Source organism: Niallia sp. M35, assembly GCF_050971705.1.
GTDB lineage: Bacteria > Bacillota > Bacilli > Bacillales > Cytobacillaceae > Niallia > Niallia circulans_A.
Genome location: NZ_JBPCEP010000004.1, coordinates 57,672 through 173,014 on the forward strand (window position 1 = coordinate 57,672; position 115,343 = coordinate 173,014).

Annotated in this window: 103 protein-coding genes, 1 tRNA gene, 1 other RNA gene and 1 other annotated feature (2 of these 106 cut by a window edge); of the genes, 88 read left to right on the plus strand and 17 right to left on the minus strand. The window is 36.0% G+C overall.

From position 1 onward, the window contains the following. The 7 genes from bacA to NiCM35_RS06035 all read left to right on the plus strand — a co-directional run. On the plus strand, window positions 1–223 hold the 3' portion of the coding sequence (bacA, locus tag NiCM35_RS06005) for an undecaprenyl-diphosphate phosphatase (protein ID WP_433778933.1). It extends 578 nt beyond the left edge of the window; only the last 223 of its 801 coding nucleotides appear in the window; its start codon lies beyond the left edge, outside the window; the stop codon is at window positions 221–223. A gap of 380 nt (window positions 224–603) precedes the next feature. After that, the gene (locus NiCM35_RS06010; RefSeq protein ID WP_095330306.1) at window positions 604–1,422 is read left to right on the plus strand and encodes a YitT family protein; all 819 of its coding nucleotides are present in this window, start codon (window positions 604–606) and stop codon (window positions 1,420–1,422) included. 672 nt (window positions 1,423–2,094) lie between these two features. Beyond that, window positions 2,095–2,781, plus strand: a complete 687-nt coding sequence (ftsE, locus tag NiCM35_RS06015; protein ID WP_047943910.1) for a cell division ATP-binding protein FtsE — start codon at window positions 2,095–2,097, stop codon at window positions 2,779–2,781. After that, window positions 2,771–3,664, plus strand: a complete 894-nt coding sequence (gene ftsX, locus NiCM35_RS06020) for a permease-like cell division protein FtsX (protein WP_095330307.1) — start codon at window positions 2,771–2,773, stop codon at window positions 3,662–3,664. The genes ftsE and ftsX overlap by 11 nt, the downstream gene beginning before the upstream one ends. A gap of 216 nt (window positions 3,665–3,880) precedes the next feature. Then, on the plus strand, window positions 3,881–5,281 hold the full coding sequence (locus NiCM35_RS06025) for a murein hydrolase activator EnvC family protein (RefSeq protein WP_371470705.1): 1,401 nt from the start codon (window positions 3,881–3,883) through the stop codon (window positions 5,279–5,281). A 217-nt stretch (window positions 5,282–5,498) separates the two neighbouring features. Further along, window positions 5,499–5,837 (plus strand): ArsR/SmtB family transcription factor, encoded by a 339-nt coding sequence (locus NiCM35_RS06030; RefSeq protein WP_095330309.1) that lies wholly within the window; start codon window positions 5,499–5,501, stop codon window positions 5,835–5,837. Window positions 5,838–6,132: 295 nt separating this feature from the next. Next, window positions 6,133–8,310, plus strand: coding sequence for a heavy metal translocating P-type ATPase (locus NiCM35_RS06035; protein ID WP_433779063.1), 2,178 nt, complete (start codon window positions 6,133–6,135; stop codon window positions 8,308–8,310). Between the two features lie 102 nt (window positions 8,311–8,412). Here NiCM35_RS06035 and NiCM35_RS06040 read toward each other — a convergent pair whose 3' ends face one another. Continuing rightward, complete coding sequence (locus NiCM35_RS06040; protein WP_095330310.1) at window positions 8,413–9,240, minus strand: manganese catalase; 828 nt, start codon at window positions 9,238–9,240, stop codon at window positions 8,413–8,415. 155 nt (window positions 9,241–9,395) lie between these two features. Between NiCM35_RS06040 and NiCM35_RS06045 the strand changes: the two genes are divergently transcribed. Next, on the plus strand, window positions 9,396–10,817 hold the full coding sequence (locus tag NiCM35_RS06045; protein WP_095330380.1) for a S41 family peptidase: 1,422 nt from the start codon (window positions 9,396–9,398) through the stop codon (window positions 10,815–10,817). A gap of 342 nt (window positions 10,818–11,159) precedes the next feature. On the opposite strand, the gene NiCM35_RS06050 is transcribed toward NiCM35_RS06045, so the two are convergent. Continuing rightward, a complete protein-coding gene (locus tag NiCM35_RS06050; RefSeq protein WP_047943915.1) occupies window positions 11,160–11,522 on the minus strand; it encodes a winged helix-turn-helix transcriptional regulator in 363 nt (120 codons plus the stop codon). A 196-nt stretch (window positions 11,523–11,718) separates the two neighbouring features. Here NiCM35_RS06050 and NiCM35_RS06055 point away from each other — a divergent pair, with 196 nt between their 5' ends. The 25 genes from NiCM35_RS06055 (at window position 11,719) to zupT (ending at window position 41,006) form a co-directional block, all read left to right on the plus strand. Next, window positions 11,719–12,903, plus strand: a complete 1,185-nt coding sequence (locus NiCM35_RS06055) for an MFS transporter (protein ID WP_095330381.1) — start codon at window positions 11,719–11,721, stop codon at window positions 12,901–12,903. After that, window positions 12,900–13,739, plus strand: a complete 840-nt coding sequence (locus NiCM35_RS06060; protein WP_123258223.1) for an aldo/keto reductase — start codon at window positions 12,900–12,902, stop codon at window positions 13,737–13,739. The genes NiCM35_RS06055 and NiCM35_RS06060 overlap by 4 nt, the downstream gene beginning before the upstream one ends. 620 nt (window positions 13,740–14,359) lie before the next feature. Beyond that, complete coding sequence (locus tag NiCM35_RS06065) at window positions 14,360–14,575, plus strand: DUF3923 family protein (protein ID WP_095330312.1); 216 nt, start codon at window positions 14,360–14,362, stop codon at window positions 14,573–14,575. Between the two features lie 330 nt (window positions 14,576–14,905). Beyond that, entirely contained in the window at window positions 14,906–15,352 is a 447-nt protein-coding gene (gene rpiB / locus NiCM35_RS06070) for a ribose 5-phosphate isomerase B (protein ID WP_433778937.1), read from the plus strand. A 236-nt stretch (window positions 15,353–15,588) separates the two neighbouring features. Then, the gene (locus NiCM35_RS06075; protein ID WP_235850276.1) at window positions 15,589–16,452 is read left to right on the plus strand and encodes a 6-phosphofructokinase; all 864 of its coding nucleotides are present in this window, start codon (window positions 15,589–15,591) and stop codon (window positions 16,450–16,452) included. 72 nt (window positions 16,453–16,524) lie between these two features. Beyond that, a complete protein-coding gene (gene tkt, locus NiCM35_RS06080) occupies window positions 16,525–18,540 on the plus strand; it encodes a transketolase (protein WP_433778939.1) in 2,016 nt (671 codons plus the stop codon). A gap of 393 nt (window positions 18,541–18,933) precedes the next feature. Continuing rightward, a complete protein-coding gene (locus tag NiCM35_RS06085) occupies window positions 18,934–20,988 on the plus strand; it encodes a BglG family transcription antiterminator (RefSeq protein WP_433778941.1) in 2,055 nt (684 codons plus the stop codon). Window positions 20,989–21,015: 27 nt separating this feature from the next. After that, the gene (locus tag NiCM35_RS06090; protein ID WP_095330317.1) at window positions 21,016–21,483 is read left to right on the plus strand and encodes a PTS sugar transporter subunit IIA; all 468 of its coding nucleotides are present in this window, start codon (window positions 21,016–21,018) and stop codon (window positions 21,481–21,483) included. 15 nt (window positions 21,484–21,498) lie between these two features. Continuing rightward, window positions 21,499–21,798, plus strand: a complete 300-nt coding sequence (locus NiCM35_RS06095; protein ID WP_123258222.1) for a PTS sugar transporter subunit IIB — start codon at window positions 21,499–21,501, stop codon at window positions 21,796–21,798. A gap of 32 nt (window positions 21,799–21,830) precedes the next feature. Next, window positions 21,831–22,112, plus strand: coding sequence for a PTS sugar transporter subunit IIB (locus tag NiCM35_RS06100; RefSeq protein WP_123260593.1), 282 nt, complete (start codon window positions 21,831–21,833; stop codon window positions 22,110–22,112). A 96-nt stretch (window positions 22,113–22,208) separates the two neighbouring features. Beyond that, window positions 22,209–23,486: a PTS galactitol transporter subunit IIC gene (locus NiCM35_RS06105; RefSeq protein ID WP_047943924.1), complete on the plus strand. Its 1,278-nt coding sequence runs from the start codon at window positions 22,209–22,211 to the stop codon at window positions 23,484–23,486. 95 nt (window positions 23,487–23,581) lie between these two features. Then, on the plus strand, window positions 23,582–24,634 hold the full coding sequence (locus NiCM35_RS06110) for a galactitol-1-phosphate 5-dehydrogenase (protein ID WP_123258221.1): 1,053 nt from the start codon (window positions 23,582–23,584) through the stop codon (window positions 24,632–24,634). Then, window positions 24,635–25,666 (plus strand): zinc-binding dehydrogenase, encoded by a 1,032-nt coding sequence (locus NiCM35_RS06115; RefSeq protein WP_095330322.1) that lies wholly within the window; start codon window positions 24,635–24,637, stop codon window positions 25,664–25,666. 312 nt (window positions 25,667–25,978) lie between these two features. After that, the gene (rpiB, locus tag NiCM35_RS06120; protein WP_095330323.1) at window positions 25,979–26,425 is read left to right on the plus strand and encodes a ribose 5-phosphate isomerase B; all 447 of its coding nucleotides are present in this window, start codon (window positions 25,979–25,981) and stop codon (window positions 26,423–26,425) included. A 99-nt stretch (window positions 26,426–26,524) separates the two neighbouring features. After that, entirely contained in the window at window positions 26,525–27,412 is an 888-nt protein-coding gene (locus NiCM35_RS06125) for a 6-phosphofructokinase (protein ID WP_433778945.1), read from the plus strand. Continuing rightward, on the plus strand, window positions 27,409–29,421 hold the full coding sequence (gene tkt / locus NiCM35_RS06130; RefSeq protein ID WP_163187415.1) for a transketolase: 2,013 nt from the start codon (window positions 27,409–27,411) through the stop codon (window positions 29,419–29,421). Before NiCM35_RS06125 ends, tkt (NiCM35_RS06130) begins: the two co-directional genes overlap by 4 nt. Window positions 29,422–29,649: 228 nt before the next feature. Continuing rightward, complete coding sequence (locus NiCM35_RS06135; RefSeq protein ID WP_095330326.1) at window positions 29,650–30,843, plus strand: PDZ domain-containing protein; 1,194 nt, start codon at window positions 29,650–29,652, stop codon at window positions 30,841–30,843. Between the two features lie 367 nt (window positions 30,844–31,210). Beyond that, window positions 31,211–32,563 (plus strand): cytochrome ubiquinol oxidase subunit I, encoded by a 1,353-nt coding sequence (locus NiCM35_RS06140; protein WP_095330327.1) that lies wholly within the window; start codon window positions 31,211–31,213, stop codon window positions 32,561–32,563. Continuing rightward, the gene (locus tag NiCM35_RS06145) at window positions 32,560–33,573 is read left to right on the plus strand and encodes a cytochrome d ubiquinol oxidase subunit II (RefSeq protein ID WP_433778949.1); all 1,014 of its coding nucleotides are present in this window, start codon (window positions 32,560–32,562) and stop codon (window positions 33,571–33,573) included. Before NiCM35_RS06140 ends, NiCM35_RS06145 begins: the two co-directional genes overlap by 4 nt. A gap of 15 nt (window positions 33,574–33,588) precedes the next feature. Then, window positions 33,589–35,319: a thiol reductant ABC exporter subunit CydD gene (gene cydD, locus NiCM35_RS06150; protein ID WP_433778951.1), complete on the plus strand. Its 1,731-nt coding sequence runs from the start codon at window positions 33,589–33,591 to the stop codon at window positions 35,317–35,319. Then, complete coding sequence (cydC, locus tag NiCM35_RS06155; RefSeq protein WP_095330330.1) at window positions 35,319–37,037, plus strand: thiol reductant ABC exporter subunit CydC; 1,719 nt, start codon at window positions 35,319–35,321, stop codon at window positions 37,035–37,037. Before cydD ends, cydC begins: the two co-directional genes overlap by 1 nt. A 331-nt stretch (window positions 37,038–37,368) precedes the next feature. Further along, window positions 37,369–37,794, plus strand: a complete 426-nt coding sequence (locus NiCM35_RS06160) for a MaoC family dehydratase (protein WP_095330331.1) — start codon at window positions 37,369–37,371, stop codon at window positions 37,792–37,794. A 194-nt stretch (window positions 37,795–37,988) separates the two neighbouring features. Continuing rightward, the gene (locus NiCM35_RS06165; RefSeq protein WP_095330332.1) at window positions 37,989–39,506 is read left to right on the plus strand and encodes a flavocytochrome c; all 1,518 of its coding nucleotides are present in this window, start codon (window positions 37,989–37,991) and stop codon (window positions 39,504–39,506) included. 187 nt (window positions 39,507–39,693) lie between these two features. Then, complete coding sequence (locus NiCM35_RS06170) at window positions 39,694–39,903, plus strand: hypothetical protein (RefSeq protein ID WP_123258214.1); 210 nt, start codon at window positions 39,694–39,696, stop codon at window positions 39,901–39,903. Between the two features lie 293 nt (window positions 39,904–40,196). After that, window positions 40,197–41,006, plus strand: coding sequence for a zinc transporter ZupT (zupT, locus tag NiCM35_RS06175; RefSeq protein WP_095330334.1), 810 nt, complete (start codon window positions 40,197–40,199; stop codon window positions 41,004–41,006). A 106-nt stretch (window positions 41,007–41,112) separates the two neighbouring features. On the opposite strand, the gene NiCM35_RS06180 is transcribed toward zupT, so the two are convergent. Beyond that, window positions 41,113–41,334 carry a hypothetical protein gene (locus NiCM35_RS06180; RefSeq protein WP_338068364.1) on the minus strand — a complete coding sequence of 74 codons (222 nt, stop codon included), beginning with the start codon at window positions 41,332–41,334 and terminating at the stop codon, window positions 41,113–41,115. Window positions 41,335–41,719: 385 nt separating this feature from the next. On the opposite strand from NiCM35_RS06180, the gene rpiA reads away from it, so the two are divergent. Beyond that, the gene (rpiA, locus tag NiCM35_RS06185) at window positions 41,720–42,406 is read left to right on the plus strand and encodes a ribose-5-phosphate isomerase RpiA (RefSeq protein WP_123258213.1); all 687 of its coding nucleotides are present in this window, start codon (window positions 41,720–41,722) and stop codon (window positions 42,404–42,406) included. A gap of 238 nt (window positions 42,407–42,644) precedes the next feature. Then, window positions 42,645–43,880: an NADP-dependent malic enzyme gene (gene ystJ / locus NiCM35_RS06190; RefSeq protein ID WP_095330337.1), complete on the plus strand. Its 1,236-nt coding sequence runs from the start codon at window positions 42,645–42,647 to the stop codon at window positions 43,878–43,880. A gap of 46 nt (window positions 43,881–43,926) precedes the next feature. Here the strand turns inward: ystJ and NiCM35_RS06195 are convergent, their stop codons facing one another. Further along, window positions 43,927–45,258 carry a nucleobase:cation symporter-2 family protein gene (locus tag NiCM35_RS06195; protein ID WP_433778956.1) on the minus strand — a complete coding sequence of 444 codons (1,332 nt, stop codon included), beginning with the start codon at window positions 45,256–45,258 and terminating at the stop codon, window positions 43,927–43,929. 152 nt (window positions 45,259–45,410) lie between these two features. Next, the gene (locus NiCM35_RS06200; protein WP_123260599.1) at window positions 45,411–47,057 is read right to left on the minus strand and encodes a PucR family transcriptional regulator; all 1,647 of its coding nucleotides are present in this window, start codon (window positions 47,055–47,057) and stop codon (window positions 45,411–45,413) included. 243 nt (window positions 47,058–47,300) lie between these two features. Between NiCM35_RS06200 and allC the strand changes: the two genes are divergently transcribed. The 4 genes from allC (at window position 47,301) to NiCM35_RS06220 (ending at window position 53,031) form a co-directional block, all read left to right on the plus strand. Next, entirely contained in the window at window positions 47,301–48,536 is a 1,236-nt protein-coding gene (gene allC / locus NiCM35_RS06205; RefSeq protein WP_095330340.1) for an allantoate deiminase, read from the plus strand. A 342-nt stretch (window positions 48,537–48,878) separates the two neighbouring features. Then, window positions 48,879–50,108: a pyridoxal-phosphate-dependent aminotransferase family protein gene (locus tag NiCM35_RS06210; protein WP_275068545.1), complete on the plus strand. Its 1,230-nt coding sequence runs from the start codon at window positions 48,879–48,881 to the stop codon at window positions 50,106–50,108. Between the two features lie 192 nt (window positions 50,109–50,300). Continuing rightward, window positions 50,301–50,518, plus strand: a binding site (T-box leader). Between the two features lie 91 nt (window positions 50,519–50,609). Next, complete coding sequence (gene proS, locus NiCM35_RS06215) at window positions 50,610–52,043, plus strand: proline--tRNA ligase (protein WP_123260601.1); 1,434 nt, start codon at window positions 50,610–50,612, stop codon at window positions 52,041–52,043. A gap of 220 nt (window positions 52,044–52,263) precedes the next feature. Further along, a complete protein-coding gene (locus NiCM35_RS06220) occupies window positions 52,264–53,031 on the plus strand; it encodes a TraX family protein (RefSeq protein WP_433778959.1) in 768 nt (255 codons plus the stop codon). A 183-nt stretch (window positions 53,032–53,214) separates the two neighbouring features. On the opposite strand, the gene NiCM35_RS06225 is transcribed toward NiCM35_RS06220, so the two are convergent. From NiCM35_RS06225 to NiCM35_RS06245, 5 genes are all read right to left on the minus strand, one after another. Next, window positions 53,215–54,093: a cation diffusion facilitator family transporter gene (locus NiCM35_RS06225; protein WP_095330343.1), complete on the minus strand. Its 879-nt coding sequence runs from the start codon at window positions 54,091–54,093 to the stop codon at window positions 53,215–53,217. A gap of 196 nt (window positions 54,094–54,289) precedes the next feature. After that, window positions 54,290–55,141, minus strand: coding sequence for an anti-sigma-V factor RsiV (gene rsiV, locus NiCM35_RS06230; protein WP_095330344.1), 852 nt, complete (start codon window positions 55,139–55,141; stop codon window positions 54,290–54,292). A 12-nt stretch (window positions 55,142–55,153) separates the two neighbouring features. Further along, window positions 55,154–55,639, minus strand: coding sequence for an RNA polymerase sigma factor SigV (sigV, locus tag NiCM35_RS06235; RefSeq protein ID WP_047943753.1), 486 nt, complete (start codon window positions 55,637–55,639; stop codon window positions 55,154–55,156). A 181-nt stretch (window positions 55,640–55,820) separates the two neighbouring features. After that, a complete protein-coding gene (locus tag NiCM35_RS06240; protein WP_123260603.1) occupies window positions 55,821–58,022 on the minus strand; it encodes an MMPL family transporter in 2,202 nt (733 codons plus the stop codon). A 121-nt stretch (window positions 58,023–58,143) separates the two neighbouring features. Next, window positions 58,144–58,773 (minus strand): TetR/AcrR family transcriptional regulator, encoded by a 630-nt coding sequence (locus NiCM35_RS06245; protein ID WP_095330346.1) that lies wholly within the window; start codon window positions 58,771–58,773, stop codon window positions 58,144–58,146. Window positions 58,774–59,142: 369 nt separating this feature from the next. On the opposite strand from NiCM35_RS06245, the gene adhE reads away from it, so the two are divergent. Further along, complete coding sequence (gene adhE / locus NiCM35_RS06250; RefSeq protein WP_123258205.1) at window positions 59,143–61,755, plus strand: bifunctional acetaldehyde-CoA/alcohol dehydrogenase; 2,613 nt, start codon at window positions 59,143–59,145, stop codon at window positions 61,753–61,755. Window positions 61,756–61,812: 57 nt separating this feature from the next. On the opposite strand, the gene NiCM35_RS06255 is transcribed toward adhE, so the two are convergent. Beyond that, window positions 61,813–62,838, minus strand: a complete 1,026-nt coding sequence (locus NiCM35_RS06255; protein ID WP_095330348.1) for an HD-GYP domain-containing protein — start codon at window positions 62,836–62,838, stop codon at window positions 61,813–61,815. A gap of 246 nt (window positions 62,839–63,084) precedes the next feature. Between NiCM35_RS06255 and NiCM35_RS06260 the strand changes: the two genes are divergently transcribed. From NiCM35_RS06260 to trxB, 22 genes are all read left to right on the plus strand, one after another. Continuing rightward, on the plus strand, window positions 63,085–63,372 hold the full coding sequence (locus NiCM35_RS06260) for a hypothetical protein (protein ID WP_217279708.1): 288 nt from the start codon (window positions 63,085–63,087) through the stop codon (window positions 63,370–63,372). 213 nt (window positions 63,373–63,585) lie between these two features. Next, a complete protein-coding gene (locus tag NiCM35_RS06265) occupies window positions 63,586–64,452 on the plus strand; it encodes an STAS domain-containing protein (protein WP_095330349.1) in 867 nt (288 codons plus the stop codon). A 12-nt stretch (window positions 64,453–64,464) separates the two neighbouring features. Continuing rightward, the gene (locus tag NiCM35_RS06270; RefSeq protein WP_095330350.1) at window positions 64,465–64,698 is read left to right on the plus strand and encodes a CsbA family protein; all 234 of its coding nucleotides are present in this window, start codon (window positions 64,465–64,467) and stop codon (window positions 64,696–64,698) included. A 414-nt stretch (window positions 64,699–65,112) separates the two neighbouring features. Continuing rightward, window positions 65,113–67,092, plus strand: coding sequence for an excinuclease ABC subunit UvrB (uvrB, locus tag NiCM35_RS06275; RefSeq protein ID WP_095330351.1), 1,980 nt, complete (start codon window positions 65,113–65,115; stop codon window positions 67,090–67,092). Window positions 67,093–67,099: 7 nt separating this feature from the next. After that, window positions 67,100–69,976, plus strand: a complete 2,877-nt coding sequence (gene uvrA / locus NiCM35_RS06280; RefSeq protein WP_095330352.1) for an excinuclease ABC subunit UvrA — start codon at window positions 67,100–67,102, stop codon at window positions 69,974–69,976. Window positions 69,977–70,329: 353 nt separating this feature from the next. Then, entirely contained in the window at window positions 70,330–71,454 is a 1,125-nt protein-coding gene (locus tag NiCM35_RS06285) for a DUF4097 family beta strand repeat-containing protein (RefSeq protein ID WP_095330353.1), read from the plus strand. Window positions 71,455–71,563: 109 nt separating this feature from the next. Beyond that, on the plus strand, window positions 71,564–71,917 hold the full coding sequence (locus NiCM35_RS06290) for a phage holin family protein (protein WP_095330354.1): 354 nt from the start codon (window positions 71,564–71,566) through the stop codon (window positions 71,915–71,917). A 199-nt stretch (window positions 71,918–72,116) separates the two neighbouring features. Beyond that, window positions 72,117–73,046, plus strand: a complete 930-nt coding sequence (gene hprK / locus NiCM35_RS06295) for an HPr(Ser) kinase/phosphatase (RefSeq protein WP_095330355.1) — start codon at window positions 72,117–72,119, stop codon at window positions 73,044–73,046. A gap of 46 nt (window positions 73,047–73,092) precedes the next feature. Further along, on the plus strand, window positions 73,093–73,905 hold the full coding sequence (gene lgt, locus NiCM35_RS06300; RefSeq protein WP_095330356.1) for a prolipoprotein diacylglyceryl transferase: 813 nt from the start codon (window positions 73,093–73,095) through the stop codon (window positions 73,903–73,905). Between the two features lie 21 nt (window positions 73,906–73,926). Further along, window positions 73,927–74,580 (plus strand): pyrophosphatase PpaX, encoded by a 654-nt coding sequence (ppaX, locus tag NiCM35_RS06305; RefSeq protein WP_123260606.1) that lies wholly within the window; start codon window positions 73,927–73,929, stop codon window positions 74,578–74,580. After that, the gene (locus NiCM35_RS06310; protein ID WP_433778966.1) at window positions 74,577–75,110 is read left to right on the plus strand and encodes an acyltransferase; all 534 of its coding nucleotides are present in this window, start codon (window positions 74,577–74,579) and stop codon (window positions 75,108–75,110) included. Before ppaX ends, NiCM35_RS06310 begins: the two co-directional genes overlap by 4 nt. A 290-nt stretch (window positions 75,111–75,400) precedes the next feature. Further along, window positions 75,401–76,585, plus strand: a complete 1,185-nt coding sequence (locus NiCM35_RS06315; protein WP_163187456.1) for an ATP phosphoribosyltransferase regulatory subunit — start codon at window positions 75,401–75,403, stop codon at window positions 76,583–76,585. Further along, the gene (gene hisG, locus NiCM35_RS06320; RefSeq protein WP_123258201.1) at window positions 76,582–77,226 is read left to right on the plus strand and encodes an ATP phosphoribosyltransferase; all 645 of its coding nucleotides are present in this window, start codon (window positions 76,582–76,584) and stop codon (window positions 77,224–77,226) included. The genes NiCM35_RS06315 and hisG overlap by 4 nt, the downstream gene beginning before the upstream one ends. A 19-nt stretch (window positions 77,227–77,245) precedes the next feature. Then, the gene (hisD, locus tag NiCM35_RS06325; protein ID WP_095330361.1) at window positions 77,246–78,520 is read left to right on the plus strand and encodes a histidinol dehydrogenase; all 1,275 of its coding nucleotides are present in this window, start codon (window positions 77,246–77,248) and stop codon (window positions 78,518–78,520) included. 17 nt (window positions 78,521–78,537) lie between these two features. Further along, entirely contained in the window at window positions 78,538–79,125 is a 588-nt protein-coding gene (hisB, locus tag NiCM35_RS06330) for an imidazoleglycerol-phosphate dehydratase HisB (protein ID WP_095330362.1), read from the plus strand. Further along, complete coding sequence (hisH, locus tag NiCM35_RS06335) at window positions 79,126–79,749, plus strand: imidazole glycerol phosphate synthase subunit HisH (protein ID WP_095330363.1); 624 nt, start codon at window positions 79,126–79,128, stop codon at window positions 79,747–79,749. Between the two features lie 5 nt (window positions 79,750–79,754). Beyond that, window positions 79,755–80,480: a 1-(5-phosphoribosyl)-5-[(5-phosphoribosylamino)methylideneamino]imidazole-4-carboxamide isomerase gene (gene hisA / locus NiCM35_RS06340; RefSeq protein ID WP_095330364.1), complete on the plus strand. Its 726-nt coding sequence runs from the start codon at window positions 79,755–79,757 to the stop codon at window positions 80,478–80,480. Between the two features lie 26 nt (window positions 80,481–80,506). Beyond that, a complete protein-coding gene (gene hisF, locus NiCM35_RS06345) occupies window positions 80,507–81,265 on the plus strand; it encodes an imidazole glycerol phosphate synthase subunit HisF (protein ID WP_095330365.1) in 759 nt (252 codons plus the stop codon). After that, a complete protein-coding gene (gene hisIE, locus NiCM35_RS06350) occupies window positions 81,262–81,903 on the plus strand; it encodes a bifunctional phosphoribosyl-AMP cyclohydrolase/phosphoribosyl-ATP diphosphatase HisIE (RefSeq protein WP_095330366.1) in 642 nt (213 codons plus the stop codon). Before hisF ends, hisIE begins: the two co-directional genes overlap by 4 nt. 206 nt (window positions 81,904–82,109) lie before the next feature. Next, window positions 82,110–83,627, plus strand: coding sequence for a tetratricopeptide repeat protein (locus NiCM35_RS06355; protein ID WP_095330367.1), 1,518 nt, complete (start codon window positions 82,110–82,112; stop codon window positions 83,625–83,627). Window positions 83,628–84,021: 394 nt separating this feature from the next. Continuing rightward, window positions 84,022–84,378, plus strand: coding sequence for a MerR family transcriptional regulator (locus NiCM35_RS06360; RefSeq protein ID WP_433778970.1), 357 nt, complete (start codon window positions 84,022–84,024; stop codon window positions 84,376–84,378). 135 nt (window positions 84,379–84,513) lie between these two features. Further along, a complete protein-coding gene (gene trxB / locus NiCM35_RS06365; RefSeq protein ID WP_163187462.1) occupies window positions 84,514–85,464 on the plus strand; it encodes a thioredoxin-disulfide reductase in 951 nt (316 codons plus the stop codon). 225 nt (window positions 85,465–85,689) lie between these two features. Here the strand turns inward: trxB and NiCM35_RS06370 are convergent, their stop codons facing one another. Together NiCM35_RS06370 and NiCM35_RS06375 are read right to left on the minus strand one after the other, a co-directional pair. Next, window positions 85,690–86,019: a hypothetical protein gene (locus NiCM35_RS06370; protein ID WP_095330370.1), complete on the minus strand. Its 330-nt coding sequence runs from the start codon at window positions 86,017–86,019 to the stop codon at window positions 85,690–85,692. 67 nt (window positions 86,020–86,086) lie between these two features. After that, on the minus strand, window positions 86,087–86,575 hold the full coding sequence (locus tag NiCM35_RS06375) for a nuclease-related domain-containing protein (protein ID WP_433778972.1): 489 nt from the start codon (window positions 86,573–86,575) through the stop codon (window positions 86,087–86,089). A 169-nt stretch (window positions 86,576–86,744) separates the two neighbouring features. On the opposite strand from NiCM35_RS06375, the gene NiCM35_RS06380 reads away from it, so the two are divergent. The 5 genes from NiCM35_RS06380 (at window position 86,745) to NiCM35_RS06400 (ending at window position 90,481) form a co-directional block, all read left to right on the plus strand. Beyond that, window positions 86,745–87,203 carry an NUDIX hydrolase gene (locus NiCM35_RS06380; RefSeq protein WP_047943777.1) on the plus strand — a complete coding sequence of 153 codons (459 nt, stop codon included), beginning with the start codon at window positions 86,745–86,747 and terminating at the stop codon, window positions 87,201–87,203. Between the two features lie 21 nt (window positions 87,204–87,224). Then, the gene (gene rapZ / locus NiCM35_RS06385) at window positions 87,225–88,097 is read left to right on the plus strand and encodes an RNase adapter RapZ (RefSeq protein ID WP_047943778.1); all 873 of its coding nucleotides are present in this window, start codon (window positions 87,225–87,227) and stop codon (window positions 88,095–88,097) included. Next, entirely contained in the window at window positions 88,094–89,050 is a 957-nt protein-coding gene (locus NiCM35_RS06390; RefSeq protein ID WP_095330372.1) for a gluconeogenesis factor YvcK family protein, read from the plus strand. The genes rapZ and NiCM35_RS06390 overlap by 4 nt, the downstream gene beginning before the upstream one ends. Before the next feature lie 66 nt (window positions 89,051–89,116). Then, on the plus strand, window positions 89,117–90,061 hold the full coding sequence (gene whiA, locus NiCM35_RS06395) for a DNA-binding protein WhiA (protein ID WP_047943780.1): 945 nt from the start codon (window positions 89,117–89,119) through the stop codon (window positions 90,059–90,061). A 171-nt stretch (window positions 90,062–90,232) separates the two neighbouring features. Next, complete coding sequence (locus NiCM35_RS06400; protein WP_095330373.1) at window positions 90,233–90,481, plus strand: HPr family phosphocarrier protein; 249 nt, start codon at window positions 90,233–90,235, stop codon at window positions 90,479–90,481. Between the two features lie 122 nt (window positions 90,482–90,603). Here NiCM35_RS06400 and clpP read toward each other — a convergent pair whose 3' ends face one another. Continuing rightward, window positions 90,604–91,206: an ATP-dependent Clp endopeptidase proteolytic subunit ClpP gene (gene clpP / locus NiCM35_RS06405; RefSeq protein ID WP_047943782.1), complete on the minus strand. Its 603-nt coding sequence runs from the start codon at window positions 91,204–91,206 to the stop codon at window positions 90,604–90,606. A gap of 319 nt (window positions 91,207–91,525) precedes the next feature. Between clpP and NiCM35_RS06410 the strand changes: the two genes are divergently transcribed. Next, window positions 91,526–91,597 (plus strand) — tRNA-Arg (locus NiCM35_RS06410). Window positions 91,598–91,726: 129 nt separating this feature from the next. On the opposite strand, the gene NiCM35_RS06415 is transcribed toward NiCM35_RS06410, so the two are convergent. Beyond that, on the minus strand, window positions 91,727–91,849 hold the full coding sequence (locus NiCM35_RS06415) for a hypothetical protein (protein WP_433778975.1): 123 nt from the start codon (window positions 91,847–91,849) through the stop codon (window positions 91,727–91,729). A 116-nt stretch (window positions 91,850–91,965) separates the two neighbouring features. Between NiCM35_RS06415 and NiCM35_RS06420 the strand changes: the two genes are divergently transcribed. Continuing rightward, on the plus strand, window positions 91,966–92,208 hold the full coding sequence (locus tag NiCM35_RS06420; protein WP_433778977.1) for a LysM peptidoglycan-binding domain-containing protein: 243 nt from the start codon (window positions 91,966–91,968) through the stop codon (window positions 92,206–92,208). Between the two features lie 81 nt (window positions 92,209–92,289). On the opposite strand, the gene NiCM35_RS06425 is transcribed toward NiCM35_RS06420, so the two are convergent. Continuing rightward, complete coding sequence (locus NiCM35_RS06425; RefSeq protein WP_433778979.1) at window positions 92,290–92,808, minus strand: acyltransferase; 519 nt, start codon at window positions 92,806–92,808, stop codon at window positions 92,290–92,292. A 772-nt stretch (window positions 92,809–93,580) separates the two neighbouring features. Between NiCM35_RS06425 and NiCM35_RS06430 the strand changes: the two genes are divergently transcribed. The 18 genes from NiCM35_RS06430 (at window position 93,581) to NiCM35_RS06515 (ending at window position 114,416) form a co-directional block, all read left to right on the plus strand. After that, window positions 93,581–94,597: a sugar-binding transcriptional regulator gene (locus NiCM35_RS06430; RefSeq protein ID WP_095330374.1), complete on the plus strand. Its 1,017-nt coding sequence runs from the start codon at window positions 93,581–93,583 to the stop codon at window positions 94,595–94,597. Window positions 94,598–94,651: 54 nt separating this feature from the next. Beyond that, entirely contained in the window at window positions 94,652–95,662 is a 1,011-nt protein-coding gene (gene gap, locus NiCM35_RS06435) for a type I glyceraldehyde-3-phosphate dehydrogenase (protein WP_047943784.1), read from the plus strand. 112 nt (window positions 95,663–95,774) lie between these two features. Then, complete coding sequence (locus NiCM35_RS06440) at window positions 95,775–96,959, plus strand: phosphoglycerate kinase (RefSeq protein WP_123258197.1); 1,185 nt, start codon at window positions 95,775–95,777, stop codon at window positions 96,957–96,959. A 34-nt stretch (window positions 96,960–96,993) separates the two neighbouring features. Continuing rightward, window positions 96,994–97,755 (plus strand): triose-phosphate isomerase, encoded by a 762-nt coding sequence (gene tpiA, locus NiCM35_RS06445; protein WP_047943786.1) that lies wholly within the window; start codon window positions 96,994–96,996, stop codon window positions 97,753–97,755. Further along, complete coding sequence (gene gpmI / locus NiCM35_RS06450; RefSeq protein WP_047943787.1) at window positions 97,748–99,283, plus strand: 2,3-bisphosphoglycerate-independent phosphoglycerate mutase; 1,536 nt, start codon at window positions 97,748–97,750, stop codon at window positions 99,281–99,283. The genes tpiA and gpmI overlap by 8 nt, the downstream gene beginning before the upstream one ends. Window positions 99,284–99,308: 25 nt before the next feature. After that, window positions 99,309–100,604 carry a phosphopyruvate hydratase gene (eno, locus tag NiCM35_RS06455; RefSeq protein WP_095330376.1) on the plus strand — a complete coding sequence of 432 codons (1,296 nt, stop codon included), beginning with the start codon at window positions 99,309–99,311 and terminating at the stop codon, window positions 100,602–100,604. Between the two features lie 612 nt (window positions 100,605–101,216). Then, the gene (gene secG / locus NiCM35_RS06460) at window positions 101,217–101,450 is read left to right on the plus strand and encodes a preprotein translocase subunit SecG (RefSeq protein WP_031540682.1); all 234 of its coding nucleotides are present in this window, start codon (window positions 101,217–101,219) and stop codon (window positions 101,448–101,450) included. Between the two features lie 241 nt (window positions 101,451–101,691). After that, window positions 101,692–102,435, plus strand: a complete 744-nt coding sequence (locus NiCM35_RS06465; RefSeq protein ID WP_095330384.1) for an alpha/beta hydrolase — start codon at window positions 101,692–101,694, stop codon at window positions 102,433–102,435. A gap of 66 nt (window positions 102,436–102,501) precedes the next feature. Next, the gene (gene rnr, locus NiCM35_RS06470) at window positions 102,502–104,793 is read left to right on the plus strand and encodes a ribonuclease R (RefSeq protein WP_412973422.1); all 2,292 of its coding nucleotides are present in this window, start codon (window positions 102,502–102,504) and stop codon (window positions 104,791–104,793) included. 119 nt (window positions 104,794–104,912) lie between these two features. Then, complete coding sequence (gene smpB, locus NiCM35_RS06475; protein WP_016203855.1) at window positions 104,913–105,380, plus strand: SsrA-binding protein SmpB; 468 nt, start codon at window positions 104,913–104,915, stop codon at window positions 105,378–105,380. 159 nt (window positions 105,381–105,539) lie between these two features. Further along, window positions 105,540–105,898, plus strand: a transfer-messenger RNA (tmRNA) gene (gene ssrA / locus NiCM35_RS06480). A gap of 470 nt (window positions 105,899–106,368) precedes the next feature. Beyond that, the gene (locus NiCM35_RS06485) at window positions 106,369–108,219 is read left to right on the plus strand and encodes a BglG family transcription antiterminator (RefSeq protein WP_433778982.1); all 1,851 of its coding nucleotides are present in this window, start codon (window positions 106,369–106,371) and stop codon (window positions 108,217–108,219) included. A 60-nt stretch (window positions 108,220–108,279) separates the two neighbouring features. Continuing rightward, on the plus strand, window positions 108,280–108,726 hold the full coding sequence (locus tag NiCM35_RS06490) for a PTS sugar transporter subunit IIA (protein ID WP_123258194.1): 447 nt from the start codon (window positions 108,280–108,282) through the stop codon (window positions 108,724–108,726). Between the two features lie 25 nt (window positions 108,727–108,751). Continuing rightward, complete coding sequence (locus NiCM35_RS06495) at window positions 108,752–109,054, plus strand: PTS sugar transporter subunit IIB (protein WP_095330388.1); 303 nt, start codon at window positions 108,752–108,754, stop codon at window positions 109,052–109,054. 18 nt (window positions 109,055–109,072) lie between these two features. Continuing rightward, complete coding sequence (locus NiCM35_RS06500; protein WP_123260613.1) at window positions 109,073–110,497, plus strand: PTS galactitol transporter subunit IIC; 1,425 nt, start codon at window positions 109,073–109,075, stop codon at window positions 110,495–110,497. 167 nt (window positions 110,498–110,664) lie between these two features. Beyond that, on the plus strand, window positions 110,665–111,723 hold the full coding sequence (locus tag NiCM35_RS06505) for a galactitol-1-phosphate 5-dehydrogenase (RefSeq protein ID WP_171509913.1): 1,059 nt from the start codon (window positions 110,665–110,667) through the stop codon (window positions 111,721–111,723). 67 nt (window positions 111,724–111,790) lie between these two features. Beyond that, window positions 111,791–112,486 carry an L-ribulose-5-phosphate 4-epimerase gene (araD, locus tag NiCM35_RS06510; protein WP_095330391.1) on the plus strand — a complete coding sequence of 232 codons (696 nt, stop codon included), beginning with the start codon at window positions 111,791–111,793 and terminating at the stop codon, window positions 112,484–112,486. A 451-nt stretch (window positions 112,487–112,937) separates the two neighbouring features. Beyond that, the gene (locus NiCM35_RS06515) at window positions 112,938–114,416 is read left to right on the plus strand and encodes an aldehyde dehydrogenase family protein (RefSeq protein ID WP_123260614.1); all 1,479 of its coding nucleotides are present in this window, start codon (window positions 112,938–112,940) and stop codon (window positions 114,414–114,416) included. Between the two features lie 83 nt (window positions 114,417–114,499). Here the strand turns inward: NiCM35_RS06515 and NiCM35_RS06520 are convergent, their stop codons facing one another. Next, the gene (locus NiCM35_RS06520; protein ID WP_095330393.1) at window positions 114,500–114,706 is read right to left on the minus strand and encodes a YozQ family protein; all 207 of its coding nucleotides are present in this window, start codon (window positions 114,704–114,706) and stop codon (window positions 114,500–114,502) included. 413 nt (window positions 114,707–115,119) lie between these two features. Between NiCM35_RS06520 and NiCM35_RS06525 the strand changes: the two genes are divergently transcribed. Beyond that, window positions 115,120–115,343, plus strand: partial view of an ABC transporter substrate-binding protein gene (locus NiCM35_RS06525; RefSeq protein WP_164463697.1) — the 5' portion only. Its footprint extends 1,132 nt past the window's final position; the window shows 224 of its 1,356 coding nt (coding positions 1–224); its start codon is at window positions 115,120–115,122; its stop codon lies beyond the right edge, outside the window.

The window sequence follows — 115,343 nt, forward strand, 5'->3', positions numbered from 1 at the left end:
CATTCCTATTATGGCAGCAGCGACAGGAAAAGACTTATTCGAAAGCTGGAATTATTTATCCCCACAGGATCTTCCTCTTTTCTTGACTGGATTTATCACCGCCTTTGTTGTTGCATTATTAGCGATCAAATTCTTCTTAAAACTAATCAATAAAATTAAACTTGCTCCTTTTGCCTATTATCGTTTTGTACTTGCCTTCCTCTTTTGGATTTTTATTTTATAAGCTTGAAAGAAAGACCTCGCATACATTTGATGTGAGGTCCTATATTCTATCCCAACTTTCCATAAATACGGAAAATAACGAACCCGTCTGAAGATGATTCCCGTTATTTCACTGCTTTACCACGCTAATTTGCCACCATTTACACTTCAAATAATAGATGATATACTCTCTGCTTGGAAGAATCATTTTGTTTTTTAGAAGCATAAAACTGGGGAAAGGTACATCGCTTCCTCTTTTTCATGTGGATTTTTTCTATAGAATAAGCTGATATTAAAACCATGTCATATTCTGGATTATACTCTTTATCATTAATAAAGATGTCGAATAAGAACACCGTGAAAATATGACATAAACTGACAAAAAAATAGAGGTGTAAAAAAATGAAATGGCGCGAATATATTTATGTGCTAATAGGGTCGGCTTTTGTCGCTTTATCCTTTAATTTATTTTTATTACCTAATAATATTGCATCTGGCGGAGTAAGTGGAATAAGTACTATTACGAAGGCGGTATTTCATTGGGAGCCAGCCTATGTTCAGTGGGCCCTTAATATTCCTTTATTTGTTTTAGGGGTTGTATTATTAGGAAGAAACTTTGGAGTGAAAACATTAATAGGTACCGTATTCTTGCCATTTGTTGTGTATCTCTCTAGAGGATTGGAGCCATGGACCAATGAACCATTATTAGCTGCGATATATGGGGGCATTGGTATTGGCCTAGGAATTGGCATTGTTTTTCGAGGCAAGGCATCTACTGGCGGCACAGATTTAGCCGCACAAATTATCAACAAATATACAGGCATTTCGTTAGGGAAATGTGTAGCTATGATCGATGGCGTAATCGTCATCACCGCTTCTATCGTCTTCAGTATTGAACAAGGTTTATATGCTTTAATTGCCCTATTTGTAACGAGCAAAACCATCGATTTTGTTCAAGTGGGCTTTGGCAGTTCCAAAATGACTTTAATCATTACAGATAAGCAAGAGGAAGTAAGAGAAGGGATTTTAAATAAGATTGACCGTGGTGTAACAAGATTAACAGCGCATGGTGGTTATACAGATTCAGAAAGACCTGTTTTAATGTGTGTCGTAGACCAATCCCAATTTATCAAGCTTAAGCAATTAGTGCAATCAATCGATGAAACAGCTTTTGTTGTTGTAACAGATGCTTCAGAGGTTCTTGGTAGAGGATTTAAATAAATTAATGAGAGTATCTTTTTTAGAGTTGATTCGTGAAATGGGAATTGGACTAAAAAAGATATTTTTTTGTGGGTTTTAACAGAAATAGGAAAAAAAGCTAGCCTGTTTTTGTCGAATTTTCTTTTTAACTCCTATAATGCAGATGAAATTAATTCTATGAACTTTTTTGGACACCTAAAACGCCCCCTTTCATTATGTAAATACTGGATATACCCAGTATATTTTTTAGGTATATATTACTATTTATCAAGAAAAATTACAGAAATAAAGGGGAAATAGGTCGATTTGTAGTACTATAATAATAGGAATTGTTGGCATATGATGAAATTGATAGTACTTTATGTTATGTTTGAAAAGAAAATGTAATAATTTTTTACATTAATTTGTCGTATTATGATGCTATAATAATTTAAGTAAGAAAAGTAACAACCTGCAACTATTTGCAGATTGTCATTTTTAGTCGGTTGAAACTTGTCGAATTTTGGTTTTTGAATCATATGGAAGAGTGGAAGGAATAAGTGAAAGAAATAAAGCTTATTGCTAGAGGATAAATTCATAAACCAAATCACTTCTACCATAACTCTTCAGTGATTCGTTTATGTTTTCAAACTCATATGTACCTTCTTCGCTTTTCAATAATCCATACAAAAAATAATTCAGGTGTGATAATAGATGATAGAAATGAAAAATGTAATGAAGAAGTATGCGAACGGTGTAATAGCCGCTAATGGAATAAATGTTAGGATTAATCAAGGTGAATTTGTTTATGTAGTAGGACCAAGTGGTGCGGGGAAGTCTACATTCATAAAAATGATGTATCGTGAGGAAAAGCCCACTCAAGGAAGTATCCGAATAAATGGTATTAATTTAGAAAAATTAAAAGATAAGAAAGTTCCGTTATTAAGAAGAAACATGGGAGTTGTCTTTCAGGATTTCAAACTCCTTCCTACGTTAACTGTATTTGAAAATGTGGCTTTTGCATTAGAAGTTATTGAAGAAAACCCAAAAAATATAAAGAAAAAAGTCATGGATACTTTAGAGCTAGTTGGATTAAAGCATAAGGCAAGAATGCTGCCAACAGAATTATCTGGAGGAGAGCAGCAGCGTGTTTCGCTTGCGCGCTCGATCGTTAATTCTCCGAAACTAGTAATTGCAGATGAGCCTACAGGTAATCTGGATCCCGAGACATCATGGGATATTATGAATATTTTTGAAACGATAAATAATAGAGGAACAACCATTGTAATGGCAACACATAATCGTGAAATTGTTAATACGATTAAGCATCGTGTTATTGCTATTGAGGGCGGCAGAATTGTAAGGGACGAAACGAGAGGTGAATACGGCTATGAAGGCTAGAACAGTAGCGAGACATACAAGAGAAAGTTTTAAAAGCCTTCTTCGTAATGGTTGGATGACATTTGCCTCTGTCAGCGCAGTAACGATCACATTAATCCTTGTTGGTGTATTTTTCGTTATTATGATGAATTTAAATCATGTAGCGACTTCCCTTGAAGAAAATGTAGAGATCAGAGTGCATATTGATGTGGCAGCAACGAAAGAAGAAAAAAACGCTCTAGAAGAAGAAATTAAGGCGATTCCTGAAGTTGGTAGTGTTATTTTCTCGCCTAAAGGAGAAGAATTGAACAACTTAATCACCAGTCTTGGAGAAGATGGGGATGCCTTTAAACTCTTTGAACAGGATAATCCGTTGAACGACGTATTTGTGGTGAAAACGAAAGATCCAGAGGATACATTAGCTGTAGTAAAGAAGATTGAGAAATTTGAACATGTTGCAAAAGTAAGGTATGGACAAGGAACGGTTGAAAAGCTGTTTAGCGCAATCAATATGAGTAGAAACGTAGGAATTGTCCTGATTATTGGTTTGCTATTTACAGCGATGTTCCTAATCTCTAATACAATTAAGATTACGATTGTAGCAAGAAGAAAAGAAATTGAAATTATGCGTTTAGTCGGAGCGACTAACTGGTTTATTCGCTGGCCATTTTTCTTAGAAGGTATGTGGCTGGGCCTCTTAGGGTCGATTATTCCGATAGCTGCGGTTAGCGCAATATATTACTATGCATATCAGTTCTTAAAAGCAAAATTAGCAGGAAGCTATATTAAAATTTTGGATTATACTCCATTTGTATTCCAAGTATCTACGTTACTCCTAGTAATGGGAGCGGTGATTGGAATATGGGGTTCCGTAATGAGTATCCGCAAGTTTTTAAGAGTGTAAAGTAGTCGTCGATAAATAAATTAGTCTTATGGTCAATAGCTTGAAGAGCGAGAACTACAGTGCTTCAAGCTATTATATTGGAAAAAATGCTACTTTAAAGAGATGTATTGGCAATTGTTTAGACGTGGGATTAAAGAAATAAAACTTATAAAAAGAGAGAAAACATCAGGTTTACCAATTTTAACGATTGGTATACGGGGGAGGAGCTTGTACTAAATGAAAAAGAAACTAGCAAAATTAACACTTGTATCTACACTAAGTGTAAGTAGTATGATCGCATATACATCTATTACGGCATCACCAGTATCTGCCCAAGGTTCACTCAGTGAATTGAATAAGGAAAAAAGTAATCTTGAGAATAAGCATAGCAACGTAAAGAAAAAACTAGATGATTCATCCAATAAATTAGGTGATATCCATTCCCAACAAGATTCAGTAGAAACAGAGATTAAAAGAATAAATACTTCTATCTCTAGTACACAAGTGAAAATCACAGAGAAAAAAGAACAAATTTCCACTACGAAAGAAGAAGTAAAAAAATTAGAGAAGCAAATTGAAGAAGTAAAAGCAAGAATTGAAAAAAGAAATGAATTATTGAAGGAACGTGCAAGATCTTATCAACAAACGGGTGGTATGGTTAATTACCTAGATGTGTTAATGGGTTCGCAAAGCATCAGTGATTTCATTGATAGAGTTGGTGCAGTAGCAACAATCGTAGAAGCGGATCAAACAATCATTAAAGAACAAGAAGCAGATAAAAAGTTATTGGAACAATCAAAAGCTGAGCTGAAGTCAAAATTAAGCTCTCTTGAAACAATGCTTGCTGATCTTGAATCACTAAGTTCTCAATTGAACGCAGAGAAAAAAGAAAAAGATAAATTAATGGCTCAATTGGAAAAAGAAGAAAATCACGTTCATGCAGAAATGCTCTCTTTAGAAGAGGAAGAACAGTTATTGAAGGATCAACAAGTGGCGATGGAAAAAGCAATCAAGTTAGAAAAGGAAAGACAAGCTGAATTAGCAAGACAAGCAGCAGAAGCAGAAAAACAACGAAAAGCAGAGGAAGCTAAGGCTGCGGCTGAAAGAGCGGCTGCACAAAAACAAGCGGCTAATAATACAAAGGCTACTTCCAAAGCAGTTTCAAAGACAACTGCTTCATCTAATGGCGGAAGCAATTCTCCTGCATCCAAGCCAAAAACTTCTGTATCATCTAGCAGCTTTACCCGACCAGCAGGCGCAGGATATTTATCTTCAGGGCTAGGGCATCGTTGGGGTACTTTCCATGCAGGTGTTGATATTGCAGCGACTGGAACAGTTCCAATATACGCAGCTGCTGATGGCGTAGTTATTAGATCATATCCTTCAACCAGTTATGGACAAGTTATTTTTATTAGTCATTATATTAATGGTCAACAATACACAACCGTGTATGCACATATGAGAGAAGGCAGTCGTTTAGTAAATGCTGGCGATGTCGTTTCCAAAGGACAACAAATCGGTACAATGGGTAATACAGGTGATTCTACTGGTCAGCATTTACATTTCGAATTGCATAAAGGACCATGGAATCAAGCGAAATCAAATGCTATTAACCCAGTTGGAATTGTTCCTTTGTAATAGATTAGTATAGTATTAGTTTATCCGAAATAAGGAGAGTTAAACATAATCTCTTTATTCTCCTATAACCTGACTTTATGGCGTTCATATTAAATGAACGCCATTGTTTTTTGTAGTAAGAACCGAGCTGAACAAGAATCATGTTACTACAGAAAGCAATCATTTCTATGCTATAATAGATGGAAAGGTTTGTAATAATGAAGGGGTAAGAATAGAGATGAGCGAATTTAATGAGAAAAAGGAATCAATGAATCCCATAAATAAGTCTGAATTGGATGAAGAAACATTATTTATTGTTTCTCAAACGTTTAAAGCATTATCAGATCCTACCAGAATAAAAATTCTCCATCTATTATCAAAAAAACAACATTCTGTTAATGAAATAGCGGAAAGCCTAAGTATGCTCCAATCCACGGTTTCTCATCAGCTTCGCTTCCTTAAGAATTTGCGCTTAGTTAAATATAAGCGCGAAGGAACTACGATGATTTATTCTTGTGATGATGAGCATGTAATGGGCGTGTTAAAACAAATGATTGATCACGCAAGACATCATTAAAAAAATACCAATTATCTAGACTGTAGATGCTTCTATATAATAGATAGATGCTGTACTGCCCCTAAATTGTTAGACATCAAATCTAACGATTTAGGGGTGTTTTTATAGCCGTTGCAGATTAGAGGTTTTTTGCTCTAGATTTGAATGGTTTTTTTATAAAAAATCAGAAAATAGATTGACACTTTTATTAGACTATTCATATAATATAAATATGAGTATATGAATAATTGTTCATATATTAAGAGTGGAAGCAATTGTGTATAATAAATTAAATTTAAAGAAAGTAGGGAAAGGAATGGAGGAAGAGAAGCAGCTACGGAAAAAAGAATTTATATTAGAAGGCTTAGATTGTGCAAATTGTGCAATGAAAATAGAAAATGGAATAGCATCCATTAATGGAGTTAGAGAATGCACGGTTAACTTTGCTACACAAACATTACAATTACAGGTGGATGAAATAGAAGAAAAGAGTATTTTAGCAAAAGCGGAAAAAACAATTTCAAGACTAGAACCACATGTGAAGATGGTAGAAAAGAGGAAAAAGGCTACTTCTCCATCTCCTGATCATTCGCATCATCACGAACATGGTCATGGTCATGAGCATTCCCATGACCATGGTACAGAGAATATAAAGAGATTAGTTGGAAGATTAGTAGCGGGAACATTTGTTGCAGCAATTGGATTTTTTGCTCCTTTAACCGGAATAATGGAATTCGCTCTTTTCTTTTTGGCCTATTTAATTGTTGGAGGAGACATTTTATTTAGAGCGATAAAAAATATTTTACGTGGGCAAATATTTGATGAGCATTTTCTGATGTCTATCGCTACATTAGGAGCCTTTGCCATTCAGGAATATCCTGAAGGAGTAGCTGTTATGCTTTTTTATCAAATAGGCGAGTTATTTCAAGGGATAGCTGTCAATCGTTCTAGAAAATCGATTACTAGCTTAATGGATATACGACCAGACTATGCCAATGTAAAAGATGGATCTGAACTGAAGAAGCTATCTCCAGAGCAAGTGAACATTGGCGATATTATTATTGTGAAGCCTGGAGAGAAAATCCCGCTTGATGGGCGAGTGATAGAAGGAAGCTCTTCTGTTGATACATCCGCTTTAACAGGAGAGTCCATTCCGCGAGATATAGAAATTGGCAATGAGGTACTTAGTGGTTATATTAATAATCATGGTTTATTAACAATCGAAGTGACAAAGGACTTTGGAGAATCAACTGTTACGAAAATACTGGAGCTTGTTCAAAATGCTAGTAACCGCAAAGCGCCTACCGAAAACTTTATTACTAAATTTGCAAGATATTATACGCCGGTAGTTGTAATAACAGCTGCATTATTAGCTATCGTACCACCTCTCTTAATAAGTGGTGCTACTTTCTCAGACTGGCTGTATCGAGCCCTTGTTTTTCTTGTTATCTCTTGTCCTTGTGCGCTTGTTGTTTCGATTCCATTAGGATTCTTTGGCGGAATTGGCGCAGCTTCTAAAAAAGGAATTTTAGTAAAAGGAAGCAATTATTTAGAAGCTTTAAATGATGTGAAGTATGTGGTTTTTGATAAAACTGGTACTTTAACAAAAGGAGTATTTGAAGTAGACTCCATTCACCCAGCACCTAGAATTACAGAAGAGGAAGTGCTGGAATATGCAGCATATGCAGAAGTGCATTCCAATCATCCAATTGCTGAATCCATTCGCAAAGCATATCAAGGACAGATCATAGAGGAACGCATAGGAGAATATCAAGAATTATCGGGTCATGGAATTTTGGTTGAGCTAGATGGAAAAAAAGTGTTAGCTGGTAATCAAAAATTAATGATCAAAGAAAATATCAATTATTTACCAAACGAAGAAGTCGGAACAGTTATTTATGTGGCAGCAGATCAAGAGTTCATCGGTTCTATTGTTATTTCTGATCAGATAAAAGAAGATGCAGAGAAAGCTATTCAACTACTAAAAGAGCAAGGAATTAAGAAAACAGTGATGTTAACTGGTGATGCTCAAAAGGTTGGCGCGAAGATTGGGTCTCTTTTAAAAATAGATGAAGTTCATGCAGAATTATTGCCACAGCATAAAGTAGAAGAAATCGAAAAGCTTGATCAGCATAAGCAAGCAAAGGAAAAAATTCTCTTTATTGGAGACGGTATTAATGATACCCCTGTTTTAGCAAGAGCAGATGTGGGAATGGCAATGGGAGGTTTAGGTGCTGATGCAGCAATAGAGGCAGCAGATATCGTCCTTATGACAGATGAGCCTTCTAAGATAGCCACTGCACTCTCTGTTGCAAAACGTACACGTCGAATCGTCTGGCAGAACATAATATTTGCACTAGGAGTTAAAGCAATCTTTCTCCTTCTAGGTGCATTTGGGATTGCAACGATGTGGGAAGCAGTTTTCTCAGATGTAGGTGTTACTGTACTTGCCGTTCTTAATGCAATGAGAGTATTGCAAGTGAAAGGGATATAAAGAGAGGATTTCGGAGAGAAGAATTGCATTTATTCTACTTCAAGGAAAAACGGAGCTAGTGTTTACGACTGGCTCCGTTTTTTTTATGAATGAAATTGTCTCCTATTTAAGATTAGGAGGAGTATTATGTTCAGCTGGAGGAGCAGGCTTTAATTTAGGTGCAGAACCAAATGGTGGTACATCTCGGACATATTGGAATGTCCCCATGCCATCCATGCTTGGTCCAGATGCCCATCTCCCCTTACTGCTTTCGTCTCCCATCGAATGATTAAGAAAGAGATAAGATACTTCTGTCTTTTCTAAATGTCTAGGGAAAGTGCTTGGTACAACTACGCCTTCTTTTTGCTCTAATTCGTAAATTGCGGCAAGCCATTGGTTTTGATGCATCGTGTCACGGGCGATTAGAAATGATAACATATCTTTTATGCCTCGATCATCGGTTTGCTCAAACAACCGGACTGCTTGAAGTCTACCTTGCGATTCTGCATTTAAATTTGCGCGCATATCTGCTAGTAGATTTCCACTTGCAGCTACATAACCTCCATTCCAAGGTACCCCTACGCTATCTTTGGGCATTGCGGCAAGTCCTGAAACAATCGCATGCTGCGGGTTCATTCCCCCAATAATAGCAGCCATTGCTGGATTTGTTGCAGCTGCTGTTTCAAGCTCGGTAACGGGCGCATCATCTAATAATCTTGCCACCATGGTTGATAATAATTCAATATGACCAATTTCTTCTGTTCCCGTATCTAATAATAAATCACGATATTTATCATTTTTTCTTGTTCCCCAAGCTTGAAATAAATATTGATTCATAACGGACATTTCTCCAAATTGTCCACCAATTAGTTCTTGTATTTTTTTCGCGAAAACTGGATCGGGTCTCTCCGGTTTTGCTTCATAGGCTAGCTCTTTAATGTGAAAAAACATTGGTTCCCCTCCTCATAAAATACTCTATATACTATGCAAGCTTTCTTTATAGGTACGTGTCCTGTTTAAAAAATAGTTTCAATCATAAGTTGTCCGAGCCCTTCATATACATAAAAAAGGATAAATATATCGTGGTAGAAGAAGGGACGATTGCAATGAATCGGAAGTGGTTGGCTATTTATATGGCAGGCTCCTTATTAGCAGGATCAGGAATGACTTATATAGGAATAAATATGTTAGAAAAAAGACAGGAGGAACAATTAAATAATCAAACAATGGAGGCTGGTTCGCTTGATAAATTGGATAAAGCCTATCAAATAATCTTGCAAAACTATGTGGAAAATGTAGACAAGCAAAAGTTAGAAGATGGTGCAATAAGAGGGATGCTGGCTACATTGGAGGATCCATACTCTGTTTACATGGATCAAGAAGCTGCCAAGCAATTTGAACAAGCTCTTGATTCTTCTTTTGAAGGAATTGGTGCAGAAATTAGTATAGAGGAGGATAAAATGATCATAGTATCACCAATAAAAGGATCTCCAGCAGAAAAAGCAGGTATTAAAGCTCAAGATCAAATCATTTCGGTAAATGGAGAAAATGTAGAAGGAAAAGATCTTAATGATGTTATCGGCCAAATCAGAGGGGAAAAAGGATCAAAGGTAGAATTAGAAATAAAGCGAGCAACAGTCGATAAACCATTAAAAATGGAAATTGTCCGCGATGAAGTACCCCAAATAACAGTTTATTCTGATATCAAAAAAGATGGCGGAGAAAAGATTGGTTATATAGAAATTACATCATTTTCTAAAGATACTGCAAGTGAGTTTGAAAAGGAATTAAACAAATTAGAGAAGAATGGCATTTCAAGTCTAATTTTAGACGTACGTGGTAATCCTGGTGGCTTGCTAACAAGTGTAAATGCGATCGTAGAACAATTTTTAACAAATAAAAAACCTTATGTGCAAGTAGAGAATCGAAATGGAGATCGTGAACAGTTTTATTCTGATTTGAAGAAACAAAAGGAATATCCAGTTGTAGTATTGATTGATAATGGAAGTGCATCGGCGTCCGAAATTTTAGCTGCTGCCTTAAAAGAGGGAGCTGGTTATCCGCTAATTGGCGAAAATTCATTTGGAAAGGGAACCGTCCAACAGCCTATATTAATGGATGATGGCAGTGAAATCAAATTAACAGTTTCTAAATGGCTTACTCCTGATGGAAATTGGATTCATAAACAAGGAATAAAACCCACTATCGATGTCGAGCAAACGGACTTATATCATACCCATCCTTTGCAGATTGTAGATTCACTTAAGCTGGAGGATAATGATGAGCAGGTTCAATACGCACAAGAAATTTTAACAAGCTTAGGATTTACAACAGATAGGCAAGATGGCTATTATAGTCCGCAAACAGAAGTAGCTGTAAGAGCATTCCAAAGCAAAAATGCACTGGAGGTTACTGGTGTAATAGATGGAAAAACAGCTGCAAAGCTGGAGGAAGCTGTTAGAACAGAAAAACAAAAAGACGAAAACGATATTCAATTACAAACAGCTATCCGCTATTTAGTTCATTAATAAAACGTGGTACACAAGGATTTCAGCCAAATATAAAGCCGAACAATTATACGAAGATACTATTAGGTATATCGGATAATTGTTCGGCTTATTTTATTTAAAGAAAGAAGGTTTGTGGACATCACCCGCAGACTGAATACGCTTCGCCTTCCAGGGGCTGCACCTAAGCTTCATTATCACTGCATTGTCCATGATGATAATGTAGGTTCATAATATAGCCTGTCTTCTACACCTAAAGATACTGTGTTCTAAAACTTGCTCTCCGGTGCTGCAGCGCAATGGAAAAAAGGGGTTTCTAGCTAAATTAGAAGATGTTCATCTTTGTCCACTCTCTATAATGTTTTATTTATTTAACACACTATCTTCCAGCATTAAGTTCTTATCTCCGTATATTTTTGTGATATGAGTATCTCCCCATTCACAAAGTGCATTTAAAATAGGCTCTAAACTTTTTCCATAGTCACTTAATTCATATTCTACTTTCGGTGGTATTTGTTGATAGATTATGCGATTAATAACACCATCTTCTTCTAATTCTCTTAATTGTTGTGTAAGCATTTTTTGCGTAATATTTGGCATTAATCGTTTTAATTCACTTGTTCTTTTTTTGCCATGTGTTAAGTGGCACAAAATCACACACTTCCATTTACCGCCGATTACTTCTAAAGTGGCTTCAACTGATATATTATATTTTTTATTTTCCATAATACCCTCCATTTTTATAGGAACTTTTTTGTACCTATATTACCTTTAAGTTCCTACATTACAAAAAAGTACGTACTTTTCTATTTGTCTTATATGATTCATAATAACACTTGCCGGTTAAAATGCAAAACTACAAAAAATACCACTAGTGGTTAGCGATATATGTAAGAGGAGGAAAAGGAAGTTGAAGCAAAATATGAATACTTTTGCGTTAATAGCCTTGGCTGTTAGTGCTTTTGCTATTGGTACTACTGAATTCATAAGCGTTGGATTATTACCTTTGATTGCCGATGACTTTCGGGTAGGGATTACAACAGCAGGATTAACTGTTTCTATTTATGCACTGGGCGTCACATTCGGAGCTCCGGTTTTGACAGCCATTACCTCTAATATTTCACGAAAATCTTTATTATTGTGGATCATGATTGTTTTTATTATTGGTAATAGTATGGCTGCAATTGCTCCAAATATCACTATTTTACTGATTGCACGTATTGTATCAGCTTTTGCTCACGGTATATTTATGTCGATTGGTTCCACGATAGCAGCAGATTTAGTAGCGAAAGAAAAAAGAGCAAGTGCTATCTCTATCATGTTCTCCGGATTAACGGTTGCCACTGTAACAGGAGTTCCCTTTGGGACATTTATCGGTCAGCACTTTGGCTGGAGATTAGCATTTATCACCATTGTTATTATTGGAATCATAGCGTTTATCGCCAATAGTTTGCTTGTGCCAAGTAACTTATCTAAAGGAGGCCGAGCAACCTTTAAAGATCAGTTGCAGTTAGTTACAAATCCACGACTATTAATGCTTTTTTTAATTACAGCATTAGGCTATGGAGGAACATTTGTGGTTTTCACGTATCTTTCTCCATTACTGCATGAAGTAACTGGCTTTCAGCAAAATACAGTTGCTGGGATTTTACTATTGTATGGTGTAGCAATTGCCATAGGTAATATGATTGGCGGCAAGCTATCCAACAAAAACCCGCTTCGGGCATTATTTTTTATGTTTATTATCCAAGCTATTATCCTATTTGTTTTGTCCTTTACCCTTCCATTTAAGGTAATTGGCTTAATAAGTATTCTTTTCATGGGCTTATTAGCATTCATGAATGTTCCAGGGCTGCAGGTTTATGTAGTAATGCTAGCAGAACGCTATGTACCAAGTGCAGTAGATGTAGCCTCTGCTGTTAATATTGCAGCTTTTAACGCAGGAATAGCAATCGGTTCTTACTTGGGAGGAATAGTGACCAATTCATTGGGGCTTATCCATACTTCATGGGTAGGCGGAATTATGGTTATTGCCGCTATTATCCTGACTGGTTTCAGTTTAATTTTAGAAAAAAATTCATTGCAAAAAGGAGTAATAACACGATGAAAAACTTACAAGATACAATTCAACTAACAAACGGAATCAAAATGCCTTGGCTAGGATTAGGAGTATTTAAAGTGGAGGAAGGGCAAGTGCTTGTGGATGCTGTAAGCTCTGCAATTAAGAATGGCTACCGTAGTATTGATACAGCGGCTATTTATGCTAATGAAGCAGGGGTTGGCGAAGGCATAAAGAGGGGTATGAAAGAAGCAGGCATTACAAGAGATGATTTGTTTATTACCTCAAAAGTATGGACAGATGATTTAGGATATGAAGAAACAATAAAGGCATATGAAGTAAGCTTAGAAAAGCTCGGACTCGATTATTTAGATTTATATCTTATTCACTGGCCAAAAGAAGGAAAATATAAAGACGCATGGAAAGCGTTAGAAACACTATATAAACAAGGCAGGGTAAAAGCAATTGGAGTAAGTAATTTTCAAATCCATCATTTAGAAGACCTGATGAAAGATGCGGAAATGAAACCAATGATTAATCAAATTGAATTGCATCCAAGACTTACACAAAAAGAATTAATAGCGTATTGCCAAGAGCAAGGCATACAGGTGGAAGCATGGTCTCCATTAATGCAAGGACAATTATTCGATCAGCCGGAATTAGTGGAAATAGCTGCAAAACATCAGAAATCTGTTGCACAAGTAATTATTCGTTGGGACTTGCAAAATGGAATTATTACGATTCCTAAATCCGTTAAAGAGCACCGTATCATCGAAAATGGAAATGTTTTTGATTTCACGTTATCAAAAGAAGAAATGGCACAAATTGATGCCTTAAATTTGGATCAACGAGTTGGTCCTGATCCAGATAATTTCGATTTTTAATGGAGCATTAATCCCGTTTCGGAAAAGAAACAAATAAAAGTAGTACGAAAGGGTGGGACATAAGTATTTCAATCAAATATAGCCCCGAACAATTATACGTACACACTAAAAAAATTCGTATAATTGTTCGGGGTTAATTAAATTTAAGAAAGAAGGTTTGTGGTAATCACCCGCAGCCTGAATACACTTCGCTTTCCTTGAGGCGAGCGCCAAGCCTCCTCGTCACTACGTTCCTGCGGGTCTTTGGACTTTCTCGCAGCTCCCGTAGGAGTCTATGTGTATTCAGGCTGCTCTGTTTTTTTCTAGTAATTTTAGTTTGCTGAAAAACTAAATAATCTTTAAAAACGGAGTGAAATGGAACGAATTGGTTTCACCATTAAATTAGAGATTGTTCGTCTTATTCATTATATATTTTGTTTTGTCCAGCCACTTTTGAAAACATCTGAATAAGCATACAAATAAGTTCGCAGCCAAATTAGTAATAATAACAGTTAATAAGTCATTATATCAATTACTTATATTCTAAAATTAGGGTGGAAATCAAAAAAATGTAACCTTTTCTCTTGAATTACCGTAATACAAGTTGTGCAGAAATTAGTAATGAAGGAAGGAGAAAAAAGGTGAAACTCTGGTGGATTGCAAATGTTTTTTGGGTAGTCGTTTTTTCAATACTATCGATTATCATCGCAACAAGGCAAATAGATGGATCAGGGGCTGTGCAAACTCCTGAAATCAGAATTATTACATTTATAATTTTGGCCGTTCCATTTGTATTTATCCTTATAGTCCAATTAATTTGGTTTTATTTTATTCACAAAAGAACAAGACATTCTTAGTTCAGCTATCCTATGAATAAATAATTGTAATGCTTTCTTGTAAACTAATATATTTAGTTCACAAGAAAACATCCAAACAAAGAACGAGAGAATTTTAAAATTCATCGTTCTTTGTTTGTTTTTAAATATTACTAAATACATTGGGTTGGACTAAAGTATGTTATCACACAAATTTCTATATGGTCTGGGAATTGTTTAGGTATAGATCTTATTCCCATTTGTTTGTGGTTGAAAATTAATAAAGTTTTCACATGCAACCGAATACAAATAATAGTTTTTATGTTAGAATACATCTGAAATAGAACCATCTTATCTAGAAAGGATGAGTTTATGAAAATTGCAATAGCCAGTGATCATGGTGGATATCAGTTAAAGGAAGCAGTAAAAGCCCATCTTCATAATGCGGGGATGGAAGTAGAAGATTTTGGCTGTCATAGTAGAGAAAGTGTGGATTTTCCAGGTTATGCAAAAAGTGTTGGTGCATCGATTGTGAATGGTGAAAACCAACTAGGTATTTTATGCTGTGGAACAGGAATAGGCATGAGTATTGCTGCCAATAAAATCACTGGAATTCGTGCAGCGGTTGTTGGTGATGTCTTCTCAGCAAAGGCAACAAGAGAGCATAATGATAGCAATATTCTTTGTTTAGGAGAAAGAGTGACTGGGGAAGGATTAGCGTGTTTAATAGTAGATACTTGGTTAAATGCAGAATTTTTAGGCGGCAGACATGAAAAGCGTATCAGTGGAATTAAAGAATTAGAATCATATTATTGTTAATAGTAGGACAAATTAACCTCGGATTTGTTAAATGAAACATATTATAACTTGTACGTACTATTAATAGGTTATACTAAATATGTATGGTTTATTCTTGGTAAGTTGTATGCTATAATGAGTTTGGAAAAATATATCACGGAGAAGAAAAGGGAAATTGGTCCTTTTTCTTCAATAAGTATGTACATTTTTCTGTATATTATTAGTTACTTAATAGCTTGTAAAGGTTAGGGGGTAAGGTGTTGAAGGTTGGTGTAATTGTCTTAGGTTGTTTGCCTTCGGGAGTAAAGCAAATTCTTCATCGCTTATATGAAGAGTTATCTTCTAAGCATCAACTATTTGGAATGGAAATAGATAGAAAGTCCGGTGAAGTCAATTATACAGAGATAAAAGAAGTGAGTGATTCACCATACTTAAGCCATACTATCTTAAAGGTAAGCGCTGCACCAGTAAATAATCTATGGGAACAAACATTTGCTCCAATGGATATGACTGTTGTATTGGGGGATGCGCAGGCAAAAGAAATATGGCAAACTTCTATAGCTGATAAAGAAGCGCTACGTACATTATTTGTCCCAGTTTCCGTCTACAATAATATTAAAGGAAATGATTGGACTCTAGGATATGATACCGCACTGAACAGTATTACTCAGAATGTGTTAAAGGTTCAAGATACCATTCATTCTCTTAAATATGATAAGCCAAGATTATTTGGTTTTTCGATAGAGGGTAACCCATCGACTAATATGCTGCAGGATATCTCTCTTGCGGTGGATGGTAACTATTTAGCAGTAGATTACGAGGAAGAGGAAATTACCACTTTATGTGATGCGATAAAGAAAAGCTATACATATACAAAAACATCTAATGTTCTAATATATAGCCAAGCTTTACAAGAGGTAATCGAAAATTCAGTTATTAGTAAGCTAGAGGTAGATTGGAAATATACAGAAATTGACGAAGCATTATGTATGGGAGTAAACCCAACAGCCATCGATCGAATCCTAGCAAATGAACTTGCGGATGAAGTCTTGCGATGGATAAAGAATAATTGCTTAACAGGTGAACTCACTGTTCAAAAGGATGGAATTCAATTTAAATAAACGCTAAGCCAAAAGAAATAAACTCTTTTTAATTTTGGCTAGCATTAAATAAATCAAAAAAGGATGAGGAAAATGAGTAATCAAGTAAAAACAGATATCGAACAATTAGCTATTAACACAATCCGTACTTTATCCATTGATGCAATTGAAAAATCTAATTCTGGTCACCCAGGAATGCCAATGGGGGCAGCGCCAATGGCTTATACATTATGGGCTAAGGAAATGAATCATAATCCGGCTAATCCTAACTGGTTCAACCGTGACCGTTTCGTTTTATCAGCTGGACATGGTTCTATGCTTCTATATAGCTTGCTGCACCTTTTCAATTACGGTGTTACTGTAGATGACTTAAAGAACTTCCGTCAATGGGGAAGCAAAACTCCAGGACATCCAGAATTTGGACACACACCAGGTGTGGAAGCTACTACTGGTCCATTAGGACAAGGTATTGCGATGGCTGTTGGGATGGCAATGGCAGAAAGACATCTTGCAGAAACCTATAATAAAGAAAATTATCCAGTTGTTGACCATTATACGTACAGCATCTGCGGTGATGGTGATTTAATGGAAGGCGTATCTGCAGAAGCAGCGTCTCTTGCAGGTCATTTAAAATTAGGAAGACTAGTAGTATTATATGATTCCAATGATATTTCTTTAGATGGTGATTTAAATCTCTCTTTCTCTGAAAGTGTTCAAAAGCGCTTTGAAGCATATGGATGGGAAGTTATTCGTGTAGAAGATGGCAATGACTTAGCTGAAATTCAAGCGGCAATTGCTCAAGCGAAAAAATCAGATGTACCGACATTAATTGAAGTGAAAACAGTTATTGGCTATGGTTCTCCGAATAAAGGCGGAAAATCTGCATCACATGGTGCACCACTTGGAGCTTCTGAAACACAATTAGCAAAACAAACATATGGTTGGGCATATGAAGAAGCATTCCACGTTCCAGCAGAAGTATCGGAGCATTATGCGGCACTAGCACAAGAAGGTGCAGAAAAAGAGAAAGCTTGGAATGAGCTTTATGAAAATTATAAAGCAGCATATCCAGAATTAGCTACTCAATTAGAAACAGCTATTAAAGGAGAACTACCTGCTGATTTACAAGAAAAATTACCAGAATTTAATGCTGGAGATTCTATGGCGACAAGAGATTCTTCTGGGAAAACAATTCAAGCAATTGCTAGTGCGGTTCCTGCTTTCTTCGGTGGTTCTGCAGACCTTGCTGGTTCGAACAAAACATTAATGACTAGTGAGAAAAACTTTGCCATTGATGGATATGCCGGCAGAAATATCTGGTTTGGTGTACGTGAATTTGCAATGGGTGCGGCATTAAACGGATTAGCACTGCATGGTGGAGTAAAAGTATTTGGCGCAACATTCTTCGTGTTCTCTGATTATTTACGCCCAGCAATCCGCTTAGCAGCATTAATGAAATTACCAGTAACATATGTATTTACACATGATAGTATTGCTGTCGGAGAAGATGGTCCAACACATGAGCCTGTTGAACAACTTGCTTCCTTACGTGCAATGCCAGGGCTTTCTATCATTCGTCCAGCAGATGCAAAAGAAACAGCAGCTGCATGGCAACTGGCAATTGAAAGCACAGATACTCCAACAGCACTAGTGTTGACTCGTCAAAACTTACCAACATTAGATTTAACAAAAGCAGAAGCATACGAAGGCGTGAAAAAAGGTGCTTATACAGTTGTAGCTGGTAAAGAAGCTGCTCAGGCATTAATCTTAGCATCTGGTTCAGAAGTATCTCTTGCAATCAAGGCACAAGCGGCTTTAGCAGAAGAAGGAATTTCTGTAAATGTAGTAAGTATGCCAAGCTGGGATCGTTTTGAAAAACAATCTCTTGAATATAAAGAAAGTGTTTTGCCAGAAAGTGTTCAAGCACGTGTTGCAATCGAGGCTGGTGCATCTCTAGGCTGGAGAGAATACATCGGTTCTAAAGGGGAGCACATTACAATTGATCATTTCGGTGCATCTGCTCCAGCAGATAAATTATTCCAAGAGTATGGATTTACTGTTGAGAATGTTGTGGCAAAAGTAAAATCATCTATTGCAAAAGCAAAATAATATCCGCAAGTTTCTAGGTGAAAAGGACAGAAGCTAATAACCATGTGAGATGGTTATTAGCTTCTTTTTTGTACAAAGAAAAAGAAGTAGGCGCCAATGAAAAAATAAAATTGTTAAATCTTGTCTTAGGAATCGATGTCAACTTTATCATTAGTTTAAGTAGCAAAAGTAGTTAAGTACAGTCACAATAGAGAAATATGCTTCATGCTGTATATACATAATCAGATTAATCTTGGCAACAAGTTTGTATTTATGATAGAAGGAGAAAAGAAGGGGATTTGTGCAAGTTAATCACTTAGTGACACAATTCACAAACTAGTAATGGAAATGAAAACGGATACAATATCTTGTTTTTACATGCTACAATGAAATCAAGTTAAGAGGTGATAGATAATGTATCTTGACGAAAGAAGTAATATCTTATTAAAGGAAGTATTGAGTAATCCCGATACTTCTAACATAAAGCTAGAGAAAAAATTTCAGTTATCTAGAAGGCAAGTTAGTTACAGTTTTCAGAAGATTAATGATTGGCTTGAATCGAATAATTATCCAGCTATCAAAAGAACAAATGGCGGAAAATTCATTATTAGCCCAGTCATTATGGAATTATTCGCTGAAAAGACAGACGAACAAGTGGATAAACATTATATTCCATCTGAAACGGAAAGAGCTCAATTTATTCTATTGTATATTATCAGTAGCAATGAAGAGCTTTCCTTACTGCATTTTACTACCGCCTTAGGTGTAAGTAAAAACACGGTCCTTCGTGATATGAAAAATGTTCAGCAAATGATTGAACCATACGAGCTTGAAGTTAGTTATTCAAGAATGAAAGGATATGAATTAAAAGGAAAGGAATGGGATGTCCGAAAATTATTAGTGGAAGTATTGGAAAATATCTTATCGATTTATAATGGAGAAGTTTATATTCAAAAGTTTATTGATATATCAAAAGACAATCTGACAACGATTAAAGAAAGGCTTGCAGAAGTCGAAAGCAGTTTACACCTTCAGTTTATTGATGAACGAATTAATCTTTTGCCATATATTTTAGCAGTCATACTAAAGCGTATTCAACAAGGGAAAGTAATTCAAGATTTTTACCATATTGATTATCGCTCCTTGTCCGATACGAAAGAATTTATTGCTGCAGAAATCTTGATTAAAGATATGAAAGCTATTCCGAAAGAAGAGCATCTGTTTTTGACCTTGCAGCTGCTTACATCCAAAATATTATCTGCACAGTTTTTAGCTGATCACCAAATCCCAGAGCTGACGAGGACCTTGGAACAATTTCTTCATACTTTTGAATATAAAGCGTGTATAGCCTTCAAGGATAAAGCGGCATTACTTGAAAGATTAGTTCTTCATATGAAGCCTGCTTATTATCGAATGAAATATAATCTAACGACGAATTACACGATGATGGAAAAAGTAAGCGAAGAATTTGAAACAATTCATTTTATTGTAAAGGATTCGATTTCTCCAGTAGAAGAATATATCGGCTGTCCCATACCAGAAAGTGAACTAATGTTCATCACCATCTTCATTGGCGGACATTTAATCAGCTCAGGAGAAACAATTCAGAAGAAGAAGAAAGCGGTCGTTGTTTGTCCAAATGGTGTATCGATATCACGCCTAATGGAAAGCACATTACGTGAGTTATTCCCTGAATTTTACTTTTATCATGCTTTATCTATTCGGGAATTTCAACAACTTAATTACCAAGTGGATATTATTTTTTCACCAGTGCCTTTGCAAACGGATACAAAGCAATTTGTCATTAATCGCATATTAACAGATTTTGAAAAAGTTCAGCTTAGACAAAGAGTATTAAGAGAAATATTTGACTTAAATACTAGTGTGATCAACATTGAACAATTAATGGGGAAAATTGAGAAATATGCTTCTATAAAAGATAAAGAGTCTTTGCGCAGTACGTTACAAGAACATTTCTCCATTACACCAGCTAATGATTCACAAGAACCAATGGCGAAGACAGATTTATCCCTTTCCTCTCTCTTAGCACCAAAAATGATTACCGTGGTGAAAAGAATAGAAGGTTGGCAGCAAGGAATCCAACTTGCAGCAGAAAAGCTGCTGAAAAATGGCAGCATCACAGAAAATTATATTGCAGAAATGGTGAAACAGTATCCTACAATGGTACAGCATATCTTACTAAGAAACGTAATAGCCATACCTCATGCAGGACCAGAAGATGGTGTAAATAATGTCGGCATGAGCTTATTAAAAATAGAAGAAGGTATTCCATTTAATGATAACGTTTGCGTCCATTTTATTGTGGTATTGGCATCTACAGATAAGCATAAACATCTTTATGCATTAAGACAGCTGATGAAGTTATCAAAAAATGAAGAAGATATCAGCAATTTAAAAAACAGTAATGATTCCAATCAACTATATGAAATCATTAAAAAATATTCTTAAAGTTAAGTGAAAGTGGAGGAGTTTAAAATGGCAGTTGCTTCATTTATTAAAGAAAGTTTAATAAACATCGGATTAAAGGTAGAAAATCAAGATGAGCTTTTCCATGCAATGTTCGAAAAGGCATATGAGCAAGGCTTTGTAAAAGAAACCTTTCTACCGAAAATTAAAGAGAGAGAATCGATCTTCCCAACAGGGCTCAGTGTCAATAATTATAGTATCGCTATCCCTCATACAGATCCGGAACATGTAGTGGAGCAATTTATCGCCGTTTCTGTTTTAGAAAAACCAGTATCCTTTCATTTAATGGAAGATAATACAAAAACAACGGAGGTGCAAGCTGTATTAATGCTTGGCTTAAATCAACCACATAGCCAAATTGAGGTTCTACAGGAGTTAATGCAGGTTATCCAAGTAGAAGAGCATCTTGAAAAGCTTATTCATGCAAAGGATAAATCAGATATAACATTATTATTTGAAAGCATTAAAATTTCATGAAAGGTGGTGATTAGATTGAACAAGCCAATAGTACTTGTGGCATGTGGTGCAGGGATTGCTACATCAACAGTTGTTTTAGATCATTTAGAAGAATTATTTAGACGAGAAAATCTAAAGGTAGAGCTTGTTCAATGTAAAATAGCAGAAGTGGCAAGTTTACAAGATGATGCATTTTTAATCATATCAACTACTATATTGCCTACAAAATATAAAGTCCCAGCAATCAGTGCTACTGCTTATATTAGTGGGTTAGGTATAGAAAAACTAGATAAAGAGATTCTAAGTTATTTTGAAAGAACAAGCAAAACAATCTAAATACGTTAAAAGAATGGAAGGGGATTTTAAAAATGAAAAAATATAAAATTTTAGTAGCATGTGGAGCAGGTATCGCAACTTCAACTGTAGTTTGTAATCGAGTGGAGAATTTGGTGAAGGATAACAATATTAATGCGGAAGTTATTCAATGTAAAATAGCAGAAGTAGCTTCAAAACAAAGTGAGGCAGATGTTATCGTTTCAACTACTATTCTTCCTACAACTTATCAGATACCAGCAATTATAGCTACGGCTTATATCACTGGAATTGGAATGGAAAGTTTAGATAAAAAAATTCTCGATCATTTGAAATAAGAAGTTAAGTGAATTTGGGTGAAATTTCTGTTAATTGTTATATAACAATTAACAGAAATTAAATCTAATATATAACAAAAGAGAAGAGGGAAAAATATGCAAAAGCTATTAGATGGCGTTCAGTATGTATTAAATCTTGGACCAACTGTAATTTTACCTATTGCTATTATTCTATTGGGTCTTGCATTTAAGACAGGCTTTAAAAAGGCATTAAAAGCGGGAATAACTATTGGGATTGGATTTGTTGGGATTAACTTAGTTATTGATTTGCTTGTTAGTACTCTAGGCCCAGCTGCACAGCAGATGGTTGAGCGTTTTGGATTGAATCTAACAGTAATTGATACAGGATGGCCCTCAGCAGCAGCTCTATCTTGGGCATCACCTGTTGCAGCAATTTTAATTCCGATTTGTTTATTTGCAAATATCTTTTTCTTATTAACAAAGATGACAAAAACTTTGGATATTGATATTTGGAATTACTGGCACTTTATTGCAGCTGGTGCAACTGGCTATATTGTAACAGATAGTTGGTGGTTTGCAATTTTATGTGCAATTATTTATCAATATGCTGTTCTGTTTGTTGCTGATAAAACGGCTCCTATGGTTCAAAAATTTTATGGGCTTGATGGAATTTCATTACCAACTGGTTCTACAGCGGCATTCGGACCAATTGGTATATTAGTAGGCTGGGCTATCGCAAAAATTCCAGGAATAAATAAATTAAATGCAGACCCTGAAACTATTCAAAAGCGTTTTGGAATTTTTGGTGAACCAATGATGATGGGCATAATCCTCGGTGCACTTATTGGATTACTTGCTGGTTATGATATCGGAAAAATATTACAAACAGGTATTTCAATGGGAGCAGTAATGTTATTAATGCCGCGTATGGTTAAGATCTTAATGGAAGGCTTAATCCCTATTTCAGAGTCAGCACGGTCATTTTTACAAAAGAGATATGGCGATAGAGAGATTTATATAGGATTGGATGCAGCAGTATCTGTAGGACATCCATCAGTTATGGCAACTGCACTTATTTTAGTTCCAATTACATTATTTTTAGCTGTAATCTTACCAGGTAATAAAGTGTTGCCATTTGGTGATTTAGCGACAATTCCATTTTATATTGCGTTTGTTGTAGGATCTCGTAAAGGAAATATCATTCACTCTGTTTTAGCTGGAATCGTAATGGTAGCGTTATCACTATATATGGCTACTAATTTTGCGGAGGTTCATACTCAGATGATTTCTGGTGCGCAATTTACTTTACCTGAGGGTGCTACCCAAATTTCTAGCTTAGATCTAGGAGGTAACTTATTTAACTGGTTAATCTTAAAATTCTCTGAAGCGGTTGCCTTTTTATTTGGAAAATAACTAGAACTTAATGAATAAAAGCAGATGATTTAAGCAATTATGCTGGTGCGTCTGCTTTTATTATGAAATGAAAATAAGGAATGGAGGTTTAAACGATGAAAGCAGCAGTTCTCCACGCTGAAAACAAAATTATTTATGAAGATATAGAGCTAGAATCATGTAAAGCCACAGAAGTTAAGGTCAAAGTAATGGCGGCTGGTATCTGCGGATCTGATACACATAAAATGACAAGTGTTTGGAAATATCCATTACCAGCAATAATGGGGCATGAATTTTCCGGAATTGTTACTGAAATTGGATCTAAGGTTACAAATGTAAAAGTTGGTGAAAGAGTTGTTGTCATTCCTTTTATACCTTGTAACGAATGTGAATATTGTCTAAAGGGACAATTTTCATTGTGTGAAAATCATGGAATGATAGGATCCCAATCTTATGGAGGATTTGCAGAGTATTGTAATGTTCCTGCTACGAATATTTTATCAATTGGCGAAATGGATTTTGAAGAGGCAGCAATGATTGAACCACTGGCAGTTGCTTTACATGGAGTATTAAATATTAAGCCGCATTTAGGTGATGTAGTCGCAGTCTTTGGTGCAGGAACAATTGGTATGCTCGTTATTCAGTGGTTAAAAATAGCCGGGGTTAAAGAAATAATAGCTATTGATATTTCCGATGAAAAGTTAGCAGAAGCAAGAGCATTTGGCTGTGAAAAAACTATTAATGCAAAAAAAGAAGACTTATATCAAAAAATAGATGAATATACCAATGGCCTGGGTGTAGATATAGCTTTAGAATGTGCAGGTTCAAAAATTACACAAGAACAATGTTTATTGATTACACGTAAGAAGGGAAAGATCGGATATTTAGGCATTGCATATTCTGATGTAACTTTATCACAAAAAGCATTTGAAAATATTTTTAGAAGAGAGTTAACCTTAAAGGGATTTTGGAATTCCTATTCAGCTCCTTTCCCTGGTGAAGAATGGACAAAAAGCATTACCTTTTTACAAAAGGGACAAATTAAGTTGAAAGATTTAATTTCTCATCGATTTCCTTTAGAAGATACTCAAGCGGCTTTTAATCTAATTATTAATCGTGAAGAGAACTATGGAAAAGTGTTAATTTTACCAAATGGGAGTGAGAATTAAATGAAAGCTGTAACAAAATTAAAATCCGGCTATGATGAAATGGAGCTAATCGAAATCGATGAGCCTTCTGCATATGACGATAAAGTAAAAATAAAAGTTGCATACACAGGGATTTGTGGATCTGATATTCACACCTTTAAAGGGGAATACAATAGCAAAAATACTCCTGTTGTCTTAGGACATGAGTTTTCTGGTGTAGTAGTGGAGGTTGGCAAAGATGTTACAAGAGTAAAAGTCGGAGATCGAGTAACAAGTGAAACGACCTTTACAACGTGCGGAGAATGTATCTATTGTCAAGAAAAGGACTATAATCTTTGTCCAAATCGAACAGGTCTTGGTACACAAGTAAATGGTAGTATGGCAGAATATGTGATTGCTAGGGAAGAGAGCGTTCATGTTTTAAACGAAAAGGTTAGTTTAGAAGCAGCTGCTTTAACAGAACCATTAGCTTGTTGTGTTCATGCCGCGTTAGAAAAAACAACGATTGCAGAAACCGATACTGTTTTAGTATTTGGTCCTGGTCCCATTGGATTGTTATTAAGTCAAGTAGTAAAAGCACAAGGCGCCTTCGTTATATTGGCTGGCATTACAAAAGATAGAAAGCGATTAGATCTTGCAAAGGAATTAGGAATAGATGTTGTCGTTGATCTTTTACAAGAAGATTTGAGCAAAATGGTTTACCAATATACGGATGGCTATGGTGCAGATAAAGTATTTGATTGTTCGGGAGCAGTTCCAGCTGTAAACCAAGGTCTTGCACTAACAAAGAAAAAAGGAACATTTGTTCAAGTAGGATTATTTGCAAAGAAAGCAAATGAAATCGATCAAGAGTCCATTATTCAACGCGAAATTAACTATATCGGCTGTCGTTCTCAAAAACCTAGTTCTTGGGATATTGCCCTGAAATTACTTGAAGATGGAAAAATCGATACAGATAAAATGATTACAAAGATCGTATCACTTGCTGAATGGCGCAATGGTTTTGAAAAAGTAATGGCTGGTGATGAGATAAAAGTTTTAATTGAATCTTAAGCAGCTGTCAGATAAAAAATACTCCTCTTCCATCATAAAAGTGGGGTATTTTTATCTGTTTACTTTATTATAAATTATCTTCCATCACTAGATGGCACAAAAGGTAAAACAATATTGAGGATGAAAACGTATACAGTCAACTAGGATTTATGTGATAAAATGAACATGCCAAAAGGAACTAACAGAATGTAATGGGCATGAGAGTTGATTGTTTCATGATTCTATTATTTGGTTCTTCCTGGAAGGAAATAATACGTCTTTTCCCATTCTGAATCCGATTAATAGAGTTGACTAATAGAAAGGATGAGGAGCATGAAGTTAGCTATTGCATGTGATCATGGTGGATTTTTGCTCAAGGAAGCAGTGAAGAAGTATTTATTAGAACAAGAAGTAGAAGTAGAAGATTTTGGTTGTCACAGTCGAGGAAGTGTAGATTTCCCAGACTATGCCAAAAAAGTGGGAGAATCGATTGTTAGAGGGCAAAATGATTTAGGAATTCTTTGTTGTGGAACTGGTATCGGAATGAGTATTGCGGCAAATAAAATAAATGGTATACGAGCAGCTGTAGTTGGAGATGTTTTTTCCGCGAAAGCTACTAGGGAACATAATAATAGTAATGTCCTATGTTTAGGAGAGAGAGTGACAGGAGAAGGTTTGGCCTTGTTAATAGTAGAAACATGGCTTCAGGCGGAATTTTTAAGTGGAAGACATGAAAGAAGAGTCGGAGCTATTGGGGAATTAGAGAAATACCTATGTTGATAGATCGATAAAGCTTATAAAGATAAAAGGATGGAAAACAGCTAATCAATAGAAATCTATAAGACTAAATAAATAACGGTAAACAGGGGGGCATCCATTTTGAAGATAGGCATCATTATTGCAGGGCTACTGCCTGCAGGGGTAAAGCAGATTATTCATAAAATGTTTAATGAATGGACTCCAACTCATCAATTATATGGGATTGAAGTGAATAAAGAAACAGGGAAAGCGGACTATCTTGAATTTATTGTGAATAATGATTCTCCCTATTTAAGTGATTCTGTATTGAAGCCATCACCATTAGTAGACAATATCAGATGGGAAGAAATCTGTTCTCCGATGGACAGTATAATTTTTATTGGCGATGAACAGGCAAAAGAAAGATGGACGCAGACATTTGCAGCGAGCGAAACGATCCATTCCTTATATGTTCCTGTCTCTATTTATAATAATATCAAAGGTTCAGATTGGTCTTTAGGCTATGACACCGCAATTAATAGTATCACGCAAATGGTTCTGAAGGTAAAAGATACCATTCATTCGCTAAAATATGATAAACCAAGATTGTTTGGTTTTGCTATAAACGGGTTCCCATCGAATCATATGCTCCAAGATATTTCCATGGCGGTAGATGGTCATTTTTTAGCAAATACGGATGAATTAGAAGAAGTAGAGCTTTTATGCAATAAAATCGATAATAGTTTTAATTCTCTTCAAACTTCTTCTGTACTAGTTTATAGTCATTTAAACAAAGCAAGTGTAGAGAAGAACCTGATTCGCTCTTTAAATGTGGATTGGAAATACACGGAAATTGATGAAGCTCTGTGCATGGGAACCAATCCAACAACAATTGACCGAATTTTAGCAAACGAAATAGCGGAAATCATTTCATTATGGATAAAAAATGATAGTCCAACAGGAGAAATAGCAGTTAAAAAAGAGGGAGTTCTTTATTTAAATAAAAAATACGAAGGAATGATAGTATGACTAATACAGTTGTTGCAAATGTAGAAAAACTAGCAGTTAATACAATTCGAACATTATCCATTGATGCTATTGAAAAGTCAAATTCTGGTCACCCAGGAATGCCAATGGGGGCAGCACCAATGGCATACACATTATGGGCAAAGGAAATGAATCATAATCCGGCTAATCCTAATTGGTTTAACCGTGATCGGTTTGTCTTATCAGCAGGACATGGTTCCATGCTTCTTTATAGCTTGTTGCATTTATTTCAATATGATGTAACGGTTGATGATTTGGAAAATTTTCGTCAATGGGGAAGTAAAACGCCAGGTCATCCAGAGTTCGGCCATACTCCAGGTGTGGAAGCAACTACTGGCCCATTGGGACAAGGAATCGCGATGGCAGTAGGAATGGCAATGGCAGAAAGACACTTGGCAGAAACTTATAATAAAGAAAATTATCCAGTAGTAGATCACTATACGTACAGCATCTGCGGTGATGGCGATTTAATGGAAGGAGTATCGGCAGAAGCAGCATCTCTTGCAGGCCATTTAAAATTAGGTAGATTAGTAGTATTATATGATTCCAATGATATCTCGTTAGATGGTGATTTGCATCTTTCGTTCTCTGAAAGTGTTCAAAAACGTTTTGAAGCATATGGATGGGAAGTTATTCGTGTGGAAGATGGGAATAATATAGAAGAAATTCATAAGGCTATTATAAAGGCGAAACAATCAGATATTCCTTCTCTCATTGAAGTGAAAACCGTAATTGGATATGGTTCTCCAAATAAAGGCGGAAAAGCTGCATCACATGGTGCACCGCTTGGAGCTTCTGAAACACAATTAGCAAAACAAACGTATGGGTGGGCATATGAAGAAGCATTCTATATTCCAGCAGAAGTATCGGAGCATTATGCGGCATTAGCACAAGCAGGCGCAGATAAAGAGAAAGCATGGAATGAACTTTATGAAAATTATAAAGCAGCCTATCCGGAATTAGCTGCTCAATTAGAATCAGCAATCAAGGGGAAATTACCAGCTGATTTGCAAGCAAAGCTACCTGAATTTACTGCAGGGGAATCGATGGCAACAAGAGAATCTTCTGGGAAAACGATTCAAGCAGCAGCGAAAGAACTTCCATTTTTATTTGGTGGCTCAGCTGATTTAGCAGGATCCAATAAGACGTTAATGACTGCTGAAAAGAACTTTGCTATCGATGGATATGCTGGTAGAAATATCTGGTTTGGTGTACGTGAATTTGCAATGGGTGCTGCATTAAACGGATTAGCACTACATGGTGGTGTAAAAGTATTTGGCGCAACATTCTTCGTATTCTCTGATTATTTACGCCCAGCAATCCGCTTAGCAGCATTAATGAAACTACCAGTAACATATGTATTCACACATGATAGTATTGCTGTCGGAGAAGATGGTCCAACACATGAGCCAATTGAACAATTGGCTTCCCTACGCGCTATGCCAGGATTATCGATTATTCGTCCAGCAGATGCCAAAGAAACAGCAGCAGCATGGCAACTGGCATTAGAAAGTACAGATACACCAACAGCACTAGTATTGACACGTCAGAACCTGCCGACTCTCGACTTAACGAAGGGAGAAGCCTACGAAGGGGTGAAAAAAGGTGCATACATTGTTTCCCCAGCTCAAGGAGAAGCGCAGGCATTAATTCTGGCAACAGGATCAGAAGTATCCCTTGCAATCAATGCACAAGCAGCTTTAGCAGAAGAAGGAATTTCTGTAAATGTGGTAAGTATGCCAAGCTGGGATCTTTTTGAAAAGCAATCTCCTGAATATAAAGAAAGTATTCTGCCAGAAAGCGTTCAAGCACGTGTTGCTATCGAGGCTGGTGCATCACTTGGCTGGAGAGAATATGTCGGAGCAAAAGGAGAATGTATCACCATTGATCATTTTGGTGCTTCAGCTCCGGCGGATAAACTTTTCCAAGAGTATGGATTTTCGGTGGAAAATGTTGTAGCTAAAGTGAAAGCTTCCATGGCAAGAAACTAAACATTAATGAATAAAAGCTAACGACTGTAATGGGTTGTTAGCTTTTTTAGTATAAAAAACTAGTATATAATTAGAAAAGCAGATAAAAAGATAGATATTTCTTCCACATAGTCTTTCTATTACCATATGAGTAGAATATAATAGATTTATACTATCAAAAAGATTAAATTCCTTTATTTCGAGGAATGAATAGATTGAAAGCTTATTGTAAGGATGGAGGAAGTTTTTATGTGGCAAGATTGGCTGCTTGAACTATTAAAAGGATTTGGTAAATTATTTTTGAATCCTGTTTTTTATTTATCATTTCTATTTGCCGCTTTTTTAGGGGTTTCTAGAGTGAAAAAAGAAAGAAGAAATTTCACAGTAAGAGCACAGGATGCTTATTTTGAACTGAGACAATTACTTCCACGAGGGATAATTGTAGGGCTATGTGTTTCTATTCTTTCAATTGGTCTTGTTTTAGTAGTTCCAATGGAATTTATTATTTTCACAGGAATTTTCACCATAATATTTGCTTTAATTGGAAAAACAAGAATATTATCACCTGTTTACACGGCTGGTCTAGGCATTATAGCAAGTAGTGTGTCTGTTTTTCTTGGCTTGGATTATTTCTTGTTTTCTAAAAGCAATCTTCAGCCTTCTGAGTATATTTTTCCAACGGCAATTATCTTATTAGGATTATTGATTATTTCCGAGGGAATATTTGTTCGTGGAAACGGAGTAAAAGGGACTTCCCCGCGATTAAAGAAAAGTAAACGAGGCCAAGTTATAGGTGTTCATTTACTTGAAAGAGCATGGCTCATGCCGGTGTTTTTATTTATCCCTTCAGGCGTACTGACAATTCCATTTGAATGGTGGCCTATGTTTACTATTGCCAATCAAACCTATTCTTTAATTTTCGTTCCATTCTTGATTGGCGCAAAGCTAGAAGTGCAAGGAGAGCATCCTATTGTTGCTATTAGAAATGTGGGGCGAAATCTAATTATCCTTGGTTCTTTTGTCATAGTAGGTGGAGCGGCAACTTATTTATACCCGCTTGCATCACTTGGTCTAGTGTTTGTAGCAATTATCGGTCGTGAATGGATTACCTCAAAACAGAGAAATAAAGAAAAAAACAGATCCTTTTATTTTTCTAGAAAAAATAATGGGGTAGTAATTTTAGGAATTGTACCAGATTCGCCTGCTGATAAAATGGGACTTAGAATTGGAGAAATGATTTCGAAAGTAAATAGTATTCCCGTTCAAGATAAAATTCAATTGTATAAAGCTTTACAGAAGAATTCTGCCCATTGTAAATTGGAGGTCTTTGATAGTCATGGCGAAATTCGTTTCGTACAAAGGGCTCTATTTGAGGGCGATCACCACGAATTAGGTCTGTTATTGATTCCGGATGAAAAAGTTCATGGAAATGAAGCAGTGTAAAAATGTACTGTCTGCTGAATGTTCAAGTAGATTTAATTTTGCTAATCATCTTAAGTAGAAAAAATAAATAAGCCAGCAAGAACCAATTCTAAAATGGAGTTGGTTCTTTTTTATGTAAAAAACGCCACTGTGAAGATGGAAAAAAAATCCTTCTAAAAGTGTACACATATTACTTCCACCTCCTTATGTTAACATTATAATCATAGTGTTAATATCAGTATTCGTATATTTTGGATAAGTACATAAGTACTTAATAATTAGGGTATTAATAAAGAAGTATAGATAGTATCCATGATTAAAATCCAAAATATTAATATATAGCTTAAACTTGCTCAATATTTCACTAAGGAAAACAGGAGGGAGAAACATGGAGTTTGATACAGTCACCATTAGCAGGATGATTACAGCAATGACCCTTATCTTTCACATTATCTTTGCTACATTAGGGGTTGGAGTACCATTGTTTATTTCTATAGCTGAATTTATCGGTATTAGAAAGAAGGATAAGCATTATGAATTGCTAGCCAAAAGATGGTCGAGGGGATTTGTGATAACGGTTGCGATTGGAGTAGTAACGGGAACAGCCATTGCTCTACAGCTATCTTTAGTATGGCCAAACTTTATGCAGCTTGCAGGTAATGTCATAGCACTGCCACTATTTATGGAAGTATTTGCATTTTTCTTTGAAGCGATTTTCTTAGGAATTTATTTATATACATGGGATCGCTTTAAAGGGAAATATACGCACTGGCTATTAACATTACCAGTTGTAATTGGTGCAGGGATGTCTGCGGTTTTTATAACGACAGTAAATTCTTTTATGAACTCGCCTAATGGATTTACTATGGTCGATGGAGAATTTGTTGCGGTTAATCCGTTAAAAGCGATGTTAAACCCATCATCACCGACTAGAATTTTTCACGTCTTAGGAGGTTCCTATTTGACTGTAGCAGCTATACTAGCAACGATTGCTGCTATTGCGTTATTGCGAAACAAAGGTGCACGAGAATATCATAAAAAAGCACTAAAGATGACGGTTATCGCTATGTTTATCTTTTCCGTAATTACTGCATTAGCAGGGGATGTATCGGCCAAATATTTAGCCAAACATCAGACAGAAAAGCTAGCTGCAGCAGAATGGCTATTTGAATCAGAAGAGAATGCAGATCTCCTTCTATTTGGATGGTTGAATGATGAGAATGAGGTCGTTGGAGCGATTCGAGTACCTGGCTTTTTAAGCTTTTTAGCACATGGCGATTTTACGAGCGAAGTAACAGGGTTAGAAGCTACCCCAGAAGGAGAAAGACCGCCATTGGTCATCCACTATTTATTTGATTCGATGGTATCCATTGGATTCTTCCTTTTAGGAATCTCGTTCTTATATATTGTATTAGCTAGGTTTAAACGCTGGAACCAGCATAATAGATTAATGCTATGGTTAATCGCTATTAGTGGGCCGCTTGCCATGTTAGCTGTAGAACTTGGATGGGTTTTTGCAGAATTGGGAAGACAGCCATGGATAGTAAGAGGATATATGACTGTGGATGAGGCAGCTACATCATCTCCTTATATTTTGCAGATGTTTTTTCTATTTCTAGCACTGTATATAGTCCTTGGCACTCTATTTACGATCACCTTACGAAAATTATTTAAAGACAATCCAGCAGAACTGGAGTTAGAAAAGAACTACCCTGAATGGAAAGAGGGGATTGAAAAATGAGTTATGAGGTAATCGGGATTACGGTACTATGGTTATTTCTGTATGGCTATCTAATTGTAGCATCGATTGACTTTGGCGCAGGATTTTTTGCTTATTATGCAAAGATTACAAAGCAAGACCATATCATTAATCAAATCATTTCACGTTACCTATCACCAGTATGGGAAGTAACGAATGTGTTTTTAGTTTTCTTTTTTGTAGGTATTGTTGGTTTCTTTCCTTCTTCAGCCTATTATTATGGCTCCGCATTGCTGGTACCTGCAAGTTTTGCAATCGTTTTGCTAGCTATTCGCGGTTCCTTTTATGCTTTTGAAAATTACGGTTCTAAACAAAGTAATGTTTATATGTTTCTATATGGAGCGACAGGACTATTTATCCCAGCATCATTATCAGTCGCTTTAACGATATCAGAAGGAGGATATATTTCTGAACATAATGGCCAAGTTTCGTTAAAGTATTTCGAATTATTTACTAGTCCGCTAGCTTGGAGTATTGTTGTGCTAGCGATTGTATCTGTTCTATTTATTAGTGCAAGCTTTATTACTTATTATGCCTCAAGGGCAAAAGATCTAGCTGCACTTCAGTTAGTACGTAAATGGGCATTATTTTGGGCAACGCCAACCATTATTATGGCGTTGACAACAATGATTGCTTTAAGTCAGAGAAACCAAGTTAACTACGAAAATATGCTGGATTTATGGTGGGTATTTGGCTTATCAATGGGCTTTTTTATTATTGGGATCGGTCTATTATATATAGGCAGGAATTATGGGATTGCTTTTATTGCCATTATGCTGCAGTTTCTCTTTGCCTTTTTCGGATACGGAATGGCTAAATATCCTTATTTGCTCTATCCATACATCAATATTGAGGATAGTGCCACAAATCCATCCATGGCAATGGCGCTTATCATTGCCTTCATAGGAGGACTTTTACTGTTAATTCCGTCCCTAATATTATTGATGCGCCTGTTTTTATTCGATGCAGATTATGCCAAAGGAAAAAAATAAGAAGGCGGAATCATTATGCAAAATATAAAGAAAACAGTTTGGATGCATAAGAAAAAGATTTATTGTTTATTTGGACTAACCTTAATACTAGGATTTGCGATTGTTGCCCAGGCATATGTGATGACGTCCATTGTAGACGGTGTTTTCCTAAAAGAACAGTCGTTTTTAGCGATTATACCGTGGTTGCTGCTGCTGCTTATTATCCTATTTGTAAGGTCAAGTACCGATTATATAAGTAAACGAATTGGTGTTTCGATTGCGAGCAAGGTAAAAGGGGAAACACGAAAGAATTTATTAAAAAAATATGTTGCTAATTCTGTCCAGCTGAATGAAAAAGGACAGACAGGCGAAAAGGTAAGCATGCTTCTTGACGGTGTGGATGAGATGGATAGTTTTTATAGCCAGTTTATCCCCCAGGTTATGCAGAGTACCTTTGTGCCAATTTTAATGCTGCTTGTTATTCTTACTCAGCATGTGAATTCAGGGATTATTTTAATTGTTTCTGCCCCGTTTATTCCGATTTATATGATCGTAATTGGAATCAAAACCCAAAAAAAATCGGAGGAGAAGCTGGAAAAACTAGCTTCTTTTTCTGGTAAATTTTTAGAAACTTTACAAGGGCTAGTGACGTTAAAACTATTTGCTCAAACAAATCGGCAAAAAGGCGAATTAGAAAAAAGTAGTTTGAGCTTTCGCGATACAACACTAGAAATATTGAAGATTGCTTTTACACAATCCTTTGCACTTGAACTAATATCTATGCTAAGTATTGGAATTGTGGCTTTAGAACTTGCTATTCAATTAATTATTTATGAAAGTATTTCCTTTTTTACGGCTTTTTTGATATTAATATTGGTTCCAGAATTTTATACTTCCTTAAAAGAACTGGGTGTAACGTTTCATAATGGCAGAAGCAGCATGGGAGCGGCAAAAAAGGTATTAGAAGTGTTTGAAGAGGAAGATGAACCCACTTTATGGGGAAAGCAAACCTTTCCTAAGTGGAAAGTACCGCCAACCATTCAGCTTCATCAAGTTGATTTTGCTTATACGAATACTAACTTCCGACTACAGTCGATAACAGCAACTTTTTTACCTAAGCAGCAAATTGCCATTGTAGGCGCAAGTGGTGCTGGCAAGACAACCTTGCTTCACTTATTAGCAGGTATGATTACTCCTGAAAAAGGGACGATTTATATTAATCATGAAGCACTCACTAAATATACAGAAGCTGCTTGGTTAGAAAGGATTTCTTATATATCGCAAACTCCTTATATTTTTTCAGGAACGATTGGCGAGAATATTGCGATGGGAACGACAGAGGAAGTTGGGATGCAGGCAATTGAAACGGCAGCACAATTAGCGGGAATTGCACCACTAGTTAATTCATTAGAACATGGCTTTGATACTCGAATTGGTGAAGCTGGCAGAGGGCTTTCTAGCGGTGAAAAACAAAGAGTTTCGATAGCACGTGCTTTTCTGAAAAAGCCTCATATTGTATTGTTGGATGAACCAACGCGTGGACTTGACTTAGCTACTGAAAAAATCTTACAGCAGTCAATTCAAAAATTAAAGGAGACAGCTACGGTGATTACCGTTGCTCATCGTTTGCATACGATAAAAAATGCTGACCAAATTCTTTTTTTAGAAAATGGGAGACTCCAAGCTGTTGGGACACATGAATCATTATTAGAAATTTCACCTGCATATAAGGAGATAGTAATGATTCAAAAAGGGAGGGCACAGTAATGAGTGCGCTGCAGAAAATAATGAGATTAATGTTAATAGAGAAAAAAGACATTATTATAGCGGTAGTATGTGGTTTTATTGCTGGAATTAGCAGTGTCGGCTTATTTGCTGCAAGTGGTTATCTTATATCTAAGTCGGCATTAATTCCTCCCTTCTATACTTTAATTATATTAACTTCAACTGTTAAGTTACTTGGTCTTGTTAAAGCAGGAGCAAAATATGGAGAACGTCTTTCATCACATCGAGCAACTTTTACGATTTTAAGTAATTTGCGAGTGGCTTTCTTTGAAAAATTGACGCCGCTTATTCCGCAAATATTTCATAAATATAGAAGCGGAGATTTACTTGCGCGTGTAGTTGGAGATGTAGAAAGCTTGCAAAATTTCTTTTTAAGGGTGTTTTACCCACCGCTTGTGCTCTTACTTGTTTTTGTCAGCACGATCTTATTTACTAGTTTTTATTCCATCACCATTGCGCTGATTCTCTTACTTGGTTTTTTCTTGACGACAATTATCATTCCGGCACTATTTTCCTTAAAGCAGGTTAATATTAAAGGGAAAGTTAGGCATGCGCGAGGTGATTTATCCACCCATATTACAGAGGTGATGTATGGGTTTCGCGAATTAAAGCTGTTTCATCAATTACCATATAAACAACAACAGCTATTAAATCGTTCTGAATCGTATATCAATGAACAAAAACGAGAAAATTTAAATAAAGTATCGAGTCAATCATTTAATGGTTTTATCACGTTGGTTACAAGTTGGACTGTCATAGGAGTTGGAGCCTATTTAGTTGCGAATGGCATGCTTGAGGGGATATTTTTAGCAATGCTTGTTATGATTTCTTTAACTGTCTTTGAGTCTGCAGCTCCAATGGCTGTATTTCCAATTTATATGCAAGAAAGTAGAGATGCATCAAGTCGCTTATATGAAGTGGTAGAAGATCCTAGTTATAAAAAGAATCATAGTGATTCTGCTATTAATAAGTTATCTAGCCTTCCGCCATCATTAGAGTTTAAAGATGTGCAATTCACTTACATGGGGGATTGGCGCAGCACGATTCCTAACATATCCTTTACGATACCAGCTAGGTCAAAGACGGCAATTGTTGGTGCCAGTGGTTCTGGAAAATCGACTGTCCTTCAGCTGATCTTAAAGCTGCAAGAAGTAGATGCCGGAAATATTTATTGGGGAGAAGTAGATATAACATCTGTATCTGGTGAGGCTATATGGGAACAAACAAAAGTTGTCTTGCAGGAGAATTATTACTTTTATGGTACGATTCGTGAAAATCTTCAATTAGCTGCATCAGAACTTAGTGACACACAAATGGAAGCAGTATTAGCAAAGGTGCAGCTAGAACATTTTTCCCTAGATCATCGCGTATTAGAAAAAGGAGAAAATCTTTCAGGCGGAGAAAAACAACGCTTAGCTATTGCCAGAGCATTTTTGAAAAAAGGACATCTATGGTTATTAGATGAGCCAACCTCATCACTTGATGCACAGACAGAACAAACTATTTACAAAGAAATTTTTAAAGATGCTGATCAGGATACATTTATTATTGTCAGTCATCGTTTAAATGGCTTAGAGTCCATGGATCAAATTATTGTAATGGATCATGGCGAAATTATCGAGTGCGGTTCTTACAAGGATTTAATGGATAAGCAAGGTTATTTTTATCAAATGAAGGTACTAGAAGAAAGCTTGCTTTAAGGAAAAAATGAAAAGTTATTTGTTTTGAACTTTGCAAAAGATGGGAATAGAGAAACTGGCGGACCGAATCCATTGCATTAACTCACCGCTTGCCCTAGAAAGTGAAGTGTATTCAGTCTGCAGGTGATCTCCACTCCCCTTACTTTTTCATGCGCTACATAGTATTTGTATCAATAACGTAACAATAATTTATATCAGAGGGTAAGCCCCGCTCTTAAGCCTCATAAATTTGATTTGCGGAAATGAAAGATTAGTGTAATCATTAATTGTGAATCCAGTTACATTGTTTTAGAGAAAAAACATTATTTACAAGTAGAAGAGGGAAGTAACGATGAAATTAGATGAATTTACAATCGGACAAACTTTTCAAACGAAGACGCTTTCATTAACGAAAGAAGAGATTATAAAGTTTGCAGAAGAATTTGATCCGCAGTATTTGCATGTAAATGAAACGAAAGCGAAAGAAGGAAGATTCAATGGCATAATTGCTTCAGGGATTCATACTTTAGCTATTTCCTTTAAACTATGGGTCGAAGAGGAGAAATATGGTGAGGATGTTATTGCCGGAACAGGGATGAATAACGTACAATTTATTAAACCTGTATATCCAGGTGATAAGTTGTATACGATTGTAAAAGTTCTTGAAAAAAAAGCCAATAAAAGTGCTACCGGTATTCTTACTGTATTGCTTAAGACGTTTAATGATAAAGAAGAGGAAGTATTTACAGGAGAATTATCTGTATTAATAAAACGATAAAAAAGAGGGAAATAGGCTGTCGATATACTCCTTATAAGAGTATTGGCAGCCTTTTTAGATTTTCCATTGTGACAGGTAAATGAAATTCTAACTTTTTTGTGAACTTATGCACAAACTATGTTTTTGGTGCTATACTTTGGTAGATGAAGGCACCTGAGCAATGAATAGAATAGGTGCTGTATGGAGGTAAAAAGATGAAAAAAAGAATAACATCTATGCTTATCTTAGTTTTTTCCCTAGTGCTTGTCCTTGCTGGTTGTGGAAACGACAAAGCAAGTAACACGCAAAAGCAAGAAAAAAAAGATAAGGGGGCAGAAACAGTATCAGGAGCGTCCAAAACTAGTTATACGCCATATGAAGAACTTAAAGACAGCTATGATATTATTATTGTTGGCGCTGGCGGAGCTGGAATGACAGCTGCGTTAGAAGCAAAGGCCAAGGGATTAAATCCAGTTATCCTTGAAAAAATGCCGGTTGCAGGAGGTAATACAACAAAGGCTTCTTCTGGAATGAATGCTTCAGAAACTAAATTTCAGAAAGAACAAGGCATTAAGGATAGTAATGATAATTTTTATGAAGAGACATTAAAGGGTGGTCATGGAACAAATAATAAAGAAATGTTACGTTTCTTTGTTGATCATTCTGCAAGTGCTATTGATTGGCTAGATTCCATTGGTATCCGGTTAAATAATTTAACGATCACAGGTGGAATGAGCGAAAAACGTACTCATCGTCCTGAAGATGGCTCAGCAGTTGGGCAGTACATTGTAGATGGATTATTGAAAAATGTGCAAGAAAAGGATATACCATTATTTGTTAATGCAGATGTGAAAGAAATAACAGTAAAAGACGGGAATGTAAATGGCGTCCATGTATTATTCAATCAAACCGATGAAAAAGAAATTGCTGCAAAAGCAGTTGTTGTCACTACTGGTGGATTCGGCGCCAATATGGAAATGATTAAAGAAGTAAGAAGTGATTTAGGAGACTATGTGACAACAAACCAAGCTGGTAGTACTGGTGACGGAATTAAAATGATTGAAAAACTAGGTGGGACAACCGTTGATTTAGATCAAATTCAAGTCCATCCAACTGTACAACAAGATGAATCATATTTAATAGGAGAAGCAGTTCGTGGAGAAGGTGCAATAATGGTCTCTGCAGAAGGAAAAAGATTTACAAACGAATTAGACACGCGTGATAAAGTTACTGCGGCAATCAATGAGCTTCCAGAAAAAGCGGCATTTTTAGTGTTTGATGCTGGGGTGAAATCTCGTGTAAAAGCTATTGAGCAGTATAAAAAAATGGGATTTGTATTAGAAGGAGAAACAGTCGAGGCTCTAGCGGAAAAGATGAATGTTTCTGCTGACGAGTTAACTGCCACGCTAGAAACATGGAATAGTGCTGTTAAAAATAAGGATGATCAAGCTTTCGGAAGAACAACAGGAATAGACAATGATTTATCCAAAGCCCCTTTCTATGCTATTAAAATTGCCCCAGGTATCCATTATACAATGGGGGGAGTAAAAATTAATACAAACACAGAAGTCCTTAATAAAGAAGGAGCGCCAATCCCAGGCTTATTTGCAGCAGGGGAAGTTACCGGTGGACTTCACGGAGAAAATCGAATTGGCGGTAATTCTGTCGCAGAAATAATTATTTTTGGTCGTCAGGCTGGTGTGAAATCTGCAGATTATGTAAAAGCAAAATAATCGATAGTACTGTGAAAGCTTATATTTCAGTTTCATTAGCCAATTAGGCTGATAGATAAAAGGTTCAAATCACTTTTGATTTGGACCTTTTATTTTGCTATTAAGATTATTGTCTTAAATAAATTAATTAGGGACATCGGACAATCTCTTGCTTTCATACGTTAAATGCAAAGGGGAGCTGTGGAAAATGAAAGACAATAGAGGAAAAGAAGTAATGATTGTGGTTTTAGAATTTTCACAAATGAAAAGATTTTTAATGATGGATATGGGAATCGGCACTTTGTCCTATTATTTAATTAAAATGATTAATGGCAATCTCCTTATTGATTTAATAGGAAGTACGATTATTACTGAGGGAGTTAAAAGAGTGTTTAAAGGGATAAATAATAAAAAATAAGACTATTACCTAGAAGATGGAGCTGATTTCGAAAAAACAAAGAAGGAAGGAAAGAAAGTGATCTTTTTGCGTATAATGTATTAAGTGATGTTAATGGTTAGGGAAGAAGGATAAAAAAAGCAAAAGATTAGCATAGAGATATGGATAATTCACCTATAATACATAATGTATAGATTGACGAATATTTGGAATTTAGATAAAATTTTTCCTGAGAGAAACATTTTTTAATGAAGAAATAAATTTTATATAAATGAAAAACACAGAAATATTATAGTAGATAAAGGGGGATTTAAATGCCCGAAAATTTATTAATTGCCTTTGGTTTAACATTATTAGCAGGCCTTGCTACTGGGATAGGAAGTGTCCTTGCTTTTTTTACATCCACCACAAACACAAAGTTTCTCTCTTGGATGCTTGGTTTTTCAGCAGGAGTAATGATTTATGTATCGATGATTGAAATTTTTGTGAAGGCAAAGGATGCATTAGTAGGATCATTGGGGATACAGACTGGGAATTGGCTTACGGTGGCGGGTTTTTTTGGTGGAATTCTCCTTATTGCCTTGATCGACAAATTTGTTCCAGAGCAAGGAAACCCACATGAATTAAAGAAAGTAGAGGAAATTAATAAATCTAATCTAAAAAGGACAGATCATTCTTTATTAAAGATGGGAAGTTTTACAGCATTGGCAATTGCTATTCACAATTTTCCAGAAGGAATTGCAACCTTTACGGCAGCTTTACAAGATCCAGGACTGGGGGTAGCAATTACTGTTGCCATCGCCATACATAATATACCAGAGGGGATTGCTGTGGCAGTACCCATTTACTTTGCAACAGGTGATCGAAAAAAGGCATTTAAACTTTCGTTTTTATCAGGATTAGCAGAGCCAGTTGGCGCATTAGTTGCTTTTCTCATCTTGATGCCATTTCTAAATGATGTTATGTTCGGTCTCATATTTGCAGCAGTAGCAGGAATCATGGTGTTTATTTCTTTAGATGAATTACTGCCAGCAGCCAAAAAATACGACGAAGGCCACTTATCCATATACGGCCTGATAGCAGGGATGGCTGTGATGGCAGTAAGTTTGTTATTGTTTATATAATGAAAAATTATATGGTCAATGTCCTTGAATACTGGATTGATTCAGCCGGAATCCACGCACCCGAAAGGGAAGTGTATTCCGGTTTTCGTTTTAATAGAATTCACCATTACTTCTTTTCTAATAAGTTGTTTTCCTTCTCCATTTTTTCCACTTCTAATTTCAATTTTTCTGTTTCTAATAAGAAATTTTCATGTTTTAATCTTTCCAGCTCTAACTGATCTTTTAGCATTGCTTTGTTGAGCTTGGCCCTTTTTTCTAAATGATCCGTGATAATTCCAGCTAGGGAACTCAAGAATATAGCTATTACAATCACAATAATAATCATCATATAACTCCCTTATATTGTTTATTAACAAATACGAAAAACGCATGAAAAAGTTTCAAATGAAAGACAAACGAACTATGACTCGGTAAATTGGAATTTTTTTGCGGAATAACTAAGGAGGAAATGAAATCATTTAAAAGGGCACAAAAAAGGAAATCGGACAGTTCAAAAAATATAATGGCTTCTTTTTTTGAAGGAAAATATGATTATTGCAGCAAAAGCGATCTATAGGAGGAATGCAGATAAAATGGAACAAGTGAAAAATAAAGTGAAAGTATATTTAGGAGAAAATTTCTAAGGAAAATAGATGAAAGAGAAGGCGTTATCATCTATTATAGAAGGAGGATAACTATTTGGATGAATAAAAAAAAGTGTGTAGGTGAACAGAATGGAAAGACAGGATGAAAAAGTATTAGTCGGAGAAGCAGCAGTCATTCAATTTGTGAAAGATGGGATGACAGTCGGACTAGGCACGGGATCTACTGCCTATTATGTGATAAAAAAAATGGGAGAAATGATTAAGAAGGGGGTGGAATTAAAAGGTGTAGCAACGTCAAAGGCTACAGAAAAATTAGCCAGCGAATGTGGAATTCAGCTGATTGATATAAACGAAGTAGAGCAATTAGACATTGCTATTGATGGAGCGGATGAAATTGATGATAACTTCTTTGCGATTAAAGGGGGCGGCGGAGCATTATTGCGTGAGAAAATAATTGCCAGTGCTGCTAAAACCTTTATTGTAGTTGCTGATGGAAGCAAGAAAGTCCAATCATTGGGGAAATTCCCTCTTCCTATTGAAGTCGTACCTTTTGGTTATAAACATACAGAGAAAGCCATTCGAAAATTTGGCTGCAAAACAGCGATACGGCAGAAAGATGGCAAGCTCTTCGTAACAGATAACGGAAATTATATTATAGATTGTTCTTTTCCTACTATCCAAAACCCCACTCAATTACATCAAGACTTGAATAATATAGTAGGGGTAGTAGAGAATGGCCTTTTTATTAATATGGTAGACGTTTTAATTTCCATAAATGAGCAAGATCAAATCAGCGTGGAGCATAAGAACAGATAATTTTAGATATAGGGGATTTATGTAGATAAATTCCCTTGTAATGATGGTTTGATAAAGAAGAGTGGCAGTCTGTAGAAATGCTTTGGAACAGTTTTAAAGATATTCTTTATTTTTTCTTGAAAGCGTTTCTTTTTTTGTTTCTACGTTATATTATCGTAGATAGGGAGGGGAATCCTTATCTAGGAAATGCATCCAATGGAAGGATGCAATCATGTTACAGAAATAAGGGAGAGATAGAATGTCTTTACGAGAAGATGCTTTACATATGCATCAAGTCAAACAGGGGAAATTGGAAATCCATGCAAAAGTGGAAGTAAAAAATGCCCAAGATTTAAGTTTAGCTTATTCTCCGGGAGTAGCAGAACCATGTAAAGAAATTTTTGAGAATCCAGAAACTGTCTATGACTTTACCATGAAGGGTAATATGGTGGGCCTTATCACCAATGGTACATCTGTACTTGGTTTGGGTAATATTGGTGCTGAAGCATCTTTGCCAGTAATGGAAGGGAAAGCAATATTGCTTAAAAGTTTTGCAGGTGTAGATGCCTTCCCCATTGTTTTAAATTCAACAGATGTAGACAAGATAGTAGATGCAGTTAAACTAATGGCTCCTACTTTTGGTGCCATTCACCTAGAAGACATTGCTGCTCCACAGTGTTTTGAGATTGAAGAAAGATTAAATCAAGAATTAGCCATTCCAGTTTATCATGATGACCAGCATGGTACAGCAATTGTAGCTTTGGCAGGACTTCTAAATGCCCTTAAGATAGTAAAGAAAGAAATGAAGGATTTGAAAATAGTAATAAATGGTGCGGGCGCTTCAGGTATTGCTATTACAAAGCTTTTCAACTCTTATGGTGTAACTAATATGATTATATGTGACACAAAAGGGGCGATCTTTGCTGGCAGGACAGCTGGGATGAATCCAGCGAAAGAATCTGTTGCAGCTTATACGAATGTTAAGTTGACGAGAGGTACACTGAGAGATGTTTTGGTGGGAGCAGATGTATTTATTGGTGTTTCTGTAGCAAATACTTTAACGAAAGAAATGGTACAGACAATGAATAAGGATGCGATTATCTTTGCACTGGCAAATCCAGTACCAGAAATAAGTCCGGCACAGGCGAAAGAAGCGGGCGCGGTCATAGTTGGAACAGGAAGATCAGATTTTCCGAACCAAGTAAATAATGTATTGGCCTTTCCAGGAATTTTTCGTGGTGCTTTAGATGTTCGTGCAACCACTATTAATGAAGAAATGAAAAAGGCAGCAGCTGAAGCGATTGCAGGCTTAGTTGCGGATGCTGAGTTGAATGAAGATTATGTAATTCCAAGTCCCTTTGATCCTAGAGTTGCTCCTGCTGTTGCTTCTGCTGTGGCAAAAGCAGCAATGGAAACAAAGGTAGCAAGAATTCAAGTTAATCCAGAAGCTGTAAGACTGAAAACAATGAAAATGACGACTTTTGATAAAGAATAAAAGGATTGATGAAGAGGCTAGTTCCAAATGGGCAGCCTCTTTTTGTTTACAATGTATTTGTTTCGCCGACTTGTTTGCTCAAGAGAGAGACATTAGAGCTTTTCTTACTGGTTTTAACATTAAAAAGAAGATTTAATAAAATGGCAGCCAAACTTCCTGTGATAATCCCATCACTTACAATGATTCGTAAGGCGGAAGGAAGCTGGTCAAATAAATTAGGAACTGCTGTTGCTCCTAAACCGATAGAAATAGAGCAAGCCATGATTAACAAGTTAGCCTGATTGGTAAAATCAACTTTGCTCAGCATTCTTATGCCAGAAGCAACAACCATTCCAAACATAACAACGGTTGCTCCGCCTAACACTGGTGTGGGAATAATAGTGGCAAAAGCCGCAACCTTAGGAATAAAGCCTAAGAAAACAAGGATTCCTCCTGCGGCAATTACGACATTTACCGTTTTGACTTTTGATAGCTGAACAAGACCAACGTTTTGAGCAAAGGTATTATACGGAAAGGCATTAAATAGTCCACCTAAAGTAATCGCTAAACCCTCGGCACGATACCCACGCGTTAAATCCTTTTCACTTAGTGGCGTCTCCGTTATTTTGCTTAGTGCGAAAAAGACACCAGTTGATTCAATTACAATAACTAAACCGACAATTAACATGGTTAGAATTGGCCCAAATTCAAAGCTAGGTATCCCAAAATAAAATAGTTCAGGAAAATGGAACCAACTAGCTTCTTTTACTGGAGTAAGGTTTACTTTACCAAGAATAGCAGCAATAATAGTACCAGCAATAATTCCAATTAGGACGGCCAATGATTGCATAAATCCTTTTGTAAACCGGTTTAACAAAAGAATGAACAATAGGACGCCAAATGCCAAAAGCAAATTCTCAATGGAGCCAAAATCTTCGCTTGCTGCTCCTCCGCCCATATTTTTAATACCAGATGGGATAAGAGATAAACCGATAATAGTTACAACTGTTCCAATTACAACTGGAGGGAAGAGCTTGGTAATTTTGCTGAAAAAAGGAGCACAAATAAACATAAAAATCCCTGTAATAATAATGGCTCCATAAATAGCGGTGACTCCATAATTTGTTCCGATCGAAATCATCGGAGTAACAGCGACGAATGAACTACCTAGTACAACTGGCAAGCCAATGCCTAAATATTTGTTTTTCCAGGCTTGAAGCAATGTGGCAATTCCACATGTTAAAAGATCAATTGCAACAAGATAGGCTAGTTGTTCGCTTGTTAAATTTAAGGCTCTTCCAACTAATAGTGGAACAAGGATAGCACCAGCATACATAGCAAGAACATGTTGAAGACCTAAAGAAAAAATTCGAACTCCCTTTTTGTTATTTTGAGGCATTATAAACACTCCTTCTCCTTTGTTATTCATTCTAACGTATGGCGTTATATTTATTAACATAATAAGAAGTAAGAAGAAAGAAGTCATTGGTTAATTTATACAAAATATTTAGAAAATATAGATTATATAACTAAGATAAATGAAAAACTTCTTTAGATTTGGCTTTGTTTTTTTCTTTCATTCATTTTTAAAATTGATTTAATCCGAAAGGCAAAACGAAGGTGGAAGGTAGTCTCTGGATCCTTAAGACTTTTTCCTAAGAGATCCTCACATTTTTCTAAGCGATAAATTACTGTATTACGATGTACATAAAGACGTTTCGCTGTTTCAGAAATTTGGCAATGGGTCTCTAAGTAAACAGATAATGTATGGAGTAATATTTGTTCATCTTCTTGCTGATGATTGTTAGAGAAAGGTTGAAAAATATGATCATAAAATTCCTGCAGATCCTTTGTTGGAATGATTCTTAACATTTCAAAGGCATCCTTTGGTCGATGTATCTGGATAAAAGGAGTGTTTCCAGAAAGCTGTCCAGTATGTAATGCACTAAGCGCCTCTTGATAAGCATTAGGTAAATTTAACAGGCGCTGATAAACATTACTGATACCGAATGAAATACTTGTTTTAAATGTGTTCACAAGATGGGTTTGGATATTTTGTAAATAAGGAAGAATGGTTTTGTCTAGCTCATAAGAGGAATCGGTAACTTCCATGATAATAATACAATGATCCTCAATAAGAAAAAGCTGAGAAGCGAAAGGTGCCTTTTTTATTTCTGTTTCGATAAATTCAAATACATAATCTACCTCAACAGAATGCTGTGTGAAAGATTTATATTGATCGCCGCTATCCAATTTGCCAATTATTGCGATGGAAGCCTGTTCTTTTTTTAAGAAAAATTCTTTAGCTCTGCTTTCGATTTCCTCAGCAAAGCTAAACTTTCCTTCCATAAAGTGAGCGAAGAAATCATTTCTTGCTCTTCTAGTATATTGCTTCACTGTATTTTCCCTCATTAGCTCAAAAGAAAGCACATTAGTTGCTTGTTCAATCGTAAGAAGCAAGCTATGACCTTCCATGGGGATTTCTCCCAGAACAACTAAAAATGCTGGTTTTCTCATATGTGTATAAATGGGGAAAATTGTAAAAATTTCTTCTGTATTTCTACTCGAAAAGCAAGAGTATGGTGAGTTAGCTAATAAAAATTCAAACCCATTAGCATGGAGAGAGCTCAAAAAGTTATCGGTAGATGTTCGATTATGAGAAGAAGTGTGTATTTGAAAATGGGCATCTAGTAAAAAGATCGGCTTGTTAATCATTTGAGATAAGTCATCAATAAGCCTTTTTATCCCTTTCCCTTTCAGAATATGCTGCGTGAATTTCCGATGGGTTTCAAAGGCAGTGGTTAACTCTGCTGTTCTTTGACTCAACATATAGTTTAAAGAAGCATTAACGATTTCCCCTAGTGAAGTTTCTAAAGGTATTTCTAATAGGGGAAATCCTATTTCATTTGCGAATTGAATCGCTTCTTGTGGTATATGTCCTAAAAATCTCTTGGACTTAATTCCTAAAGCTGTACAATCCCTTTTATGCATACTTTTTATTAAGGAGAGCAGAACACCAGGATTATCTTTAAGATGATAGGCAGTAGTGACTAATAAATCGTTTGGGTTTAAGAAGTCCACGATATCAGGGGCATCCATCATGGTAATATGCTTAATTTCTTTATTTAATCCTCCGTGACCTGCAATTACTTGCACTTCTGCAAAGGCAGGTTTTTGTAATATCTCTGCTAATTTCAATTGTATCCCTCCCAAAGTAATCCGTGTAATCAAGAAGCTTCTTTAGTTAATTTATACAAAGTATTTAGACAATTCTAACATTTTATCTAATGAATTGCTAGCAAGTGATTATTAAAATAATGGATACATATATTAGTGCGTTTTAAGTAGTTTTAAATATTATTAGAAAATAACAAAAGGAAGGAGAGTTCTTTCTTTTTATTTTGAATGTAGGGAGAGTATCAGCAGAGAGGAGCGGGAGAAATGAAGACAACTATTGATATTGAAACAAAAGAAGTAGGGGACTGGATAGAATGGCTTGCCCGATTTGGGAAGACGAAAAATGGTGGAGTTACAAGACTTCTCTATGATGAAAATTGGCGCTTAGCCCAACATTCTCTTTTTCAAAAAATGAAAGAAAATGGCTTGAATCCTTATTTTGATGGTGTTGGCAACTTATTTGGCAGGTTAGCAGGAGTAGATCAAGAGGAGAAAGCCATTCTAACAGGTTCTCATATTGATACTGTTATAGATGGTGGAAAATATGATGGAGCCTTCGGGATTATGGCGAGTTTTATCGCTGTCAATTATTTGAAACAACATTATGGTAAACCAAAAAAGACAATAGAAGTAGTCTCTTTATGTGAGGAAGAGGGGAGTAGATTTCCTTTAGCTTTCTGGGGATCTGGATCGGTAACGGGAAAGTTTACTAAAAGTGATTGCGAAGGATTAGCTGACGCAAGAAATATTTCTTTTGCTCATGCTATGACATCGGCGGGCTTGCAGCCAGTTGAAAAACAAGTTAAGCGAGAGGATATTGAATGCTTTATAGAAATACATATAGAACAAGGGGCTGTCTTAGAAAAAGAGCAGAAGTCTATAGGGATTGTCTCTCATATAGTTGGACAAAGAAGATTTACGATCAAAGTTACTGGGGAGAGTAACCACGCAGGTACAACTCCCATGCCTTATCGAAAGGATAGTATACATCTTGCAGCGGAATTAATTACATATGCCATTAAACAAGTTACGGAAATGGACGCTCACTTAGTGGCGACAGTTGGGAAAATACAGGCAGTGCCTAATATTCCTAATGTGATTGCCAAAGAGGTTACTTTTACACTGGATGTCCGCCACCACCAAGAAGAAGTGCTAGATTACTATTGTGAGAAAATTTTTGCACATTTTAAAGAGAGATGTAAGACTGCTGGTATGGAAGTAGGATGGAATCAATGGCTGGATGTTAAGGCCGTTGCAATGGACGATAAACTAACGCAGCTGTCGGAGAGAATTGTGGAGGAAATAGATATCCCATATCAAAAAATGATTAGTGGTGCCGGTCACGATGCACAAATTTTCGGAACCTATTGCCCGACAGCGTTACTATTTGTTCCTAGTGTAAATGGGATCAGTCATTCCCCAAAGGAACATACAAATCTAGAAGATTTAAAAAATGGGGTTGTTGTTCTTATAGAATTACTACACCGTTTGGCTTATTGATTTTTTCTGAGATGAACGTACTTAAGGTGCAGGGAAGGCGGAAAGTGGAGTTCATGAGGTCGATGAAAGCCGTAAAGTAGGAGTGGAAAGAGGAAAGTGGTGTTCATGGGGTTGATGAAAGCCAAAAAGTAAGAGAGGAAAGAGGAAAGTGGTGTTCATGGGGTTGATGAAAGCCAAAAAGTAGGAGAGGAAAGAGGAAAGTGGTGTTCATGGGGTTGATGAAAGCCAAAAAGTAGGAGAGTAATAGGAAAAGTGGTGTTTATGAGAATGATGAAGACCAAAAAGAAGGATCACGAAGCAAGCAGAGGGAATTACTAAAAGATAAGGAAAGGAAGTATCATAGTGACTTTTTTAGAACTAAACACACCCTTAAGAACGATTATGACACCAGGACCTGTTGAGGTTGATCCGAGAGTGTTAAGGGCGTTAAGTACACCTATTTTGGGACAATTTGATCCTGCATTTACATCTATCATGAATGATGTTATGAGAATGATTCAACAAGTTTTCCAAACTAAAAATCAATGGGCATATCCAGTTGATGGAACATCAAGATCTGGACTAGAAGCTGTATTGGCCAGTGTCATTGAGCCAGGAGATAAAGTGTTAATTCCAATTTACGGAAGATTTGGACATCTTTTGACGGAAATTTCTGAAAGGTATGGGGCTGAGATTCATTTGCTTCAATGTAAATGGGGCGAGGTTTTTGATCCAGAAGTAATTATTGCAGAAATGAAAAGAGTGAGACCGAAAGTAGTTGCTCTTGTTCATGGAGAAACATCAACAGGGTGTATGCAGCCATTAGAAGAGGTCGGCAAAGCATGTCGAGAACAAGATATTCTCTTTATCGTTGACGCAGTTGCAACAATTGGAGGAGCCAATGTTCAAACAGATAATTGGTATATCGATGCAGTAATTGGAGGAAATCAAAAATGTTTATCAGTTCCATCTGGAAATGCCCCTATTACGTATAATGATCGAGTGGAAAAAGTGTTAAATGCACGGAAGAAAGTAGAAAGAGGAATAGCTACAGAAGTGGAGCTAGCAGAGATAAAAGCCCATGCCCCAATTCGCTCAAATTATTTAGATTTGGCACAATTGCAGGATTATTGGAGTCCGCGAAGGCTGAATCATCATACAGAAGCAACTACCATGTTATATGCTCTTCATGAAGGATTAAGAATTGTTTTAGAAGAAGGCTTGGAAAAGAGGTTTGCTCGTCATCAGTACCATGAACAAGCGCTCATGGAAGGAATAAAGGGAATGGGGCTTGAATTGTTCGGTGATAAAAGGTGGAAGCTGCCAACGGTAACATGCATTAACGTTCCAAAGGGGATTGATGCAGAATCTGTTCGTAGTATGATGCTTGAGCAATTTGGAGTAGAAATAGCCAGCTCTTTTGGTCCATTACACGGAAAAATATGGAGAATTGGAACAATGGGCTATAGCTGTCGCAAAGAAAATGTCTTATTCGTACTTGCGAGTTTAGAGGCATGCCTCATTAGCCATGGTGTAAAACTCCCTGCAGGCCAAGCACTGCAAGCAGCGCTAAATTTTTATTTAAGAGGTTAATAGATAAGGGTCCAGAGAAATACTTTCTATGCCTAAAAAGCATAGAGCTTAAAGAAAACACAGAGAAGCCATTCACTCCTTCTCCATTATCGAAAATAAAAGATATATGCCCTATCGGTTAAAAAGAATAAAAAAAAATCTATATTGACAATAATGTTTCTATCCGATATGATTTTTCACAAAGAAATGAATAATGAAACTATAAAAAGGATTAGTATGCAGCAATGTCTATAAAAAGAGAGGGTCTAAATGCTGAAAGGACCTATAGGCTTACCTGTTGAACCTGCCTTTTTCGTTCTGTATCGAATAGACTTTGTTTAAGAAGATTCAGCGGTTCAATACCGTTAACATGGAAGAGTGTAAAGCTTTGCTTTGAATTAGGGTGGTACCGCCATTATTTGGTCCCTAATGAATAGCAACGCTTTTTTTTTATGGTCTTTTTCTAAGAAAGATCGCTTGAAATACGTTTAAAAACACAGATAAAATAGGAGGCCCTTTAAAATGGCGAAGGATTTTGTAAAAAGCATTACTAGCATGGAAGATGATTTTGCCCAGTGGTATACAGATGTAGTGACAAAAGCGGAACTAATCGATTATTCAAGTGTAAGAGGTTCGATGATTATTCGACCTTATGGAACAGCGATTTGGGAGAATATTAAAGAAGCATTAGATAAACGTATTAAAGAAACAGGGCATGAAAATGTTTATATGCCATTATTTATTCCAGAAAGCCTTTTACAACGAGAAAAAGATCATATTGAGGGATTCGCACCAGAAGTAGCATGGGTTACACATGGCGGAGACGAGAAACTAGCAGAAAGACTTTGTGTGCGCCCAACATCAGAAGTGCTTTTTGCAGAGCATTATAAAAATATTATTCATTCCTATCGTGATCTTCCTAAGCTATATAATCAGTGGGCTAATGTTGTGCGTTGGGAAAAGACGACACGTCCATTCTTACGTACTTTAGAATTTTTATGGCAAGAAGGTCATACATGTCATGAAACGGAAGAGGATGCAGATAGAGAAACAATTCAAATGCTTCAGGTCTATGCAGAAATATGCGAAAAGTACTTGGCACTTCCAGTGATCAAAGGGCGTAAAACAGAAAAAGAAAAGTTTGCAGGCGCGAAATACACCTATACGATTGAAAGCTTGATGCATGACGGCAAAGCATTGCAATCAGGTACTTCGCATAATCTCGGCGATGGCTTTGCAAAATCCTTTGGAATTCAGTTCTCGGACAGAGATGGCAACTTGCAGCATGTTCAGCAGACATCATGGGGCTTTACGACAAGAATCATTGGTGCCATGATTATGGTTCATGGGGATGACCGCGGCTTAGTCGTACCGCCAATGATTGCACCAACACAAGTGATGATCGTACCAATTGCCCAGCATAAGGAAGGGGTATTGGATTTTGCCTACGATTTACAGAAGAAACTAAGTAATTCGATCCGCGTTGGTATTGATGCAAGTGATAAAAAGCCAGGCTGGAAATTTAATGAGTATGAAATGAAGGGAATTCCTCTCCGTCTAGAAGTGGGACCAAAAGATATCGAGAAGAATCAAGTGGTTCTTGTGAGAAGAGATACTGGAGAGAAACAATATGTCTCTATGGATGGATTAGAAGAAACAATTACACAATTATTAACGGATATCCAAGACAACTTGTTAAAGAAAGCCACAGATCATAGAGAAGAAAACACTCATACTGCTGTAAATTTTGATGAATTTAAACAGTTGACGGCAAAAGAAAAGCCAGGATTTATTAAAGCCATGTGGTGTGAAGATCAAGCGTGTGAAGATAAAATAAAGGAAGAAACCAGTGCAACATCTAGATGTATGCCTTTTGAGCAAGAAAAAATCGCTGACACTTGTGTATGCTGTGGCAAAAAAGCAAATAAATTAGTCTATTGGGCTAAAGCATATTAATATTTTTGCCTAAATCAAATGGATAGTAAAAACGAGCAATTTGGATCTCGAAAATATGAAGATGTTCTAATAAAAAAGCTGAAATTTATGTAAAGGTTGGTAAAGTAAGATCATCTACTTTACCAACCATGAAATTCTAAGTTTAAATATAAAAAAGCACTAAATGACAAATATAAAGCACCTAGTTGTATAGGTGCTTTTCTTCATTAAGGAGATGATCATGACTACTACTTTAATAAAAATAATAGCTTTAATTTTTATGCTAATAGATCATATAGGGGAATTTATCCCTGGTACTCCAGTATATTTAAGATGGGTAGGGAGAATAGCAGCACCGATTTTTATTTATTTTGTGATAATAGGTATGACTCACACCTCTAATAAACATCGATATCTCTTCCGTTTGTATATTGCTAGTGTTATCATGGCTTGCATTAATGTGATTATTAATCAAAATTATAATACGGGAGTAGGATTAACTAATAATTTTTTTGCGACATTATTTACGGTTGCATTGTTAATTTATGTAATCGATAAGAGAAGTTGGAGATATTTTAGTATCTACTTAATATGGCAGATGATAAGTACTGTGCTTTCTACCCTCATTACAGAAATATTTATATTAAATACAGCTCTGAGATATCCTTTTTATGGAGCTATATTTGGAAATGTAATATATGTAGAAGGGGGAATCTTGTTCGTTTTATTAGGTGTTGTCTTTTATTTATTTAGAAATAAAAAACAATTAGTAATAAGCTATTCAATTTATTGCCTTTTTATCTTTTTAGTATATAAAAAATGGGGAGGCAGTTTAAATCCGTTTTCACAATTTTTACTTCCGTTTGCAGACTTCCAATGGATGATGATTTTAGCTTTGCCATTGCTCTATTTTTATAATGGGGAAAAAGGAGTTGGCTTAAAATATTTTTTCTATTTCTTTTATCCAATACATATTATCATTTTATATTTTATTGGAGGGGAAAAATAGTATTACTGTAAGCCAGCTCAATGAGTTGGCTATTTTCTCACTCTATACACAGCAATCAAAAAAAGCAAAGGACAGAATTAGCTATAGTGAGGAAAATTATTCCTTTTTATATTGTGGAATACTTACATAAGTCAATCTCCAGCTTTCTCCGTTATACTTCTAAATACTCTCTCATTCGTTTTTTTATTGTTTTTCTTCGTCTGGCTCAATATGGACATGGACCTCTAATACATTAAATTCATTTATTAAAGCATTCTCTACAGCAGAAGAGATATCATGGGCATCGGTAATATCTAGTTTCTGATTAACAGTAATAACAACATCCACAACTGGGCTGTTCCCATAGTTTCTCGCTTTAATTTCTTTTACAGCTTTAACGCCATCTGTATGCAAAATGGTCTTTTTATATTTATCAATCAATAAAACATCAAAACCATCTGTCAGATAATGAGTGGTTTCTCGGAAAATTCCCCAAGCTGTTTTACAAATTAACAGGCCGACAATACAGGCCGCTAGCGGATCTAAAAATCCCAAGTTTAATTGTGCTCCAAAAATACCGACAGCAGTACCAAAACTAACCATCGAATCAGAAAAATTATCTTTCGCTGCTGCTTTTACAGCTTGGCTATTTATTTTTTTTCCCAATCGTAAATTGATCCGATAGACAAAGAACATAACAGCACCACAGGCGATAGCTGTATATGCTGCCACTAAATCAGGTGCTTGTCTAGAATGAGTAAAGAAGGAAGAGATTGCTTGGTATAATACTTGTAATCCAACACTCATCATAATAAAGGAAGCAATTAACGAAGCAACAGTTTCCGCTTTCCAATGGCCATAAGGATGGTCTTTATCAGCTGGTTTTTGAGATAGCCGCAACCCGATTAAAACGGCAACAGAAGCAATAATATCGGTGAAATTATTCCATCCATCTGCTTTTAAAGCTTGCGAATCAGTGCTATTTCCAATAATTAATTTCACTGATGCTAAAATAATATATGTAATAATGCTTAATATCGCGGCTCGTTCTCCGAGCTTTAAGTCTGCATATTTTTTATCCATTGCAAATGCCTCCTTAACTACCTCACTAATCATATCAAGTCACTATAGGGTGGGTCTAGAGCAACGTTTTTATACCTATCAACAAAAGTATGAGGAAGAGAAAACAGTTTGCCAGAGGAAAACTTTTCAATTATAAAAGAAGAAAAGTCAGAGGGAAAGAATAAATCCTCTCCTCTGACTTATCAATGATAACCAATTATCTTATATATAAATCACTTACTAAATAATCCTTTATCACATCGGATGGAATGGGAAATTCAACTGTCCCCATATACCCTGGTGCTACTTCGTATTCATTAAAGCAAATGACCAATTGATGCTGTTTGTTTATATAGAAATTTTGGTATGGATCGATTTTATCAAACCCTTCTGGATCGGTATCACTTTTTACAAAATAGCTTCCGATGTCTGCTTTCATTTGCTTGTTCATTTCATGTAAAATGTACGAACTGATAGCATCAATGTAAGAATCATCTTTAAATAGACTTGGTAATGTGATTAACAGTTCGTTTTGTTTATCGATCGTATCATAGCGAATAGATTCTGCAGCAGATGCTTTTGTTTCGATCGTATATCGACCAAGCGATAATAACAAATCATCATCTGTTTTAACGATATAGCCACTTTCGAGCGAGTAGTTTCCATTATCATTTGCTGTTTCTTGCATAAATTTAGAATAAAGCTCTTTTGATTCTTGAACGTATTGTTGGTTTAATGTCTGAGAAAGAGTTTTATTCTCTAAGCCAGTTACTTCAGGCGTTTTAATATCTAGCTCACTATTCTTCTTCGTTTCTTTCCATTCTGTTATTGTAACGACCTTAATGACTTTGTTTAAAAAAGGTATATCTGATAAGGTGCTTGCTGCTGCCGGACTTATATTGACCGTTGTAATGAATAAAAGGATGGAAGCAGCTAAGAAGATAGCGTTTTTTGAAATTCTTCTCAAAGTACGATATCGTTTAATCGATCTATGTGTCTGTTTCTCCAGTTCATTTGGTATGGGTATATTCAAATAATCCTTTTTCATCTTTTCTAATTTTCTATCCATTTTATTCCTCCACTATTTCATTTCTATACGAAGTATTTTTAGTGCCTTATAAAGTTTTGTTTTTACTGTATTTATATTTTCATCTAGTACAGAAGCAATTTCTTCGAGCTTTAAGTCTTCAAAAAAACGAAGAATCACAATGGTTTTATAGGATGGTGGAAGCTGATTCATTGCTTGTTCTAAATCTAAATTTTTGTAAGTATCGACAGAACTTGAAGCAAGCACTTCTAAACTGTCATCGTCTGCCACATACCAACGTTTCTTTTTTCGTAAAAAATCAAGAGAGGTTGTAGCGACAATTCGATAAAACCAACTTTTCATCATAGCAGTATCTTTTAATTGATGTTGTTTTCTTAACGCTTTATGAATAGAGTCTTGTACAATATCTAAGGCATCTTCTTGATTCCGTACATAAGAGTAAGCAAATCGATAGAAGCTTTCCTTATGATCCATAATAAATGTAATTAACTCCGTTTCTTTTTTATTTTTGTTTAACATAGAAGAGCTCCTTTATGGAAGAAATACGTAATAACTTAAGTTTTACAAGGAATAGACGTATGGAAAGGGGATTTTGTTTTAAGAAAATCAAATAAATTAAAAAAAGGAAGGATAAAACGGAAAAGAGAGAAGAAAATCCTCCAAGCTTTCTGGTGAGACAGCACTTGGAGGAATAAATAATCTATTCTTTTTCTTTTACATGTAGTTTCTTGCTTGGCCAAAAGGCAGCATTTCCTAATAGGGAAGTTATTCCAGGCACTAAAAATGGTCTTACAATAAAGGTATCCAGCACAATTCCGATTGCAGTTATGGTTCCAAAATGGACAAGTACTTGCATTGGTAAAGTCGTTAGTACCATAAAGGTAGCGGCTAAAATGACTCCAGCAGAAGTAATAACGCCGCCAGATTCTGCTACACCTTCTTTCACCGCTTGTAAGAGAGGCTTTTCTTTGCTTTTCTTCCATATGCTTGAAATCATGAATATATTATAATCTTCTCCTAATGCCACAATAAATACAAAGGAGTATAGCGGAATTAAACCTTGAATTGCCTCTACTCCAAATCCATAGTGAAGGATAATCCAGCCCAATCCTAATGCGCTAAAATAGGAAAGCAGAACGGTCGCAATCAAATAGATGGTTGCCGTTATAGAGCGTAGATAAATAAGTAAAAGGATGGCAATCATGGCTAAAATAACAGGAATGATCATTTGCGCATCATCATTTGTTAATTCTCTTGTATCATATTGCTCTGCAGTAATTCCAGCAATCCAAACATTATCGTTCGCATTTTTGATTCCATTCTCCTGAAGCGTTTCTTCCAATGTTTCCCGAATTATTGGTAGTTTATCCATCGCTTCATTTGAATAAGGATTCGTTTGAAGCTCCACTGAATATTTGATTAAATCAGGATTCTTCTTTCCTGCTTCACTCTCTGAAACCTTTGCGATAAAATCTAATTGCTTCAAGGATTCCTCGACTTTTACAGCTTCTCCTTCGGTGTTAATAATAACCGATACGGGAGCAAGTTCCCCTGCATTAAAATGATCTTCAATTAAAGTATAGCCTTCTCTTGAGGGCATATCATCCGGAAATGAGGATAATAAGTCATACGTATACTCCGTTTTAAGGGAAAAAAGAGCAAAAATTCCAAGTAATATTGTCGTGAGAATCGTCACTTTCCATGGATGTTTTGTTACTACCTTACCAATCGCGGTTCCGAGTGATTTTCTTTTTTTCGCTGTTTTTTTAATGCCCTTTTTTGCTAATAATTCTTCTGTTCTAGGAACGAATGGATAAAAAGACAGTCTGCCGATAATAGCTAAAATGGCAGGGACAATACTTAAACTAGCTATCATCATTATGAGAATAGATATGCTAAATGGAATGGCAAATCGGTGAACTGCCCCATATTGAGCTAATAATAATGCAATGAGGGAGAAAAATACTGTTAAACCACTCATCGCCACGGCTCCGCCAGAACGTTTTAAGGCTTTTTGCATCGCAATTTCCTTTACTGATTCTTGTGTTAGTAACGTACGATATCTACTGATAATGAATAAACAATAGTCTGTACCAGCTCCAAAAAGCAATACGGTCATAATAGCAATGCTTTGAGAATCAAATTCAATCCACCCTGACTTACCTAAGAAGCCAAGTAAAGGACTGATAACTCCATAAGCGATTCCAACTCCGATTAGCGGGATTAAAGCTAATACTGGAGAACGATATATGACAAGCAAACAAATTAAAACTATCATGACTGTGCCAATGAGTAATGATAAGTCACCTTGGCTAAACAGCTCTGTCGCGTCAATAGAGATACCTACTGGACCGGTTGTTCTTGCGTGCAATTTTGTTTCGTCTTTTATAGAGGTGTTAAAAGGATTTTCTCCCCATAAGTCACTTGCAGCCGTTTCTAATTCCTGAATACCAGTCTTCAGTTCGCTTGTAGCTAAATTATTCTCAAATAAAAGCGGGAGAACGAATGTTGTTCCATCTTCAGAAATTTGTCGCTTTACTGCTTCTATCGGTAGTTGATGATAGGGAATAATCATTTCTTGATGGATTAGCGGTTTCTCTGTTAGTTGTTTGGTAAGCTCTTGGATTTGTTGTAAATCTTGATCAGATAATCCTGTTGATCGATACCAAGCAATTAATGCAGGTGTTCCTTGTTCATTGGGAAATTCCTCTTTCATTTTTTCCTCTGCCTGCTGTGATAAAGCAGTAGTGGGAATATTTCTAGCTAAATCATTTTTCTGTGAGCTAGCCTGAGGTAAAAACATGCTTACTATCCCGACAAGGAGAAGCCAGGCAATTAAAGTAATCCACTTTCCCTTTTTACTAGTTACTGCAGTAAAATATTGCTGAATATAATGTTTCATTTTTCCACTCCTTAAAGACGCAACTTATCAATCGATAAGTAAGATGTAAAACAAACTTATCACTTGATAAGTTGAGTATATAGTTAATACAGAAAGAAATGAAGTGTTTTTTACAAAATCATTACCTATCTACTAGGCCAAACAAAAATAAATGAACAATTAACTTTGCCTTTCGCTGGATTTCCTTTTTTTGTTGATTAGAAGATAGTTCTTTCATATAAGAAGGCTGCATCGCTGTTTGAATATATTGAAGAAACATCAAGGCAATTTCTTGGCTATTACTTTCTATTTTATTGTAGGAAATATTTGCATTGTTTTTTTCCTCTTGATCAAATACTTGTATAATGGGGTTCAAAAATCCTTCCTGCCAGCGAATTCTTAAATGTGTTTGGACATCAGCCGGCATTTCATGCTGTAAGTCATGAAACATTTGCATTAAATCCTCTTGATAATTTTCTAAAAAGTAAATAGCAATTTGATAGAGACATTCTTGAAGATTCTCGAATTTTTTCGTAATGTTTAAGAGAGCTTGTTCGGTTTGTTTTATAGACGCATTAATTACTTCTTTATAAATATCTTGTTTATTTTTGAAATGATGATATAAGGCTGGTTGTGTAATTCCACAATGTTCTGCAATCATTCTTGTACTAACCTTTCGATATCCTAATTCCATAAATAGCTGATAGGAAACATGGATAATGAACTGATAGGTATCATGATTGGTACTCGACCTAACTATTTTTTTATTCACATTGTAAACCCTTTCATTGTTGAATTTATCACATTTAATATTATAGAAAAAATAAGGGGATATTTCAAATTTGTATAAAATGTGAACGGCATTGTGAAAATATGAACAAATTTATTTAAATAGACTTGAAGGTTTTCACAAGTCGTTATATGATAAGCGTGTAAAGAAAAACTAACGAGAATTTGCAAACAAGCAACAAGAACTGTAAGTTGGTAGGAAAATTAAACTACTATATTAGTAGTTTTTCTTTAAAGAACAATTTGTGAAATATTTCACAAATTAACTGCTTTTATAAAGTAGTTTTTTCTTTAAAGTAATATGTGAAAAACTTCACATAATTATCATTCTCTATAATTGGAGGGATCTACGATGTCAGTTGTTGAAAAAGAAGTAAAAGGGAAAAATGAACAAGTTGATGTGCAAGCAGTTATTGATGAAATGGCTGTGAAAGGAAAAAGAGCACTAAAGGAATTTATGTCCTTAGATCAAGAGCAAGTAGATGAAATAGTAAAAGCAATGGCTCTTGCTGGCTTAGATAAACATATGTATTTAGCTAAACTAGCAGTAGAAGAAACCGGAAGAGGCATTTATGAAGATAAAATAACAAAGAATATATTCTCTACAGAATATATATACCACAATATTAAATATGATCGTACAGTTGGGGTAATAAATGAGGATCAACAAACAGGAATTGTCGAAATCGCTGATCCAGTTGGAGTGATTGCAGGAGTAACACCTGTTACAAACCCTACCTCTACTACAATGTTTAAAGCTATTATTGCTATTAAAACACGGAATCCAATTATTTTTGCTTTCCATCCTTCTGCACAGAAATGCAGTAGTGAAGCAGCTAGAATCTTAAGAGATGCAGCTGTAAAAGCAGGGGCACCAGAAAACTGTATTCAATGGGTTGAAAAACCTTCCATTGAAACAACAAAAGCATTAATGAACCATAATGATATCGCACTAATTCTTGCAACTGGAGGACCAGGAATGGTTAAATCTGCATACAGTTGTGGCAAACCAGCACTGGGAGTTGGAGCTGGTAACGTACCTTGTTATATTGAAAAAACAGCAAAAGTTAAAAGAGCAGTCACTGATTTAATTCTTTCTAAAACATTTGATAATGGAATGATTTGTGCCTCTGAACAAGCAGTAATCATTGATAAAGAAATCTATGAAGAAGTGAAAGATTTATTAGTTCGTAATAGCTGTTATTTCTTAAATAAAGAGGAATTAGCCAAAGTAGAAAAACTAGTAATTAATGAAAACACATGTGCTGTAAATCCTGATATCGTTGGTAAATCTGCTCATTATATCGCAGGATTGGCAGGAGTAAAAGTTCCGGAAGATACCAAAATCCTACTTGCGGAATTAGAGGGTGTGGGACCAAATTACCCGCTATCAAGAGAAAAATTAAGTCCAGTCCTTGCATGCTATAAAGTTGAATCAACAGAAGAAGGAATCAAACGTGCAGAAGAAATGCTAGAATTCGGCGGATTAGGACACTCAGCAGTTATTCACTCTGAAGATCCAAAAGTAATCGAAAGCTTTGCGCTAAGAATGAAAGCATGCCGAATTATTAACAACGCTCCATCTTCTCAAGGTGCGATCGGTGATATCTACAATGCTTTCATGCCATCTTTAACACTTGGCTGTGGATCTTATGGTAAAAACTCTGTATCTACTAACGTAACAGACATTCATTTATTGAATGTAAAAAAACTAGCAAAAAGGAATGTAAATATGCAATGGTTTAAAGTTCCATCAAAAATCTATTTTGAGAAAAACTCTGTACAGTATTTACAAAAAATGAAGGACATTTCTAGAGTGTTTATCGTAACTGATCCATATATGGTCAAATTCGGATATGTTGATAAATTACTTTATAACTTAAGAAAACGTTCAAATCTAGTGCAAGTAGAAGTATTTTCCGATGTAGAGCCAGATCCATCTATTGAAACAGTTGTTAGAGGAACAGAAATGATGGCTAAATTCCAGCCGGATTGCATTATCGCTCTTGGTGGGGGTTCTCCAATGGATGCAGCGAAAGGAATGTGGTTATTCTATGAACATCCAGATGAAGAGTTCTTTGGCTTAAAGCAAAAGTTCTTAGATATCCGCAAAAGAGTATATAAATATCCATCATTGGGTGGAAAAGCTAAATTTGTGGCAATTCCAACTACCTCTGGTACTGGATCTGAAGTAACATCTTTTGCGGTTATTACCGATAAAGAGCAAAATATTAAATATCCTTTAGCAGATTATGAGTTAACACCAGATGTAGCAATCATTGATCCGCAATTTGTGATGACAGTTCCACCATCCGTTACAGCAGATACAGGGATGGACGTACTAACACATGCTGTGGAGGCGTATGTATCAAATATGGCAAATGACTATACAGATGCATTAGCAGTTAAAGCTGTTCAATTGATCTTTGAATATTTACCAAGAGCTTATCGTAATGGAAATGATGAAGAAGCACGTGAAAAAGTGCATAATGCTTCTACGATCGCCGGTATGGCATTTGCAAATGCGTTCTTAGGAATTAACCATAGCTTGGCACATAAATTAGGAGCCGAATTCCATATCGCACATGGCCGTTCTAATGCAATTTTATTGCCACATGTTATCAGATATAATGCTGAGAAACCAAAAAAATTCATGTCATTCCCTAAATATGAATATTTTAAAGCAGATGAACGTTATGCGGATCTTGCTAGAATTCTTGGATTGCCGGCTAATACAGTTGAACAAGGTGTAGACAACTTTGTAAAGGCAGTAATCAGACTAGGGAAAGAACTGAATATTCCAATGAGTATTGCTGCACAAGGCGTAGATGCAAAAGAATTCGAAGCAAAAGTGGATTATTTAGCGGACCGGGCCTTTGAAGATCAATGTACAACAGCTAACCCTAAATTACCATTAGTTACAGAGTTAGCAGATATTTATCGTAAAGCCTATAAAGGGGTTTAAAAAATCCTCGAATAATAAAAATGGTCAAATCACTCGTGATTTGACCATTTTTATTATTCAATTTGCTAATCCAGTAATCTTTAAAGAGGAAGTCCTGCGTAAATCAATATAGGAATCCTTTAGTCGAATCAATGGTAAATGAGGTTCATTTTGATGAATAAAGATAATTTCTGCTGTTTCATTATTAGATAGCATGACTTTTTTAAAGAGCTGCTTCCTCATGATGAAATTGGTAAATGGAATAACAATAGCTGGATTTAAAGCATTTCCATAGGATTCACTCATTAATTCATCAATAGCTTCAATGTAGGTTTTCTTGTCTTTATACGTATTAGCAGTACACATGCTATTAAATTTGTCTGCAACGGAAACAATTTGGATCAAGAAAGGAATATCCTTTTCTGTACGCTGAGAGGGGTAGCCTCTGCCATTTATTTTTTCATGATGTAACAGAGCAGTTCGCGATATTAATATATCCAATTGTGGAACTTGAAATAAAATACTTTTTCCATAGATTGTGTGTTTTTGCATTTCTTTATATTCTGTTTGTGTTAAACGAGCAGATGCCTTTAAAATAGATGAATCCAACTTTAACATTCCGATATCATGAAATAATCCCATCTGACTAAGCAGATGGCATTGCTTTTTAGGCAATCCTAAAATCTTCCCAATAATGGCGGAAAGGATTCCAACATTTATACTATGCTGGTAAATATAATCATTTGGTGAGACTTCTTTATGAAGAATTTCTAAAATTGCTAATTCTTGAAGAGAAGAATCAATGATGTCTTTAAAGCCAGTTAAGAGTTTTTCCACCGTGCTGTTATCTTGTTCCATAATGCGATGGAAAGTTTCTTTTACCTCATCTAGCAAATTAGTAAATTCCTTATTATCGGAGGAGGTAGCGGTTTCATCTGTAGGTTCAATAACATCAAATGGATTAACCTGATGCTTTGTAAGTAATTCAACATGCTTCTTGGTTAAGATGGAGTCCTTTTTAAGTAGAAGTAAGCCTTCAATAGAGTTTGAATAAACATCCTTTTTTATACGATACCCAACAATATCCATAGTTCCTTTTCCCATATTAATTGTCTCCTTTACATAATGGCTATATATTGCTGCCTCGCATCCCCTTATTAGTAAATATTACCTTAGCTCCATCATAGATAAAACGGACTTTTTGACTAGTTATCGCACTTCTTATTGCCTATTTTAGTAGAAATTACTAGGGAGTAAGGCCTTCTGTATATTTTTCCTATTATAATAGCTATATATTTACCAAATAGAATAGAAGAAGATGCATAGATACATAGAGAGAGGAGCGGAAGGATGAAGAGGAGTCGAGTGAATAAAAATACATATTCTTTACATAAGGAAAAGAAATATCAACATCATATTAATTTCATTCATAATGAATTGAGGAATTATCGTACGATTGATATACCAAATCGTACGATAATCATTAAGAATCAGGATTTGGAAGATTGGATTGTGGAAGAGTTAAGTCCTGAAGAACTAGATGAAATTATTGTATTGCTAGAACAAGCTAAGAAAAGAGCATCTTCTGTGAAACCAATCTTTCAAGTGATTGCAACAAGCTTGTTAAAAATTACATAAGGATTCTGTTTTTAACAAAAGGCTTCTTGCTTGTTTCACTATGTGGTGAACTATATAATAGTATATATTTATCGATAAACACTAGACCGGATTTTAAGAAAAAGAGTAGAAAATCAAAATAGACAGTTGTGAATGCTTCTGTTATTGTATTGTAAGAAATAGCCATATAGAAACCTAATGAAGCCTTGTTTCTTGAATTAGGAGGAGAATTAGTTGGAACCTTGTATGCAAAGTTTATATACTTATTTAAATGACCATCTTGTTGATATGCGTAAAGAGTGGCTAAGCATGATAGAAAATAGTGATTCATCCTTTTATTCAGTCCATAAATCAGCAGAGAATATGGCAGAACTAATTACCGCCCATCAAACTCTTTTAGAAAATGTAATAAAGGTTTTTATTGAGGAAGAAGAAGTATATTCAGCAAATATTTCTGAATGGGCTCTTAAAGTTGCAGAAAAGCGGGCGAAAGACTTAGTACCAATTTTAGAATCAATTGAACAGCTTAACACGGTTAAAGGCATTCTTTTATCATATGTAGAAAAATTTTCTGCGGAGACTACTGCTCATTTAACAATTCCTACACTCTTTGAATGGATACGATTAATTCATTATGCATTTGATTTATTTGTAAATATTTTTATTGGTTCTTACGATAAATATAAATTTCAGCAATTAACGGCACAGCAAGAAACTATATATGAATTAAGCAGCCCAGTTATTCCAATTACGGAGGGAATTGGTGTTATTCCATTAATCGGCGATATTGATACAAAGCGAGCGCAATTAATTATGGAGAATACACTAAAGGAATGTAACGAGAAACGATTTAATCACTTATTTATTGATTTATCGGGTGTGCCCCTAATTGATACAATGGTTGCGCATCAAATTTTCCAAGTGATTCATGCTTTACGATTAATTGGTGTCAAAGGTTATCTTTCAGGATTAAGACCAGAGGTGGCACAAACAGCTATTCAACTAGGTGTAGATTTTAGCCAGATACCAATATTTAATAATTTAGCAAGTGCACTAGGGAAATTTGGATTAACGGTCAATGAAGTGAAATTTGTTAAATAGAGGTGTATATAGATGGGGAAATATATAGCTGCACTATTTTTCCCGTGCCTATTGGTAATCCTTTTTTCAAAAGCAACCTATTATCCAATTATTGGTTTAGTCTTAACCGTTGCTTTAATTGCTGCTTCGGTTTACAGAGGATATACGGATACATTTTTATTAATTGTCGTTGATGCTTTTTCTATGACTATTGGTTATATGATCAGTAGAAATTGGAAAGAGAGATTAGCAAGTAAGGATACTTAATAGAAGAAATATAAAAAAGAATAGAGAAGAAGAATGACTAAACGATTTTCCGTCGATAAAGAGGATAGGTATTTCGTATAGTCATTTTTTTATAGGGAAATGTTTTTCGTCCTAATCAAATTATGTTCAAAAATAAATCGAATGTTTGTTCTCTTTTTTGTGGTTTGAAATGGAAGGTTTGTGGTAGAATGATGTTATATTGATTACATAGGTAGGAATTAAAGAAAGAAATGGTTAAAAATCGTCTTTTCATTTTGTTGTTTTCCTTAATTTGTTGCTTTTTGTTTTTGCGGAGAATTTGAATCCTTAAAACAACAGAGTGTACGAAAATAGCTAATATCGTGGAGTATTAACATAAAGCAGCAATGGAATAGATGAATAAACAGGCGTGTGTATAGATCGGAGGATGGTTTAGTGAGTCATGATTTTGAATTAGTTTCGAAGTATACTCCTCAAGGAGATCAGCCAGAAGCAATCAAAAAATTAGTCTCAGGTATACAAGCAGGAGAGAAGATTCAAACCTTGCTGGGGGCAACTGGGACGGGTAAAACGTTCACCATAAGCAATGTGATTAAAGAAGTTAAAAAGCCAACATTAATTATTGCTCACAATAAAACCTTAGCAGGTCAATTATATAGTGAGTTTAAAGAATTTTTTCCTAATAATGCAGTAGAATATTTTGTTAGCTACTATGATTATTACCAACCAGAGGCTTATGTCCCGCAAACGGATACGTTTATTGAAAAAGATGCAAGCATTAATGATGAAATTGATAAGCTCCGTCACTCAGCAACATCTTCCTTATTTGAAAGAGATGACGTAATAATTATTGCCAGTGTATCTTGTATATATGGATTAGGTTCTCCAGAAGAATATCGAGAAATGGTTGTATCATTAAGAACCGGTATGGAATTGGAAAGAAATCAATTGCTTCGTAAATTAGTGGATATTCAATACGATCGAAATGATATTGATTTTAAACGGGGAACTTTTCGTGTCCGTGGTGATGTAGTCGAAATTTTCCCAGCGTCCCGAGATGAACATTGTATAAGAGTCGAATTTTTTGGAGATGAAATTGACCGGATTCGGGAAGTGGATGCATTAACGGGTGAAATTTTAGGAGAACGAAATCATATTGCTATTTTTCCGGCGTCTCACTTCGTAACAAGAGAAGAGAAAATGAAAATAGCAATTGAAAACATTGAAAAAGAATTAGAAGAACGCTTAGAGCAATTAAGAGCAGATAATAAATTATTAGAGGCTCAGCGTCTAGAACAACGCTCACGCTATGATTTAGAAATGATGCGAGAAATGGGATTCTGTTCAGGAATAGAAAATTACTCAAGACATTTAACATTAAGACCTCCTGGATCTACTCCTTATACATTGCTGGATTATTTTCCAAAAGATTTCTTACTTGTGATTGACGAATCCCATGTTACGTTGCCGCAAATTAGAGGAATGTATAATGGAGACCAAGCGCGGAAAAACGTATTAGTTGAGCATGGTTTCCGCCTGCCTTCAGCTCTTGATAACCGCCCATTAACGTTCGGAGAATTTGAGAAGCATATTAATCAAATGATTTGTGTTTCTGCAACACCAGGACCATATGAAATCGAACATACTCCTGTTATGATTGAACAAATAATCCGTCCAACTGGGTTACTTGATCCAACCATTGATGTTCGTCCAATTGAAGGACAGATTGATGATTTAATAGCGGAAATCCATGAGAGAATGAAACGAAATGAACGGGTATTGGTAACAACACTGACGAAAAAAATGTCAGAGGATTTAACAGATTATCTAAAAGAAATAGGGATAAAAGTACAGTATCTACATTCCGAAGTAAAAACATTAGAACGGATTGAAATTATTCGAGAGTTACGTCTTGGGAAATACGATGTATTGATAGGAATTAACCTATTGCGAGAAGGCTTGGATATTCCTGAAGTCTCACTCGTTACTATTTTGGATGCAGATAAGGAAGGGTTCCTTCGTTCAGAGCGGTCCCTTATTCAAACGATTGGACGGGCGGCGAGAAATTCTAATGGCCATGTCATCATGTACGCTGATAAGATTACCCATTCCATGGAAGTCGCTATCAGCGAAACGAAAAGACGTAGAGAAATTCAAGAAAAGTATAATGAAGAACATGGAATTACCCCGCAAACCATTCAAAAAGGAATTAGAGATACAATCCGTGCTACGCAAGCAGCAGAGGAGCCTGAAGAGTATGGAACAACTACAAAACTTGATAAATTAACGAAAAAAGAAAAAGAAGCAATGATCGCACAAATGGAAAACGAGATGAAAGAAGCAGCAAAAGCATTAAACTTCGAAAGAGCTGCAGAACTTCGCGATTTACTGCTTGAATTAAAGGCTGAGGGGTGAGAGAACAATGGCAAAAGATAAACTTATCGTAAAAGGTGCACGTGCAAATAATTTAAAAAATATTGATATAACAATACCGAGAGATCAATTAGTAGTGATAACTGGTTTATCTGGTTCAGGAAAGTCTTCTCTTGCTTTTGATACGATTTATGCAGAAGGACAAAGAAGATATGTAGAATCTTTATCTGCTTATGCTCGGCAGTTTTTAGGACAAATGGATAAGCCTGATGTTGATTCAATAGAAGGCTTATCTCCTGCTATTTCTATTGATCAGAAAACGACAAGTCGAAATCCTCGTTCTACTGTGGGGACTGTAACAGAAATTTATGATTATTTGAGATTATTATTTGCGAGGGTAGGAAGACCAACTTGTCCAGAGCATGGTATTGAAATTTCTTCTCAGACAATAGAACAGATGGTTGACCGTATTCTCGAATATCCTGAGAGAACTAGACTGCAAGTACTTGCGCCGGTTGTATCAGGGCGCAAGGGAACACATGTGAAAGTACTTGAAGATGTAAAAAAACAAGGGTATGTTCGTTTGCGCATCGATGGAGAAATGTTTGAAATTGGTGATGATATTTCTCTAGAGAAAAATAAGAAACATAATATTGAAGTAGTTATCGATCGACTTGTTGTCAAAGAGGGAATAACTGCTCGTCTGGCAGATTCATTGGAATCAGCCTTACAATTCGGGAATGGAAAAGTCATTATTGATGTGATGGGACAAGAGGAATTACTGTTTAGTGAGCATCACGCTTGTCCAATTTGCGGTTTCTCTATTAGTGAATTAGAACCAAGGCTATTTTCTTTTAATAGTCCATTTGGAGCTTGTCCAGATTGTGATGGTCTAGGAAATAAACTAGTTGTAGATGTAGATTTAGTTATTCCTGATTGGAATTTAACTTTAAAGGAAAATGCGATAGCTCCTTGGGAATCTATTAGTTCTCAATACTATCCACAGCTTCTTGAAAGTGTATGTAATCATTATGGAATTGACATGAATATACCTGTAAAGAACATTCCGAAGAATTTAATGGATAAAATCCTTTATGGATCTGGAAAGGAATATATCCATTTCCGCTATGAAAATGACTTTGGCCAAGTGAGAGAAAATGATATCCAATTCGAAGGCGTTATGAAAAACGTGGAAAGAAGATATAAAGAAACTAGTTCTGACTACATCCGTGAGCAAATGCAAAAATACATGGCAGAACAGCCTTGTCGCACATGTAAAGGATATCGCCTAAAGAAAGAGGCTTTGGCTGTTTTAATTAACGGACAGCATATCGGCAAAATTACTGAAAAATCAGTGGTGGAATGCTATGAATTTATGGAGAAGGTTGATTTAACAGATAAAGAAAAACAAATTGCTAACTTGATTCTTCGAGAAATAAAAGAAAGAGTTGGATTTTTAATCAATGTTGGATTAGATTATCTAACACTAAGTAGAGCGGCAGGAACTTTATCAGGTGGAGAAGCCCAAAGAATTCGTTTAGCAACACAAATCGGTTCAAGGCTTACGGGTGTTCTTTATATTTTGGACGAGCCTTCCATTGGGCTTCATCAAAGAGATAATGATAAATTAATCGATACATTAAGACAGATGCGTGATATAGGGAATACATTGATTGTTGTAGAACATGATGAAGATACCATGATGGCTGCTGACTATTTAATTGATGTTGGTCCAGGTGCGGGTGTCCATGGTGGCGAAATTATTTCTGTGGGAACGCCAAAAGAAGTAATGAATGATCCACAATCGATAACTGGTCAGTATTTATCTGGAAAGAAATTCATTCCACTTCCATTAGAGAGAAAACAAAGTGATGGCAGATATATTGAAATTACTGGGGCAAAAGAAAATAATTTAAAAAATGTAAATGTAAAAATACCGCTCGGAATGTTTATCGCTGTGACAGGGGTTTCTGGTTCAGGAAAAAGTACTTTAATTAATGAAATTCTTCATAAAGGCTTGGCTCAAAAGCTAAATCGTGCGAAGGCAAAGCCAGGTGCCCATAAGGAAATTAAGGGAATTGAACAATTGGAAAAAGTCATAGATATTGACCAATCCCCAATTGGTCGAACACCAAGATCAAATCCGGCGACTTATACGGGTGTGTTTGATGATATACGTGATGTTTTTGCGACAACCAATGAAGCAAAGGTACGCGGTTATAAAAAAGGACGTTTTAGTTTTAATGTTAAAGGTGGAAGATGCGAAGCATGCCGCGGAGATGGAATCATAAAAATTGAAATGCATTTCCTTCCAGATGTTTATGTTCCATGTGAAGTTTGTCATGGCAAACGATACAATAGGGAAACATTAGAAGTGAAATATAAAGGAAAAAACATCTCCGATGTATTGGAAATGACAGTGGAAGATGGTGTATCCTTCTTCGAAAATATACCGAAAATCCATCGTAAATTGCAAACAATTGTGGACGTTGGTTTAGGTTATATTAAACTCGGACAGCCAGCGACTACTTTATCAGGTGGAGAGGCACAAAGGGTAAAACTAGCGTCAGAATTACACCGTCGATCTACCGGAAAGTCTTTTTATATTTTGGATGAGCCGACAACAGGCTTACACGTTGATGATATTTCAAGACTATTGATTGTTCTTCAGCGACTAGTCGAAAATGGAGATACAGTACTAGTTATTGAACATAATCTCGATGTCATTAAGACTGCTGATTATATTATCGACTTAGGACCAGAAGGCGGAGATAAAGGTGGCACAATATTAGGAACAGGGACTCCTGAAGATATTGCCAATCTAAAAGGGTCTTATACAGGGAAATATTTAAAGCCGATCCTAGATAGAGAGCGGCAAAGAATGAAGAATAGTATCGAAGAAGCGGAAAAAATCGCTACAACTTAAATCAAGAGACGGGGAAAGTAGAAAAGCTGATGGAATTATTACCAACAGTTACCTGCCAGACCTCGTCTCTTTTTTCCTAACTTAAGGAGAAATTCTTCTGAATTAGAAACCCGCTACATAAAATAAAGAAGATCAGAAAGTATTCAAATTGAAACCTTTGCTGGGATGATTCCGTATTAACATATAGGAGTCCTTTCTGTTAATTAGTAATTTCAACCAATGATTGGCTTTGAAAGTGTCTTTTTTCTTTAATCTAATAGTCTTCACATTAGCAAATGGAAATAAGCGGTGTTTTAATGTTTTGTGAAAAGTACTTAAAAGAATAAAATCGTATTTTTTGAGGAGGATTTAAAGTGGCAGAAGAGAAAAAGCGAATTTTAGAATTAGTGGAAAGTGGAAAATTAACTGTTGATGAAGCGTTAAAGCTAATGGAAAAGGTTGATGAAGTGAATGAGAAAAAGTCTTTAAATGAAGAAGAAAAAATAATTTTAGAAGATTTTCAAAAAGAATCAAAGTTTCATGAAAAAAAGAAAGAAACGTCTTCAAATTATGGATTTAATTTTCAAGCAGCGAAAGATAAGCTTTTTGACATAGTTGATACAACCATAAAAAAGGTGAAGGAAGTAGACCTAGATTTAAACTTCGGTCATTTTGAAGAAGTTTCTCACATTTTTCAATTCAATAATATTGCTCCCAAAAAGTTGGATATCGATATTCCCAATGGAGAGGTAGAACTGATTCCATGGGATCAAGAGGAAGTAAGTATTGAGTGTAAAGCAAAGGTCTATCGAGTGAATTCTTTAGAGGAAGCAAAAAGAGTATTTCTCAAGGAAGTAGACGTAATAGTAGATAATGAGCGCTTAGTAGTGAAAACGAACCATAAGTGGATGAAAGTGAAAGCACAGGTTTATATTCCACAAATTTCATATGAATCAGCCATCATCCGTTTATTTAATGGACCAATTACTACGTTTGATGTTAAAGCGGAAAAATTGTATGCTAAAACAGCTAATGGTAAAATAACGCTAAAAGCTGGTGAAAACAAAAAAGTGGAGGCAGATGCTGCAAACGGCAGTATTAAAGTCGAAAAAGGAAAGATGGATAAACTGGATGCAGAAACAATAAATGGCTCTATTACGGTTGAGGGGTATTTCAATAAAGTTGATTTACAAGCCTTTAATGGCAGTATATCATGTGTGAACCATTCAGAAACCTGTGAAATCCTTGAGCTCCAAGGGACAACAGGAAGCATTGAAGTAAGTTTACCTGAAACATTAGCGGTCAGCGGTGAATTAAAAACGAATTTTGGTGGATTCAATGTAGAGTTAGAGGGAATACAAATAATAGAGGAAAAAAATGAAGTTCTGCAAAAAACGTTACAATTTAAATCAATCCAATCAAGTGAGCATCATACAAAAATTGAAGCTAATACTAAAACAGGATCGATAAAAGTGAAGAAAATTGAAAAAAGCAATTAATTTTAATAGAAGAAATGAATAAGATACAGGGACTTCAAGGTAAAATGTGGTTTTCTTCTGTATCTTAAATCAATCAGCTTCTTCTGTGTTTAAATGAGGAGTAATTGGAATGAGATGGATTATCGGAATACTGATTAATGCTATATTCTTTGTAGCATTAGCTGGATTATTTCAGGAACAATTTTATTTATCGGGAATAGGTGCGGCAATCGGAGCAAGTGTGATTTTATCTTTGCTAAATATTATTGTCAAACCAATTTTAATTTTATTGACGTTACCTGTAACAGTGTTATCGCTTGGGCTATTTTTATTTGTCATCAACGCTATTACGCTGTCATTAACAGACAGATTAATGGGAGATAGTTTTGAAATTTCGAGTTTTGGTATGTGTTTATTTTTTAGCGTTCTACTGTCACTTTGCAATATAATCGTTCAAAACACAGTTCTGCGAGGAAAAGAATAGAAAGCTGCCGGGTAAAGGAGTGGAGAAATGGCCATTGCTTTACCTAGCAGCTTTTCTTATTATTTTGACTGAATTCTAGCATATATTTAGTGTTTAATGCTAAAATAAGGTGAATATGGAATTCTAAAAAAACATACCTTAAACAGCTAATACTGTTTATAAAAAACTTAACAGCAGTGACCTTTAAAGGAGGAGCTTCATGGCAGCGAAAGTACTAATAAAAGATGTTATCGAAGAGTTTGATTTAGAAATTGTAAGTGGAGAAGAGGGAATTAATCGACCAATTACAGTTAGTGATATATCAAGACCAGGTCTCGAGATGGCTGGCTATTTTAACTATTATCCAGCAGAACGTGTTCAGCTGTTAGGGAAGACAGAACTGTCCTTTGCTGAACGATTAAGTGAGGAAGATAGGGCAAATCGCTTAACCAAGTTATGTAGTGATACAACGCCAGGAATTATTATTACTCGAAATATGGAGGTGCCTCCCCAATTAATAGAGGCATCAGAAGAATTAGCTGTACCTGTACTACGATCTAAGCATAAAACATCGCTTTTTTCCAGTCGTCTTACAAATTTCTTGGAAAGAAAATTAGCACCAACAACAGCGGTTCACGGGGTTCTTGTTGACATTTATGGTGTGGGCGTTTTAATTACTGGTAAAAGTGGTGTAGGTAAAAGTGAAACAGCACTTGAGCTTGTAAAACGCGGGCATCGATTAGTTGCTGATGATTGTGTGGAGATACGCCAAGAAGATGAGAATTTAATTGTCGGTAGTTCACCAGAGTTAATTGAACATCTATTGGAAATTCGTGGATTAGGGATCATTAATGTCATGACGCTTTTTGGAGCTGGGGCTGTTCGTACCCACAAAAAAATATCTTTAGTTATGTCTTTGGAATTATGGGAGCAAAACAAGCAATATGATCGTTTAGGTTTAGATGAGGAAAAAATGAAAATAATTGATACAGAAGTAACCAAGCTGACAATTCCAGTTCGTCCTGGCCGAAATTTAGCGGTAATTATTGAGGTCGCGGCAATGAATTTCCGTTTAAAAAGAATGGGTGTTAATGCAGCCGAACAATTCACGAATAAATTAAACAATGTTATATCTGACGAAAGAAAATAAATAAAGTGAAATGCTGTGAAAAACGTGGGAAATAGGAGGAAATCGAATGGAAGATATACAACCAATTGATCCAATTGCTTTTTCGTTAGGACCGTTTGATGTTAGATGGTACGGACTTATCATTGGCTTTGGATTGATTCTTGCTCTTGTTATTGCAATGCGAGAAGGGAATCGAAGAGGACTTGGAAAGGATGACTTTCCTGATTTAATGTTATGGGCAATCCCCATTTCTATTATATGTGCGCGAATTTACTACGTCATTTTTGAATGGAGCTACTATAAAGATCATCTAGGGGATATACCGAAAATTTGGAATGGTGGAATTGCCATTCATGGAGCTTTAATTGGTGCGATTGTGACTACTTATATTTTTACAAAGAAAAAGGGTATTTCCTTCTGGAAAATCGCGGACATCGCTGCACCTAGTCTAATCCTTGGACAAGCTATTGGCCGTTGGGGCAACTTTATGAATCAAGAGGCACATGGCGAAGAAGTTACACGTTCTTTTTTAGAAGGTTTACATTTGCCGAATTTTATTATCGATCAAATGTATATTAACGGCACTTACTATCATCCTACTTTTTTATATGAATCATTATGGAATATTGTTGGATTCGTAATTTTACTAGTTTTACGGAAAGTGAACTTACGTAGAGGAGAAATCTTTTTAACTTATGTTATTTGGTATTCAGTTGGAAGATTCTTTATCGAAGGAATGAGAACAGATAGCCTTATGATTGGTGATTTACGGATGGCTCAATTAATTTCATTAGCGTTAATTGTCATTTCTATTATCTGTATCGCTTATAGACGGAAAACGGGTCTTGCAAGTGAACGTTATTTAGATGCAAATGGTTAATCATGGAAAGGAATGTTTAGGTTGACTGGAAAGATTAATACAGCATTATTCGATTTGGATGGAACGCTAATAAATACAAATGAATTAATTATTTCCTCCTACTTACATACATTAAATCATTATTACCCAGGAAAATATAAACGAGTTGATGTCATTCCTTTTATGGGACCACCATTATTGGAAACATTTGAGTCGATTGATAAAATGAGAGCTCCAGAGATGATAGCAATGTATCGCTCCTATAATATTGCGAATCACGATAAGATTGTTACAATATTTGATGGTGTTTATGATGCTATTAAAGAATTAAAGCAAAGAGGCTTTAAGCTTGCAATTGTATCAACAAAACTTTCCGATGTAGTGGAAATGGGCTTGAAATTGACGAAGCTAGATGAATTTTTTGATGTAGTGGTTGCTTTAGATCATGTAACAAACGCTAAACCAGATCCCGAGCCGGTTCTCCTTGCTCTTGAAAAATTAAAGGCTTCCCCTGGCGATGCAATTATGGTTGGAGATAATAAACATGATATTTTGTCTGGGAAAAATGCAGGTACTTTAACAGCGGGTGTTGCTTGGACACTAAAAGGGAAAGAATTTTTGCAGGCATATAATCCTGATTATATTTTTGAGAATATGAAAGACATTCTTTCTATTCCTGAAGTACAACAAACATGAGAAAAACGACGAGATATCCGGTTAGTGGACCCAATTCCTTATGGCATGTTTATAAAACGGTTCCGTTTTTGAAAGTAATTAAAAATTTTATTGTTATTCAGACAGCAAGATATATGCCTTTTTTGAAAGTGAAAAATTGGATGTACCGAAAGCTATTAAAAATGCAGGTGGGAGATCAAACCTCCTTCGCCTTAATGGTAATGCTTGATATTATGTTTCCAGAAAAAATTAAGGTCGGCAAGAATACTGTCATAGGCTACAATACCACTATTCTTGCCCATGAATATTTAATAGAGGAATACAGACTTGGGGAGATTGAAATTGGCGATGAAGTCATGATTGGTGCCAATTCCACTATTCTTCCTGGTGTGACAATTGGTGATCGTGCGATTGTTTCTGCAGGTACATTAGTACATAAGAACGTCCTGGCAGGAAGCTTTGTTGGGGGAAATCCGATGCAAATCATTTATACCGCAGAACAAATGGAAGAACGTAAACGAAATGAGCCTTCCTATGTATTAGATGAATAAAGACAAAAACCTATCTGTCCGTTATTTCAAGAATAAGTTTCTAGAAGTAAGGAATAGATAGGTTTTTTTGAAAATGTCAGAATTAATAAAAAACAGTGAAATATAACGATAAATTGAATATACCGAAAGACTTTGTTTATAAGTTTCGTTGGATTTTTTAGAAAGATCTAATAAATGAAACTTTTCTCTTGACCTCAGTTCAGACGAAGAGTACACTAAAAACAACTCTTTAATTTGGTAGTATATTAGCGAACTAAAGCATTCGGAATTTTAAAACATGAGGTGTTATGATGAGCAGCTTATTTATGTTTGAAAAGCCATTAGGCATGAGAGATACATTACCAGCGATTTACGAAAGAAAATATAAAGTTAAACAAAAAATAGATACAGAAATAAAAAAATGGGGTTATCAATTTATTGAAACTCCGACATTAGAATACTATGAAACAGTCGGCACAGCGTCCGCTATTTTAGACCAGCAGCTTTTTAAATTATTGGATCAGCAGGGACATACACTAGTTCTTCGCCCAGATATGACTGCGCCAATAGCGAGAGTAGCGGCATCTAAGCTTCTATCAGAAGATTTGCCATTACGTCTTGCCTATAATGCGTCCGTGTTTCGAGCGCAGCAGCGAGAAGGCGGCAGACCGGCGGAGTTTGAACAAATAGGTGTTGAATATATTGGCGATAAAACCATTAGTGCAGATGGAGAAGGAATTTCTCTACTTATTTCCTCCCTTCAACAAGCAGGTGTGAAAAACTATCAAGTGTCGGTAGGGCATATTGGCTTTGTCCAATCATTTTTTCAACAAATTCTTGGAACAAAAGATAGAGTGGACAGTTTAACCAAATATTTATATGAGAAAAATTATGTCGGCTATCGTCAGCATGTAGAACAACTTGCTTTATCAAGTATTGATAAACAGCGCTTAAATGATTTCCTAACACTAAGAGGAAAAGAAGAAGTGATTGACCTTGCCTATCAGCTAATGGAAGGAGATCAAGGAAAGAAAGCAATCGATGATTTAAAACAGCTAAGAGATATCCTTGTAGATTACGAAGTGGCAGACAGAGTGACATTTGATTTATCACTTGTTAGTCATATGAGCTACTATACTGGCATTGTATATGAGGTATATGCAGAAGGGGTAGGCTTTCCCATTGGTAGTGGGGGCAGATATGATTTGCTATTAGAGAAATTCGGAAAAAACACTGGAGCAACTGGTTTTGCTATTCGAGTGGATCGACTATTGGAAGCATTAGGCACGGTCGCAAAAACAACCATGATCGAATGTATTTTATTTAGTAGTGAACGAAGAAAAGAAGCATTTCTATTAGCTCAAGAAAAAAGGCAAGCTGGCATCCATGTCATTACGCAAGATATTAATGGGGTGAAAGATGTAGATGCTTGTACAAAGCAGTATAGTGAAATCATACTATTGGTTGGAAAAAAAGGAGCGGAGGTGGCCAAATGAATGACATGCTAACTATCGCAATGCCAAAGGGAAGAATTTTCGAAGAGGCAGCCGATTTATTAAGAGATGCAGGCTTTCGTTTACCAGCAGAATTTGATGACTCCCGGAAATTAATTATAGAGGTTGAAGAAGAAAACTTCCGCTTTATCTTGGCTAAGCCTATGGATGTTCCTACCTATGTCGAGCATGGCGTTGCCGATTTGGGGATTGCAGGAAAGGATGTCATGCTAGAGGAAGAAAGAGATGTATATGAATTGCTAGATTTACATATTAGTGCCTGTTATTTAGCAGTAGCAGGGCTTCCTCATACAGAACTGAATGAAATTGCTCCTAGAATTGCAACAAAATATCCTAATGTGGCGGCAGCCTATTTTCGTGAACAAGGGTCTCAAGTAGAAATTATTAAGCTGAATGGTTCCATTGAGCTTGCACCAATTATCGGCTTAACTGATCGAATTGTCGATATTGTTTCGACAGGAAAGACACTTGCTGAGAATGGCCTAATTGAATATGAAAGAATCGTAGACATTACTTCAAGATTAATTGTCAATCCTGCAAGCTACCGATTGAAGGATAGACGAATTAGTGAATTAGTAGTGAGGCTTCAGCCGGTAGTAAAGTCGAAATTAAGTGTGAAATAACGAATAAGGAGTATTCTAGATGCGAATTGTGACAGATATAGAGAATATTAGTTTAAAACGCTCTGTTGATGCAGGTACGGAAGAACAGCGAAAAGCGGTTCGGGAGATTATGGGACAGGTAAAAAGAAGTGGTGACCAAGCTTTAATCGAATATACAAAAAAATGGGATGGAGCTGAATTGACAAGTCTTCGGGTGAAGAAAGAAGAGCTAGCAGCTGCTTACAATTATGTAGACAAGGAAATGGTTTCGATTATAAAAGAGGCGGCCGCAAATATTAAAGAATACCATCAAAAGCAATTGAAAACCTCATGGGATTTTACCCAAGAAAATGGCTCTGTTCTTGGTCAACGGATTCTCCCATTAGATTCCGTTGGTGTTTATGTTCCAGGGGGAACAGCAGCTTATCCTTCGTCTGTATTAATGAATGTCATTCCAGCATTAGTTGCAGGAGTTCAGCGGATAGTTATGGTCTCGCCGCCGAATGAAAATGGAATTCTCCCGAGTGCTGTTTTAGTAGCAGCTGATATTGCTGGGGTAAAGGAGATTTACAAAGTGGGGGGCGCTCAGGCTATTGCCGCATTAGCGTACGGGACGGAATCAATTGAGAAAGTTGATAAGATTGTCGGTCCTGGAAATATCTTTGTTGCCCTTGCCAAAAGAGAAGTTTTTGGCGATGTTGCTATTGATATGATTGCAGGACCAAGTGAAATTGCCATCATAGCTGATGAAACAGCAAGTGCAAAAGAAATTGCTGCAGACTTATTATCACAGGCAGAGCATGACGAAAGAGCTTCCTCTGTTCTCGTTACTACTTCCATTTTATTGGCTGAGGAAGTCTCTCGAGAAGTGAAGCAGCAGTTAAATGATTTGCCACGTAAGGAAATAGCGGAAAAATCAATTGATCAATATGGATTAATCGTGGTTGTAGAAACGTTAGATAAGGCTGTCGCTGTCATCAATACTATTGCGCCAGAACATTTAGAAATCATAACAAAAAATCCATACGTTCTCCTCGACCATATCCGTCATGCAGGATCTATTTTTATAGGAAGATATAGCTCAGAGCCAGTCGGGGATTATTTTGCTGGAACAAACCACGTATTACCTACAAATGGAACAGCAAGGTTCTCCAACCCACTAAACGTGGATGATTTCCAAAAAAAATCTAGTATCACACATTACAGTGAAGCAGCATTTAAAGAAAACGCTCATAAAATAGCCAAGTTTGCCCGCTTAGAGGGATTGGAGGCTCATGCAAGAGCCATAGAAGCGCGATATGACGACCTGGAATAATAAAAGGAGGAAGGAAAATGGCAAGGACAGCTGCAATTAGTAGAAAAACAGGTGAAACGAACATTCAGTTATCTTTTAATGTAGACGGAGAAGGAGTTTCTGAACTAGACACAGGTGTACCATTTATGAATCATATGCTCGACTTATTTACCAAACATGGTCAATTTAATTTAACAGTTCAAGCGAATGGAGATATTGAGGTAGATGATCACCATACAACAGAGGATATTGGGATATGTTTAGGATTGGCCATAAAAGAGGCGCTCGGAGATAAAAGAGGGATTAAGCGCTATGGGAATAGCTTTGTACCAATGGATGAAACATTGGCACAAGTGGTTATCGATTTAAGCAACAGACCTCATCTAGAATTCCGAGCAGAGTTTCCAAATGATAAGGTAGGAACCTTTGATACAGAACTGGTACATGAATTTCTCTGGAAACTAGCGTTAGAAGCTAGAATGAATCTGCACGTTATTTTGCACTATGGGAAAAATACCCATCATATGATCGAAGCGATCTTTAAAGCGATGGCTCGTGCATTAGATGAAGCCACGACGATTGACCCAAGAATTAAAGGAATTCCTTCCACGAAAGGAATGCTGTAAATGATCGGAATTATTGACTATGGAATGGGGAATTTGTTCAGCGTAAGTAAAGCATTAGAAAGATTAGGTGCTCCCTATTTTATTTCAGAGGATAAAGATAAATTACTTCAGGCAGATGCATTGATTCTTCCAGGTGTCGGAGCGTTTAAAGATGCAATGGAAAAATTAAAGAAGACGGGCCTATCTGAAATGATTTCTGTATTTGTTGATAGTGGGAGGCCTTTGTTAGGCATTTGCTTAGGGATGCAGTTATTGTTCGAATCAAGTGAGGAGCATGGATACAGTGAAGGGTTAAATTTACTACCTGGAAAAGTGGTTCGTTTTCCTGGCATTACAGAAAGTGGTGCGGCCTATAAGGTTCCTCATATGGGCTGGAATAAGTTGCATTTTAAAAGAGAGTCTTTGGTCACATCTGATTTGGAAGATGATTTCGTTTATTTTGTGCACTCGTATTATGCAGATACTAACGAGGGTGTTATTATAGCAAGCTGTTCCTATGATAAAGAGGTTCCAGCAGTAGTAGGAAGAAACAATGTGTTTGGCATGCAGTTTCATCCGGAGAAAAGTAGCAAATTGGGGATGCAATTATTAAGCAACTTTGCGAATTTAATACAGAAAGGATGAACAATATGACCTTCACTTTATATCCGGCCATTGATATGCGAGGCGGAAAATGCGTTCGTTTACAGCAAGGGAATTATGAAAAAGAAACAATTTATGGAGATTCACCATTTGATATGGCAAAAAGCTTTGTAGACCACGGTGCGAAGTGGATTCATATGGTTGATCTAGATGGTGCGAAGGATGGCAAGAAAGTAAATGATCAATTTGTCATTGATACAGCAACAAAATTAGGAGTAAAAGTGCAAATTGGTGGCGGTATTAGAAAAGAAGAAGATATTGTCCATTACCTTGAGAATGGGATAACAAGAGTAATAATTGGCAGTATCGCTGTTTCACAGCCAGACTTTGCGATGGAGATGATCCGCAAATATGGAAAGGGAATAGTGATAGGTATCGATGCAAAAAATGGATTTGTTGCGACACATGGTTGGCTGTCTACTTCAGAAGTAAAAGCAGTAGAACTTGGAAAACGCTTTGCAGATGCTGGGGCGGAAACTTTTATTTTTACGGATATTGCAACAGATGGAATGCTAAGTGGACCCAATGTTAAAGCGATTGAGGAAATGGCTCTGATAACGAAAAAAGAAGTGATCGCATCTGGCGGAATCAGCAGTATAAAAGATTTGAATCAACTAAAGAAAAGCGACTCTAGAGGTGCGATTATTGGTAAAGCATTATATGAAAAAAGATTCACGCTCCGAGAAGCGTTAGAACAATTGAATGGGAAGTAACTGGATATGGTGAGAGGAGTTTATTAATGTTAACAAAGCGAATTATTCCATGTTTAGATGTAAAAGAGGGACGTGTGGTCAAAGGAATTCAATTTGTTCAATTAAGAGATGCGGGGGATCCCGTTGAATTAGCGCGTTTCTATGATGAACAAGGAGCAGATGAGCTTGTATTTCTCGACATTTCTGCATCACATGAAGGTAGAAAAACGATGGTGGAGGTAGTAAAAGAAGTTGCATCAGAACTTGCCATTCCTTTTACTGTTGGAGGAGGAATAAACTCCCTAGAAGATATGAAGAAAATTCTGCGGGCTGGTGCCGATAAAGTATCTTTAAATACAGCAGCAGTGTTAAACCCTGCTTTGATTGAAGAGGGAGCTAATTTTTTTGGATCTCAATGTATCGTTGTTGCCATTGATGCTAAATATGATTCTGAGCTTGCCACATGGCGTGTCTATACTCATGGTGGTAGGAAACCAGTAAATAAGGATGTAATTACATGGGCAAAAGAGGCTGTGGCTTTGGGAGCAGGGGAAATATTGTTAACAAGCATGGATACGGATGGGGAGAAGAATGGATTTAACTTAGCATTAACCAAATCGGTAAGTGAGGCTGTTTCTGTTCCAGTTATCGCTTCTGGAGGAGCCGGTAACGCCGCTCATTTTGAAGAGGCATTTAAAATGGGCAAAGCTGATGCTGCACTTGCGGCTTCCATTTTCCATTATAAAGAAACATCCGTTTTGGAAGTGAAGAGCTATTTAAAGGAAAAAGGAGTGCTTGTACGATGAAATTAGATGAATTGAAATTTGATGAAAAAGGATTAATACCTGCTGTCGTACAGGATGTTGTGACAAAAGAGGTGTTAACCTTGGCTTATATGAATAAAGAATCATTAGAAAAATCCATACGCACCGGAGAAACATGGTTTTATAGCCGGTCTAGACAGGAATTATGGCATAAAGGAGGAACAAGTGGAAATACACAATCTATTGTAGAAATAAAATACGACTGCGATCAAGATGCATTAGTAGTGCTAATTCAACCGAATGGTCCCGCTTGCCATAATGGAACAACAAGCTGTTTTGTAGACAGCATGTATCAAAACAAAGCAAGGGATGTAATTTCAGCGGACTATCAAATTCTTGCTAATTTAGAGAAAGTTATTGAAGAAAGAGATATTAAGCGCCCAGAAGGTACCTATACAACGTATCTATTTGAAAAGGGGGTAGATAAAATTCTCAAGAAAGTTGGCGAAGAAGCGGCCGAAGTTATTATTGCTGCAAAAAATCGCGATGCAGAAGAATTGAAGTGGGAAGCATCTGACCTTCTTTACCATTTATTTGTCTTATTAAGAGAACAAAAACTGCCATTTTCTGAGATTTTGCAGGTGCTGGAAGCGCGCCATGAAGAAAAGACAGGGAAGTAAGCAAACTAGAGAATGGTTCATCTAGAGAGCCGCTCTCTTTTTTTGCTCCATCCATACATGTCTCCTTAAGTTAAATTTCCCCCTCTAAAAGTTTTTCCAAAAAGGCATTGACTCTTCTCGGATTTGTATTTAGTATGGTATACTTGTTGAGTTAATAGGAACTTTATAATGCAGCTTGATAAGGGAACATATATATTGGAGGATTTATGAATAAAAACTCAGATAGAGTACAACCAGTGGGTAAACTTATTACATTTAATCCTACAGGCGAATTTTATTTTAACAAAGGAATTAAGGCATATCATCAAAGAGATTATTATAAATCCCTTAAATATTTGCAAAGAGCACTGGCGTTAGAACCGGGAGAACCAATGATTGCATGTCAGCTTGCGGTCGTTTATGCAGATATTGGAGAATATCAAAAATCGAATGAACTTCTCCATGTTATTATTGAAGAATTAGATGAGGACATGGTTGAGTGTTATTATTTCCTAGCTAATAATTACGCCCATTTGGGATTTTTTAAAGATGCATATTATCATGCAAAACTATATTTAAGTTTGGATAAAGATGGGGAGTTTGTAGAGGATACAGAAGATCTTATGGAAGTGTTATCTCTCGAATCAGAGGAGCTCGAGGAAGAGGAAGCTAACGAGGAAGAAGATCTTATTACAAGACAGGAGCAGGCAAGGGCTTTGCTTGAATCTGGTAACTTTGCACAAGCTGTCGAAGCTTTAACAAAGATTATTCAAGATTATCCGGAATACTGGTCAGCATATAATAATTTAGCGTTAGCCCATTTCTATCTTGGACAATCGGAAAAGGCAAGTGAGATTTTGGAGCATGTTTTAACGAATAATATCGGAAACTTACATGCTTTATGTAATAAACTTGTATTTGCTTATTATCAAAATAACGATAGACATGTGAAAGAAATGGCTGCTATTTTAAGAAAAATCAACCCTATTTCTATTGACCATCAGTTCAAACTAGGAACTACTTTCGCACTTATTGGTGAATATGATACAGCCTATTTTTGGTTGAAGAAGATTTATAAACAAGGATTTCAGGGAGATGGTTCTTTTTACTATTGGCTATCTTATGCAGCTTATTACACAGGAAATAAGCAAACAGCAAAGAAAGCATGGAAAAAGGTAATGGATATCCATCCAGAAAAAGAAGGGCAAGAGCCTTGGAATAACTCGGAATATACAATCAATGGATTTGAGGAGCATGTAAGCTCCATTCTCAAAAGATTTGAAAGCAGCCATGCTGAGGAGCGAATGTTTGCTACTTTTTTAACTTCTATATCTTCTCAAAAAGATAAGATTTTGTCTTCTTCTGTTTTTCAGCAAGAGAATGCTTTTACACAAATAGAAAAAAAATATCGTGATTTTGTGAAAAATGGCACTGAAATAGAGGATCCATTTTTATATGTTGCACATCATACAGCCGAACAAATTTATACCAACTATCATCCAATTGGTACGGAAGAAACTAGCTTATATTTATTATGGTTTTCAGCTATCATGGAAATGCAAACAGAAGGAGCTTTATTTAAAAATTGTATTGCAAGTGCAGCTGCTATTGATTATCTGTGGAGTCAATCTCGAGAGAAGAAGAAAACTCAGCAAGAAATTGCCAATAATTATGGACTTTCTACCTCTACTTTACAAAAATATATAAAATCAATGAAGAATTTTATGCAGCCCATCTATAACTAAGATTCCATTATTTTGATGTTTTATGCATTTATTGAATAAATAGTAGGAAGAAGCAGTTAGGAGTTGGACTGCTTCTTTTTTATAAGCTTTAAAAAGATGACACATTAAATATATAATAAAAAGAGTTATAATTAATCTAACGATATGATGCATGATATGAAGTTTTCCATATAAGTAAAACCCATTTATTATTGCTTATACAGATAAAGGAAAGGATGTAGAGTGTATATGGAATAGGGATGTAACACCAAATAAGAACATGCCAAACCGATGTTTCATTTCAACATCAGACAATATTTATCCAATTTGTGACATTTTATCTCCCCTGTTTTAAAAGTAATTTGAATCGGTTCTTTCTTAAGTGAAAAGGTCCCAGTAAAAAGGAGAATTAGAAATGAAAATTGGGGAATTTGTAGCGTTGTTAAATACAACAAAAGATACTGTTCGGCATTATGAAGAGCTAAATTTATTAAAACCAAATTGGCAAAATAATAAAAAGGAATATAGTGATAAAGAAATCCTCGACTTTCAAGTGGTAAATGAGTTGAAAAAATATGGTTTTTCCTTAAAAGATATTCAGAAAATCTCTTCTTTAAAAGAGGCAGTGGATTATGGGGATAAGCAATTAATTGGCCAAGTTCATCAAATTTTAACGGGACAATTAGAGAAGCTGCTGCAAGAGGAAAGCGAAATACGAGAACGTCGGCTGATTTTAGAAAATGAAGCAAAGAAATTAAAGAATTTATTATAATAATTTATGAGCAGATATTTGGACGGATAGGGGATTGTTTTATAGGATAGTAATAGATAATCATACTTATAATAATAAATGGACAATGTGGATTCTATCATCTAATAGGTAGTTAATGGAAAAGGAGTTTTTAAAATGACGGAAGAAAAAATTTATGATGTTATTATAATTGGAGCAGGTCCAGCTGGAATGACAGCTGCGGTTTATACATCTCGTGCTAATCTTTCTACATTAATGATTGAAAGAGGAATACCAGGCGGGCAAATGGCAAATACAGAAGATGTAGAAAATTTCCCTGGATTTGAAAGTATCTTAGGCCCTGATTTATCCAATAAAATGTTTAATCATGCGAAAAAATTCGGTGCTGAATACGCATATGGTGACATTAAGGAAATAGTGGATGGAAAAGAATATAAAACAGTAAAAGCTGGATCAAAAGAATTTAAAGCAAGATCTATTATTATTTCAACAGGTGCAGAATATAAAAAAGTTGGAGTTCCTGGGGAAAAAGAATTAGGTGGACGCGGCGTATCTTATTGTGCTGTTTGTGATGGAGCATTCTTTAAGAATAAGCGATTATTCGTTATTGGCGGCGGAGATTCAGCTGTTGAAGAAGGGGTATACTTAACTCGTTTTGCTTCCCAAGTTACCATTGTGCACAGACGTGACGAATTAAGAGCACAAAAAATCTTGCAAAAAAGAGCGTTTGATAATGAAAAAGTAGACTTTATCTGGAATCATACCATTAAGTCCATTAATGAAAAAGAGGGCAAAGTGGGCAGTGTGACACTTGTTTCGACAGTAGATCAGTCCGAGCAAGAATTAGAGGCAGATGGTGTCTTTATTTACATTGGCATGGTTCCATTATCTAAACCGTTTGAAAGCTTAGGGATTACCAATGAAAATGGTTATATTGAAACAAATGACCAAATGGAAACAAAGGTGCCTGGTATTTTTGCAGCTGGTGATATTCGTGAAAAAACACTTCGTCAAATTGTTACAGCAACAGGAGACGGAAGTATCGCCGCGCAAAGTGCACAACACTATGTAGAAGAGCTAGCTGAAGAGTTAAAACAACAAGCATAAGAAAGTGTCATTGTGTTTTAATTGGAATGTAACAGTAGTGAAACATAGTTAGGGTATCATAGAAATAGAAATTGACCCCCTTTTAAGATATATTTTTTAGCATAGGCCCAAACATGGAGCCTATGCCTTTTTTTATGGATTTTACTCGATTTAGTAGGATTTGGCTGATAAATGTTATTTTTCGCGAATTTAAGAGGTGATTACGCGAATATAGTGTAAGTACTTCTATTCATTCCCAAAAATCTTTTGTAGGGTAATAAATTTTCCCTCGATTTTCACCTGTATAAGGTAATTCATCGAGACAAGAAGTCGATTGGCGGTATCTTTGGAAGAAATATGGACGAATTCACGAAATTCCTTACTGGTTATAGAAGGTTTGATTAAAAGAAAATAATCTTTCACTGCTTTAATAAGGGGTTTTTTATCAAATGCCGTGCAATGAACGCCTGTTATAATATCTTCTTTACTTAAATTGTATTTTTTCAATAAATTAGTATGGTCTGGAGTGTGATGCTTGTTGCGGGAATTTGGAGATTTTGCGAAGGCTCTTGTCATCGAGAATATTTCCTTTGTAATTGATCCCATTTTTCAAGAAAACTATGACTGTGGAGAACATGATTTTTTATCGAGGGATTGCCTTTATGATAGTAGAAGGTTTGGATATAATAACGATTGGCTTGATAGGAGGAATAGGAAAGTGGCGTTTTTGTAAGAACGATTCTAGTTGGCGCTTTAATCTTTTCATTTGAGAGATGGGATCCAGGTAGCCCTCTTCTTGATTATTTCGAATTCGGGTAAATTGGTTTAAAGTTGTATCAAATAGTAATGTGCCTAAATAGTTTTTACAATCAATGATAATAAAAAAGCAATGTGTCAACAAGAGATAGTCTATTTGAAAATAAGATTTTCCATCGTATAAACGAAGATTATGAATAATAAAGCATTCCTTCTCAGGGATAAAATCGAGATAATAGGTTAGGTACTTTTCTCCTTTATAGCCGCGTAAATAAATCGATACATCTTTTTTGATGGACGAATGTTTATCTCCGCGTTTTAAGAGTGCTTCTAATTTTCTTACCTTTAAATCCTTTTTAACAGGGTTAACATACAAGACTATCCACATCCTTTTCTAAAGATATATAATCATTTCTCTATCAGGAATAAAGAATCCTTCATAATTGGAAAAGGCAATTTATTGTGGGGGCATGACAATAATAGTATAATAAAAGGAATGGATAAAAAGCAGTGCCTACATATAGAGAAAATTGGGGTGAATAATTTTGCAACGTGTGACGAATTGTTTGTTACTTAAAGATAATAAAGTCTTATTGCTACAAAAACCAAGACGTGGCTGGTGGGTAGCGCCTGGCGGAAAAATGGAGCCGGGAGAATCTGTTAGAGATTCCTGTATTCGTGAGTATAGAGAAGAAACAGGTATTTATTTACGAAATCCTAACATCAAAGGAATTTTTACCTTTATTATTAAAGAGGGAGATAAGATTATATCGGAGTGGATGATGTTCACCTTTTTCTCTACGAATGCAGATGGTGTCAATGTAGACGAATCAGCTGAAGGGAAAATTGTCTGGCACGATTTAGATGATGTGAAAAATTTGCCAATGGCTGAGGGCGATTATCATATTTTAGATTACATGATCCATGGAAATGGAATAATCTATGGAACATTTACTTATACACCAGATTTCGAATTAATTAGTTACCGATTAGATCCAAGCTAAAGATTTATAGGGGGAATTAAAATGGAACCACAAGTCGTAATCATCACAGGTATGTCAGGAGCAGGAAAAACAGTTGTTATTCAAAGCTTTGAAGACTTAGGCTTTTTTTGTGTGGACAACTTACCGCCTACACTTTTACCTAAGTTTCTCGAACTTATGAAAGAGTCGGAGAATAAGATGAATAAGGTTGCTCTTGGGATGGATTTGCGGGGGAGAGAATTTTTTGATGATTTGTTCACTGCACTAGATGATTTGGCAACTTCCTGGGTTGTTCCCAAGATCCTTTTTCTAGACGCTGATGACAGTGCCCTTGTTAGAAGATATAAGGAGACTAGAAGAGTTCATCCCCTTGCACCGGCTGGGCTTCCTTTAGAAGGAATTAAATTGGAACGAGAATTGTTAGAAGAGCTCAAAGGAAGAGCGCAAATTATTTATAATACATCACAAAGCTCACCGAGAGAACTTCGTGAAAAGATTCTAAAAGAATTCTCTGTTAATAAACAATCTATCTTTACTGTAAATGTGATGAGTTTTGGATTTAAACATGGACTTCCTATTGATGCGGATTTAGTATTTGATGTGCGTTTTTTACCAAACCCTCATTACGTTGAGCATATGAGACCGAAAACTGGATTAGACGTAGAGGTATCCAGTTATGTATTGAAATGGACGGAAACAGGCCAATTTTTAGAAAAAGTCATTGATTTATTAACATTTATGCTGCCTCAATATAAGAGAGAAGGAAAATCGCAGCTAGTTATTGCGATTGGCTGTACTGGGGGACAGCATCGATCTGTTGCATTAGCTGAGTATATCGGCCATCATTTTGAAAAAGAATATAATATTGCTATTGCTCACCGTGATATGGAGAGGAGAAAGGACCAACAGGCATGAGTGAAAAGGAACAGCCAAGAATTGTAATCATCGGGGGAGGAACTGGCCTTTCTGTGCTTCTGCGTGGATTGAAAAAGTATCCAGTAGACATAACGGCAATCGTAACAGTAGCCGATGATGGAGGAAGCTCTGGAAGATTAAGAGAGGATCTCGATATCCCTGCTCCTGGAGACGTTCGTAATGTGTTAGCCGCGTTATCGGATGTCGAGCCCTTAGTGGAGGAAATGTTTCAACATCGCTTCACGAATAGCAAAGATTTAGATGGACATTCATTAGGTAACTTAATCTTAGCGGCCATGACTTCCATTACTGGTAACTTTACCTATGCGATTCAAGAAATGAGCAAAGTACTTAATGTCCGTGGTAAAGTATTACCTGCGACTAGTCATAGTGTTATCTTAAATGCGGTAATGGAAGATGGATCGATTGTAATAGGGGAGTCTAATATTCCAGAGGCTGGGAAAAAGATAAAAAAAGTTTTCCTAACCCCCGAAGATTCTGAGCCGCTTCCTGAAACGATACATGCTATCGAGCAAGCCGATTTAATTGTGATGGGGCCTGGAAGCTTATATACTAGTATCTTACCAAACTTAGTCGTTCCAGAAATCAAAGCGGCAGTCCGAGAAGCGAAAGCGAAAAAAGTCTATGTGTGCAATATAATGACACAAGCAGGAGAAACGTCCGATTATACGGCAAGTGATCATGTGAAGGCACTATATGAACATGTAGAAAAGCCATTTATTGATACAATAATCGTGAACAAAACGAATATTCCTGCAAGTATACAACAAAGATATGATGAAGAAAAAGCAAAGCCTGTGGTTTTTGATATTAATCGGCTGGAACGGATGGATTTAGATGTAATAGCTGGTGATATCATTAAGCTTGATCAAGGTGTTATTCGCCATAATACTCTAGAAGTGGCGAAAATTCTCTATTCAATTATCGATTGAAAGAAGAGTAACTTTTTAGACAAGGTATTGGAACAATATACTCCGAGTCTATAAGGGGGGAAGGACATGTCTTTTGCTTCAGAAACTAAAAAAGAATTAACAACAATTGAAGCCAAAAATTGTTGTGGAAAAGCAGAATTATCAGCATTAATTCAAATGAATGGGACACTTTCCTTTTCTAACCAGAGGCTAGTTGTAAATATCCAGACAGAGAATGCAGCTATCGCAAGAAGAATTTATACGCTAATAAAAAGGTATTTTGATATCCCGGTTGAACTATTAGTCCGCAAAAAAATGCGTTTAAAAAAGAACAATGTCTATATTGTGCGAATTTCTAATCAAGGAAAAGAAGTGCTTGAGGAACTGAGCATTCTTAAAGAAGGTTTTGTGTTTACACATGAAATTTCTCCAGATCTTATTAAGAAAAAATGCTGTAAACGATCTTATTTACGCGGAGCCTTTCTAGCAGGAGGTTCGGTTAATAACCCAGAAACTTCTTCCTACCATTTGGAAATCGCTTCTTTATATAAAGAACATATTATTGCGCTTAGTGATTTAATGAATACATTTGGGTTAAAAAGTAAGACATTAGAAAGAAAAAAAGGTTTTATTGCTTATTTAAAGGAAGCAGAAAAAATAACCGAATTTCTTAATATTATCGGTGCCCATGGAGCGCTTCTTCGTTTTGAAGACATTCGAATTGTGAGAGATATGAGAAATTCAGTTAACCGTTTAGTCAATTGCGAAACAGCTAATTTAAATAAGACAATTGGGGCTGCATTAAGACAGGTTGAGAATATTCGTTATATTGATAAAACAGTCGGCTTACAAATTTTACCTGATAAACTTAGAGAAATTGCCGAACTTCGAGTTGCCTATCAAGATGTAACTTTAAAAGAATTAGGAGAAATGGTATCATCTGGTAACATCAGTAAATCTGGCATCAATCACCGTTTAAGAAAAATAGATGAAATTGCCGATGCACTTCGTCGTGGAGAAAAAGTCAATTAATAAGAATGGATAATATATCAAGAAAAGGTATATATTATCCATTTTTGTTTTTTGAAATTATTATCAGAAAAATTGTTCTAAACTGAATATTCTTTATGGTGAATCGAGCAAAAATTTCCTTTTCCTTGTATAATAGATATATTACTACATTGGTGAAGGGAAGGATGTTCGATGGTAGAGCAAGAGATTACAGTGGACTTAAAATCTGGACTTCAAGCACGACCCGCAGCTTTATTTGTCCAAGAGGCAAGTAATTATTTATCTGAAGTATTTATTGAAAAGGATGGAAGAAGAGTGAATGCAAAGAGTATTATGGGAATAATGGGTCTAGCTATTCATTCAGGGGCAACAATAAAATTAATAGTTGATGGCAGTGATGAAGTGGAAGCGCTTCAAAATTTAACAGGTTTATTAAAGTAAAGCTGCTTAATAATACTCTCCTAATGAAAAAGGCTGTTCCAAATAGGAAAATTTTATAGATGATATCCATCTATAGAAATCTAATTTGGAATAGCCTTTTTTAATTATTAAGAGTTTTTATATTAATTTTTCTTGTCTTCAAGTGAATTACGACTGATAACATGGTCAACTAAACCATATTCTTTTGCTCTTTCCGCAGTCATAAAGTTATCACGTTCTGTATCTCTTGCGATTACCTCCATTGGTTGACCAGTACGCTCAGATAAAATACCGTTTAATTTATCACGTAGGAATAAGATACGTTTAGCAGCAATTTCAATTTCAGTTGCTTGACCTTGTGCTCCGCCAAGTGGTTGGTGAATCATCACTTCACTATTAGGCAATGCATAACGTTTACCTTTTGCACCAGCAGCAAGTAAGAATGCACCCATAGAAGCAGCCATACCGATACAAATTGTTTGCACATCTGGCTTAATATACTGCATTGTATCATAAATTGCCATACCAGCAGTGATGCTTCCACCAGGGCTGTTGATATAAATAGATACATCTTTTTCAGGATTTTCTGTTTCTAAGAATAAAAGCTGTGATACGATAGAGTTAGCAACGTTATCATCGATAGCACTGCCCAACATAATAATACGGTCTTTTAATAAACGAGAGTAGATATCGTAAGCACGTTCTCCTCTATTTGTTTGCTCAATAACTGTAGGGATTAAATTCATTTAAAATCCTCCTTTTTAATATCTGTTCGAAAAGCATAAGTATTTGTTTCTTCAGTCAGATGAAAAACATCTAAACTGTATGTATTCCTAATGATACACGGATGGTCAATTAAGGTCAAACGTTAAAGCTTGATTCCCTGAAAATATCATTCGACATCTTTTTCATTATTGGTGATATAGAAAGCTATTATCAAATACCATCTCTTTATTCCGGTTACAATCCTTTCTCCATGATACCCACTGCACCTTTTTTTAAACATCTTCTATTGCAATATACGGAAAGTTCGCTTATAATATGAAAGCGTAACTTTAACATAATGCCCTCGTGGTGCAACGGATAGCACGTAAGATTCCGGTTCTTAAAATGGGGGTTCGATTCCCTCCGAGGGCGCTAAAATGTTGATAAATAAGGATTTTTTTGAGGAGTGTTTTTTTGTCCGGCTCTCCTCGAAAAATCCTTATTTTATTTCACTTTATTTGCTTTAACCCTTCCATCCCTTGTATCTTATAGGCTCTTAACCTAATCTTGTAATGGTTTTTGAGAGGGCATATTGTATTTCTTCGCCAATAATTTATAACCAAAATTTACATGTAAATACTCATTAACAAGCTTTATTTTAAATTCCTCACTATATTTGGCCATAAAAACACCCCCAAAAGTGAATTTTCTACTCTAACTTCTGGGGCCCGGTATTTGGGGACTCTTTTAATTAGGTTCTTTTATAGGCTTTTTTTTATGCTCAAGAGGAGATGGATGAGATGGAGTTGGAATTAATCAAATATTTTTCTACACTAGATCCCTTTGGTTTAAAGAGCGATATGATATATGCAGGTAAAACGGTAAAAGTACTTACATCAAAGAAAGTGGCAACCAAGACTGCTGCTAAATACCATACAGTAAAGAGTGGTGATACTGTCTCTACTTTAGCAGTAAAGTATGGAAGTACAATTGTTCAAATAAAATCATGGAATAAAATTGGACAAGAACTATACAATTTCTAAAATTCGAGTGAAAAAGCTTTACTCTTCAGAGTAGGGCATTTTATGGTAAGTATTTAGATGTTATAGACCGTATATGTATGATTAATGTTCGAGTTTCTTAACAAACCGTGCGGGAACTCCAGCGTATAAACTATTTGGTTCACAATCTTTATTTACAACACTGCCGGCTCCTATTATAGTCCCTTTACCAATAGTTACATTACCCAAAACCGTACTGTGAGCGCCAATCCAACAACCATCCTCAATTATAATAGGTGGGTTAATTGATTTACCTGCTCTTCTTTTGGGTGAGCCAACTAAATGAGTATCTGTCATTAACATCACACCGGGACCAATACTAACTCTCCTACCAATCTTTGTATTGGGTCTTATTACACATCTCTGATTAATATAAGTATTATCACCAATGTAAATTGGAAGTTCTGGTTTGCCTAAAATTTCAGTATATCGTAGTATAGTAACATTATTTCCAATATTGATACAGTCTTTTTGTCGGCCGACTAAAGTGATTTCTCCAAAAGAAAAATTATTTCCTATATTAAAAGCCTTAGAATATCGTCTAGAAAGTACACTTGATTTTATCCTATTTAGAAAATTCATGTATTTTTTGTTCCTTTCTCTATTTTTTGAATGTGTTCCTATCTAATTATATCGACTACTTTTTGCCATTTTGTAGATATTAAAAAGGATTTTGAATTAGTTATAGGATTGTAGAACTAATTAAGGAGGAATACTTTATGAAAGACACATGTACCGGTAGTTGGAGAGAAGGATCCGTTCGGTACAATTGAGCAAGCCGAGCGATTAAAGAAAGATATTCACCATGCCATATATAAGCTTATCCCTAATATTGGTCATATGATCCTTGATTTTCATCCAAAAGTAGTTATGGATAATGTAAATATTATTAATCCTATGTACCAAAATGATGGTATATAGGTTCCATCATTTTGTTTTTTGTGATTTATTCAATTAAGTGCGTTGCACCCAAATTTTTGATACAAAGATAACCCATTTTTGTTTAGATTGGCTTTAGTCAAGATAGATTTATATTGAAATGAAGACTGATCTCGGTGGAAGGCATAGAGTTTTGCTTCCTTATTAATAATTAGTACATTTTAATCTAAGGGACAATAAATAAAATTATAATGTTGACGAACAATAATCATTTAATTCCAAATAATATGAAAAGATAGAACGACACTTTTTCGCCAAATTTAACAAAAAATAGACACATATCAGTTGAATTCATACTATACTGGTGTTAGAATTGTTCTTGTAGCAAGGAATTATTTTTTTGTAGTACCCGGGACGGAAAATGTCTATGTGGGACTTCTGACGACCACTGTAAGTGAAGGAGCGCATCAAAAGCATGGTTTCATTTATTGAGATTCAAAAAAGATTATTACCTGATTTACTTACAGTTATGCAAAAAAGGTACTATATTCTGCAATATATCAAGAATATGCAGCCTGTCGGAAGAAGAAGTCTGGCAGTGAGCCTAGGACTGACCGAAAGAGTCTTGAGAAGTGAAGTCGAGTTTTTAAAGGAGCAGCAGCTTATACATATTTCAAACATCGGCATGACAGTCACTTCGATAGGGGAAGAAGTGTTGGAAAGTCTTTCTAGTGTAATGAGAGAAGTAACGGGTATTAACGAAATGGAGCAGCTACTGCAAAGAAAACTAGGTATTAACCGAGTTATCATTGTAGCTGGAGACAGTGATCACTCTCCATGGGTAAAAAAAGAATTAGGACTTGCCACAGCAAATTGTATGAAATCTCTTCTAAAGGGAAATAATATCATCGCAGTTACTGGTGGGACTACTATGTCCTCTGTTGCAGAGGCACTGACGCCTAATATTGCAGATGGGGAATTATTATTTGTCCCGGCACGTGGTGGAATAGGAGAAGATGTCAAAAATCAGGCGAATACAATTTGTTCCATGATGGCAGATCATACTGCATCAAAACATCGGGTTTTATACGCTCCTGATGAGGTCAGCGAAGAAATGTACAAAAGCATTTCCACAGACCCTCGTATCAGCGAAGTGTTAAAACTCATTCGTTCCGCAAATCTTTTAGTTCACGGCATTGGCGAGGCGCTTACAATGGCGAATCGCAGAAATACCAGCAAAAGTGACCTAGAAAAGATTAAAAATGCAGAAGCTGTTGGCGAAGCATTCGGGTACTATTTTAATGAAGAGGGAGAAGTTGTCCACAAGGTACAAACAATTGGCCTTAGACTGGAAGACTTATCTACTGTACCTAATATCATCGCTGTAGCAGGTGGAGCATCGAAGTCAAAGGCTATTCGTGCTTATCTAAAGGAAGCACCAACTTCAACTATTTTAATAACAGATGAAGGAGCCGCAAAAAAGTTGATATAATGGGAAATCCCTTTATATATTTAATACTCTTAAAATTAGAGGAGGAAATTTACAATGACAGTAAAAGTAGGTATTAACGGTTTTGGACGTATCGGACGTTTGGCATTCAGAAAAATCATGGAAAACCCAGAATTAGAAGTGGTTGCAATCAATGATTTAACTGATACTAAAATGCTAGCACATCTTTTAAAATATGATTCATCTCAAGGAACTTTCCAAGGTGAAATCGAAGTACACGAAGGTTATTTCTTAGTAAATGGTCAAAAAGTTGTTACAACTGCTGAAAGAAACCCAGCTGATCTTAAATGGGGAGAACTTGGTGTAGATACAGTTATCGAATCTACTGGTTTCTTCACAACAAAAGAAAAAGCAGAAGCTCATATTCAAGCAGGTGCTAAAAATGTAGTTATCTCTGCTCCAGCAACTGGCGAAATGAAAACAGTTGTTTACAATGTTAACCATGATGTTCTTGATGGAACTGAAACAGTTATTTCTGGTGCTTCTTGTACTACTAACTGTCTTGCTCCAATGGCACAAGTTCTTCAAAACAAATATGGTATCGTATCTGGTTTAATGACTACAATTCACGCTTACACAGGCGACCAAAATACTTTAGATGCTCCACATCCAAAAGGTGACTTCCGTCGTGCTCGTGCAGCTGCTGAAAACATTATTCCTAACTCAACTGGTGCTGCAAAAGCAATCGGTTTAGTATTACCTGAATTACAAGGTAAATTAGACGGTGCTGCTCAACGTGTTCCAGTTAAAACTGGTTCATTAACAGAGCTTGTAACTGTTCTTGATAAAAAAGTTACAGTTGAAGAAATCAACGCTGCAATGAAAGAAGCTGCTAACGAATCTTTCGGTTACACTGAAGAAGAGCTTGTTTCTTCTGATATTATCGGAATTAGCTATGGTTCATTATTCGATGCAACTCAAACAAAAGTTATCACTGTTGGTGATCAACAACTTGTTAAAACAGTTGCTTGGTATGACAACGAAATGTCTTACACTAACCAATTAGTAAGAACTGTTAAGCACTTTGCACAACTTGCAACAAAATAATTTCCCTTTATAAATGGAATTATGTGCGAGTTAATAAGCACCCCCTTTAATCTAACAGCGGAAACAACTTTGTTTCCGCTATTTTAAAAATATGCAGTGGAGGGTACCTATAATGAACAAGAAAACAATTCGTGATATTGATTTAAAAGGGAAAAAAGTATTTGTTCGTGTTGACTTCAACGTACCGATGAAAGATCAACAAATTACGGACGAAACAAGAATTCAAGCTGCACTTCCAACAATTAAAGAATTAGTTGAGAGTGGTGCAATTGTTATTCTAGCAAGTCACTTAGGACGTCCAAAAGGTGAAGTTGTAGAAGAGCTACGTTTAACTCCTGTTGCAAAACGCCTTTCTGAATTACTAGGGAAAGAAGTTGCTAAAGCAGATGAGTCATATGGCGAAGCTGTTAAAGCACAAATCAGCAAGTTAGCAGAAGGAGATGTTATCCTTCTTGAAAACGTACGTTTCAATGCTGGTGAAGAAAAAAATGATGCAGAGTTAGCAAAACAATATGCAGAACTTGCAGATGTATTTGTAAATGATGCATTTGGTGCTGCACACCGTGCTCATGCTTCAACAGAAGGAATTGCTCATCATATTCCAGCAGTATCTGGATTATTAATGCAAAAAGAACTAGATGTTCTTGGCAAAGCTTTATCTAATCCTGATCGTCCGTTCACAGCTATCATTGGTGGAGCGAAAGTTAAGGATAAAATTGGTGTAATTGAAAATCTTCTTGATAAAGTAGATAACTTAATTATCGGTGGAGGATTAGCTTATACTTTTGTTAAATCTCTTGGCCATGAAATTGGTAAATCTTTATTAGAAGAAGATAAAATCGATCTTGCTAAATCTTATATGGAAAAAGCAAAAGAAAAAGGTGTTAAATTCTATATGCCAGTTGATGTGATCGTTGCAGATGATTTCTCAAATGATGCAAACATCAAAGCTGTTTCTATCGAAGAAATCCCAGCTGATTGGGAAGCATTAGATATCGGACCTAAAACACGTGAAATCTATGCAGATGTTATTAAAAATTCTAAATTAGTAATTTGGAATGGACCAATGGGTGTATTCGAATTAGATGCATTTGCAAATGGTACAAAAGCAGTAGCTGAAGCACTTGCTGAATCTCAAGATACATATTCAGTAATCGGTGGTGGAGATTCTGCAGCAGCAGTTGAGAAATTTGATTTAGCAGATAAGATGAGTCATATTTCTACTGGCGGCGGTGCTTCATTAGAGTTTATGGAAGGTAAAGAACTTCCAGGTGTAGTGGCTTTAAACGACAAATAATATCTTTATAGATATGCATGAAAGGATGTTTAACATGCGCAAACCAATTATTGCAGGTAACTGGAAAATGAACAAAACACTTCCTGAAGCTGTTGAGTTTATCCAAGAAGTAAAAGCATCTGTTCCATCAAGTGAAAAAGTGGATACAGTTGTTTGTGCTCCTGCGTTATTTTTAGGGCAATTAGTAGAATTAACTGATGGCACAGATGTAAAAATCGGTGCACAAAATATGCATTTCGAAAAAAATGGTGCATTCACTGGCGAAATCAGCCCAGTTGCATTAGAAAATATCGGTGCAAAATATGTAGTACTTGGACATTCAGAGCGTCGTGAGTTCTTTAATGAAACAGATGAGTCTGTTAACAAAAAGACAATCGCTGCATTTGAAAATGGTTTAACTCCAATTGTTTGCTGTGGTGAAACACTAGAGCAAAGAGAAAATGGTGAAACAAATGACTTTGTTGCAACTCAAGTAACAAAAGCACTTAATGGTTTAACTCCAGAACAAGCAAAAGCAACAGTTGTTGCATATGAGCCAATCTGGGCAATTGGAACAGGTAAATCTTCTACTTCTGCAGATGCAAACGAAGTATGTGCACATATTCGTAAAGTAGTAAGTGAACAATTTTCACCAGAAGTTGCAGAAGAAATTCGCATCCAATACGGTGGCAGCGTTAAGCCTGAAAACATTAAAGAATATATGGCACAGCCAGATATTGACGGAGCATTAGTAGGCGGAGCTAGCCTAGAAGCTCAAAGCTTTTTAGCTTTATTGGAGGCAGGTAAGAATGAGTAAATCTCCAGTAGCTTTAATCATTTTAGATGGTTTTGCTTTAAGAAGTGAACGCATGGGTAATGCGGTAGCACAAGCAAATAAGCCTAATTTCGATAAATATTGGAATTCTTATCCTCATGCTACTTTAGTAGCTAGCGGGGAAGCTGTTGGTCTTCCAGAAGGACAAATGGGTAACTCTGAAGTTGGACATTTGAATATCGGTGCCGGCCGGATCGTATATCAAAGTTTAACAAGAGTAAATCTGTCTATAAGAGAAGGCGAATTTTATAAAAACGAAACTTTTGTTAATGCAATTAAGCATGTAAAAGAAAAAGGCAAAAATCTTCATTTATTCGGATTATTATCCGATGGTGGAGTTCATAGCCACATTGAGCATATGTTTGCACTTCTTCGTTTAGCTAAAGAAGAAGGAGTAGAAAATGTATACATTCACGGTATCTTAGATGGCCGAGACGTCGGTCAAAAGACTGCTGAAAAATATATTAAAGCTACACAAGAAAAAATCGCTGAATACGGTGTAGGTGAATTTGCTACTATTTCTGGACGCTACTATTCTATGGATAGAGATAAGCGTTGGGACCGAGTAGAAAAATCATACCGCGCAATGGTATATGGAGAAGGACCAGCATATTCTGATCCATTACAAGTAGTGGAAGATAACTACAATAACGGAATCTTTGATGAGTTCGTGCTTCCATCTGTTATCACAAAAGAGAACGGCGAACCAGTTGCAACGATTGAAGATGAAGATGCTGTAATTTTTTATAACTTCCGTCCTGACCGTGCTATTCAAATTTCGAATACATTCACAAATGAGGACTTCCGTTCATTTGATCGTGGAGAAAAACATCCAAAAAATCTTTACTTTGTATGTTTAACTCATTTTAGTGAAACAGTAAATGGGTATGTTGCATTCAAGCCAACAAACCTTGATAACACTTTAGGGGAAGTTCTTGCACAAAATGGCTTGACTCAGCTTCGTATTGCGGAAACGGAAAAATATCCACATGTTACATTCTTTATGAGCGGTGGACGTGAAGCAGAGTTCCCTGGTGAAAAACGTATTTTGATCAATTCACCAAAAGTGGCAACTTATGATTTAAAACCTGAAATGAGTGCATATGAAGTAACAGATGCGCTATTGAAGGAAATTGAGGCAGATAATTTTGATGCAATTATTCTAAACTTCGCAAACCCTGATATGGTTGGGCACTCCGGAATGCTTGAACCAACAATCAAAGCGATTGAAACAGTGGATGAATGTTTAGGAAAAATTATCACTTTAATTGAACAAAAAGGTGGTAAAGCTATTATCACTGCTGACCATGGTAACTCTGATGAAGTGGTAACACTTGAAGGAAAACCAATGACAGCACATACAACAAATCCAGTACCTGTTATCGTAACAGATAAAAATGCTGAATTACGTACAGATGGTATTTTAGGAGATTTAGCTCCTACAATGTTAGATTTATTAGGTGTTGAAAAGCCAGCAGAAATGACTGGGACATCTATTATTAAAAAATAAGATTATTTTAAAAGGAGAGAATATTATGCCTTATATTCAACAAGTATATGCTCGTGAAGTATTAGATTCACGTGGTAACCCAACAGTAGAAGTAGAAGTATTAACTGAATCAGGATTCTTTGGTCGTGCACTAGTTCCATCTGGTGCTTCAACTGGTGAATACGAAGCAGTTGAATTGCGTGATGGTGACAAATCTCGTTACCTTGGTAAAGGTGTTCTTAAAGCAGTAGAAAACGTAAACGAAGTAATTGCTGAAGCAATCATCGGTATGGACGTTACAGATCAAGTTGGAATCGACAGAACAATGATCGAACTTGATGGTACAGAAAACAAAGGTAAATTAGGTGCTAACGCAATCCTAGGTGTATCTATGGCTGTTGCACATGCTGCTGCTGAAGTAGTAGGTCTTCCATTATACCGTTACCTTGGTGGATTCAACGCGAAACAATTACCAACTCCAATGATGAACATCATCAACGGTGGTTCTCATGCTGATAACAATGTTGATTTCCAAGAATTCATGATCTTACCAGTAGGAGCTCCAACTTTCAAAGAAGCTCTACGTACTGGTGCTGAAGTATTCCATGCATTAAAAGCAGTTTTACATGCAAAAGGTTTAAACACTGCTGTAGGTGACGAAGGTGGATTCGCTCCAAACCTTGGTTCTAACCGTGAAGCATTAGAAGTAATCATCGAAGCAATCAAAAAAGCTGGATACGAGCCTGGTAAAGATGTATTCTTAGGTATGGACGTTGCTTCTTCTGAATTCTACAACAAAGAAACTGGTAAATACGATCTTGCAGGAGAAGGCCGTACTGGTTTAACTTCTGAAGAATTAGTAAGCTTCTATGAAGAATTAGTTAACGAATTCCCAATCATCTCTATTGAAGATGGTTTAGATGAAAACGACTGGGAAGGTCACAAATTATTAACTGACCGCATCGGTTCTAAAGTACAATTAGTAGGTGACGATTTATTCGTTACAAACACTAAAAAATTAGCTGAAGGTATCGAAAAAGGAATTGCAAACTCAATCCTTATCAAAGTTAACCAAATTGGTACTTTAACTGAAACTTTCGATGCTATCGAAATGGCTAAACGTGCTGGTTACACAGCAGTAGTTTCTCACCGTTCTGGTGAAACAGAAGATGCTACAATCGCTGACATCGCTGTTGCTACTAACGCTGGTCAAATCAAAACTGGTTCATTATCTCGTACAGACCGTATCGCTAAATACAACCAACTTCTTCGCATCGAAGACGAGCTTGGCGAGTTAGCAGTATACGATGGTCTTAAATCTTTCTACAACCTTAAAAAATAATTGAAGTTAAGTTTGACTTAACTTGATAAACACTCTAGCTTTAGGAGTTTTCCTTTAAGCTAGGGTTTTTTTTATAGTTGGGAATGTGTTTTTATTAGAAGAGAGGGAGGATCCATCAGTGACATAAGCTGGCTGGGATACCTGAAAAAGGGAACAGAGAGCCATTGTCTGTGCCCGCAAACAAGAAGAAAAGCTGAAGAAGGGAGCAGAGAGCCGTTCTCTGTGCCCGCAAACAAGAAGAAAAGCTGAAGAAGGGAACAGAGAGCCATTCTCTGTGCCCACAAACAAGAAGAAAAGCTGAAAAAGGGAACAGAGAGCCGTTCTCTGTGCCCGCAAACAAGAAGAAAAGCTGAAAAAGGGAACAGAGAGCCGTTCTCTGTGCCCGCAAACAAGAAGAAAAGCTGAAGAAGGGAACAGAGAGCCATTGTCTCTACTCGTAAACATAACAAACAACATATATCTTGTTTAAGAGACCTTTCAATCATTATTAACTATCCCAAAGTGTATTCTACTAATTATTATGACAAAGACGCGACATACTATTGTGACAAAACATAAAATATGATACATTTAAACTAATGTAGGTTGGTTTTAATGGAGGTGTTTGATATGATACACACAGTTTTGATTACTTTATTGATTATCGTTGCGATTGCATTAATCGTAGTAGTACTTCTTCAAAATGGTAAGAGTGCTGGACTATCTGGAGCAATTTCTGGTGGTGCAGAGCAGTTATTTGGTAAACAAAAAGCACGTGGTTTAGAATTAATCCTTCACAATGCAACAATCGTTTTAGCAATTTTATTCTTTGTCTTAACGATTGCAGTTAGTTATTTTGATCTATAATAACGAGATTCGGTATAGATGAAAAAACCTGGCCAAGAAAGGTCAGGTTTTTTTTCGGAAAACAAATGGAGTTGTACATAAGATTTATAAAAGACCTATAGTATGATGTAATCATATGACTGGATTCTTTCTTTTCTTTTTTACTAAAATAGAAGGATAGTTCTTTTTCAAATAAATTGGTCACTTTATATTATAGAATAGGGCGAAGGAGAAAATAATAAGACAAAGGAGCGTTTATCTAATGAAAATAGTAGAACAGAAACCATTAACCTTTAAAGGAGATAATAAACGTGCAGTGCTTTTATTGCACGGCTTTACGGGGAATACATCAGATGTACGCTTGCTTGGTAGATATTTAAATACAAAGGGCTACACCTGCTATGTACCTTTATATAAAGGACATGGAGTACCACCAGAGGAATTAGTGGAATACGGGCCAAAGGATTGGTGGAAGGATGTAACGGAAGCATACCAGCATTTAAAGGAGATGGGATTTGAAGAAATTGCTGTCGGAGGTCTTTCTTTAGGAGGGGTATTTTCCCTTAAATTAGGTTACACTGTACCTGTAAAGGGTATCGTAACCATGTGTGCTCCAATGTACATTAAAAGTGAAGATGTCATGTATGAAGGCGTACTTGAATACGCTCGTAATTATAAGCAGCGCGAGAAGAAATCAGAAGAAGTTATTGAGCAGGAAATGGCTCAATTTAAGCCAATGAATACATTAAAAGAATTACAAAATTTAATCAAAGAAGTAAGAGAATCGATTGATCTTATTTATTCACCAGTTTTTGTTATTCAGGCACGACATGATCAAATGATTGATACAAATAGTGCAAATATCATTTATGAAGAAGTGGAATCGATTCAAAAAGATATTAAATGGTATGAAAACTCTGGACATGTTATTACACATGATAAAGAAAAAGAACAAGTTTTTGAAGATTTCTATCAGTTTTTAGAAAAACTAGATTGGAATCAATAAGATGCAAAGGAGGTTTTTTGTTTGGAAGATATAATTAAAGAAAATGTCGAGAAGCTATTAACTTATATGAAAGATGAAGCCTATAAACCACTAACCGTGCAAGAGCTAGAAGAGGCTTTCGGAATAGAGGATTCTTCTCACTTTAAAGATTTTGTCAAGGCACTTGTACAGATGGAAGAGAAGGGGCTAGTTGTTCGGACAAGGAGCAATCGTTATGGATTACCAGAGAAGATGAACCTTATTCGGGGGAAATTAGCTGGTCATGCGAAAGGATTTGCGTTTGTTATCCCTGAAGAACAAGGCATGGATGATATTTTTATACCGCCTAATGAAGTTAAAACGGCGTTAAATGGTGATATTGTATTAGCACGTGTCACTTCGGAAAGTTCTGGCCAAAGAAGAGAAGGAACAATCGTACGAATTATCGAAAGAGGAGTCCAGCAAATTGTTGGTACATATTCAGAGAGCAAGCATTTTGGCTTTGTTATCCCTGATGATAAAAAAATCGCGACAGATATTTTTATCCCAAAAGGCAGCACAAAAGGGGCAATAGAAGGGCATAAGGTTGTCGTGAAATTAACTTCTTATCCTGAAGGCAGAAAGAATGCGGAGGGAGAGGTTGTTAAAATACTTGGACACAAAAATGACCCAGGTGTTGATATTTTATCGGTAATACATAAGCATGGATTACCACTTGCTTTTCCAGATAACGTGTTAGAACAAGCGAATAATGCACCAGATACGATTGATGAAGAGGAAATTGCCAATAGACGTGATTTGCGCAATGAAACTATTGTCACAATTGATGGGGCAGATGCGAAGGATTTGGATGATGCCGTTACAGTAACGATGTTAGAGAACGGTAATTATAAATTAGGGGTGCATATCGCAGATGTTTCTTACTATGTAACGGAAAACTCTCCAATAGATGTAGAAGCCGAGGAGAGAGGAACAAGCGTTTATTTAGTTGACCGAGTTATTCCAATGATTCCGCACCGTTTATCTAATGGAATTTGTTCTTTAAATCCAAAGGTTGATCGCTTAACTCTTTCTTGTGAGATGGAAATTACGTCTGATGGTGAAGTAGTTTCCCATGAAATTTTTCAAAGTGTCATTAAAACAACGGAACGCATGACATATGCTGATGTGAATTCGATTTTACATGATAAAGATGAAGAACTAAGAGCCAAGTATGAAGGGCTTGTCCCGATGTTTGAACGAATGGAGGATTTAGCAGCTATTCTGCGCAAAAAACGGATGACTCGTGGTGCCATTGATTTTGACTTTAAAGAATCTAAAGTAATTGTAGATGAAGATGGAAAGCCACAGGATGTTATTTTAAGAGAACGTTCTGTTGCAGAAAAACTAATTGAAGAGTTTATGCTTGTTGCCAACGAAACAGTCGCGGAACATTTTCATTGGATGCAGGTTCCATTTATTTACCGTATTCATGAAGATCCAAAAGAGGAAAAGTTAAGAAGATTTTTCGAGTTTATTACAAATTTTGGTTATATCGTGAAAGGTACTGCTAACTCTGTTCATCCAAGAGCATTACAAGAAATTATTGAGTCAGTACAGGGAACTCCTGAAGAGATGGTTATTTCGACTGTCATGCTGCGCTCCATGCAGCAGGCTAAATACTATCCAGAAAGCTTAGGGCATTTTGGTTTATCAACAGAATTTTATACGCATTTTACATCGCCGATTAGACGGTATCCGGATTTAATCGTACATCGTTTAATTCGTACGTATTTAATTGAAGGGGATATTAGTTCTGCTACACAAGAAAAGTGGAACAGCCGCCTAACAGAAATCGCTGAGCACTCCTCTAGTATGGAAAGAAGATCAGTAGAAGCAGAACGCGAAACGGATGAACTGAAAAAATCAGAGTACATGCTTGATAAAATTGGCGAAGAATATGATGGTATTATTAGTTCTGTTACAAATTTTGGTATGTTTGTGGAACTTACGAATACGATTGAAGGACTTGTCCATGTAAGCTATATGACGGATGATTACTATCGTTATGATGAGCGTCATTTTGCTATGATTGGCGAGCGAACAGGGAAGGTTTTCCGTATTGGAGACGAAATTACTGTTCGCGTTGTGAATGTAAATAAAGAGGAACGTGCCATTGACTTTGAAATAGTAGGAATGAAGGGAACTCGCCGCAGAGATCCGAAAAAAGAAGGGAAGGTATTTTCTACTGGCAGTGTCTCTCGTGCCCCGCGTAAAGGCAAATCAGATAGAGATACGGATCGTAAAGGAAAAACAGGTGAATCAAGACGTAAAGGAAAGAATGAGAGAAAACACTTCGAGAATGCTCCAAAAGCAAAGAGAAAGAAAAAGAAACGCTAACAGATAAATAGATGCATTTATGCATGTGGTTTCTTTTGGATGAAGAAGCCACATGCAGAGGATGTTTGTATATTAAGCGTTCTTTTGATAAAATTATTGGCAGAGTAGGGGGAAGAGACATGCCAAAAGGTGAAGGGAAATTAGTAGCACAGAATAAAAAAGCAAACCATGACTATTTTATTGAAGAGACTTATGAGGCAGGGATTGTTCTCCAAGGAACAGAAATTAAAGCGATTCGTGCAGGAAGAGTAAATTTGAAGGAATCATATGCGCGGATTATTAATGGCGAGGTATTTCTATTAGGGATGCATATCAGTCCATATGAACAAGGAAATCGCTATAATCATGATCCATTAAGAACAAGAAAGCTTTTATTACATCGCAAACAAATTAATAAGTTAATCGGGGATACAAAAGAAGCGGGCTATGCTTTAGTTCCACTGAAACTTTATTTTAAAAATGGCTATGCAAAGGTTTTGATTGGTCTAGGTAAGGGTAAAAAGAACTATGACAAGCGGGAAACTTTAAAACGTAAAGAAGCAAATCGCAGTATTGAACGTGCTTTACGTGAAAGGCAAAAAATGTAATCCAAAACTTTACAATTGAAATACGCTCCAGTTATGTTATAATAATTTATGTCGATAAGACAACATAACTTTAAGCTCCTATTTCAGAGCTTCCGAAACGTTAAGCTTAAATGCTAAGAATCTTGTAATGTAACAATTACTTGATTTTATCCTTATAATGGGGACGCTACGGATTCGACAGGGATAGTTCGAGCTTAGGTTGCGAGTCGAGGGGATCGGCCTCGTTAAAACGTCAAAGCCTATAACTGGCAAACAACAAAACAACTTCGCTTTAGCTGCTTAATAGCGCTTAGCGGTTCCTCCCTCCATCGCCCATGTGGTAGGGTCAGGGACTCACTTTAAGTGGGCTACGCCGGATTCCACCGTCTGAGGAAGAAGGAAGAGAACAACCAGACTAGCTTATCGGACGCCTGTCAACAGGCAGAAGAATAAGCGAAATGCGAATATGTTGACTACACTCGTAGAAGCTTAAGTGCCGATATTTCTGGACGAGGGTTCGACTCCCTCCGTCTCCACCAAATACATATTTGGTGGTTTTTTATTTTTTATTAATACTACATACAATGGAATGTATTTTTCATTTCACTTTTATTTTTGGTCTAAAAAGATAGTGATTTCCGTATTATGGGAATTTCTGTCTTTTTATTTTTGGTTAAGCAGAAAGAAATTTAAATTGAGTGGAACTATGGTTTCTATAACATGTTTCCTTGTCGTTTATTAATTATGAGAGTCTTGCGTGTTATCATTCCTTTCTTCGTACTCCTCTTTTAATCTTTTCCATCAAAGCATTCCAATTCAATTCACTACTAGCAGCCAATACATTTGCACTTACCTCTACACGAAGTTTCGTTGTATCTATCATTAAAGTTTGCCATTATCATTAGGAAGAGTTTTGTTGTACTCTTTCCTTTCCTTACTAATAGGAAAAAGAACAAAATAGCGTGAAAGTGCTTTCTTTTTTATGATGTAGATACAGGAGGTATTCACTATGAGAGATAGATATACCAAGCTTCTTCACATACTTCAAAACTCAGATGGGTTTGTAACGGGAAATGATATTAGTGAACAGCTAAATATTAGTTCCAGAACAGTGAGAAATGACATTAAAGATTTGAATGATAACTATCTCATTGGGGCACGCATCATTTCAAATAAACGCCAAGGTTATCAACTTGAAGGTGAGTTAGTTGGTTTTAAACAGAGACATCATATTGAATTTGAGGAGCGTGCATTTTATATTGTAAAGGCACTTCTAGATACCAAGGAATGGACAACATACGAACAATTATCCCAAATGATTTATTTCTCTCCACAAACGATTCGATCAGATATTCAACGAATTTCTCAAATGATTACCTCCCAAAAAAGAAATTTATCCGTGGAAGCATTAGTTTTTCAAGGGATTCGATTAGAGGGGGATGAATTTGACAAAAGATTATTACTTGAGAGTTTAGTAGAAAAAAACTTTATGACAATAAAAGAGCTGTATAAAGAATTATTAGTTCGTTTCGGTGGTTGGGTTTTAGAAGAAGAATTAAATTTACTGTCAACAGTGGTGATTGAGAATCTAAATAAGTATATCCACGATATTCCCACAGGGAAATTAAGTAGTTTGTTAGTGCATTTAATTATTGCGATATACCGTATCCGACATGGATATGAGATCTGCGAAGTAAAGGAAGTAGAGCAATCTTTAGATTATGAAGAATTTGAATTGGCATCTAAGATTTTAGAGGATGTTCAGGAGATATTTCAAATAGATATTGGAAATCAAGAGAAAATGTACTTTAGCCTACACCTAATAAGCCAGCGTATAATAGTTAGTTTTTATAATAATGAAACCAATATTCCTCAGGAACTGAAACAAGAGTTAGAAAAAAGCTTAGTTGATCTTGGGAAGCAATACGATTTTCGCTTTAATGAAGATCGCCTACTTGTGTCTGGATTACTTTTTCACTTAGCAAAAGCCCAATATCCTCTTCAATATCAGCTTTATGTAGAAAATCCTTATATTTCTCATATTAAGATGGAGTACTTATTAGCTTATCATATTGCAGTTCTCTTAGCACATCGTTTGGAGAAACATTTAACCTTTGTTGTGCCAGAAAGTGAAATCGGATACATTGCTCTTCATATTGCTGCACATATTGAACGAACAAAAAGAAAAAAAGTAAGAGTAGCAATCGTATCTGGAAGTGGGATTGGTGCTTCAATGATATTGAAGCAGAAAATTCAAAGACATTTTCTAGATATTGAAATTGCAGGAGAATATACCTTACAAATGTTAGATCAAATAGAAGAAAATATTTCATTAATTATTTCAACAATGGATGTGAAGAAGAATGGTATTCCCATTATTCATGTTAATGAGTTTCTGGATGAACAAGATTTAAAGAAAATAGCAGTAGCAATTAATCAGGGCTTTCTTGATCGGACTTTAAGTGAAAACCGATTCATTCTTTTAGATGAAAACAACAAACATGACTTCTTATTAAGATTAACAGAAAAAGTGAAAATGGAATATTTGTTAGATGGTATTTTAACAAGAGAAGAGATGTCGTCAACAGAAGTTGGGAATTACGTAGCTATGCCACATCCTATTGCAAGAACGGAAAATGAAGAAACGATGATTTATATAGCTATCAATCATAAACCTATCCCATGGGGAAAAACAAATGTGCAACTTGTCTTTTTGATTTTACCAAGTGAAGTAGATCGAGAAAATCACTATAAGGTTTTTAAACAACTTTATCAATTGGTTAAATCTAAAGATAAAGTTCAAGAGTTAATTCAAACAAAAGATTTTCAATCATTTATGGAGGTGCTGCACACTAATTAATAATTGGATTAACACAAGTGTTTATTATTTTATTAGAAATGTGAATGTGAGGAGACAATCATGGTTTTAGACTTAGTAAAAGTAAAATTAAAAGTAAATAGCTCTGAGGAAGTAATTAAGATTTTGGGAGAGATGTTATTAGAATCTGGTTATGTTACGGACACTTACATTGATGCAGTGCTTCAACGAGAGATGTCTTTACCTACTGGTCTGCAAATTGGCCGTATTAATGTAGCTATTCCACATACAGACTCCACACATGTAAAGGAATCAACCATTGCTTTAGCAACCTTAGAAGAACCTGTCAATTTCCAATTAATGGCTGATCCTGCCCAGAAAGTTGATGTGAAATTAGTCTTCTTACTAGCAGTTAAAGAACCAAAAAAGCAAGTGAAATTATTAAAGCAGCTAATGGCTATATTTCAGAACGAAGAGCTTTTAAATAGAATGGAAAAGGCTGAAGATAGTCGAGTTATCTCTGATATTTTAAGTAGTGCTTTAGCTTAAATAAATTTGAATTGGGGGACTTTTAATGAAAAGTTACAACATATTGTCCGTATGTGGTTCAGGAACGGTTACGTCATCGATGGTAGCTGAGAAGCTGAAAGAGGAAATGGAGACTAGAGGCTTCCATGTTAGAACTACAGAAGCAAAACCAACAGAAGCTCTAAATTATGCTCAAAGTGGAAATTATGACTTAATTACACATACTAGTCCATTGCCAGTTGCGGATTATGGTATCCCAACCATTAGTGCTAGCAGCTGTTTAACTGGAATAGGTGAAGATGAGTTTTATGAGGAAGTGGAAAAAGTGCTTAAAGCGCTAAATAAATAATAGACTGGGGGAATGGGAATGTTTTTAGAAACGTTGAAAGAAGTTTTTGATACGTTTGGCGCTCCAATTATAGTTCCAATCATTATTTTTATTATTGCATTATTACTTAAAGTATCGATGAAGAAAGCATTTATTTCCGCTCTCTATGCCGGTATTGGATTACAAGGATTTACAATGGTTCTAGGCGCCTTTACACCAATTATTTCACCTGTAATTCAAAACATGGTTGATATTACTGGAATGGAATTAACAGGTTTTGATGTGGGATGGCAAGCCACAGCAATAGTAGGCTTTTCTACCGAACCGGGGATGATATTCCTAGCTGTTGGACTAATTTTGCAAACGGTACTATTCCTTGTGAAGTGGACAGATGTTTTCCAGCCATCAGACTTATGGAATAATTATTCCTATGTGATTTGGGGATCAATGGTTTATCTGGTCACAGATAATATGATTTTATCGATTGGATGTATGATTGTTCTTAACCTTTATAGCTTATTGAATGCAGAGCTGATGGCAAGAAGATGGTCAAAATATTACAATTATCCAAATGCAACAATTATTGCGATGCATAATATTGAACCTACTATATTTGGAGTTTTAATGGATCCCCTTTTAAATAAACTGGGATTCCATAAAATCAAATTAAATCCAGCAACCTTGCAAAAGCGGTTAGGATTTTTAGGTGAACCTATTACTTTGGGGTTGTTTCTAGGAATATTCATTGGAGTATTAGGTAATTTAACAACATTAAATAGTTTGGATGCATGGGGATCCATTGCTTTAGTTGGAATTGCAACAAGTGCGGTAATGGCAATTTTCCCGCGCGTTGCGGGGCTTTTTGCTCAAGCATTTAGTCCAATTACAGAGGCAGCTAGAAAAAATACGGTCAAAAAAGAAAAAGGATCTAATCGAGAATGGTATTTGGCTGTCAATGATGCAGCAGGTTTTGGAGAACAAGCAACATTAATGACAGGAGTATTATTAATTCCAGTGATGGTATTTCTAGCGATGGTTCTTCCAGGAAATAAAGTGCTACCAGTTGTTGACTTATTAGCTATTCCCTTTATGGTCCAAGGCCTGGTGGCTATTTCAAATGGTAATATCGCTAAGATTATGGTCAATGGAGCTATCTGGTTTGGTCTTGGATTATACATGTGTACGTATACAGCACCCTTATTTACCGAAATTGCCAAAGACGTCGGCATTGCTTTACCAGCTGGAGCATTGTTAATAACAAGTTTTAATATACTGGGAAAGCCATTAATGGGATTAATTTTTTTAGCATTTTTAAGTCAGAATCCTATATTTATTGGATTAACGATTGTCGCTTATTTCATTCTATGGTTCTTTTTTAGAAAAAATAAAATGGCAATTTACGATTATTTAGATCGTCAAGCTGAGAAAAATTCTCAAGACAAAGAAACCTCTTCCGCAGCATAGATAGAGAGTTCTGCACTGTATTGGTGGCTAGTCAGCACGGAAGAATAAGAGGACATGAAAGTTCTCAAATGATTTCGAGTTGGCTAGGATACCGGATAAATGGGTGGAAATTACAATTTTATATAATTGCAGAAAGTGTCCATAAAAATAGAGAAAGGAGTTTGAAAATGCAACAAAAAATGCAAGCAGCAGTTTTATACTCATTGGGAAATATTCAAACAGAGTTAATAGACATACCGCAAATCAATGAAGATGAAGTTTTAATCAAGGTAGTTTATTGTGGTATTTGCGGTTCTGATGTACCGCGTTCTATGATAAGTGGAGCTCGGACATATCCACTTATTTTAGGACACGAGTTTACTGGAAAAGTCGCTGAAATTGGGAGAAATGTAACGAATGTAAAACAGGGAGATAGAGTGGTAGTTGCGCCACTTGTACCGTGTGGGGAATGTAAATTTTGTCAGGCAAGTGATTATGCACTATGTGAAAATTATAACATTATTGGAACGGGAAGTAATGGAGCGTTTGCTGAATATGTAAAAGTACCCCAAAGGCATGTTCTGCAAATTGATGATCGACTAAATTATGAAACGGCTGCAGGAGTTGAACCTGCTACAATTGGTTACCATGGCTTACAAAAAGCACAAATTCAACCAGGTGAAACGGTAGTCGTAATGGGGTGTGGACCCATTGGACAGTTAACAATACAATGGGCAAAAATCTTTGGGGCATCTACTGTGATTGCGGTAGATATATTTGAAGAAAAACTTGAACTAGCTAGGGATTTAGGAGCAGATATTGTAATAAATGCTAAAGTATCTGATGTTATTCAACAAATCCGCAAGTTTACTGATGGAGGAGCAGATGTTGTTGCTGAAACAGCCGGAAGTAAAATTACTCAGCAACAATCCATATTAGCAGCCAAGAAAAAAGGACGTGTAGTTTTTTTGGGTATTGCACATTCAAATCTTCCATTAGAAGAAGAGGCAATAGAGCATGTTCTTCGAGGTGAGATAAAAATTCAAGGTACATGGAATTCATATACAGCCCCCTATCCGGGGATTGCTTGGAAAGCAACTTTAGATTTCATGACAAAAGGCACTCTGAAATTTAAACCAATGATTTCTCATAAGATTACTGTTGATGAAGTTGGTGCCTATTTAAAAAAAATGGCAGATCGAACATTGAAATACAATAAGGTTTTAGTATCTTTTGGTGATAACTAGTAGTTGATAGATAAATTTTCGCAAAGTATAAAAAATAGGGAATCATTAAGGAGAGGTGAAAAAAACTATGCTTGAAAAATTAAAAGAACAAGTCTTAGAAGCAAATCTAGGTTTACCTCAACATCATTTAGTGACATTCACTTGGGGAAATGTAAGTGGTATTGATCGTGATTCGGGACTAGTTGTTATTAAACCAAGTGGAGTAGAATATGAGGACTTGAAGGTAGGTGACTTAGTTGTAGTTGACCTTGAAGGGAAAGTAGTTGAGGGTCATTTAAAACCTTCATCGGACACTAGTACTCACATAGTGTTGTATAAAAACTTTAAAGATATCGGCGGAATTGTTCATACACATTCCCCATGGGCCACTATCTGGTCTCAAGCAACTAAGGAATTGCCTGCTTTAGGTACTACACAAGCAGATACATTTTATGGTTCTGTTCCATGTACTAGAAGTTTAACAGAAGAAGAAATCAAAGGGGACTATGAGCGAGAGACAGGAAATGTCATTGTAGAAACATTTTATAAAAACGGAATAAATCCCAATGAAATTCCATCAGTTTTAGTATCTAGTCATGGTCCGTTTGCTTGGGGAAAGAATGCAAAAGAGGCACTTCATCATGCCGTTATTTTAGAGGAAGTATGCAAAATGGCTTATCATACACTTAATCTAAATCCGACTATTTCTTCTATGGATCAGCATTTATTAGATAAGCACTATCTTAGAAAACACGGAGCATATGCTTACTATGGTCAAAATTAACTTATAAAGAGAAAAGCTTCTATTCGAGGATATCCCGAACAATTTTATGTATAATTGTTCGGTTTTTTATTAAGTATAAAAATGTTTGTGCATTTAGTACTCCTACAAACTGAATATACCTTTTTTCATAGTGTGAGTGTCGAAACTCCCTCTCCAAATATTCGTGCGAACTAGTTTTCAAAATTAATTAGAGAAATAGTTGAAAGAGGAGATATTTTCCGTTATAGAAAATTCCGTTGTCCAGTTCCATCCTCTTTTCACAAAAAAAGTAGCTTTTCTAGATTAAACTCCTATTAAAAAGTGTATAAGTTAATATAGTGTAACGGTAAGTTATGGGGGTTAATAAGTCGCTCAAGAAAATCTAATTGTTTTTATCGTTCTCACTGTATATACCTTAACAACCTAATTCATACTAATGAAGTAAATAATTCCTACAAGGAGGAGTCGGAATATGCAAACAGGACCAATTACTATACATGCCATTATCAATGGAGAGAAAGTACCAACTGAAAAGCAAGCTCCACGTGAAAATCCAACACATCCGGATGAGATTGTAGGATATGCACCTCTTAATACGCAAGAAGAAACGGTACTAGCGATTGATGCAGCTTATGATGCGTTAAAAGGCTGGGCTTGGACGGATGTAGATGAGCGGATCGAAAGAATGGAACGAGCTATTCAAAAATTAAAGGATGCAACACCTGAAATAGCTACTTTGTTATCTCGGGAACATGGGAAAGCTTTATATGATTCCAAAGGTGAAATAGCAATCTCTATCATGTGGATGGAATTTGCATGCAAGAATGTAAAGAAAGTTGTTGCTCCCCAAGAAAAAGAGCATGAAAATGGGAGAACAATCATTACATTTGATCCAGTAGGTGTGGTTTCCGCTATTTCTCCATGGAATTATCCTATTTCTTTATCCACTATTAAAATAGCACCAGCCTTATTAACTGGAAATACAATGGTTGTAAAACCAAGTCCATTTGCTCCTTTAGCTGTCAGTAAAGTAGTAGAAATTATCGCAGAAGAATTTCCTCCAGGTGTGCTCAATCTTGTCCATGGGGATGCAGAGGTAGGGGTAGAGCTTACATCGAATCCAAAAGTTGCAAAGATTGCCTTCACGGGTGGAACGAAGACAGCTAAGAGTATTATGAAGGCTGCTTCTGAAACGATTAAAAAGATGACGCTTGAGTTAGGAGGAAATGATGCCGCAATTGTGCTAGAAGACTTTGATGTAAATGATGAAAAAGCGATGCGAAGAATGGTTATTTCAAACTTCCTTACCGCAGGACAAATTTGTATGATAGCGAAACGCATTTATGTTCATCGATCAATCTATGATGCTTTCGTAGAGAAATATATCGAAGCGGCGAATAAGTGGATTCGCGTTGGCGATCCTTTTCATCCTGATGTGACGGTAGGCCCAGTAAATAATAAAAATCAGGTGAAATATGTTAAAAGTCTTGTAGAAGATGCAAAAAGTAAAGGGGCTAAAGTGATTCCATTAGGGGAAATTCTCAATCCCGAATTAATGGATAATGGATATTTTCTGCAGCCTACATTAGTATTAGGCGCTGATTTTCATGATCCAATTGTTGTAGAAGAGCAATTTGGACCGACTGTGCCAATTTTGCCTTTTGATGATGAAGAGCAAGTAATTGAGTTACACAATGAGAGCATTTATGGTCTAACAAGTTCTGTTTGGGGCGAAGAAGAACATGCAATTAAAGTTGCCCGTCGCATTGAGGCAGGCACAACAATGATTAATACTGCAGCTGTTCAAGGCTTGGATGTGCGATTCCCATTTGGCGGGGTGAAACAATCTGGAGTTGGAAGAGAGTATGGAGAAGAAGGATTAAAATCTTATGTGGAGACCCATGTAATTAATATCCCGAAAACACTTGAATTACCATATATTCCAGAGTAACAATTTCTTAGCAAGCATAGCATAGGCATGAAAAATAGAAAAAGGATGCTTTCTCTCAAAAGAATGCATCCTTTTTCTATTTGTTATTTAGTTCTTTTCTTCCCTATCTCTATATCCTCGCCATCCACATCATCAATTACAGCACCAATTTCTCCTTCTGTATAAGTATCAGTAGCTTGTTCATGAGTAGTTGCCAAGCCAGAAGAAAGTTGGTCTTTTTTTTCATAATCACTTGGATCAAACATGCGTCCTGCAACTTTTGTAGTTTGATCATTATTCTTTTTATTCAACAGAAATCCTCCTTTTTTGTAAATAGCTCCTACAGATGTATTTTCTTCTATATTGACCAAAATTACTCATACAATTTTGGAACTTTTCGATTTGACTTAGTAGTTCCAAAAGATGTATGGTCAAATATTTGTTAGATAAGCCTAGAAGAGACAGGGATAAACTCTTTTTTTAGTGATTAATTTTTGTGAACTAATATACACACATCCAAATTCATCACTTCTGATGGGTTGAAAAAAAACGCTTATTACATCCGTACATTTTTTTGGAAAAAATAAAAAAGTGCGTATAAGAATTACACATAAAAATTTGAGGATGGTAATATACCTATTTGTGAAAGCGTTTTAACTATCAGGAGGTGATCTTTGAAATACGTAAATTCAAAAATACAAAAAATCGAATGGGGGCAGAGATTATGGGGTTACCCAAAAAAGGCTTTTCCTATTTTGTAATTCTTCTGATGGCTGTTTTAGTTGTTGGTTGTTCGAATTCCTCTGGGGGAAAGGGAAGTGACAAGAAAGAGGTAGAAGCAGAGGTTACGACAGTTGGACCAGAAGATGGTGCGAAGTTGGATATGTGGTTATTCGTGGATTTACACCAAAAATTTTACACGGAAATGTTGAATAAATGGAATGAAAC

Coding starts and splice junctions, on each gene's coding strand:
- NiCM35_RS06010 (WP_095330306.1), top strand. CDS start 604: ATGAAATGGCGCGAATATATTTATGTGCTAATAGGGTCGGCTTTTGTC.
- ftsE (WP_047943910.1), top strand. CDS start 2,095: ATGATAGAAATGAAAAATGTAATGAAGAAGTATGCGAACGGTGTAATA.
- ftsX (WP_095330307.1), top strand. CDS start 2,771: ATGAAGGCTAGAACAGTAGCGAGACATACAAGAGAAAGTTTTAAAAGC.
- NiCM35_RS06025 (WP_371470705.1), top strand. CDS start 3,881: ATGAAAAAGAAACTAGCAAAATTAACACTTGTATCTACACTAAGTGTA.
- NiCM35_RS06030 (WP_095330309.1), top strand. CDS start 5,499: ATGAGCGAATTTAATGAGAAAAAGGAATCAATGAATCCCATAAATAAG.
- NiCM35_RS06035 (WP_433779063.1), top strand. CDS start 6,133: ATGGAGGAAGAGAAGCAGCTACGGAAAAAAGAATTTATATTAGAAGGC.
- NiCM35_RS06040 (WP_095330310.1), bottom strand. CDS start 9,240: ATGTTTTTTCACATTAAAGAGCTAGCCTATGAAGCAAAACCGGAGAGA.
- NiCM35_RS06045 (WP_095330380.1), top strand. CDS start 9,396: ATGAATCGGAAGTGGTTGGCTATTTATATGGCAGGCTCCTTATTAGCA.
- NiCM35_RS06050 (WP_047943915.1), bottom strand. CDS start 11,522: ATGGAAAATAAAAAATATAATATATCAGTTGAAGCCACTTTAGAAGTA.
- NiCM35_RS06055 (WP_095330381.1), top strand. CDS start 11,719: ATGAATACTTTTGCGTTAATAGCCTTGGCTGTTAGTGCTTTTGCTATT.
- NiCM35_RS06060 (WP_123258223.1), top strand. CDS start 12,900: ATGAAAAACTTACAAGATACAATTCAACTAACAAACGGAATCAAAATG.
- rpiB (WP_433778937.1), top strand. CDS start 14,906: ATGAAAATTGCAATAGCCAGTGATCATGGTGGATATCAGTTAAAGGAA.
- tkt (WP_433778939.1), top strand. CDS start 16,525: ATGAGTAATCAAGTAAAAACAGATATCGAACAATTAGCTATTAACACA.
- NiCM35_RS06085 (WP_433778941.1), top strand. CDS start 18,934: ATGTATCTTGACGAAAGAAGTAATATCTTATTAAAGGAAGTATTGAGT.
- NiCM35_RS06090 (WP_095330317.1), top strand. CDS start 21,016: ATGGCAGTTGCTTCATTTATTAAAGAAAGTTTAATAAACATCGGATTA.
- NiCM35_RS06100 (WP_123260593.1), top strand. CDS start 21,831: ATGAAAAAATATAAAATTTTAGTAGCATGTGGAGCAGGTATCGCAACT.
- NiCM35_RS06105 (WP_047943924.1), top strand. CDS start 22,209: ATGCAAAAGCTATTAGATGGCGTTCAGTATGTATTAAATCTTGGACCA.
- NiCM35_RS06110 (WP_123258221.1), top strand. CDS start 23,582: ATGAAAGCAGCAGTTCTCCACGCTGAAAACAAAATTATTTATGAAGAT.
- NiCM35_RS06115 (WP_095330322.1), top strand. CDS start 24,635: ATGAAAGCTGTAACAAAATTAAAATCCGGCTATGATGAAATGGAGCTA.
- rpiB (WP_095330323.1), top strand. CDS start 25,979: ATGAAGTTAGCTATTGCATGTGATCATGGTGGATTTTTGCTCAAGGAA.
- tkt (WP_163187415.1), top strand. CDS start 27,409: ATGACTAATACAGTTGTTGCAAATGTAGAAAAACTAGCAGTTAATACA.
- NiCM35_RS06135 (WP_095330326.1), top strand. CDS start 29,650: ATGTGGCAAGATTGGCTGCTTGAACTATTAAAAGGATTTGGTAAATTA.
- NiCM35_RS06140 (WP_095330327.1), top strand. CDS start 31,211: ATGGAGTTTGATACAGTCACCATTAGCAGGATGATTACAGCAATGACC.
- NiCM35_RS06145 (WP_433778949.1), top strand. CDS start 32,560: ATGAGTTATGAGGTAATCGGGATTACGGTACTATGGTTATTTCTGTAT.
- cydD (WP_433778951.1), top strand. CDS start 33,589: ATGCAAAATATAAAGAAAACAGTTTGGATGCATAAGAAAAAGATTTAT.
- cydC (WP_095330330.1), top strand. CDS start 35,319: ATGAGTGCGCTGCAGAAAATAATGAGATTAATGTTAATAGAGAAAAAA.
- NiCM35_RS06160 (WP_095330331.1), top strand. CDS start 37,369: ATGAAATTAGATGAATTTACAATCGGACAAACTTTTCAAACGAAGACG.
- NiCM35_RS06165 (WP_095330332.1), top strand. CDS start 37,989: ATGAAAAAAAGAATAACATCTATGCTTATCTTAGTTTTTTCCCTAGTG.
- NiCM35_RS06170 (WP_123258214.1), top strand. CDS start 39,694: ATGAAAGACAATAGAGGAAAAGAAGTAATGATTGTGGTTTTAGAATTT.
- zupT (WP_095330334.1), top strand. CDS start 40,197: ATGCCCGAAAATTTATTAATTGCCTTTGGTTTAACATTATTAGCAGGC.
- NiCM35_RS06180 (WP_338068364.1), bottom strand. CDS start 41,334: ATGATGATTATTATTGTGATTGTAATAGCTATATTCTTGAGTTCCCTA.
- rpiA (WP_123258213.1), top strand. CDS start 41,720: ATGGAAAGACAGGATGAAAAAGTATTAGTCGGAGAAGCAGCAGTCATT.
- ystJ (WP_095330337.1), top strand. CDS start 42,645: ATGTCTTTACGAGAAGATGCTTTACATATGCATCAAGTCAAACAGGGG.
- NiCM35_RS06195 (WP_433778956.1), bottom strand. CDS start 45,258: ATGCCTCAAAATAACAAAAAGGGAGTTCGAATTTTTTCTTTAGGTCTT.
- allC (WP_095330340.1), top strand. CDS start 47,301: ATGAAGACAACTATTGATATTGAAACAAAAGAAGTAGGGGACTGGATA.
- proS (WP_123260601.1), top strand. CDS start 50,610: ATGGCGAAGGATTTTGTAAAAAGCATTACTAGCATGGAAGATGATTTT.
- NiCM35_RS06220 (WP_433778959.1), top strand. CDS start 52,264: ATGACTACTACTTTAATAAAAATAATAGCTTTAATTTTTATGCTAATA.
- NiCM35_RS06225 (WP_095330343.1), bottom strand. CDS start 54,093: ATGGATAAAAAATATGCAGACTTAAAGCTCGGAGAACGAGCCGCGATA.
- rsiV (WP_095330344.1), bottom strand. CDS start 55,141: ATGGATAGAAAATTAGAAAAGATGAAAAAGGATTATTTGAATATACCC.
- sigV (WP_047943753.1), bottom strand. CDS start 55,639: ATGTTAAACAAAAATAAAAAAGAAACGGAGTTAATTACATTTATTATG.
- NiCM35_RS06240 (WP_123260603.1), bottom strand. CDS start 58,022: ATGAAACATTATATTCAGCAATATTTTACTGCAGTAACTAGTAAAAAG.
- adhE (WP_123258205.1), top strand. CDS start 59,143: ATGTCAGTTGTTGAAAAAGAAGTAAAAGGGAAAAATGAACAAGTTGAT.
- NiCM35_RS06255 (WP_095330348.1), bottom strand. CDS start 62,838: ATGGGAAAAGGAACTATGGATATTGTTGGGTATCGTATAAAAAAGGAT.
- NiCM35_RS06260 (WP_217279708.1), top strand. CDS start 63,085: ATGAAGAGGAGTCGAGTGAATAAAAATACATATTCTTTACATAAGGAA.
- NiCM35_RS06270 (WP_095330350.1), top strand. CDS start 64,465: ATGGGGAAATATATAGCTGCACTATTTTTCCCGTGCCTATTGGTAATC.
- uvrA (WP_095330352.1), top strand. CDS start 67,100: ATGGCAAAAGATAAACTTATCGTAAAAGGTGCACGTGCAAATAATTTA.
- NiCM35_RS06290 (WP_095330354.1), top strand. CDS start 71,564: ATGAGATGGATTATCGGAATACTGATTAATGCTATATTCTTTGTAGCA.
- hprK (WP_095330355.1), top strand. CDS start 72,117: ATGGCAGCGAAAGTACTAATAAAAGATGTTATCGAAGAGTTTGATTTA.
- lgt (WP_095330356.1), top strand. CDS start 73,093: ATGGAAGATATACAACCAATTGATCCAATTGCTTTTTCGTTAGGACCG.
- NiCM35_RS06310 (WP_433778966.1), top strand. CDS start 74,577: ATGAGAAAAACGACGAGATATCCGGTTAGTGGACCCAATTCCTTATGG.
- NiCM35_RS06315 (WP_163187456.1), top strand. CDS start 75,401: ATGAGCAGCTTATTTATGTTTGAAAAGCCATTAGGCATGAGAGATACA.
- hisG (WP_123258201.1), top strand. CDS start 76,582: ATGAATGACATGCTAACTATCGCAATGCCAAAGGGAAGAATTTTCGAA.
- hisD (WP_095330361.1), top strand. CDS start 77,246: ATGCGAATTGTGACAGATATAGAGAATATTAGTTTAAAACGCTCTGTT.
- hisB (WP_095330362.1), top strand. CDS start 78,538: ATGGCAAGGACAGCTGCAATTAGTAGAAAAACAGGTGAAACGAACATT.
- hisH (WP_095330363.1), top strand. CDS start 79,126: ATGATCGGAATTATTGACTATGGAATGGGGAATTTGTTCAGCGTAAGT.
- hisA (WP_095330364.1), top strand. CDS start 79,755: ATGACCTTCACTTTATATCCGGCCATTGATATGCGAGGCGGAAAATGC.
- hisF (WP_095330365.1), top strand. CDS start 80,507: ATGTTAACAAAGCGAATTATTCCATGTTTAGATGTAAAAGAGGGACGT.
- hisIE (WP_095330366.1), top strand. CDS start 81,262: ATGAAATTAGATGAATTGAAATTTGATGAAAAAGGATTAATACCTGCT.
- NiCM35_RS06355 (WP_095330367.1), top strand. CDS start 82,110: ATGAATAAAAACTCAGATAGAGTACAACCAGTGGGTAAACTTATTACA.
- NiCM35_RS06360 (WP_433778970.1), top strand. CDS start 84,022: ATGAAAATTGGGGAATTTGTAGCGTTGTTAAATACAACAAAAGATACT.
- trxB (WP_163187462.1), top strand. CDS start 84,514: ATGACGGAAGAAAAAATTTATGATGTTATTATAATTGGAGCAGGTCCA.
- NiCM35_RS06370 (WP_095330370.1), bottom strand. CDS start 86,019: ATGACAAGAGCCTTCGCAAAATCTCCAAATTCCCGCAACAAGCATCAC.
- rapZ (WP_047943778.1), top strand. CDS start 87,225: ATGGAACCACAAGTCGTAATCATCACAGGTATGTCAGGAGCAGGAAAA.
- NiCM35_RS06390 (WP_095330372.1), top strand. CDS start 88,094: ATGAGTGAAAAGGAACAGCCAAGAATTGTAATCATCGGGGGAGGAACT.
- whiA (WP_047943780.1), top strand. CDS start 89,117: ATGTCTTTTGCTTCAGAAACTAAAAAAGAATTAACAACAATTGAAGCC.
- NiCM35_RS06400 (WP_095330373.1), top strand. CDS start 90,233: ATGGTAGAGCAAGAGATTACAGTGGACTTAAAATCTGGACTTCAAGCA.
- clpP (WP_047943782.1), bottom strand. CDS start 91,206: ATGAATTTAATCCCTACAGTTATTGAGCAAACAAATAGAGGAGAACGT.
- NiCM35_RS06415 (WP_433778975.1), bottom strand. CDS start 91,849: ATGGCCAAATATAGTGAGGAATTTAAAATAAAGCTTGTTAATGAGTAT.
- NiCM35_RS06420 (WP_433778977.1), top strand. CDS start 91,966: ATGGAGTTGGAATTAATCAAATATTTTTCTACACTAGATCCCTTTGGT.
- NiCM35_RS06425 (WP_433778979.1), bottom strand. CDS start 92,808: ATGAATTTTCTAAATAGGATAAAATCAAGTGTACTTTCTAGACGATAT.
- NiCM35_RS06430 (WP_095330374.1), top strand. CDS start 93,581: ATGGTTTCATTTATTGAGATTCAAAAAAGATTATTACCTGATTTACTT.
- gap (WP_047943784.1), top strand. CDS start 94,652: ATGACAGTAAAAGTAGGTATTAACGGTTTTGGACGTATCGGACGTTTG.
- NiCM35_RS06440 (WP_123258197.1), top strand. CDS start 95,775: ATGAACAAGAAAACAATTCGTGATATTGATTTAAAAGGGAAAAAAGTA.
- tpiA (WP_047943786.1), top strand. CDS start 96,994: ATGCGCAAACCAATTATTGCAGGTAACTGGAAAATGAACAAAACACTT.
- gpmI (WP_047943787.1), top strand. CDS start 97,748: ATGAGTAAATCTCCAGTAGCTTTAATCATTTTAGATGGTTTTGCTTTA.
- eno (WP_095330376.1), top strand. CDS start 99,309: ATGCCTTATATTCAACAAGTATATGCTCGTGAAGTATTAGATTCACGT.
- NiCM35_RS06465 (WP_095330384.1), top strand. CDS start 101,692: ATGAAAATAGTAGAACAGAAACCATTAACCTTTAAAGGAGATAATAAA.
- rnr (WP_412973422.1), top strand. CDS start 102,502: ATGAAAGATGAAGCCTATAAACCACTAACCGTGCAAGAGCTAGAAGAG.
- smpB (WP_016203855.1), top strand. CDS start 104,913: ATGCCAAAAGGTGAAGGGAAATTAGTAGCACAGAATAAAAAAGCAAAC.
- NiCM35_RS06485 (WP_433778982.1), top strand. CDS start 106,369: ATGAGAGATAGATATACCAAGCTTCTTCACATACTTCAAAACTCAGAT.
- NiCM35_RS06490 (WP_123258194.1), top strand. CDS start 108,280: ATGGTTTTAGACTTAGTAAAAGTAAAATTAAAAGTAAATAGCTCTGAG.
- NiCM35_RS06495 (WP_095330388.1), top strand. CDS start 108,752: ATGAAAAGTTACAACATATTGTCCGTATGTGGTTCAGGAACGGTTACG.
- NiCM35_RS06500 (WP_123260613.1), top strand. CDS start 109,073: ATGTTTTTAGAAACGTTGAAAGAAGTTTTTGATACGTTTGGCGCTCCA.
- NiCM35_RS06505 (WP_171509913.1), top strand. CDS start 110,665: ATGCAACAAAAAATGCAAGCAGCAGTTTTATACTCATTGGGAAATATT.
- araD (WP_095330391.1), top strand. CDS start 111,791: ATGCTTGAAAAATTAAAAGAACAAGTCTTAGAAGCAAATCTAGGTTTA.
- NiCM35_RS06515 (WP_123260614.1), top strand. CDS start 112,938: ATGCAAACAGGACCAATTACTATACATGCCATTATCAATGGAGAGAAA.